This window comes from Paraliobacillus sediminis (genome assembly GCF_003426055.1).
Genome location: NZ_QJSI01000003.1, coordinates 864,832 through 980,174, shown reverse-complemented (window position 1 = coordinate 980,174; position 115,343 = coordinate 864,832). Strand labels below are relative to the sequence as shown.

Below are 115,343 nucleotides of genomic sequence, written 5' to 3'. Positions count from 1 at the left end.
AGAAATTGGGATTGATTTAATTATTACGGATCACCATGAAGTGCAGGAATCACTTCCAGAAGCATATGCGATTGTACATCCTAAATGCTCTGAAAATTACCCATTTAAAGAATTAGCTGGCGTAGGTGTTGCATTTAAATTAGCGGAACATTTATTGGGGTATTTTCCAACACAACTTTTAGACCTCGTTGTGATTGGAACAATTGCAGATTTAGTGCCACTAGTAGATGAAAATCGTATTCTGGCTTATCACGGTCTAAAAGCAATTAGTCAATCAAATCGTCCTGGTATTCAGGCTTTAAAACAAATGTGTAGTATACAAGGTGATATGACGGAAGAGGATATTGGCTTTCTAATTGGCCCTCGAATAAATGCTGTTGGTCGTTTACAAACAGCTTATCCTGCAGTTGAATTGTTAGTGACTGAAGACCAGGCAGAAGCAGAAGAAATTGCAACACAAATTAACGAACTAAATCAAGAGCGGCAACAAATTGTTAAAGAAATTGCCAAAGAAGCAATATTAATGGTTGAAGCTACACCAAATGAGAATAAAAACGTTATTGTTGTTGCGAAAGAAGGATGGAATCAAGGTGTTCTGGGTATTGTAGCCTCGAAACTAGTTCGCACATATCAGCGACCTGCGATTGTATTAACGATTCAACCAGAAGAAGGTTATGCAAAAGGTTCTGCTCGTAGTATTCAAGCATTTAATTTATTTGAAAACGGCATGCGAATAAAGGATCAATTTCTACGGTTTGGTGGACATTCTCAAGCAGCAGGTATGACTCTTTTAAAAGAGAATGTTGATGTCATACGAAATTCACTTAATCAGTTAGCAGAGGAACAACTGCAACCTGAAGATTATAAAGAACAATTAGATATAGAAGACTCTATTGAAATTAATGCAATAGATCTCGAGCTAATTAATGAGTTAAATAAAATAGCGCCATTCGGTATGGCTAATCCAAAGCCATTATTCCATTTGAAGGCTAAACCTGTTGAATTGCGACAAATTGGAAGTGACCAAAATCATTTAAAAGTTTCATTTCGTTCGGATGCTGTTCAATTGGCTGTGATTGGTTTTGGAATGGGTGAATTGTACCCTTCTATTTCAGAACATAGTGAAATAGAAACAGTAGGTTTTTTACAAATAAATGAGTGGAATGGTAAAAAAAGCCCACAACTCATGCTGAAAGACCTGGCAGTAAATGAATGGCAATTATTTGATTATCGTGGTTCCAAATTATGGCCAAAAAAATTGGAACATTTAGATGTCAATCAAACACTTACACTCTCCTTTACTACAAAAGTATCGGAACAGAAAGTTGTAGGAACATATAGCACATTTGAAGAGTTGAGCATACTTGTTGAACAACAAGGTGTGAAAAACTTTAAAAATTTAATTTTATTAGACTTACCAAATCAATTAGATCAATTAGAAGAGGTATTTGCACTTCTTTCACCACAAAATATCTTTGCCTGTTACCATATTGAAGAAGAACATTTTTTACAGTCGTTTCCAACTCGTGAGGACTTTAAATGGTTTTATGGGATGTTAGTAAAAAGGGGCCAATTTAATACAAAGAATGAAATAAATATGTTGAGTAAAAGTAAGGGTTGGAAAATAAATAAAATAGAGTTTATTATAAAGGTGTTTTCTGAGCTAGACTTTGTTAAAATATCAGATGGTGTAATTTATCCTAATAAGCAAGTTGAAAAACGAGATTTAACTGAATCAAATGCTTATCAACAATCAATTAGACAAGCTGAGATGGAAAAAGTATTATACTATTCTAGTTATCGTGAATTAAAGACATGGATGGACAGTCAAATGGAGCAAAATAGCTCCGTTGAGGAGGAAGTAACATATGAATTATAAAGATTATATTACAGTGGTAGATGATTGGCCAAAAGAAGGCGTGCGTTTTAAGGATATTACAACCTTAATGGATAATGGCAAAGCATATAAAGCTGCGGTTGATGAAATCGTTGCTTACGCTAATAAAAAAGATATTGATATAATCGTTGGTCCTGAAGCTAGAGGGTTTATCGTGGGTTGTCCTGTAGCCTATGCTTTAGAGATTGGATTTGCACCGGTTAGAAAAGAAGGTAAATTACCACGTGAAGTAATTAAAGTAAATTATGGTTTAGAATATGGTGAAAATGTACTAACACTTCATAAAGATGCAATCAAACCGGGTCAACGTATACTAATAACAGATGACTTATTAGCTACTGGTGGAACGATTGATGCAACGATTAAGTTGGTAGAACAATTAGGTGGTATCGTAGTCGGATGTGCTTTCCTAATAGAACTAACATACTTAAACGGTCGAGATAAACTAGAGGGTTATGATATACTAACTCTAATGGAATATTAGGGAAGAGTAAGGAATCTACATCATAATATTGTTGTGACGACACATTTTCAATTGAAGCTGTGTGCCATAGCTGAAGCCGTGCCTGTGGAAAGGGAGCCAATTTCACTTGAGAAGCGAGTACGTTACAAAAGCAACAATTTTTTATAAGAAAGGGGTGCCTAATTGGAGGTACTCCTTATTTTCCTAATTAGATGCATAATTTGTTTTATTTTGTCAATTTCATGTTTAAAAAAGTGTCAATGCGAGAGAATTAGGTTAAGGGATTTGAAAACCTTGTATCATTTGGACAAATCTTTTATTATACTATAATAAAGCTTCATGATTTTCGTTCTTATATATTTATATGGAAAATGTCATACTAAATGAACAGAGGCATAAGAGGGTAAAGGTGATAAAATGTCGAAAGAGAATATTTTGACAGCGCAAGATGTAATTGAAAAAGCTGCTCAATATCTTTCAGGTAAAGAGCTTGATTTTATTAGGCGTGCATATGAATATGCTAAAAAGGCACATGAGAACCAATTTAGGAAATCAGGCGAACCATATATTATCCACCCAGTTCAAGTGGCTGGAATTTTAGTTCACTTAGAACTAGATCCCGAAACGATTGCTGGTGGTTTTTTACATGATGTCGTGGAAGATACAGACATAACGATAGAAATGTTGCAAGAAAACTTTAATAATGAAGTTGCAATGTTAGTAGATGGTGTTACAAAATTAGGTAAAATTAAATACAAATCAAAAGAGGCACAGCAAGCAGAAAATCACCGCAAGATGTTCATTGCGATGGCAAAAGATATTCGTGTTATTTTGATAAAATTAGCTGATCGTTTGCATAATATGCGCACTTTAAAACACTTACCTCCCGAGAAACAAAGACGGATTTCAAATGAAACGCTGGAAATCTTCGCACCATTAGCACATCGATTAGGTATATCTGCTATAAAATGGGAACTGGAAGATACAGCTTTGCGCTATTTAAATCCTCAACAGTATTATCGTATTGTCAATTTGATGAAACAAAAGCGACAAGAACGTGAATTTTATATTGAAGAAGTTATGACAGAAGTGCAAAATCAATTAGTTGATATAAGTATTAAAGCTGAATTTTCTGGAAGACCAAAACATTTATATAGTATTTATCGTAAAATGGTATTACAAAATAAACAATTTAATGAGATTTATGATTTACTTGCAGTTCGAATAATTGTCGAGAGTATTAAAGATTGTTATGCCGTTTTAGGAATTATTCACACGTGTTGGAAACCTATGCCAGGGCGTTTTAAAGACTATATCGCTATGCCAAAACCTAATTTATATCAGTCATTACACACAACAGTGATTGGTCCTAAAGGCGCACCGCTAGAAGTGCAAATTCGAACAAAAGAAATGCATGAGATAGCTGAATATGGGATTGCAGCACATTGGGCTTATAAAGAGGGGAAACAAGTAGAGCAAACAAAAGGTAATTCAGAGAAGAAATTAGCTTGGTTTAGAGAGATTTTAGAGTGGCAAACAGAAACACATGATGCAGAAGAATTTATGGAATCACTAAAGGTCGATCTCTTCTCTGATATGGTATATGTTTTTACTCCAAAAGGAGATGTTATTGAACTGCCTGCTGGTTCGGTTCCCATTGATTTTTCCTATAAAATCCATACAGAAGTTGGAAACCAAACGATTGGTGCCCGGATAAACGGAAAAATGGAGCCATTAGATTATCAACTCAAGAATGGAGACATTGTTGAAGTCATCACATCAAAAAATTCATATGGCCCGTCACGTGATTGGGTGAAGATGGCACAAACATCTCAAGCTAAAAACAGAATTAAACAATTTTTCAAGAAACAACAACGAGATGAAAATGTAGTAAAAGGAAAAGAAATGGTTGATAAAGAAGTAAAAGCAACTGGTTTTGCTCTTAAAGATGCCATTACAACAGACAACTTAACTAGAGTTGCAGAACGTTTTAATTTTATAAGTATTGAAGATATGTACGCAGCTGTAGGATACCAAGGAATAACGGCTGCTCAAATTGCAACTCGTTTAACAGAAAAGTTGCGAAAAGAAGAACAAAATCAGGAGTTAGAGCAAATTTTAGAGGGTGCACAGAAAAAAACTGTAAAACAAAAAACTTCTCGTAAAAAAGACTCTGGTGTAAAAGTAGAAGGTATCGATAACTTATTAATACGACTATCAAAATGTTGTAATCCTGTACCAGGCGATAAGATTGTTGGATTTGTTACTAAAGGTCGTGGTGTTTCTGTGCATCGTGTGGATTGTCCTAATATTAAGACAGAGTTAACTGATGAACGTTTACTTTATGTAGAATGGGAAGATAGTAACACGGATATAAAACAATATCACGTTGATTTAGAAATAACTGGGTATGATCGTCGTGGTTTGTTAAATGACGTTTTACAGTCCGTAAACGAAATGCGAACAAATATTACTGCGGTGAACGGAAAGTCTGATCGAAATAAAATGGCAGTGATTCATTTAACTATTTTAATTCATAACTTAGGACATTTACGTAAAATTGTTGATCGATTGAAACAAATAAAAGACGTATATACAGTAGAACGTGTATTGCAATAGTAGTTTTAAAGGAGATATTTTTAATGAAGGCTGTTATTCAAAGGGTCAATCATGCAAACGTATCGGTAAAAGATGAACGAGTTGGAGAAATTGGACGAGGTTTAATGGTCTTACTTGGTGTCACGCACGAGGATACGTTAAAAGATGCAGATTACCTTGTTCAAAAAATTATTCACTTGCGTATTTTTGAAGATGATTCAGAAAAAATGAATCTCTCTGTAAAAGATGTAGAGGGAAGTATATTATCTGTTTCGCAGTTTACCTTATACGGAGATTGTCGAAAAGGTAGAAGACCCAATTTTATGAAAGCGGCTAAACCTGATTACGCAAAAGAGTGTTATGATTATTTTAATCAATCTATTGAAGAAGCTGGAATTCATTTAGAAAGTGGTTTATTTGGTGCCATGATGGATATAGAATTAGTTAATAGTGGTCCTGTTACACTTATATTAGATAGTAAAGAATAAATATAGTAAAAAAGTAGATCTTCCATCAGGAAAAATCTACTTTTTTTGTTTATTCATTAAATGAGTAATATCTTTGCAAACCAGCGATAATACCCTGTGCGATTTTCTTCTGGTAAGAAAGTGTTTGTATTTTTGATTCTTCTTCAACGTTTGATATGAATCCTAATTCCAACAGTAGTGAAGGACGATGATTTGTACGAATTACTTGATAGTCTCCATAATCAACTTGACGATCTTCTGCTACTAATGATTTTAATAATTCTTCATGCACTACATTAGCTAAAGCTTCATCACTATCGTTATAATAGTACGTGCTTATTCCGGCAGCATTTGGATATTGTGGTGTGCTATTATAATGTAAACTTAGAAACATGTCCGCATTCCAATAATTAGAAAAAGCTGCTCTACTTGTAAGTGTGTAATAATGATCATCATCACGCGTTAAATAAACAGTTGCTCCAAGTTGTTCTAGATAGGACTTCACCATTTCAACTGTACGTAACGTGTAATTTTTTTCGTAATTACCACCTGCACCAATTGCTCCAACATCCCTACCCCCATGGCCAGCATCTAGTACAATCACTTTATTTTGGAAAACCGAAGTTACATCTTTTTGAATTGGTGTGACATTTCCAACAACCCATGAAGGAACATAACCGGTTGTGTTATCCCACTCTATCTCAAACCAATCATTCTCGGATCGGATTGCGGAAATCTTTTCACCTTTAGCTAGTGTTGTGAGAATGTCTCCACTAGTAGATGGTTGACTACGAACGTTGGTTACTTGAAATTTTGTCATCAGATTGTTAAAAGTATTCTGCTCTTCAGGAACGCTTGCTGTATTTTCCTCTGTCGTTTCTGTTTCTTCTAGTTGATCAGATTCTTCATCCGTTTCCGATTCAGATAATAGGCTAACATATTCTGCTGAAACCCAAACTGTTTCAGAATTATATGAAAGTGCTATCCACTCTGATTGTTCTTCAATAACTTGGAAGATTTCTCCCGTGTTAACTTGTCCAACTATATCATAGTCTTCGCCAGGTCCACTTCTTAAATTTAGTCCATCAGCCGCAATCTTTACTTCTTGTGCATAGACTATAGATGAACTGGATAGACTAAAAATAAGAAGAAGGAAGAAGAAAAATATATGTTTTTGTCGTAGACGCATGGTGTACCTCCAAAAGTTTGTTAAAAGAATATATTGATAAACGCTATTGCAATTATAATAGAACAACTCTAAAATTACCATAAGGGAGTTAAACTTCATGCGAGTTAATGATAATCAGTCTACTAAATACAATAATGGACTGTTAAATGTGGATTTTCATCGGTTTATTGAACTTGACTCTGTAAGCAATAGTTTAGAAATTGCAGAGGAGTTAGGTATTTCATTAGATGATGTTAAAAAATTAAAAAGAAAATTAAATCGTTCTTGACAAGATAGCTTAGAAACAGTAATATTATAAACAATTCTTACAATTCGTGCGCGTTTATAAAGTGTTATATCCAATGAGGGAAAAAGTAGTTAAGAAATGCGACAAAAGAGAGTGATTCTCCTAGGCTGAAAGGGAATCCGGTTTAGCAACTTAACGAAAGACATTCCTTAGGATTTGTATTGAAAGCGAAGTAAATACAAACGTAGACAGGCGTTAACTGTTTCGAGTGGAAATGTGATGTATTACATTTCAACTAGGGTGGTAACACGGGTTAAACTCTCGTCCCTTCTTTATTGGAGGGACGGGAGTTTATTTATGTTTGAAAATAAGTAATGATTAACAGGGGGTTAAACAAATGATGAATGCGCCAAGAGGAACACAAGATTTATTACCAGGTGTAACCGAACAATGGCAATATGTTGAAGAGAAATTCAAGGAACTTTGTCGTACATATAATTATAAAGAAATTCGCACGCCGATATTTGAACACACAGAATTATTTCAACGGGGTGTTGGTGATACAACCGATATTGTGCAAAAAGAAATGTACACATTTCAAGACCGAGGAGATCGTAGTCTTACACTTAGACCAGAAGGAACCGCATCAGTTGTCAGAGCTTTTGTCCAACATAAATTATTTGGACATGCAACACAGCCGACAAAATTATTTTATGCAGGACCAATGTTCCGTTATGAACGACCACAACAAGGAAGAATGAGACAATTTGTTCAATTTGGTGTAGAAGCACTAGGAAGTGCAAATCCAGCAATTGATGCGGAAGTAATTTCACTTGCAATGTCTGTATATCAACAATTAGGATTACGTTCTTTACGATTGGTTATTAATAGTCTAGGAGATAATGAAAGTAGAACGAGTCATCGTAATGCTTTAATTGAGCACTTTGAACCACATAAAGAAGAGCTTTGTAATGATTGCCAATTACGATTAGAGAAAAATCCATTACGCGTTTTAGATTGTAAAAAGGATAAAGATCATCCGTCGATGGCAACAGCGCCATCTATATTAGATTACTTAAATGATGCATCACGTGATTATTTTGAACAGGTAAAGCAATTTTTAGATCAAATGAATATTGCCTATGTAGTAGATAAAAACTTAGTTAGAGGTTTAGATTATTATAATCATACTGCATTTGAAATTATGAGTGATGCCGATGGTTTTGGAGCAATTACAACCTTATCGGGTGGTGGCCGTTATAACGGTTTAGTCGAAGATTTAGGTGGGCCAGAAACACCTGGTATCGGTTTCGCGTTGAGTGTTGAGCGTTTATTAATGGCTCTTGAAGCAGAAAAACAAAGCTTGCCAATTGATACTAACCTAGAATGTTATGTTGTAACAATGGGTGAAAAGGCAGATCAAAGGGCAACTGGTTTAGTATATGAAATGAGACAAGCTGGGATCCAAGTGGACAAGGATTATCAATCGAAAAAAATGAAAGGTCAATTTAAAACAGCTGATCGTCTGAAAACAAAGTATGTATTAGTATTAGGTGATAATGAATTAGCTGAGAATAATATTAATGTCAAAGATATGACAACAGGTGAACAAGAGACAGTGAAGCTTGATAACGTGATTACACATATACAACAACTAATTACTGGGGGGAAAGTATAATGCAACAGGAGAGACAATTAGCAGGTACGATACGAACAACAGATGTTGGTTCAACGGTATGTCTAAAAGGTTGGGTTCAAAAACGTCGTGATCTTGGTGGGTTAATATTTATTGATTTCCGTGATCGTTCGGGAATAGTACAGATTGTATTTAACCCAACTGTATCTGAACAAGCTTTAACTGTCGCGGAATCAGTTCGAAGTGAATACGTATTAGAGGTTCATGGTGAAGTTGTCGAGCGTGAGGCATCGACGATAAATGATAAATTAAAAACTGGAAAAATCGAAATATTAGTTAATAAAGTGACTATTTTAAATGAATCCAAAAACCCGCCATTTTCCGTTCATGATGATAAAGAAATTGCGGAAGAATTGCGTTTGAAATATCGTTATCTTGATTTGCGCAGAGAATCAATGCAGCAAACATTTCGTCTTCGCCACCAAGCGACGCAAGTTATTCGTCAATTTTTAAATGATGAACAATACTTGGAGATGGAAACACCGATGCTTACAAAGAGTACTCCAGAGGGTGCAAGAGATTATCTCGTACCTAGTCGTGTACATCCAGGGCATTTTTATGCATTACCACAGTCACCACAATTATTCAAACAATTGCTAATGGTAGCAGGGTTTGAACGTTATTTCCAATTTGCGCGCTGTTTCCGTGATGAAGACTTACGTGCAGATCGTCAACCAGAATTCACCCAAATTGATATTGAAACATCATTTATGTCTAGTGATGAAATCATGGAGATGACAGAAAGAATGATGCTAAAATTAATGAAAGAAGTAAAAGGCGTCGATTTGACTTTACCTTTACCTCGAATCCGGTATGAAGAAGCGATGGAACGTTATGGTTCAGATAAACCAGATACACGTTTTGATATGGAACTAGTCGATCTATCTGATTTAGTCAAAACATCTGGGTTTAAGGTATTTGAAGGTGCAATTTCTTCAGGTGGTAAAGTGAGTGCGATTAATGTCAAAGGGCGTGCAAAAGATTATTCTCGTAAGGACATTGATAAATTAACGGATTTCGTTAAGATTTATGGTGCAAAGGGTTTGGCTTGGTTGAAGATAGAAGACAATGTCTTTAAAGGACCAATTGCTAAATTCTTTTCTGAAGCAGAACAAAGCGAGCTAATGGATAGACTTCAGGCAGATAACGATGATTTACTACTTTTTGTTGCGGATAAAAAGGCTATTGTCTATGATAGTCTAGGTGCGCTTCGTATGAAATTAGCAAAGGAATTACAATTGATTGATGAGAACCAGTTTAATTTCTTGTGGGTAACAGATTGGCCATTATTAGAATATGATGAAGCTGCTGGACGTTACTCCGCGGCACATCATCCTTTTACAATGCCTTTTATAGAAGATATTGATAAAATAGAAACGAATCCAGAGCAAGTAAAAGCGCAAGCTTATGATTTAGTGTTAAATGGTTTTGAGTTAGGTGGAGGATCATTACGTATTCATAAGAGAGACATACAAGATAAAATGTTTAAAGTACTAGGTTTCTCGAAAGAAGAGGCTGAATCACAATTTTCTTTCCTTTTAGAAGCACTAGAGTATGGTACTCCACCACATGGTGGTATTGCTTTAGGTTTTGACCGTATTATCATGCTTTTAGCAGGTAAAAACAATTTACGTGATACGATTCTATTTCCTAAAACTGCATCTGCTTCTGACTTATTAACAGATGCCCCTGGTAGTGTTAGCCAAGCACAGCTAGATGAGTTGCAATTACAATTGCAGAAAAAAGCAGAGACAACTAAAAAATAAATTGGAAGAAACTACTTGTTAAAATGCTTGAAATATACTGCTTTTTATGCTAATATATATTTATAAGTTAATAAATAATAAGTAAAAAATGATAGTAATAATCCTGATGTGTTCGTTGAATTATTAATGTTTTGACCGAACATTTATAATTACGGGAGCCGATCGTTTTTATATGGCGTACATGCCTTTTAACTAAAGGACGTATAAGATATAAAACATGGCACCCACCTGCAAATAGGCGGGCTCAAAACTTTTTACAAAGACGGCACAATCGGGATTAAACTATCATACATAAATTAAAAGCATCCTTACCTTCATTAATTGGAGGAGGATGCTTTTTTGTTATCGAGCAACTTGTTCTAAATTACCGTTTTTCTCCATTCTGAATGCTGGAGATGCATTGTCATTTTTATCATCAAACACAACCATTTTTCGTGCTCTGTCCATGATTTGTAAGAAAGCTTGATAATCTGCTTGTACAGTTTCCAATTGTTTTCCTAATAGTTTTACTTCTTTTTGTAGTTGTTGGTTCTCGTTTGATAAATTAGTATTTTCTTCTTGTAGTTTTGCTTCATTATGTTTTGCTCGATTGGAGTAATCAACACTCTTTTTCAATGATCTTAAATAACGAATAACACTATCTAAATCGATTGTCTCTGACTCTCTTGCATAAGAAAAATTCGGCTCTTCCATTGTTGGCTCTGTAATTGATGTGTTGGTTTCCTCTAATGGTATGCTTTCATTCTTCCAAAGCATAGAATGAGTAGGTTGTTTCTGCTCTGTTGCATATTGACGTTTTTTTTCTTTTCTTTGTCTTTTTGCAATTGCAACAGCTTGATCATAACGCTGACGAACTTCTGCATTCCAGCGAAATCCGCAAGCAGCAGATGTGCGATTTAATCTATCTCCTACTTCTTCAAATGCATTTAATTGTGTGCTACCTTCTCGAATATGACGTAAAACGGTTTCTGCGAGTAGCAAATCATCTTCGTGTGACCACGCATCTTGTCTAACTTTTGCCAATTCAATTCACTCCTTTTGATTCGATACTATCTAGTAAATTTGCTTATAAAACTAGTGCTAAAACTAGTTATTTAACTACTAAAAGTGCTTGTTAATAAGAGATCCATATAAAATGGATACTAGTTAAATGCACATTTATAAAGCTGTTTTTACTAGTATGTTCGATTCGGAATAGAATTATACAAGTTATCCTTTTAATTTATCATAGATTTGTTTCAGTGCTCGTTCAAATTTGCTTGTTTGTTTCGGTTGATAATATCTTTTATTCTTAATTTTATCTGGTAGATATTGTTGCTTTACCCAGCCACTTTCATATTGGTGTGGATATTTGTAGTCGACTCCACGACCCAATGTTTTTGCTCCTTGATAATGTGCATCTTTTAAATGATCTGGTATATCACCAGTATCACTATTTCGGATATCTGCCAAAGCTTGATCAAGTGCGGAATAAGCGGAATTTGATTTAGGTGAGAGACAGAGCTCAACTATCGCTACAGATAAAGGAATACGAGCTTCTGGAAATCCTACACGCTCAGCTGCTTGAACAGCAGCTAGTGCTCTAGGGCCAGCTTGCGGGTTAGCAATTCCTATGTCTTCATACGCACAAATAATCATTCTACGGGCGATGCTCTCCAAATCTCCAGCTTCTATTAATCTGCCTAAATAGTGAAGTGCGGCATTGACATCACTACCTCGAATTGATTTTTGGAAAGCTGATAAAACATCATAATGTGCATCACCGTTTTTATCATGAGAGAAACTTTTCTTTTGCATACATGCTTCAGCAACTTCTAATGTTATATCAATAATTTGATCTTTATTAACTGGCGTTGAGTAGGCAGCTAATTCAAGCCCATTTAATGCTGCTCGTAAGTCACCATTTGCTGATTGAGCAAAATGATCAAGGGCTTCGTCTGTAATATCAATTTGCATTGATCCAATTCCGTCCTCTGCGTCACCAAGTGCACGGGTTATGGCTTTTTTAACATCTATTGGTTCTAACTTGGATAATTCAAACAAGTGAACGCGACTTCGAATTGCTGGATTTATTGAATGGTATGGATTGCTTGTTGTACAACCAATTAAAGTAATTAAATTACTTTCTAGATGAGGTAATAGGAAATCTTGTTTCGCTTTATCTAAACGATGTACTTCATCTAAAATTAAAACAAGTTGGCCCGACATTTTAGCTTCCTCAACGGCAATTTCCATGTCTTTTTTTTTATCAATAACTGCGTTTAATACTTTAAAACGAAGGTTCAAACTTTTTGCTAAAGCCATTGCCATCGATGTTTTTCCAGTTCCAGGTGGGCCGAATAGAATCATCGATGATAATCTGTTTGCTTCAATCATCCGCTGAATCATTTTCCCTTTTCCGACTAAATCGGTTTGTCCGATGATGTCATCTATGTGTTTCGGTCGCATACGGAATGCGAGCGGTTGTTTTGCCATTGATGTTAACTCCTTTAATGGATTTAAATACTTGACTTCTTAACTAATAATCGATAGAATTATTTTTTGTTTTCAAACTGTCTATTTAAGAGGGTATCATATTTTCTCTAGCGTACTGATAACGTTTGAAAAATGCAAGGAATATGTCATTCGTGCTATACTAATCTCATAATAGAAGATAAAAAGAATTTTATTTAATAAAAGAATTAATGATGCTATATGCTATCTATGGATAAGTTTTTAGAGTTATTGTTAGTTTGTAAATAGGGAGTGTAAAATATGAAAATTTCGACTAAGGGTCGCTACGGTTTAACAATCATGATCGAGCTAGCCAAAAGGGTTGGAGAAGGTCCAGTTTCTTTAAAAACAATTGCAAATGAAAATAGTCTGTCAGAGCATTATTTAGAACAATTAGTACCACCTTTACGAAATGCAGGTTTAGTAAAGAGTGTTCGTGGTGCATATGGTGGTTATTTACTTGCAAAAGAAGCAAAAGAAATAACAGCTGGAGATATTATTCGTATTTTAGAAGGACCGATTACACCTGTAGAAGGTATAGAAGATGAAGAGCCTGCAAAGCAAGCCTTGTGGATACGTGTTAGAGATGCTGTTAAAGATGTATTAGATACTACTACATTAGAAGATTTGCGAAAACATGGCGATGACGATAGCCACGAACCGCATATGTTTTATATATAAATGACTCGACGTTCTCACCAAAAAAATAAATGATACTCGTTGACTGTTTTACGTTTGAAGCATAGCTGTTTTATTGCTTGAAAGACTTTAAAAAAGCCTGCTTCTAAAAGATTGACGTTTTAAGACTTATTTGCCAGTTTAAACTATAGATAAGGAAAGAAGGCAGACTAATGGATGCAATTTACTTGGATCACGCAGCGACTTCTCCTGTACACCCAGATGTGATACAAGCGATGCTTCCTGTGATGGAACAGACATTTGGAAATCCATCAAGTATTCATCAATTTGGACGAAAGGCTAGACAATTACTAGATGAAGCTAGAAATACAGCAGCACAAAGTATTCAAGCTTCAGAAAAAAACATTATTTTCACAAGTGGTGGAACAGAAGCTGATAATTTAGCTTTACTTGGAACTGCATGGGCAAATAAAGATAAAGGCAAACATATTATTACAACAAAAATAGAGCATCATGCTAATTTGCACGCAGCTGAATCACTAGAAAAACAGGGATTTCATGTCACTTATTTACCTGTGCAACAAACAGGACAAGTAGCGATTGAAGACTTACGTGCTGCTTTAACAGATCAAACCATTTTAGTGTCTATCATGATGGTAAACAATGAGACAGGAGTCATTCAGCCTATTCGCGAGATTGGTGAGATTCTCAAGGAGCATCAAGCTTATTTTCATACTGATGCAGTCCAAGCCTATGGTATTTGTGATATTGATGTGAACGAATTAGGTGTGGATTTGTTAACTGTTTCATCACACAAGGTAAATGGACCTAAAGGTACCGGTTTTCTTTATATAAAAGATGGTGTACGAATAAAAACAATGCAATTTGGAGGCGAACAAGAACGGAAACGTCGACCAGGAACTGAGAATGTCACAAATATTGTTGGTTTTCAAAAAGCAATAGAGTTAATTATTCAAGATAAAAAGCAACGACTGGATGATTATCAAGCTTATAAAGAAACGCTTTTGGGAATGTTAGAAAAAGAAAAAGTACATTATTCTATTAATGGTGAAAATACAGTGACAGTCCCAACAATTGTAAATATAAGCTTTCCAGGAGCTAATGTGGAGTCTTTATTGATGAACTTTGATTTAGCAGGAATTGCGGCTTCGAGTGGTAGTGCTTGTACAGCAGGATCTGTAGAACCTTCGCATGTGTTAGCTGCAATGTATGGTAATGAAGATGAGCGAACAGTAAATTCTATTCGATTTAGCTTTGGTTTAGCTAACGACAAGGAACAAATTGAAGAAGCTGCTACTAAAATAGCAGCTATTGTAAATCGAGTTGTATCATAAAATTAGTAAGGTGGTGAAAGAAATGGAAGATAATAAAAATACACGTGTTGTAGTAGGCATGAGTGGCGGAGTAGATTCATCCGTTACAGCACTTTTACTAAAAGAACAAGGCTATGATGTAGTAGGTATTTTCATGAAAAACTGGGACGATACCGATGAATTTGGTGTTTGCACGGCAACAGAAGATTTCAATGATGTTATTCGTGTCTGTAATCAACTGGATATTCCATATTATGGTGTTAATTTTGAAAAACAATACTGGGATAAAGTATTTACTTACTTCCTAGACGAATATAAAGCTGGACGCACACCAAATCCAGATGTAATGTGTAATAAAGAAATTAAATTTAAAGCATTTCTTGAACACGCGTTATCTCTAGGTGCTGATTATGTGGCAACTGGACATTATGCGCAAGTGAGTAAAGACGGTGATCGAATCGAAATGTTACGTGGTGTTGATTCAAATAAAGATCAAACCTATTTCTTAAATCAATTATCTGCAGATGTTTTAGAGAAAGTAATGTTCCCACTAGGTCACTTACCGAAAAAAGAAGTACGTCGTATTGCAAAAGAGCATGACCTTGCAACAGCAACTAAAAAAGATAGTACGGGTATTTGTTTTATTGGAGAACGAAACTTCAAAGAATTCTTGAGTGAATATTTGCCAGCACAACCAGGATTTATGCGTACCATGAATGGTGTGAATCAAGGGAAACATGAGGGCTTGATGTATTACACTATTGGGCAACGACAAGGATTAGGAATAGGTGGCCCTGGTGGCCCATGGTTTGTAGTCGGAAAAGACCTTAAAGAAAATGTCTTATTTGTAGAGCAAGGGTATGAAAATGATTACCTTTATTCAGATGGATTAGTCGCAACTGACTTAAATTGGATTAATGAAACACCGAAAGAAGCGTTTACTTGTACAGCAAAATTCCGTTATCGTCAAGATGATAGTAAAGTAACGGTAATTCCATTGGCTGATAATAAAGTACGTGTCGTTTTTGATCAAAAAGAACGTGCAATTACGCCTGGACAAGCTGTTGTATTCTATGATGGTGAGGTTTGTCTTGGTGGCGGAACCATTGATGAAATTTTTAAAGATGAAGTAATGTTAGATTACGTTGGCTAATAATTTAAAATACAGAACAGATTAACATTCCTCTGTTCTGTATTTTTCTGTATAATAAAGATAGAGAGAGGGTTTAAATATGGAAGAAACAAATAAGGGTATCCAGTTTATGCAAGAAGGAAAATTTGAAGAAGCAGCTAGTTGTTTTAATAAAGTGATTGAAGAAGCACCGGAAGATCCAGTAGGGTATATCAATTTTGGTAACTTACTATTACATATGAATGATAATGAGAGAGCGGAGCGCTTTTTCGTTAAAGCTATTACATTAGATGAAAAAGCGGGAACTGCATATTATGGTCTTGGTAATCTCTATTTTGAACAAGAGGATCTTAAACGCGCACAAATGAATTATCAAAAGGCAATTGATAGTGGATTAGAAGAAGCTGATGTATATTTCATGCAAGGTTTAACGCTTCAACAACAAGAACATGACAAACTATCACTCGTCTACTTCCAACGGGCGAAAGAATTAAATCCAATAGATGAAGCAATTTTATTTCAATATGGATTAACCTTAGCTCAAACAGATCAATTAGCACTAGCAAAAAGTATGTTTGAAGCGGTATTAGAACTTGATCAGACACATAGTGATGCACATTATAATTTAGGGGTTGCAATTTTATTTGAAGACAAGCCTGAAGAAGCGTTAGTGCACTTATCTAAAGCAGTTGAACTACAACCAGATCATATCTTAGCAATAGATGCTAAATCCAAAGTAGAAATGTTAATCGAACAATCGAATCAATAAATAGCAGAGGGGTATTTTAGTAATGGAGGACAATAACAATAAAGTGGAAGAGAATTATATAAAAGGGGAACTAATTCATATGATTTTCACTAATCATAAAGAACACTTTTCCATTGCTAAAATTAAAGTGCTCCAGACTAATGAAGAGTTCTCTGAAAAAGAGGTTGTCATAAAAGGCTATTTTAATCAACTGAACATGGGTGAACCATATGTCTTTCGTGGGGATTTTATTAAACATAAAAAATTCGGTCTACAGTATCAAGTAGTGCATTACGAACGTTATATTCCAGACACGGAAGAAGGATTAGTTGCTTATTTATCAAGTGAATTATTTCACGGAGTCGGTAAAAAAACGGCCGAACGGATCGTTAAAAAACTTGGTGAAACAGCTGTCTCTAAAATATTGAAAGATCCTAGTCTATTAGATGATATTCGAGGCTTAACGAAGGTTAGAGCAGAGGGACTACATCAAAAATTACAAGAACATCAAGGGTTTGAACACGTTGTTGTTCGCCTCTCTAAATATGGGTTTGGATTAAAAATGGCTCAAAAAATATATCAAGCGTACAAAGATGAAGCGATAAACATTTTAGAATCAAATCCTTATCAATATGTTTTTGATATTGATGGCGTTGGTTTTCAACGTGCAGATGAAGTAGCGAAACAACATAACATTGAAATGAATCATCCGAGTAGAATTCAGGCAGGTTGCATGTTTTGTTTACAAGATTCAACACAGAATGGACATGTTTATCTTCCAATTGGAGAATTAATCGAAGAAGCAAGTCGGTTAATACAAGCGCAACGTTACCAGATAAGTGAAGCGGAAATTCGGACGGAAATTCAAGCTTTAAACGAAGAAAAACAATTAATATTGGAAGAAAATGAAAAAGTATTTCTACCAATTTTATATTATGCTGAAGCAGGATTTACAACGCAACTAAATCGAGTTCTTGAACAAGAAATAGAAGATGAAGTTGTGGAAGCAGAATTATTAAAAATTGTTGGTCAAATTGAAGAAGATGAAGTATTAAGTTATGGCATAGAACAATTTGATGCCATTAAACAAGCTTTAACTGAAAAAGTGATGATTCTTACAGGTGGACCAGGTACGGGTAAAACGACAGTAATTAAAGGTATTATTAAGTCATATGAACAGTTATATGATTTGTCTGCCGATATCGGTAAATATGATAATAAAGCAGATTTCCCATTTGTATTAACAGCTCCAACTGGAAGGGCTGCAAAAAGGATGAATGAATCTACAGGTTTACCCGCTGTTACAATTCATCGATTACTCGGCTGGGATGGAAATGAATCGTTTGAAAAAGACGAAGATAATCAACTTAATGGTAAATTGTTAGTAATTGATGAGTTTTCGATGGTTGATGTCTTTTTAGCCAATCAATTATTTAAAGCAATACCCAAAGCGATGCAAGTGTTAATAGTCGGCGATGAAGATCAATTACCATCAGTAGGTCCAGGACAAGTATTAGCAGACCTACTTGCAAGTGAATTGGTACCTGCAGTTAAATTGGAAGAAGTTTACCGGCAAAAAGAAGGTTCAAAAATTATTCAACTAGCACATGAAATGAAACAAAAAAAATTAACGAAAGATTCACTTCAAAAAGCAAGTGATTTTAACTTTATTGCTTGTAATGAAGGACACGTAGTAGATGTTGTGAAACAAATTGTGACAAAAGCGCATGAAAAGGGTGTTGACCTTAAAGATATTCAGGTACTGGCTCCAATGTATCGATCTCAGGCAGGCATACATCAGTTAAATGAGGAAATTCAAAAATTAGTAAATCCTAAAAGAAAAGATCGGCGTGAGTTAAGAGCAAAAGATGTTACCTTTCGTACTGGAGACAAAGTTATTCAATTGGTTAACCAGGCTGAAGACGGTGTCTTTAATGGAGATATTGGTGAAATAACAGCTATTTTTCAAGAAGATGAAAATGTAGACCAAGTTGAACAAGTAGTCGTCTCATTTGATGAAAAAGATGTCGTTTATGAACGGAAAGATTTATTAAATTTAATGCATGCTTATTGTATTTCAATCCATAAGTCGCAAGGTAGTGAGTTTCCTATTGTTATATTACCTGTTGTTCCAGGTTACCGTCGAATGCTTCGTAAGAATTTATTATACACGGCATTAACGCGTGCGAAACAGTCTCTAATAATTTGTGGTGACAAACAAGCTTTTCTTTATGGTGTGCAAGAAGAAGATACAAACAAACGATATACAACTTTAACTAGTAAATTAAAGCTTATGATAGACCAAGATCAAAAGCTTCAAACAGATACCGAGAATGAAGAGGAAAGTGCTATATCCCCTTATGATTTCTTATAAATAAAATAGAAGACACACCATACAAATCGCTGTATGGTGTGTTTTTATGTTTAAAAGATTGTAACTCAACTTTCCCCTCAAAAATATAAGCGCTAATCGTTGCCTATATTAAGTTTAGCGTATAGCGTTACATTGCTTGAAAGTCTTTAAAAAAGCCCACTTTCTAATAGGTAGTCGCTTATTAGAAAACAACTATAAACTCCGACGTAAACTTTCTTATTTCGCTAGGTCAGCAAATGGTCTCGCTTTCCGTGGGAACAGCACGGACTGAAGATCCACTTAGTAAAGCGACTTTTGCTTTACTAAGTTAGCTGAAGTCGTGCCCACGGAAAGCGAAGTATATTTCCAGAGCGGTATGTCGCACTATCATTATCTATCACATTCGTAAAATGGCTCGCAATAATACTTACGAAAGGAGCACGAAGTCAACTTTAATTTTGGATTGTGAGACTTCTCAAGTTTACCAAGACTTAAATGCCTGTTCCACTCTGAAAAAGTTGAGATTGTAATAATGCTAGTTGAATAAATCACAAATAAAGTGGAAAGAATAGCAGTAACGGTTTATTAGTCAAAAGGAGCGCGGAATAAATGTATTGTCCAAATTGTAAGGGAAAAAACATTGGAAAAATAGGTAATCAACATTATTATTGTTGGAATTGTTTTATTGAACTTACCGTAATGGAAGGTGTTTTTAATATGCATGAAGTCGAGGAGGATGGTTCACTTAGTTCACTTGATGACCTTTTTACGGAGGAAGATAGGAAAACACAATGGTAAACCAATCTCGTTACCCTTTATTAAGGAGATAAATTACGAATGTTCGATCAAAAAAAAGCAATAAAATGGCTCTATCGGATTGTATTTGGTATCTTATTACTCCTGTTCTTCTATTTAATGCTCAAACTATATCCATTCTATCATTCTGTTTTAGTTAGTCTATTGCATATAAGTACACCATTTATAATAGCAAGTATTGTTGCTTTTTTGTTACACCCACTTGTTGAGAAAATACACGCATATCACATACCACGTTGGTTGGCTATCACACTTATCTATCTTCTATTTATCACTAGCTTAGGGTATATTGCATATCATATATTCCCAGCATTTGTATTGCAATTAAAAGATTTACAAAAGAATTTACCTGAATTTATTCATACATATCGTACAACGATTTATCAATTTTATGAAAGTACATCCTTTTTACCAGAAGCATTTCACGATCGGATGGATATGTTTTTTAATCAATTAGAAGAATTTATAACAGGATATGTAACATCTCTCTTAAAAAAAGCTACCAAGATAATGGATTTATTTATTATAATCGCTGTTATTCCAGTCTTGGTATTTTATATGTTAAAAGACTATAAGTTAATAAAAACTGCTACGGTTAAATTGATTCCTGCTAGGTATCGAGAAGATAGTAAAGTTTTAGGTCCTGCGATTAATAAAACGATAGGTGCTTATATTAGAGGACAGTTGCTTGTTTGTTTATTTGTTGGGTTAACAACCTATATTATTTTTCTTATTATAGATATGAATTATCCCATTATATTAGCAAGCTTGATGGGGATAACCAATATCATACCTTACTTCGGTCCTATCATTGGCGCCGTACCAGCGGTAATTCTTGCTTTTACTATGTCTATGAAGCAAGTCATCTATGTCATATTAGGAGTGATTGTTGTCCAACTGATAGAAGGAAATCTACTTTCTCCTTATATTGTTGGTAAGAGTGTTCATCTACATCCGATAATTATAATTTTCGCCTTACTAGTAGGCGGAGAAGTAGCGGGAATAATTGGGATGATTGTGGCTATTCCTTTTGTAACAGTTCTCAAAGTTATTGTTAAGCATATGAAGGAGTTTAGATCTACGGATTGACATATGTTTAATTATTATCTATAATATGCTAGCAAGTAACATGACGTAAATCGTAGAAGATCATTAGTATGTGGCAGACCCATTAAAAGAGAGGAATTTCCTTAGGCTGTAAGAAATTCTAAATGAAGGGCTACAGAAGCTAGTTCAGAGAGCAGTTAATACCTGTCGGTCACACACCGTTATCGTGCTCAAGATGATGAACGTATAGTAGTTCATAATCAGGGTGGTACCGCGATATTCAGCTCTCGTCCCTGCAATTTTTTTGCAGAGACGGGAGCTTTTAGTTTTTTTTTTAGGATACATAGTTAGCTCAAGGAGGTTATTTAATTGAAAACACTAACATCAGCACAAGTCAGACAATTGTTTTTAGATTTTTATGAAGAAAAAGGTCATACGGTGGAGCCTAGTGCATCACTAGTGCCTAAGGAAGATCCAACTTTATTATGGATTAATAGTGGCGTTGCAACATTGAAGAAATATTTTGATGGTCGAGTTATTCCAGATAACCCTAGAATTGTTAACGCACAAAAATCAATTCGGACAAATGATATTGAAAATGTTGGTTTTACAGCACGTCATCACACTTTCTTTGAAATGCTTGGTAACTTTTCAATCGGAAATTACTTTAAACAAGAAGCAATAGAATGGGCATGGGAATTTTTAACGAGTGATAAGTGGATTGGTTTTGATCCTGAAAAATTAGCAGTTACAGTGCACCCTGAAGATGATGAAGCATATGATCTATGGAAAAATAATATCAAACTACCAGAAGAACGTATTATTCGATTAGAAGAGAATTTTTGGGATATCGGTGAAGGTCCAAGTGGTCCTAACACGGAAATATTTTATGATCGTGGTGCAGCTTATGGTAATGATTCAACTGACCCAGAACTATATCCTGGTGGAGAGAATGATCGCTATTTAGAAATATGGAATCTTGTCTTTTCACAATTTAATCACAATCCAGATGATACGTATACACCTTTACCAAAGAAAAACATTGATACAGGTATGGGATTAGAACGTATGGTATGTGTCATTCAAGATGCACCAACTAATTTTGAAACGGATTTATTTTTACCTATTATCAAAAAAGTAGAACAACTGGCTACAGTTAAATATGGCAAAGATGAGTCTATGGATGTTGCCTATAAAGTTATTGCTGATCATATACGTACGGTTACATTTGCAATTGCTGACGGTGCATTACCTTCGAATGAAGGAAGAGGCTATGTATTGAGAAGATTGTTGCGCAGGGCAGTTCGTTTTGCGAAACAGATTGGCATAGAGAAACCATTTATGTATCAATTAGTTGGAACCGTTGGAGAAATTATGCAAGCATTTTACTCCAACGTACAAAGTAAACAAGCATTTATTGAAAATGTTGTAAAAACAGAAGAAGAGCGTTTTCATGAAACATTACATGAAGGTTTGGCAATTCTAGAGAATATTATTGAACTAGAGAAAGGACAAGGAAGCAAAGTCTTTCCTGGAACAGAAGTATTTAGATTGTATGACACATATGGATTTCCAAAAGAGTTAACAGAGGAATATGTAAATGAATTAGGATTTACCATTGATGAAGCAGGTTTTAAAGAAGAAATGGACAAGCAAAGAAGTCGTGCACGTAATGCAAGACAAAAAGTCGATTCGATGCAGGTACAAGATAGTGTATTTAGTGAACTTTCAGCAGAAAGTATTTTTGTTGGTTATGATCATCAAAAAGTAGACACTGTTATTTCAACTATCATCGAGAATAAAGAAGTTGTCACGCAATCAAGTGAGAAAGAAGTATATCTTCTGTTGGATCAAACGCCTTTTTATGCTGAAAGTGGTGGACAAATAGCAGATGTAGGTTGGCTTTATACGGAACAAGCAGAAGCAAAAGTGGAAGGTGTTCAAAAAGCTCCTAAAGGGCAACATTTACATCGAGTAACAGTTACAAAAGGTGTTTTAAGCAGTGGTGACATTGTTAAAGCGATTGTAGATAAACAATCGCGTTCGTCAATCATTAAAAATCATACGGCTACACACCTGTTACATCAGGCTTTAAAAGATGTTCTTGGTGACCATGTTAATCAAGCTGGATCATTAGTTGATACCGATCGTTTACGATTTGATTTTTCACATTTCAGTACAATAACAGATCAAGAAATCGAACAGATTGAAACGATTGTTAATCAAAAAATCTGGGATTCTATACCCGTCTCAATTAAGAGTTATCCAATTGCAGAGGCTAAAGAAATGGGTGCAATGGCCTTATTTGGCGAAAAATATGGTGATATCGTTCGAGTTGTGAAAATTGGTGACTTTAGCATAGAACTTTGTGGAGGAATACATGTCTTAAACACTTCTGAAATAGGTTTGTTTAAACTTACAACAGAAACAGGAATTGGAGCAGGCACACGAAGAATTGAAGCAACAACAGGAAAAGGTGCTTATTCGCATGTTACAAATCAACAACACCATCTTCAAGAAGCGGCTAGCTTATTGAAAGTTTCATTAGATCAAGTACCAAAACGGATTGATGGTTTATTTCAAGAAATTAAAGAGTTACAAAAGGATAAGGATTCTTTAAGTCAAAAGTTATCTAATATCGAGGCGGCATCTATTCTTGATGAAGTTGAACAAGTAAATGGCGTATCATACCTAGTTAAACAAGTGGATGTTTCAGATATCAATCAGTTACGTAGTATGGTAGACGAATTAAAACAAAAGCTTGATTCAGGTATCATATTGTTAGGCGCTGTAAATAATGGAAAAGTACAATTGGCAGCAGGTGTGACGAAGGATCTGATTGACCGTGGTTATCATGCTGGGAAGTTAATTAAAGAAACTGCAACTCGTTGTGGCGGAGGCGGAGGCGGTCGCCCTGACATGGCCCAGGCCGGAGGAAAGAATCCTGAGCAACTGAGTGAGGCATTGGTATATGCTAAACAATATATTTCTTCAATCGAATAGATTGTAATTTTTGGTATAAAAACGATATAATAGAGAAAAGATTAAACAAAGTATGGTATGATGTTTGTGTTTACAATAATATGTAATAGAAAGATTTATAGTGACTGTTTCATTTGAAGAAATGATTAGCTACAAAAAAATGGACACGATAAAAAGGCGGGGTGTTATGTATGGACTCAATGGATAAAACCATGAAATTCAATTTTTCAGAAGAACCCTTAGAAGAGAATGTTAACGAAGTATTATTTACTGTCTATGAGGCATTAAAAGAAAAAGGTTATAATCCAATTAATCAAATCGTTGGCTATTTACTTTCTGGCGATCCGGCGTACATTCCGAGGTATAAAGATGCACGTAATCTAATTAGAAGAATTGAAAGAGACGAACTAATTGAAGAATTAGTAAAGTACTACTTAGTTCAGCACAAAGAGGAGTAACATGAGAAAATTGGGATTAGATGTTGGTTCTAAAACGATCGGTATTGCAGTAAGTGACGCCTTTGGGTGGACAGCCCAAGGTATCACTACATTGTACTGGGATGAGTTAGATTTCAAAACAGTAGAAAAACAGCTTGCAGATCTTATTAAAGAACATAACATAACAGAAGTAATTGTCGGATTACCAAAAAATATGAATGGCTCAATAGGTGAACGTGGAGAAGCTTGTCAACGTTTAGCCTCTTTCATAGAAGAAACGTTTCAGTTAAAAACTTTTATGTGGGATGAACGTTTAACGACAATGGCAGCAGAACGTGTTTTAATTGAAGCTGATATGAGTAGAAAAAAAAGAAAAAAAGTAATTGATAAAATGGCTGCAGTCATGATTCTGCAAGGGTATTTAGACGCCCATCAATAATTGGAGGTATAAAAATGGCATTAGAAGAAAAAGAAAGAATTATAATTCCAGATGAGAAAGGTGAAGAACATTTATTTGAGGTGCTTTTCACGTTTGATGTTGAGGAGAACAAACAATCATATATAGCGGTAGTCCCAGTGAATGAAAATGATGATGATGCCGAAGATGAAGAAGTAGAAGTATTCGCTTTTCGTTATGAAGATAAAAATAATGAAGATGATCTGGCATTATTTCAAATCGAAAGTGATGAAGAATGGGAAATGGTTGAAGAAATGCTTAATACACTTACAGACGATGAGGAATAAGTTTCGATTTGTTAAGGTTAAGCTAGTAGTGTTAATATAATAAAAACAGAAGGAACAAGTTCCTTCTGTTTTTGTGTGTAGTGAACTTTATTTGAAAATAAAATGGAAATAGTGTAGTTATTTGTAGTATAATGTACCGGATGAAAGGGGGATTTGAAGATGTCCACATCTGATAACGAAGAGAAAAAGAAACACACATTAAAAGAAAATCAGCATACACAAGCAAACATAGATGAAGCATTAACAAAAGCTAATAAATCGCGCAGAGAGCGTTTTATTCAAAGATGTCAAGAAGCTAGTTTAGTAAGAAAGATTGTAGCAACGATACTTGTCTTAGTGATAATTTTCTTAGTTGTAGGAGGAATAACTGGATACATATACGTGAGGGATGGACTTGCGCCAGCAGACACAAGTGATGAAACAGTAAAATCTGTTGAGATTCCGTTAGGATCATCACCATCTCAAATAGCAAATGTATTAGAAGAAGAGGGTATTGTTAATAATGCATTAATTTATCGATTTTACGTAAAATTTAATAATGCTGCAGATTTCCAAGCTGGTGAATATCAGTTGTCTCCGTCTATGACATTAGCCCAAGTTACAGAGAAATTACAAACGGGTAATATCATGCAAGAGGCCGTTATTAATGTAACAATTCCAGAAGGTAAAAGTATTGATGAAATAGCAACATTATACGAAAAAAATGCTGGGGTTGATGCAGATGAATTTATTGAAAAAATGCAAGATGAAGATTATATTAGACAGCTAATACAAACATATCCATCGATTTTATCAGAAGATATATTAGACTCTGAAATTCGATATCCATTAGAGGGTTATTTATTTGCTGCAACATATCCATTTTATACAGAAGATCCTTCTATAGACAACATTATAAAAACAATGTTAGAAAAAACGGAACAAGTAGTACTAATGTATCAATCACAGATCAATGAAATGGAAGATTTTTCGATGCACGAAGTTATTACATTAGCATCACTAGTAGAGAAAGAAGCGCGTACAGAAGAAGAGCGTAAAAAAATTGCTGGAGTATTTTATAATCGTCTAGAAAAAGACATGAGGCTAGAAACAGATCCAACTGTCTTGTATGCATTAGGAACACATAAAGACCGTGTTTTATTTGAAGATTTGGAAGTCGAATCACCTTATAATACCTATCGGATAGATGGTTTACCTGTGGGACCTATTTCTAGTTTTGGTGAAAGCTCATTACAAGCAGTAATAGAACCTGAGGTCACAGATTTCTTATTCTTTGTAGCTGATCCAGACGGTGAAATTTATTATGCTGAAACATTTGAAAGACATAAAGAATTAGCAAAAGAACATTTAGACCGAGATCTATAGCTTTAAATGGCGTTAACTGCTTGAGGATTTCTCTAAGTTAGACTATTTTAGATGAGTAAAGGTGGATTTACATTAAATGGATTATGACACGGAGCAATATTTATCCAGTTTACTTGAACCAAAAACGGACTGGGTAAAAAAGCTAGAGATCTATGCTAGTGATAACCATGTTCCGATTATGGAACCTATGGGTATAGCTTTTTTAAAGCAAATCATTCGAATGAAAAAGCCCAGTAAAATACTTGAAATAGGTACAGCAATAGGATACTCTGCTTTGCAAATGGCAAGTGCATATCCTAGTACTACTATTGTTACCATAGAGCGAGATCTACCAAGATATCAAGAAGCAATTGGTAATATTTCAAACTATAGTGATACGAGAACAATTGATTTAGTATACGGTGATGCGCTTGAAATTAGTGGTGAAATAGAAGAAAAAGGAAAGTTTGATCTCTTATTTATCGATGCGGCGAAAGGGCAATATCAACGGTTTTTCGAATTGTATGCGCCTTTTTTAAATCAAGATGGCATTATTATATCTGACAATGTTTTATTTAAAGGAATGGTTGCTAGTGAGAGCAGTCAAAATAAAAGACAACAACGTATTGCAACAAAAATTCGAAGTTATAATGAATGGTTAGTTAACATGCCAACTTACCATACTACAATTGTTCCTATTGGTGATGGAATTGCAATAACAACAAAAAAACAACAAGATATTAAAGGGGATAGTTAAGGTATGAATAATGAAAAACCTATCGTAATAGGTGTAGCGGGTGGATCTGGTTCTGGAAAAACATCTGTAACCCGTTCGATTTGCAAACGTTTTGCGGATAAGACGATTTTAGTTATTGAGCAAGATTATTATTATAAGGATCAATCGCATCTACCCTTTGAAGAACGTTTAGAAACAAATTATGATCACCCACTTGCATTTGATAATGATCTTCTAATCAAACATTTACAACAATTATTAAAACATAATGCTGTGGACAAGCCGATTTACGATTATAAACAACATACGCGTTCTGATCAAGTAGTTTCAGTTGAATCTAAAGAAGTAATTATTTTAGAAGGAATACTTATCTTAGAAGATCCTCGATTATTAGATTTAATGGATATAAAAGTATATGTTGATACCGATGCTGATGTACGAATTATAAGAAGAATGCTCCGTGACATAAAAGAACGTGGTCGTACGATAGATTCTGTCATCGATCAGTATATTAATGTAGTCAGACCGATGCATTTGCAATTTGTTGAACCAACAAAACGCTATGCAGACATTATTATTCCAGAGGGTGGCGAGAATCTTGTTGCGATTGATTTAATGGCGACCAAGATACAAACGATATTGGCTCGTAAGATCGATTAAATTAACCTCTTTAAAAGTTTCATAAGAAATGTATTGAAATATTGCAAAAAATCTGCCATAGTATTGGTTAGTAGTTTTTATTAAACGTTTACTTACGTGTTAAGTTGACATATTCAAGCTACTTGAAGAATAAATATCAATAAGTAATTTGCTATTTAAAAAGGTTTGGAATTAAAAGGAGTGTTTAGAATGGCTGTAGAGAAAAGCTATTATATGACGCAAGAGGGAAAAGAGAAATTAGAAAACGAATTACAAGTGTTAAAAACAGAAAAACGTCAAGAAATTGTTGAACGAATAAAAGAAGCGCGCGATTTTGGAGATCTTTCTGAAAACTCTGAGTATGATGCAGCAAAAGATGAGCAAGCTTTTGTAGAAGCACGTATCGGACATGTTGAGAATATGATTCGACATGCTGTGATTATAGAAAATGATAACCAAAATCCAAATGTTGTTTCACTAGGAAAGACGGTTACGTTTCAAGAATTACCAAATGGTGATGAAGAGACATATACAATTGTTGGTAGTGCTGAGGCTGATCCATTTGAAGGTAAAATATCAAATGATTCACCAATAGCTAAAAGTCTGCTAGGGCATGAAATCGGCGAATCATTAGCTGTTTCTACACCTGCTGGCGATATGAAAGTGAAAATAATAAGCGTTAAATAAGCGAACGACATAATGAATAAGATTTAAGGTCTAGAAGAATAAATAAAAATGTTTCATGCTACTTATTGGCGTGAAACATTTTTTGATAATGGCTTTTTTCGCAAACATTTTTGCATATCAATATACGTAATCGAGAGAAACTCTGTCGTGAGTGTCTTACAACTTTAGACACGCTATGGTAGCAAATGGTCTCCCTTTCCGTGGGCACAACCTAGCTATGCTTTAATTACAAATAATAGAGCATTTTACACATTTTTTTAATTCACGGACTAAAACTAGCGGATCAAGCGAAAGTTCTGTTAGATGCCCATTTATATAAAGATCGTTAAGACAGTGTCCATGGTAATTAAGTCATAACCAACAATCTTTTAGAAAACAGCCGTTTAAAATGGGATTTGATTGCATCACTAGAACATAGTATTAATATAAGGTAAAAAGGGGAGGAACCTACATGTCAGAAGATTTGGATCAATACAGTCGCTTAAATAGATTTGAGAAAAGACGTAAAAATACAAAATGGTTGTCCTATCTTGCTATATTAGGTGTAGTACTCACTATAAGTTTTATTGCGATTATTGTGTTTTCTGGTGGGGATGATAATAATCCAGAAGATACAGTAGCGGATGCAGAGACAACTGAAGATAATGTAACTTCTGAAGCAGATACACAAGAAGCGGCACAAGATCAAGAAGATGAGGAAGCAACCGCTACTGAGCCTGATACTTCAGAGGAAGACCAAATGGAACTAGACGCCGATGTAACAGAAGATGTTAAATTGGAAGAAATAGAATCAGATGGGGAGAATGTGATAAATGCATTTACAGGCAATTGGCAACCCATTCCGACTAATCAAGAAGAACCACATGAAATTGTCTGGGAGAAAAATTCTGAGGATTGGGAAGAAATGATGGCTGCAGCTGGATTAGCCACTGGTCTAACAACTGAGGATATGATTTATTTATGGGTCGCAGGAAATGGTGAACAACAGGTGATTGCAACCTTTTCAAATAGTGAAGAGTCTGAACATTATCGTGTCTTTATAGCGTGGATTGAAAATCAAGGTTGGAAACCAATGCAAGTAGAAGTATTAAACGAAAATGACCAAAAGTATCGTTTTACAAGTTAGAATTAATAGGTACTATCGAAGGAGTGATTGAATATGGTTATAGGGATTATAGGAGCAATGGATCAAGAAATAGATTTATTAAAAAACAGTATGACGATTGTTGAAAAAGAAGAAAAGATAGCAAATTGTTTATTTATTAAAGGTACGCTTGAAGGGAAAAGTGTTGTTGTTCTCCAATCTGGAATAGGAAAAGTGAATGCAGCGATGGCAACGACAATATTACATGAACGCTATCAACCAACCCACATTATAAATACGGGGTCTGCTGGTGGCTTTGATACAGATTTGGATGTTGGTGATCTAGTAATTGGGAATGAGGTAACACACCACGATGTTGACGTTACAGCATTCCAATATGCATATGGACAAGTACCTGGTTTACCAGCAACCTACCATGCTGATCGTTTTTTAATAGAGAAAGTTGAAAAAGCAATGAAACAAATTAGTCATGTAAAAGGTAAACGAGGTCTAATTGGAACAGGAGATTCCTTTATGCAAGATCCAATACGTGTTGGATTGGTTAGAGAAAAATTTCCTTTGTTGATTGCGGCTGAAATGGAAGCAGCAGCGATTGCACAAGTATGTTTCCAATATGATACGCCTTTCGTAATAATAAGAGCTTTATCTGATATTGCCGGTAAAGAATCAGCTGTATCATTTGATGCGTTTTTGGAAAAAGCAGCAAAACACGCTTCGCAATTAATAATGGAAGTTGTTCGAGATATCTAATCATTCCCATGAATTACTAGGCCTTCTACCGCCAAATGCATGTTATTATCAACGTACATTATAGGTGAAGGAGAGACCAAAATGGGGAATGATACAAAAATTATAGATTTTCAACGGTTTTTATTTATTTTACTAATTCTTAGTAGTTATCTATATGCAGGTCTCGTAATAGAGGCATATGTACGACAACAAACAGATCACTTAACATTCTTAAGCATTTTAATTCTTGTATGCTTAGGTGGTGCTTTGTGGTTTCAAATTCTAATTGTGAAAGCTAGGAATGAACAGTAAAAATAGCACTCATATGAGTGCTATTTTACCTTTCCTTTTTATAATATTCATGGAAAACTTTCATTAACGCGCGTTTTTCAATTCGCGATACATAACTTCGTGATATATTTAATTTCTTAGCAATTTCTCTTTGCGTTAATTCATCTTCTTTACTTAAACCATAGCGACTTGTAATAACTTGCTTTTCTCGATTATCTAATATATTTAAGTATTGTTGAATTTTAGCGACTTCCATGTTTAATTGTATAAATTCTACAATATCATCATTTTCAGCTTGTAATATATCAATCAAACTGATCTCATTACCTTCTTTATCTTGCCCGATTGGATCCTGTAATGAAACGTCCTTTTTAGTCTTTTTCAATGCTCTTAAATGCATCAAGATTTCATTTTCAATACAACGTGCAGCATAGGTTGCTAACTTAGTGCCCTTATCCATTGAGAAACTTTCTACTCCCTTAATCAATCCAATGGTACCAATTGAAATTAAATCCTCATTATCCTCACCTGTATTTTCAAATTTCTTAACAATGTGTGCTACCAAACGTAAATTATGTTCGATTAGCATGTTTCTTGCATCTTCATCTCCTTCAAGCATTTTTTTGATTTGAATGGCTTCTTCTTTAGAGTTTAGTGGTTGTGGGAAAGCGTGGTTTTTTACATAAGATACAAAAAAAAGTGCATCCTTCATTATTAAAGCAAGCGCACTTAAAATCGTTGACAAGTATATGCACCTCCATAGCGTTTGGGCTTCTGCCTATATCTTAATCTATGAAGGAAGCATTATAATAGTGTCTGTCCTATATAAATTGCCTACTTAATAATGTAGAATAAGTAAATGTATGTTCTACTTATTAATTGGCAAAGTAATGAATGTAATTAGCGAGTGATCTACGTTCAATTTCTTGCTCAATTAAGCGTATAAATTCTGGACTTAGGTTTAATTCATATGCCTTATAATACGACTCAATTAATAAATCATCTGATAGGTGTTTCATCTTTAGCCCCTCCTAAAGTATTGGATATCCAATATTAAGTCGATTTTTGTATTTCATGAGGAAGAAGTTTAATAATACTTTAACAAATTAAAATGCTTGGTACAAGCGGATAGTTATCTACATAGCCTGTAGATAACTTGTTAGCAATGTGAGAAAAACGTTGAAAAAAGTTGGATTCTAGCTATTTAGTGTGTGCATAAAGTTATCCACAGTTGAAAAAAAGACATTAATTTGTCGAACGATTTATGGGGATTTAAGGGGTTGGAAAGCATATACATATAATTTTATTGCGATTTTCCTAGAATAGTTTTGAAAGAACGTGATAAATTGTTTATGATGAGTAAGTGGAATAGAAAGGTAAATGTAAATTGAGGTGGCAAATAACGTGTTAAAAAATTTTTTACCAAATCAACATGTACAAAATATTTTTGAAATAACTCCAGCCTTACTAAAAGAAAAAGGGATTTCCGGTATTATTACAGATTTAGATAATACCTTAGTGGCTTGGGATGTAGCAGATGCAACACCTGAAATTATCAAGTGGTTTCAAGGAATGGAAGAGAATGATATTAACGTAATGATTATTTCAAATAATAAGGAAGAAAGAGTTCGGATATTTTCTGAGCCTTTAAAAAGACCATTTGTATATAGTGCCAGAAAGCCTATGAAACGTGCTTTTAAAAAAGCTGCCAAGCAGTTAGGTTTGAAAAAAGAAGAAGTTGTGGTAATTGGCGATCAGTTAATGACTGATATACTGGGTGGGAATAGTGCAGGTTTTTATACAATTCTTGTTGTTCCTATTGTGGAAACGGATGGTATGTTAACACGTATTAATCGACAAATGGAACGAAGAATATTAAGTTGGATGCGAAAGAAAGGGATGGTCTCGTGGAAGGAATAGATACAGAACAATTAGATAATGTTTGTCAAGGGTGTGGTGCGCCAATTCAAACTATAAATGAGAACGAAGCGGGTTATGTTCCGCAGTCCGCTTTGGAAAATGATACGATAGTTTGCAAACGTTGCTTCAGGTTGAAACACTATAATGAAGTACAAGACGTTTCGTATACGGATCAAGACTTTGTAGATATGATAAGTCAAATTAGTAAAACAAAAGGATTAATTGTTAAACTGGTTGACGTATTCGACTTTAATGGAAGTTTTATTAAAAGTCTGCAACGTTTGACAGGTGATAATCCGATTATTTTAATAGGAAATAAAGTTGATCTACTACCAAAATCGACTAATATTAGTAAGTTAAGACAATGGATGAAGAAGTCAGCTGCAGATTTGGGACTTGTCGTGCAGGATGTATTTTTAATTTCAGCTTCATCAGGGCAAGGGATGGAACAAGTTAAAAATGCAATTGAATCATACCGAAAAAAACAAGATGTATATGTGGTTGGTAGTACAAATGTTGGGAAATCAACATTTATCAATCGACTAATAAATGAGTCAACTGGTACGAAAGATGCAATAACAACCTCGTATTTTCCTGGGACAACGCTTGGTTTTATTGAAATCCCTTTAGATGATTCAACAGCGTTGTATGACACGCCTGGTGTAATCAATAGAAAACAGCTATCACATTATATGTCTGAATCGGATCTAAAGACAATTACACCAACTAAAGAAATTAAGCCGCGCGTTTATCAGTTAAAAGAAGGACAAACACTATATGTAGGTGGGCTAGCACGATTTGATTTTGTAAAGGGAGAGAAGCAATCATTTGTCTGTTATTTCGCGAACCAATTAACAATTCATCGGACAAAATTAGATAACGCAGATAACCTTTATGAAAAACATCTAGGAGAAATGTTAACACCACCAAGTAAAGAAAGCGTAGAAGAATATCCGCCTTTAAAAGAGCAATCTTTTAAAGTGAAAGATAATAAAACGGATATTGTTTTTCCTGGATTAGGTTGGATTACAGTTACGGGAAATGGAAGTCATGCAACCATAAGTGCACATTCCCCAGACATCATGCCTGTTTCACGTAGAGAGGCACTTATATAGACATTTAGCTTGAAGAAAAGGGGGAGTATGATGAAACTAGGCTTAATTGGTTATCCCATCAAGCATTCTTTATCACCTTGGATCCATCAACAGTTTCTTCAGCAAATAGATAGAAACGGTACGTATGTAATATATGAGACAAAGAGCGAGCAGTTTCAAGAAACGATAAAGAAGATTCAAGAAGATAAGTTGGATGGTTTTAATGTTACCGTTCCGTATAAGCAAACAATTATGACGTATTTAGATGAATTAGACCCCTATGCAGCTGAAATTGGTGCAGTAAATACGGTGGTAATTCAAAATGGTAAATGGATTGGTTATAATACAGATGGAACAGGATATCTTACAGCAATAGAATCACAATTTCCGCGGCTCTTTAATGGGGAGAAGCGTGTTCTTATATTGGGCGCTGGCGGTGCGGCAAGAGGCATATTTTATGCCTTAAGCAGAGCTTCTTTTCACACTGTTGATATTGCCAACCGTACGATAGAAAAAGCGACAGACTTGCTTCCTTTGAATATAACGGATAAAGTAAACTCACGTGCGTTAAGCTTTCAAGAAGCAGAGGAATCTGTACAAGATTACAATTTAATCATCCAAACAACATCTGTTGGAATGAAACCGGCAGTAAAAGAACAAATTATTTCATTGCAGTATGTAAATAAGGATACTGTTGTTAGTGATATTGTTTATCAACCATTAATGACACAATTTCTATCAGAGGCATACCAAATAGGCGCTTCTATCCATCAAGGACATACGATGCTGTTATATCAAGCGAAATTAGCTTTTCAATTATGGAGCGAAAGAGAAGTAACGATTGAGCCTTTACTGACAGGGCTAGAAGACATTTTAAAAGGGAATGAATAACTATGTTAACAGGTAAACAAAAAAGATCTTTACGAGCAAAGGCAAATCCACTACGTGCAATATTCCAAGTGGGAAAAACAGGTGTAAATGAGAACATGATTGTGCAAGTAAATGAAGCATTAGAAAAACGAGAGTTAATAAAAGTAAGTATTCTGCAGAATTGTTCAGAAGATAAAGATGTTGTTGCAGATCAACTTGTTCAAGGTACAGAAGCAGAACTTGTACAAGTGATCGGAAACAATATTGTATTGTACAAAGAATCAGTAGAAAATAAACAGATTGAACTTCCGTAAGGAGAACAAAATGAAAAAAGTAGGCCTTTTAGGTGGAACGTTTGATCCGCCGCATATCGGACATTTGATGATAGCTGAAGAAGCATATACACAGTTAGCACTGGATGAAATTTGGTTTATTCCTTCTTATGAACCGCCACATAAAGAGAAGACAACGACAGATGTATCGCAACGAATTAATATGGTCGAAGAAGCAATTGCAGATAACGATCATTTTTTCCTCGATACGATTGAAGTTGATCGTTTAGGAAAGTCCTACACATTTGACACAATAAAATTGTTGAATGAAAAATATTCAGACATTATGTTTTATTTTATTATTGGCGCGGATATGGTGGAATATTTACCGAAATGGTATCGTATTGATGAGTTAATGGGATTAATTCAATTTGTCGGGGTAAAACGACCTGATTATGTTTTGAAAACAGATTTTCCGATAATTGGATTAAATATTCCGATTATGGATATATCATCAACAATGATTCGTGAAAGAGTAAAAAAAGATCAATCAATTAAATACTTAGTGACCCCAAGCGTGTTACGTGTTATAAAGGAGTTTCATTTGTATGAATCGAACTGAAAGTTTACAAATAGTAAAATCGCATTTAAAGTTACCAAGGTATGAGCATACTATTCGTGTAGCCGATACTGCGATTGCTTTAGCTAAACACTATGGACAGCCAGTTGATAAAATTGAACTTGCTGCAATCTTTCATGATTACGCAAAATATCGTGATCTTGATGAAATGAAGCGATGGATCGAAACGTCAACAACATTGCCAAAAGATTTATTGGAGCATCATACAGAATTATGGCATGGTCCGGTAGGTGCTTTATTAGTAGAGCGTGAAGTTGGGGTAACAGATCGTACTATTTTACAGGCTATTCATTGGCACACAACAGGTAAGGCATTTATGAGTACAATGGAAAAAATTATTTTTTTAGCGGATTATATTGAACCAGGTAGAAAATTTCCTGGAGTTGAAGCGGTTCGTGAACAAGCAAAACAGAATTTAGATTATGCGCTTTTCCTAGCTTTGAAAAATACGATACAACACTTAATAACACATAATCAAAAGATTTATCCAGATACGATTCATGCGTACAATTATCTAAATAGCAAAAATAAACTGGGGGATTAAACTTAATGAATACTGAACAACTAGCACAATTAGCAGCACAAGCTTGTGACGACAAACGAGGTAATGATATTGTTTTATTAAATATGCAACAAGTTTCATCAATGGCGGATTATTTCTTGATCTGTGATGCGAGTAATGAAAGACAAGTACAATCAATTGCAAGAGAAATTAAAGAAAAAGCCGAAGAATTAGAAATTAGTGTAAAACGAATGGAAGGGTTTGACCAAGCCCGATGGATTCTAGTTGATTTAGGAGACGTTGTCTGTCATATTTTCCATAGTGATGAGCGCAACTATTATAACCTTGAGCGACTTTGGGGTGACGCACCACTTGTAGAGACACATCTTACAAAAGAGGGATAAGTAATGTCTTATAATAAAATGTCATATGTATATGACCTGTTAATGGAAGATGCCCCTTATGATGCGTGGCATGCATTTACGACGTATGCATTAAAAAAGTATGGAACGAAAACAAAAAGAATAATTGACTTAGGTTGTGGAACCGGGCAAATTACTTGTCTTCTTTCACAATCTGGTTATGATTTAGTAGGTGTCGATTTAGCCGCTGATATGCTAAGTCATGCCGAGCAAAGAGCAAGTGCAAATAATTTAGATATCCAATGGATTGAACAAGATTTGCGTTCATTGGACGGTTTAAGTCAATTTGATGCCGCTGTTAGCTATTGTGATGTTATTAACTACATCACAACAGAGGAAGAACTAGGGCAAGTGTTCTCCAATGTTGAAGAACTATTGGAACCAAATGGTTTGTTTTTATTCGATGTCCACGCATTGGGATATGTAGAGTCTGAATTAAAAGATCAAGTTTTTTCTGAAATGTATGAAGATATGGGCTATGTTTGGTTCTGTGAGCCAGGTGAACAAATTGGTGAAGTTTTTCATAATCTAACCTTTTTTGTTCAAGATCAAACACAATATGACCGTTTTGATGAAATACATCACCAACGGACTTTTCCGATTCCTACATATGAAAAGTTATTAAAAGAAAGCGGATTTGAAATAAGAGGTTTATATGCTGATTTTGGTTTCGATCCAATTTCAAAAGAAAAGATTGAAGATCAACAACGAATCTTTTTTGTATGCCAAAAGTAGAGAAATTAAAACGCTTATTCATTTTAATAGAATGAATAAACGTTTTTTTTGTTTTTTAATAAAATTGCAGGATAAACAAATCTTTTGTCGAAAATAGGAGTGTGATTTATTTTTAATCAGAATTCCCTCTGTGTTCGATCCCTGTTTATATCTCACTCAAAAAGGAGTTGGAAAATGGTTTATTGGTTAAAAAACAATTGGCTAATTGCCTCTATCATTATTGGTGTAATAGGCTTTGGTTTATGGGAAATAATCGATTCTGTTCAAAAGACTAACACGATCATAAGTACGGCTAAGACGGACTCCGAAATTGAGCCAGAAGCGGAAATAGATATACTCCCCCAGCATACTGAGGAATCCACAAAGCAATTTGTAGATGTAAAAGGAGAAGTGAAGAAACCTGATATGTATGAAATTACTGGAGATAAACGTGTGAAAGAAGTAATTGAAATGGCAGGTGGGTTTACTGACCAAGCTGACATAGAGCAAGTGAACTTAGCCCAAAAAGTAGTGGATGAGATGGTTATAATTGTTCCGAAAATTGGGGAAGAGATAGATTCTATACTAACAACTACAAATGAAACTACTTCATCTAAAATTCCTCTTAATACAGCTACTAAAGAAGAAATTGAAACCCTCCCGGGCATTGGTGGAGTTAAGGCAGATGCAATCTTGCAGTATCGAGAAGAAAATGGTGCTTTTAAATCGATTGAGGATTTACAAGCTATATCTGGAATCGGAGCTAAAACAATTGAAAAACTTGAGGAATTTATTCGAATTCCATAAGTTATTGACGAATGTTCATTTGTTGGATAAACTTTAGAAAAATAAGTGAGTGAGGTATAAATTAATGGAAAGAATTTCATGGGATCAGTATTTTATGGCACAAAGTCACTTAATTGCTTTGCGTAGCACGTGTGAGAGGTTGATGGTAGGAGCAACTATTGTTCGAGATAAACGAATTATTGCAGCTGGATATAACGGTAGCGTTTCAGGAAGTACCCATTGTATAGACGAAGGCTGTTATGTCATTGACGGACATTGCGTACGTACGATTCATGCAGAAATAAACGGATTATTACAGTGTGCAAAATTCGGGGTAGCCACAGATGGTGCTGAAATGTATGTAACGCATTTTCCTTGCTTACAATGTTGTAAGTCCATTATTCAAGGTGGAATTAAGTCTGTTTACTATGCAACAGATTATAAAAATCATCCCTATGCAATTGATCTCTTTCGTGATGCGGGAGTTCATGTTGAAAAGGTTGTATTGGAACAGGTCTCAATTGATCTGGTACCTGGAGAGTAAGTAAATATAAATAGAAAAGAGGGGATCAACTTGTGCGTGGAAAATGGCATCTGATTGCAGTCAGTGCAATCATTGGAATAATTGCGATCACACTTCGATTGCTGTTCCTATATGGTATATTCTTTCTATGGTTATATCTATTGTACAGGAACAAAAGGTTAAGAATTGTACATGTTTTGATCATGTGTAGCACATGTTTCATTTTCTCTTTTTACTATTATCCTGTGAATCAAACTAATATCTCAAGTAATGCAATACTTGATTTCACAGGAACTATTGTCTCAGAGATAGAAACAAAAGCATTAAAAACCTCATTTGTCTTTCGTGATGATCTAACAGATCAAGATCTTCTTGTCACATACTTTAATAATGAAAAGACATCAGTTCACCCTACAACTTGGAAAACTGGTGCCACTTGTCAATTACAAGGATCACCAGAAATACCTCCAGCCAGTAAAAACCCAGGACAATTTAATTATCAAGAGTATCTATATAAACAAAAAATTAACTATTTGATAACGATAGAGCAAAGCAATCTAAATTGTACAGGTTCCTCATTTAAAGACAGACTTTTCACAATTAGAAAAAACATCATAGTTCAAATTGAAGAAAACACAAGCGATTTTACAAGCGGATGGCTCCAAGCGTTATTATTAGGGCAAGACGCGTTGATTGAAGAAAAGACTATAAACGTATTCCAACGATGGGGTTTGTCCCACCTGTTAGCTATATCGGGCTTACATGTAGGTTTAATTAGTGGCTTTGTTTATTTTATCCTGATTAAGACTGGTATGATTACAAAAGAGAAAGCATTTTATCTATTGCTAGCTTTATTGATGGTCTATCCTTTCATTAGTGGAGGAGCACCATCAGTATGGCGAGCAGTATGGATGACGATATTGGGATTCATTATGTTAAAAAATAAGTTTAAAGTAGGATTAATTGATAGTTTAAGTTTTGTTTTCTTTATTTGTGTGGTACTAGATAAACAAATTATTTATCAATTAGGTTTTCAATTTTCTTTTCTTGTAACGCTATCATTGCTATTGTCTAAACATTTGATAACTAGAAGTAACGGAAAAGTAGACCTGTTATTTCGAATTAGTTTTATTAGTTTAGTTAGTGTTTTGCCAATTCAGATAGCTCATTTTTACTTTTTTAACCCATTATCATTGCTACTGAATAGTGTAGTCGTCCCATACTTCTCAGTTGTAGTTATGCCTATTTTATTCCTTATCCTTCTTTCGCTCTATTTCTTTCCGTTTTTGACTACGCTTATCGACTTGCTATTTATGCATGTTCATCAATTTGCTTTATCAATAATAGACTGGATTGATCAAAAAAGTTATTATCCATGGATTGTCGGTGAATTTCCAGTATATTATTTTATTCCCTACTATTTTGGATTACTTTTCTTGTTTATTGCACTAGATAATAAAAAGAAAAGAATCGCCACTTTAAACGGGATCGCTTTAATTTGCTTGATTATTTGGATATCTTGTCGCCCATATATGAATGCAAACGGAACAGTTACGATGCTTGATGTCGGTCAAGGTGATGCAATTATTATTGAATTACCTTATCGAAAAGGAGTAATACTCATAGATGCTGCTGGAACGATGGAAAATGATTTTAAATCGCCATCTGATCGCACGTATCAGCAAGTCATCAAACCATACTTGTACAGCAGAGGTATTGGAAGCATTGATTTAGTTGTACTATCTCATGCTGATCATGATCATATAGGAAGTTTACCTTACTTATTAGATGAATTCCGAGTCCAACAAGTTTTGACAAGTACTTATTTTACCCCTCCTGAGGAATTAGCTAGTGTGTTAAAAAAGGAAGAAATTAATTGGAGTTATATTAACAGTGGTGAGCACTTTATGATTGATCGCCAGCAATTTTATGTGATGCATCCTCAAGTAAATCAGCAATCAAAAAATGATAATTCATTAGTTATTGCATCTGAAATTGGATCTTTAATGTGGCTATTCACTGGTGATATTGGTGAGGATGTAGAAAACATACTCACTAAAAATTATCCGAATGTTAAAGTAGATGTTCTTAAAGTTGCACATCACGGAAGTCTATCCTCAACCTCTACCAACTTTTTACGAACTGTCCGTCCTCAAATTGCATTACTATCGGTTGGAGAAAATAACCGATATAACCATCCACATCAAGATGTTTTAGAACGCTTAACAAAAGAGAAGGTAATAATATACCGAACGGATAAACAAGGAGCGATAGAATATACGTATAAAAATAATGGAGATAGAGGAACATTTTCATCATTCTTACCATAATATATCTTAGGTTCTAACAAATAGAAACGGATGCTTGTTGATTTATTTTGCTATAAAGCAGTGCTTGTGCGTTTTTGTTATGCGTAAATCTTAATAATCTAATTGCTGCCATTTTGATTTAAGACAATTTCCTTTGTTAGCAACAGTTTACATGCCTAGTTTTTAATCATTGGGTCAATCTATACTTGAAAACATCGTTTTAAAGCAGCTGCCTAGGACTGTTTTTAAAACGTTCATATAGATTGCGGAGGGAGTGATGTTCATCGCTTCCTCCTTTTTTCTGAATTTATCGCTTGTTTTCCTTAGCTATTCGCTTTAGGATATAGATATATACTCAACCTTCTCACCCAGAAAATAAGTGCGATCATTGACTGTTCTAGGTTTAACACATAGCTGTTATATTAATTGACAGTCTTTTAAATAGGTCTGCTCGCTAAGAGATTTTGTTTTATTACGAAATAGCTATATATGCTGCCTTAACACATTCGCTATGGAAGCAAATGGCTTCCCTTTCCTTGGGCACAGGAGTGTCATCCACTTGCTTCCTTCGCTAGTTTGAGGATCGAATTGTAATGTAAGATAGAAACATGTGATATGCCTGTCTTTCTTTTCTAAACGTGATTTTTAACGTGCGAAAGAATGCAGTCTCTATGCTAGCGATGGAAATATGCGTAGACTCCAGTGGGAACAGCACGGGCTGAAGATCCACTTAGTAAAGCGATTTATGCTTTACTAAGTTAGCTGAAGCCGTGCCCACGGAAAGCGAAGTATATTTACAGAGCGAGAGCGTTATGTCACATTATCTATCATGTTCGTAAATGTATCGCAATGATGCTTAGGAACGGATCTCAAATTTAATTTCATTTTTGGAGTGGGAGACTTCCTAGTTGTACCATGACTTAAATGCCTGTTTCACTCTGCGAATGTTGAGTATATATAACAATTTAGAGTTATCGGAGTGTGAAAAAGTGGATTATTTTAAAGCAATAGAAACGATAAAAAAAGAGAAATTGCAATCTTTATATGTTTTATATGGGACGGAATCATTCTTGATTGAAGCAATTAATAAGCAGTTAATTTCTGTCGGTTTAGCACCTGAAGATAAAGAATCTAATATAATTCGTTATGACTTAGAAGAAACGACAATCCAAGAGGTAGTAATGGACGCAGAAACATATCCATTTTTTGGAGGAAGAAAAATAATTTTTGCTTATAATCCATTGTTTTTAACGGCTAAGCAAGATAAATCAAATGTAGATCATAATTTAGAAAGTTTACAACAGTATATTGAGCAACCTGTAGATTATTCTACGCTTGTTTTAATTGCACCTTATGAAAAATTAGATGAGCGAAAAAAATTAATAAAATTGTTAAAGAAACAAGCTACAATGGTAGATTGTGAAGAAATAAAAGCTTGGAATGTGGATCGATGGATTGATCATATGGCTAAAACGCTCCATATTAAATTAGAAAAGCCGGTTTATGAATTAATTGTTCGAGAAACAGGGACCAACTTATTAATGTTACAAAAAGAATTAGAGAAATTAGCAATGTATGTTGGTATGAATGGGACAGTAACTGAAACTATTGCAGAAGATTTAGTAGCACATCAAGCAAATACATCAGGATTAAAATTAGTTGATGCAGTAATAGCTAAAGATTTAAACAAAGCGATTCAAATTTTTAAAGATTTAGAAAGAATGAATGAGGAAGTTATTGCGCTAGTTGCTTTATTAGCTTCACAGTTTCGAACACTTTATCATGTTAAAGTTTTAGTGCAAAAAGGCTATGGTCAAAAACAAATGGCCCAATACTTAAAAATACATCCTTATGTCGTAAAGATGTCGATGGAAAGAGAAAAAAAATTCTCACAAAAGATGCTGGAATTTATAATTGACGCATGTGCAACAACAGATGCCCAGATTAAGCAAGGTAAGATTGATAAATCATTAGCGTTTGAATTGTTACTTTACCAATTAATTCAACAAAAGACTAAACAAACTATAAAAACGAATTAAAAAAGCGATCCTTGTTTTAAAAGGGTCGCTTTTTTTGTTGGTCATAAAAAGTAATTAAGCACTAAGCTCATTTACTTTTTTAGTAAGACGTGATTTTTGACGATTACCATTATTTTTATGGACAATGCCTTTTTGAACTGCTTTGTCAATTTTTTTAACTGCACTTTGTAAAGCTGTTTTTGCACTTTCTACATTCTTTTCTGCAACGAAGTTTTCTACTCGTTTAATGTTAGAGCGCATTTCAGTTTTAATTGGTGCATTATGCGCGCGTTTATCATTATTCAAACGTACACGTTTAATTGCTGATTTAATATTAGCCATGATTTCACCTCCAGGTTTTGAGATCCACTATAAATTACTATGGAACAAGAGACATTGTACCAAAGCGCGAGAGATTTTTCAATATAAATATCTAGGATGATGTGATTACGTATTTTTTTTAATGGCTCTGGCAAGTCTATATAGAAAAGGATGGTGAAGAAAATGACGCAATCTCAGGATTGGAAACCTTCTATAAGAACTGACTTAGCGGTAGAAGCAAAGGATATGTATGTAGAAGAGGAAAATGACAAAGAAAAGAAAATTGAAGGTGTGATAATTAAGGAACACAAAGAAAAAGATACACTTGTTACTTATGTGCAAATAGATAAAGCAGGTGCTGAAAAAATTCATAAAAAGGCAGGTAACTATATTACCATTCATACAGAAGGTGTGAAACGGCAAGATAGTCATCTGCAAGAAGAAGCAGCGCAGGTTCTAGCGACGGAGTTATTAAAACTATTAGAACAAACGAACCTTAAAGAGGATGCGACCTGTTTAATTGTAGGATTAGGAAATGGTAATGTAACCCCGGATGCACTTGGACCAATGACGGTAGAGAAGTCGCTTATCACAAGTCATTTATTTGAGCTTCATCCTGAAACTGTAGCAGAGGGGTATCGTTCTGTCTCTTCATTAACTCCAGGTGTAATGGGAGTTACCGGTATTGAAACAAGTGACATTATTGTGGGTATCATTGATAAAATAAAACCAGATTTCGTTATTGCGATTGACGCATTGGCATCACGTTCCATCGAACGCGTTAACGCAACAATTCAAATTTCAGACTCTGGAATTCATCCAGGTTCTGGGGTAGGGAACAAGAGAAAAGAGCTAAGTAAAGAGACATTAGGAATTCCGGTTATAGCTATAGGTGTTCCAACAGTAGTTGATGCTGTAACAATTACGAGTGATACGATTGATTATATGTTAAAACATTTTGGCAGAGAATGGGCTGAAAAAGACAGACCATCCAAAAGTCTTACACCTGCAAATATGAATTTTGGAAACCGGACATTATCTGAAAAAGACATGCCAAAACTAGAAAAAAGAAAAGCGATGTTTGGAATGATAGGCGGACTAAATGAAGAAGAAAAACGCACCTTAATTCAAGAAGTTTTGACACCACTTGGACATAATTTAATGGTTACGCCAAAGGAAGTAGATGGCTATATGAAAGATATGGCACATTTATTAGCATCGGGCATTAATGCAGCATTGCATCAAACTGTAACGATAAGCAATTCTGGTTCCTATACACGTTAATAGAAATGAAATTGGTTCTACTCTCTTAGTATCTATCATAAGTATCTAGTAAACCTGATAGAGAATTAGGAGAGGGAACTATGACTCATATAAAAATAAAATGGAATAACGTACGTAATGCTTTTGTTCAGTATATTAGAAATGGTTCAATTTGGATTGTAATTCTTATCGTCTTGTTTGTTTCGATCGGTTTATTTACAACCGCAAAACCAGCATATCGGATATCATCCACGCTTTTAACATCATGGACAAGCCAAATTAATGGTTCATCATTTCTGTATTTATTGGGGATGGAAAATCAACAATTTATAGATGCCTATCCTTCTGATGTAGAACCAATTAAGTGGAATGATTTTTTATTTGAATTAACAACAAATATAAAACCAAATGATGTAAGAAGTCTATTAGGAAGAGAGTTGCCAGGCTTTTATGCCTTTGATCGAAAAATTATTATTGCGGGTGAAGGAACGGATTATACTGATTTACCAATTGAATCATCTTCACCGCTAGATGTGGTTCTAGAAGAAAGAGATGCAACAATGGATGAAGAAATTCCTAAAAATGAACAAACAGAAGAAGAGCAGAATGAACAAACAATAGAAGGTGAAAAAGTTGTTTTTGTTTATAACACGCATAATCGGGAATCATTTTTACCTCATTTGGATGGTGTGGACGATCCTAACAATGCTTTTCATGATGAAGTAAATATTACAAAAGTAAGTGATCGTTTAGCGGAAAGTTTAGAGGCAAAAGGAATTGGTGCACAAGTTGATCACACGGATTTTATGTCGGTACTAAATAAAAATGATTGGGAATATTGGCAATCTTATGAAGCGTCTAAACCGATTGTAGAAGAAGCATTAGCAGGTAACAAGCAAATTGAATATGTATTTGATTTGCATCGTGATAGTCGAAGAAAAGATGATACGTCAACAACAATAGATGGAGAAACATATGCGAATCTCTTTTTTGTAATTGGTTCAGATTACAGTGGCAATGAAGATAATGTAGCGCTAGCGACAAAACTACATGAGCAACTGGAGGCTACATATCCTGGCTTAAGTAGAGGAGTCACAGAACAAGGTGGAACTGGGAGAAACGGTATTTATAATCAAAATTTAGCGGATAATGCAATTTTAATTGAAGTTGGAGGCGTTGATAATACGATGGAAGAGTTGTACCGTTCAGCCGATGCATTAGCCGATGTCTTTAGTACCTATTATTGGGATACAAATGCTGATGAAGTTAGTAAAAAAACTAATTAATATTATTTTTTACGTAAAGGGGATGTAAACTGATGCGCAAATTGATAGGATTCTTATTGTTGCTTGTTTTTTTCTTATCAGGAATGATTTTGGGAGCACAACAGCCGCATGATGAAATGGTAAATCAAACACAAACAGCTAAAGATGCAGCAGTGATTACTACCATGGCTGACACAGAAATGCCATTACCACAAAACAATACGGAAGTCGTGGATGTTACAACCGAAGACCAGGAAGAACAACCAACTAATATGACGTATCAAGCCGCACAGTCGATAGAAAAGGCTAGCGTCTGGTTTTACAATCAAGTAATTGATGTTGCATATAGTATATCTCAAGTTTTCATTTGAATCACTTGCATGTAGAATTTTGATGAAAACAATTGAATGATTTATCTATCACTGCTATAATCAACCCTAGTATTGTTGCCTGAAAATAGGAGTGAGTGTACATTGTCGAAAGCAAGAGATCAAAAACGTGTAAGAAATTTTTCTATCATTGCACATATCGATCATGGGAAATCAACATTAGCTGATCGAATACTAGAAAAAACAAAAGCATTATCTCAACGTGAAATGAAAGAACAATTTTTAGATGCAATGGATTTAGAGCGTGAACGTGGAATTACAATAAAATTAAATGCAGTACAATTACATTATGAACAAGAAAATGGTGATGAATATTTATTTCATCTGATTGATACACCAGGACATGTCGATTTTACATATGAGGTGTCACGCAGTTTAGCAGCATGTGAAGGTGCAATTCTGGTTGTTGATGCTGCACAGGGTATTGAAGCACAAACATTAGCTAATGTCTATTTAGCAATGGATAATGATTTAGAAATTATTCCAGTAATTAATAAAATTGACTTACCTAGTGCTGACCCGGAACGAGTTAAACAAGAGATTACTGATGTGCTTGGCATTGATGGTAATGAAGCAATACTTGCGAGCGCTAAGTCAGGGATTGGTATCGATGAAATCTTGGAACGAATAGTAGAGAAGATTCCAGCACCAAGTGGAAATGCCGATGAGCCATTAAAAGCATTAATCTTTGACTCATTATATGATTCTTATCGTGGTGTTATCGCGTATGTATGTATTAAAGAGGGTTCAGTTAAAGTAGGCGACACCATTAAAATGATGGCAAATGGAAAAGAATTTGAAGTCAATGATGTAGGTGTGTTTACACCTAAACCAGTTTCTCAAAATGAACTTTCAGTTGGTGATGTTGGATACTTAACGGCATCGATGAAAGAGGTAGGAGACTCACAGGTTGGTGATACGATTACACTTGCTAATAATCCAGCTGAAGTCGCGTTACCTGGTTATCGTCGCTTAAATCCTATGGTGTTTTGTGGATTGTATCCAGTAGAATCTAACAATTATAATGATCTTAGAGAAGCGTTGGAGCGATTAGAATTAAATGATGCATCGTTACAATATGATCCGGAAACCTCGCAAGCATTAGGGTTTGGATTCCGAGCTGGTTTTTTAGGATTATTACACATGGAGATTGTTCAAGAGCGTATCGAACGAGAGTTTAACATTGATCTAATTACAACTGCACCAAGTGTTATTTATCAGGTGCTTTTAAATGATGATACAGAAGCTTCAATTGATAACCCATCAATTATGCCAGATCCACAATCTGTTAAGGAAATACGTGAACCATTTGTAAAGGCGACAGTAATGGTACCCAATGATTACGTTGGTACAGTAATGGAATTATGCCAGAAAAAACGTGGAGACTTTCTTGATATGGAATATCTAGATGATAACCGTGTTAATGTGGTATATGAAATTCCTTTATCCGAAATCGTTTATGACTTTTTCGATTCTTTAAAATCTCAAACAAAAGGTTATGCCTCTTTTGATTATGAGATGATTGGGTATAAAGTATCTAATCTTGTGAAGATGGATATCTGGTTAAATGGTGAAACAATTGATGCACTTTCGTTTATTGTTCATAGAGATTTCTCATTTAATCGAGGAAAGCAAATAGTAGAGAAATTAAAAAAACTAATACCAAGGCAGCAATTTGAAGTGCCAATACAGGCAGCGATAGGAAACAAAATTGTTTCGAGATCTACGATTAAAGCAATGCGTAAAAATGTCCTATCAAAGTGTTACGGTGGAGATATATCGCGTAAAAGAAAATTATTAGAGAAACAAAAAGAAGGTAAAAAGCGCATGAAAATGGTTGGCTCTGTAGAAGTGCCACAAGAAGCATTTATGGCTGTTTTACGTATGGATGAAGATAATTAAAACAAACCCTTGTCATTAATGTGACAAGGGTTTCTAGTTACTATTATCACATCGAATAAGAAGGGGAGAAAGTTAATGGTATCATCGGTATATATCCACATTCCATTTTGTGAAAAGATCTGTCACTATTGTGACTTCACAAAATTCTTTTATGACAAAAAAATGGCGGATGATTATTTAATAGCTTTAGATAAAGAAATGGCGGCTTATATAAAGGAACCTAGGCAAAAGATGAAGACAATATTTGTTGGTGGGGGAACTCCAACTGCTCTTAACACAAATCAATTGAAAGTATTACTTACATCTATTAGTAAATACTTTGAAGTGGAAAGTGTAGAAGAATATACGTTTGAAGCAAATCCGGGTGATTTAGACGAAGAAAAAATAAAGTTGTTAAAAGCATATGGGGTAAATCGAATATCCATGGGAGCACAAGTCTTTGATGATGAACTACTAGAACAATTAGGTAGACTTCATCGCGTTAAAGATGTTTATCAAAATATAGATGCACTTAAAAAACATGGTATTACAAATATAAGTATAGATTTAATTTACAGTCTACCAACACAAACAATGGCAGGATTTGAAAAAACAGTGCAAGAAGCTTTAGCATTTGATTTGCCACATTACTCTTCTTATTCGCTTCAAATTGAACCGAAGACCGTTTTTTATCAACGTTATAAAAAAGGGAAATTAAAAAGACAACCGGAAGAAACAGAAGCGGATATGTATGAACATTTGATTTCACAGATGGAGAAGCATGGTAAAAATCAATATGAAATTAGTAATTTTGCAATTCCTGGCTATGAAAGTAAACATAATTTAACCTATTGGAATAATGATTACTATTTTGGTTTTGGAGCAGGTGCTCATGGGTATTTACCAGGGGAGCGTATTGTTAACTTACGTCCTTTTCCTGCATACTTTAAAAAAGCGAATGAAAACGAATTTCCAGTGCTTCACAGAGAACCAATTGGATTGAAAGAGCAGATCGAAGAAGAGATGTTTTTAGGATTACGCAAACGATCCGGTGTCTCAAAAATTAGCTTTACTGAAAAATATAATCTAGGGATAAATGATTTATATCGTGATGAGTTAGCGCAATTAAAAGCGAAAGAGTGGATAGAAGAAGTGGGAGATCAAGTGAGATTAACACAAATGGGCCAATTATTTGGTAATGAAGTGTTTCAAGAATTCTTACTAGAACAGGAGAAATTCAAGCGAATGCTTCCTGCCAAGTAGGAAGTAATATTTAAAATTTATAAGCATTCATATTGACATTTCCCCCAGCATTTGATAATTTAATAATAGATTTAGCACTCAAGTGCTAAGAGTGCTAACAGAGGTGATCATCGATGTTATCAAAAAGACAATTATTAATTTTACAAGTTATTATTGATGAATTCATCCACACAGCACAACCTATTGGATCTCGAGCTATTTCAAAAATGGAAGAGATAACATATAGTCCAGCAACTATCCGAAATGACATGGCGGATTTAGAAGAATTGGGTTTTATTGAAAAGACCCATTCTTCTTCTGGTAGAGTGCCGTCAGAAAAAGGATATCGTTTTTATGTCGATCATTTATTATCGCCATTTCATTTATCGAAAAGTGACAGAAGTGTTATTTCTCATGCTTTTGCAGAGGAAATGGTTGAATTTGAACAGGTTGTACAAAAATCAGCAAAAGTGCTTTCGGAGTTAACCAATTATACATCCATTATTTTAGGACCCAAGGTATATGAAACAACCTTAAAGCAACTACAAATTATCCATTTGTCATCTAATGTGGCGGTTGCTATTCTAGTCACAAACACGGGTCACGTTGAGCATCGGTCTTTTACGATACCAACGGAAATTAAGCCTAGTGAATTAGAAAAATTGGTCAATATATTAAATGACAGATTAAAAAACGTTCCAATTATTCATCTTTACGAGAAGTTACAATTAGAGTTGCTAAACGTTCTTGATAAGTATATGGATGATTTCGATTCAGCTTTTCAATATTTGAGGGCGGCATTATTTGATGAACAACCTGTTAAACTTTACGTGGGTGGTATCACAAACATTTTGTTACAACCAGAATTTAGGGATGTAGATAAAATCCACTCTTTATATTCGGTCATGGAACAGGAGGATATCATCGCTAATGTTTTACGTTCCAATAAAAACGGAATTCATGTTTCTATTGGACAGGAGAACAAGATGGATGAAATGCAGGACTGTAGTTTGATTACTGCAACCTATACATTAGCTGGAGAACAAATAGGAACAATTGCTTTGTTGGGACCAACTAGGATGGAGTATTCTCGTGTTATTTCACTATTAAATAGTTTATCTAGCCGAATGTCGAGCACATTTCATTCTTGGTTCTAAGTGGAAGTGTATTTTTATCTTAATAAAGATGATACTAATTAGGATCAAGTAATGGAGAAAAGTGCCTTTACTTGTTGATTCTTGGTTGATTAAAATTGAAACCTTAAACTTTATTTCCATGTTTATTCATGATATAGTCAACAAGGTTTCATTTTCAAATGAAATATTAGAGGAGGTGACCATAATGGAAGAGAATAAACAAACAGAAAAACAAGAAGATGACGTAATTGAAAATGCTGATCAAGAAATAATTGATGAAGTAAACCAACCTGATGCTGAAGAAGCAACAAATGAACTAGAGGTCTTACAAAGGGAAAAAGATGAGGTTTATCAAAGGTTATTAAGAGTACAAGCAGAATATGATAACTTCCGTAGACGTACCCAAAAGGAAAAAGAAGCGGATCGTAAATATAGATCGCAATCATTGATTACAGACTTATTACCGATTGTAGACAATTTCGAAAGAGCAATACAAGCGGAAGTGAATAACGAAGCTGCTAAGCAGTTCGTTGATGGAATAAAGATGGTCTATCGTCAATTAAATGATGCTTTGGAAAAAGAGGGCGTTGAAGTTATTGCAACAGTTGGCGAAACATTTGATCCACACTTGCATCAAGGTGTTGTTCAAGTGGAAGATGATCAATATGAATCAAACGTTGTTGTGGAAGAGTTACAAAAGGGATACAAATTAAAAGATCGGATTATTCGTCCGGCAATGGTAAAAGTGAATCAATAATTACATAAGTATTAGAGGAGGAAATAACCATGGGAAAAATTATTGGAATTGATTTAGGTACAACAAATTCATGTGTTGCAGTAATGGAAGGTGGAGAAGCAAAAGTTATCCCGAATCCTGAGGGTAACCGTACAACTCCATCAGTTGTAGCATTTAAAAATGGTGAACGTCAAGTAGGTGAAGTAGCAAAACGACAAGCAATTACGAATCCAAACACGATTCAGTCAGTTAAACGTCACATGGGTACGGATTATAAAGTTGAAGTTGATGGAAAAGAACACACACCTCAAGAAATTTCAGCAATAATCTTACAGTATATTAAGTCATATGCAGAAGATTATCTTGGAGAAACAGTTGAAAAAGCGGTTATTACTGTTCCAGCATATTTTAATGATGCTGAACGTCAAGCAACAAAAGATGCTGGTAAAATAGCAGGTCTTGAAGTAGAACGTATTATTAATGAGCCAACTGCAGCAGCATTATCTTATGGTATCGATAAGTCTGATCAAGATCAGACAGTTCTTGTATACGATCTAGGTGGAGGTACATTTGACGTATCTATTCTAGATATTGGAGAAGGTACATTTGAAGTTGTTGCAACAGCTGGAGATAACCGTCTTGGTGGAGATGATTTTGACGAAGTAGTTATTGATCACTTAGTTGCAGAGTTCAAAAAAGAAAATGGTATTGACCTTTCTAAAGATAAAATGGCTTTACAACGTTTGAAAGATGCTGCTGAAAAAGCTAAAAAAGACTTATCTGGTGTTTCTCAAACGCAAATTTCTTTACCATTTATTACTGCGGGTGAAGCTGGCCCATTACACTTAGAAATGAATTTAACGCGAGCAAAATTCGATGATTTATCATCTGGTCTTGTAGAGCGTACAATGGGACCAACGCGTAAAGCACTTAAAGATGCTGGAATGAAAGCAAGTGAAATCAACAAAGTTATCTTAGTTGGTGGTTCAACACGTATTCCAGCAGTACAAGAGGCAATTAAAAAAGAAACTGGTCAAGATCCATCTAAAGGTGTAAATCCAGATGAAGTAGTTGCATTAGGTGCAGCAATTCAAGCAGGTGTCTTACAAGGTGATGTCAAAGATGTTGTTCTTCTTGATGTTACACCACTATCTTTAGGTATTGAAACAATGGGTAGCGTTACGACTAAATTAATTGAGCGTAATACAACGATTCCTACAAGTCATTCGCAAGTATTCTCAACAGCTGCTGATAACCAAACTGCAGTAGATATTCACGTCCTTCAAGGTGAACGTGAAATGGCTGGCGATAATAAAACACTTGGTCGTTTTCAATTAACAGATATTCCACCAGCACAACGTGGTGTACCACAAATTGAAGTTTCATTTGATATCGATGCGAATGGTATTGTAAACGTGCGTGCCAAAGATTTAGGTACAAATAAAGAACATTCCATTACAATTAAATCTTCATCTGGTCTATCTGATGAGGAAGTTGAACAAATGGTTAGAGATGCAGAAGATAATGCAGAAGATGATAAAAAACGTCGTGAAGAAGTTGAACTTCGTAACGAAGCTGATCAGCTAGTATTCCAAACAGATAAAACAATCAAAGATCTTGGTGATAAAGTATCTGATGAAGAAAAAGAAAAGGCTGAAACAGCTAAAGATGAATTAAAAACTGCATTAGAAGCAGATGATCTAGAAGAAATTAAAACGAAGAAAGATGCATTGGAAGAACAAGTTCAAGCACTTTCTGTTAAATTATATGAGCAAGCTCAAGCAGATGCAGAAGCAGCTCAAGGTGAAGGATCTACTGAGGACGATGTTGTAGATGCTGATTATGAAGAAGTTAATGATGAAGACAAAGATAAAGATGAGGAAGATAAAAATAAATAAGAAACAGATAAGCTAGTAAATGGAAAAGTCAAAGTCAGGTTTTACTTGACTTTGACTTTTCCTCTATATATCCCATGTTAGGAAAATACAGCTATATTGGTACGAAAACAGGTAATAAAAGCTGTGATTTATAAGGGAATACTATTTGCTCTCATAAGAGCATCAATGTTATGATAAAATCTATGCAAAGAAGAGTCGGGAGAGTGATCAGTCAGTGAGTAAAAGAGATTATTATGACGTATTAGGTATCTCAAAAGGTGCTTCAAAAGAAGAGATTAAGAAAGCCTATAGAAAATTAGCACGTAGCTATCATCCAGATGTAAATAAAGAAGAGGGTGCTGCGGATAAGTTTAAAGAAGCTAAAGAAGCTTATGAAGTGTTAAGTAATGAACAAAAACGCGGACAATATGATCAATTTGGTCATACAGGACCTCAAAGTCAAGGATTTGGTGGCGGTGCCGAAGACTTCGGTGGATTTGGTGATATCTTTGATATGTTTTTTGGTGGTGGCGGACGCAGACGTGATCCGAACGCACCAAGACAAGGTTCTGACTTGCAATACACAATGATTTTGGAATTTGAAGAAGCAATTTTCGGTAAAGAAACAGATGTTGAAATTCCAAGAGAGGAAGATTGTGACACGTGTGACGGATCAGGTGCGAAGCCAGGAACTAAGGTGAAAACTTGTTCACACTGTAATGGTTCAGGTCAATTGAATGTTGAACAAAACACACCATTTGGTCGTGTAGTTAATAAACGTGTTTGTAATCAATGTAATGGAACCGGAAAAATAATTCCTGAAAAATGTAAAACATGTAGTGGAGATGGAAAAGTAAAAAATCGTAAAAAAATTCACATCAGCATTCCAGGTGGTATTGATGAGGGGCAACAAATACGTATTTCTGGTCAAGGTGAGCCAGGAGTAAATGGTGGACCTGCAGGTGATCTATACGTTGTTGTACAAGTTAGAAATCATGAATTCTATAAAAGAGATGGAGATCATATCTTTTGTGAGATGCCAATAACTTTTGCTCAAGCAGCACTAGGTGATGAAATTGAAATCCCTACTGTACATGGAAAAGTTAAACTAAAGGTTCCAGCTGGAACACAAACTGGAAAAACATTCCGTCTTAAAGGTAAAGGAGCACCAAATGTCCGAGGGTATGGTCATGGAGATCAACATGTTCAGATGCGCGTAATTACACCTACAAACTTAACGGAGCAACAAAAAGAATTATTGCGTGAATTAAATGAAGCAAGTGGAGATCAACCGGCAGATGAACACGATGATTCATTTTTCCAACGTGTAAAAAGAGCATTTAAGGGCGAATAATACGTATTATGCTTTAAGAATGTTGCGTGTTTGTTAAAAAATCACAAGAAAAGAGTTGATTTTTTGAAGTGGTCTGAATTGTGTATCCATACAACAAATGAAGCAATCGAACCGATTTCAAATATTTTTCATGAAGCAGGTGCTAGTGGCGTAGTTATTGAGGATTCTGAGGACCTGATGAAGGAGAGAAATACGGATTTAGGCGAAATGTATGAACTTAATCCAGATGACTTTCCAAAGGAAGGTGTTATGTTAAAAGCTTACCTTCCTTTTAATAGCTTCTTAGGTGAAACTGTTGCTGAAATTAAAGAGGCAATCAATAATCTATTGATATACAATATTGATTTAGGTTCAAATCATATAACCATGAGTCAAGTAAATGAAGAAGATTGGGCAACTGCTTGGAAGAAGTATTACAAGCCTGTCAAAATTTCTGAAAAGATAACGATAACCCCTACTTGGGAAGATTATAAAGCCGTTTCTACTGATGAAATTATTATAGAATTAGATCCAGGTATGGCATTTGGAACTGGTACACATCCTACAACAGTATTAAGTATTCAAGCATTAGAAAGACATGTGAAGAAAGACAATCTAGTGTTAGATGTCGGTACCGGTTCCGGTGTACTAAGTATTGCAGCGATATTACTTGGAGCAAAACACGTATACGCTTATGATCTAGATGATGTCGCGGTAAAAGTTGCTATCATTAATGCTAAAATTAATAAGGTAGAACATGCTATTGAAGCGAAGCAAAATAATTTATTGGATAATGTTTCACATCAACCGGATATTATTGTCTCTAATATTTTAGCGGAAATTATTATGCGTTTTGAAAAAAAGGCTTATGAAGTTTTAAAGCCAGGAGGAATTTTTATAACTTCTGGAATTATTCAAACAAAAAAACAAGATGTGAAACAAGCCTTACTAGAAGCTGGATTTGAAATCATTGAGATGAATCAAATGGAAGATTGGATTTCAATCATAGCTAAGAAATAGGAAGAGAGCAGGAACATCATATGCAACGTTATTTTGTAACAGCCTCTGGATGGTCAGATGCACATGTAACCATAACAGATGACGCTATCCATCATATTACACGTGTGATGCGTATGGAGATTGGTGATAAGATAATTTGTAACCATTCTGAAGGAAAAGCTGCTATATGTGTAATTAAAACAATATCAGAAGAAAGAATAGTTACTGAGATTGTAGAATGGCAGAACCAAACGGTTGAGTTACCTGTACGTGTTACAATTGCACAGGGCCTACCTAAGGGTGATAAGCTTGAATTAATCTTACAGAAGGGAACTGAGCTTGGCGCAGCAGCGTTCATTCCCTTACAAGCAGAACGTTCAATCGTAAAATGGGACAATAAGAAGGCAAATAAAAAAAATGAACGTTTTAAAAAGATTATAAAGGAAGCTAGTGAACAATCTCATCGTACCTTATTACCTAAGATGGAAAAGGTAGCATCATTACAAGATGTCATTTTGATGAGCGCTAGTTTTGAACATAAACTTGTTGCTTATGAAGAAACAGCTAGGGATTTACCTACAAATAAACTTAGTCATTTTTTAAACCAGATGGCACCATCAGATCAGGTCTTGTTATGTATTGGTCCTGAAGGTGGATTTTCCCAAAAGGAAATAAATGAGCTTCATAATGCTGATTTCCAATCGATTCGACTTGGTCCCCGAATACTACGAACAGAGACTGCAGCACTATACGCTTTAGCGAGCATATCGTATCATTTTGAAGAATTATGATAATAATTACATTCGAAATTTTACTGAAATGTCTACATATTTTCTGCAAGATAAACAGCCTGGCAATTTGTCAGGCTGTTTATTGTTGATTTATTAAGAAAAATTTAAACTATCTAGCAACGTACTTTTCGAATAAAGGAATAAAAGGAAGGACAATAAGAACTGAAAATAGATTGAACAAGACAGATATATGAGCTAATTGCATACTACTTTCATTTGCTAATTGAAGTGCGATTAAGTTGATTAATGGTAATAAAGGTATCGCAATTACAACAGTTATTAAGTTAAATGCTGTATGTGTTAATGCTACAAGTTTTGCTTCTCTTTTTGCTCCGATAGTAGCAATTAGTGACGTAATGCATGTCCCGATATTCGAACCTAATATGATTGCAATTGCGCTAGATAGTGACAAGAGTTGTTGTTCCATCATACTCAGTGTTAATCCAAATGTAGCACTTGAAGATTGAATAATACCACTGATAACAGTCCCAATTACGATACCAATACTAGGAGTTGTATCTGTTAAACTAAGTCCTGCTAGTAATAGATGGTTAGTAGCGACTAATGTTGCTAAAGATTCAAAGCCATCTAAAGAAACGAAAATTGTTGATAGGCCCACAAGGATGCAACCTGAATAGAAGATGTTTTTTTGTGGGAATAAAAGCATGAATACGCCAATAACTAACCAAATTAAAAATGGAAAAGCGTCTCCAAAGACAAGAATTTCTCCAGTTATTGTTGTTCCAATGTTCGCACCAAGAATGATACCGATTGTTTGTCGAAAACTAATTGCCCCAATCGTTACAAAACTGATCGTTATGACTAATACTACAGAACTGCTTTGCAAAAAAAATGTCGCTATCATACCTATTAAAATACTTCCAAAAATATTTTGGGTACCTTTCGTAAGCCAAGCCTCTATTTTTGAGCTCATAAAGAAAGTTAAACCAGTTTGTAACAGGCGCATCCCCATGTAAAACAAGAGTAGAAAGACAGATAACAAAGATAATAATCCCATAATGCAGTCACCTCTAATCTACTATATGGACAAGATGATTTTAACATGCTTCTTACAATTAATTTATTATTTTAAAAAACAAAAGTTGACCTAGAAAAATCCTTATATTATAATACGTGTAAGGCATATGTGAGAACATATGTCGCATTAAACTGTTGAATGCTTCGGAGGGAGGGAAATTAGCATGTCAAATACAACTCGCGTTCGTAAAAACGAGTCTCTTGAAGATGCTCTTCGTCGCTTTAAACGCAGTGTATCAAAATCTGGTACAATGTCAGAATATCGTAAGCGTGAATTTTATGAGAAGCCTAGTGTTCGTCGCAAGAAAAAATCTGAGGCGGCTAGAAAGCGTAAGTAATCTTTGATTGCAAGTAGGGAATGAAAAAGGATTTTTCTTTTGATTTGCCTTTAAAAGAGGGTGTAGAAACGAATGTTATTAACAGAACGTCTCAACCAAGATATGAAAATAGCAATGAAAAGTAGAGATAAAGTTACACTAAGCGTTATTCGCATGGTGAAAGCATCTTTACAGAATGAAGCAATTAAACTTGGGAAAGACATGTTAACAGATGAAGAGGAATTAACCATCTTATCTAGAGAGTTAAAGCAAAGAAATGATTCCCTCCATGAATTTAAAGAAGCTGGAAGAATGGACCTTGTAGAAAAGTTGGAAGTTGAATTAGATGTTTTACAAGTATATATGCCTGAACAGCTATCGAATGAAGAGCTTGAAGAAATCGTTTTGCAAACCATAAAAGAAGTGAATGCTTCTTCAAAAAAAGAAATGGGTAAAGTGATGGGTGCGCTTATGCCGAAAGTAAAAGGTAAAGCAGATGGCACAGAAGTACAGAAATTAGTGCAAAAACACTTAACATAATTACACATTTTGTGATTTTGTGAAGATTTTATAAAGCAAATAATCCCCTATCCGTTTAGTCGTGATAGGGGATTATTTTTATTTTAAATGTTATACTATGTAAAGGCTGTCAAGGACATAAGTTCAAATCGTTAATTCTAATAGAAATACAAATCATTGATTAACAACTTTTTGAAACTTAAGTGTCGCCTAATTCGTATACATAAGTGTGAAGAAAGGGGGGATTTAAGTGAGTGTAGTTAAAACTGTTAGATATAGTATTCTAATTAGTTTACTGTTTTTTATTGTAGGAGCCTTACATACACAAGTTGTAAGTGCAGAAGAAGATGGAGATGGCAAACTGGTTTATGTTATTCCAATTGAAGCTGAAGTAGAGCGTGGTTTGGAAGCGTTCTTACTACGGACGACAACTGAAGCAATTGAAGCTGAAGCGGATCATATTATTTTTGAACTCAACACACCAGGTGGGCGTGTAGATGCTGCAACTAATATAGGTGAAATATTACAAGATTTAGAGATTGAAACAACTTCATTTATAACAGTTCAGGCATTATCAGCAGGTTCTTATATTGCACTCAACACGGATAACATTTATATGAAGCCTCAAGCAACTATGGGAGCTAGTGGCGTGATTAATTCTGATGGGTCTGAAGCTGCCGAAAAAGCGCAGTCAGCATGGTTTGAGTCTATGACTAGTGCTGCAGAATCAAAAGGAAGAGATCCACTCTATGCACAAGCTATGGCAGACAAAGAAATCGAGTTGCCAGAATATAATGCGCCAGCAGGTACTTACTTAACTTTAAGCCCCTCTGACTCAGTAGAAGTTGGCTATGCAGAAGCGGTTGTTAACCACCGTACGGAACTTTTAAGTCAATTAGGTTTATCGAATGCGACAATAGTTGAAATGGAAGTAACTTTTTCTGAAGGAGTGGCCCGATTTCTAACAAATTCAGCAGTTGTACCTATATTACTCTCGCTTGCAAGTATTGGACTAATTGTTGAGTTATTTTCTCCAGGATTTGGTATACCAGGTTCGATAGGTGTTACGTCTCTAATTTTATTTTTCTATGGACACGTAGTGGCTGGATTTGCTGGATATGAAGCGATCATATTATTAATATTAGGTATGGTATTAATTTTTGCGGAAATATTCGTTCCAGGTGGAGTAATTGGATTTCTCGGGGTTGGTGCAGTTGTGGGCTCTTTATACATGTCGACGGATAACGTAGCTCATATGAGTATGAGTATAGTGATTGCATTGGTAGTTGCAATTATTACTGCAACTGTATTGATTAAAACGATAGGTTTAGAAAAAGGATTCTTACGAAAGATAATATTGAATGATGCGACTACTACTGAAAAGGGGTATGTGTCCACTGTTACTAAACTAGAGTTAATTGGTATGGAAGGTACAACAGTGACACCTCTTCGTCCTGCTGGTACAGCACTGATCGGGAACGAACGACTAGATGTTGTATCAGAAGGTGGCTATATCGAAAGTCAACAAAAAGTAAAGGTAGTTACATCAGAGGGTTCAAGAATTGTTGTTAGACAGGTTTAATACAACAAATAATAGGAGGAAGATTATATGTTTATTTTAGGAAGTACAACTTTGGATTCATTGGGTCAATTTGTCCCATTAATCATTATCGGAATTATTATAATTGCAGTAGTGATTCTTTTTACATTTATTCCGGTAATGTTATGGGTAAGTGCGTTAGCTGCTGGTGTTAAAGTAGGTATATTCACACTAATTGGTATGCGTTTACGTCGCGTGGTTCCAGCGCGTGTCATTAATCCATTGATTAAAGCGCATAAGGCTGGTATTAATGTAGATACAAATCAGTTAGAAAGTCATTACTTAGCTGGTGGTAATGTCGACCGTGTAGTTAATGCATTAATTGCTGCACAACGAGCAAATATACCACTTGAATTTGAACGTGCCGCAGCGATTGATTTAGCAGGTCGTGACGTACTAGAAGCAGTTCAGATGAGTGTTAATCCAAAAGTAATAGAAACACCATTTATTGCAGGTATTTCGATGGATGGTATTGAAGTGAAAGCAAAAGCAAGAATAACTGTTCGAGCAAATATTGATCGCCTTGTTGGTGGTGCTGGTGAAGAAACAATTATTGCGCGCGTAGGTGAAGGTATTGTAAGTACGATTGGTAGTTCAGCAAGCCATAGTAAAGTACTAGAAAATCCTGATTCAATCTCTCAAAATGTTTTATCAAAAGGTCTAGATGCAGGTACAGCATTTGAAATACTCTCTATTGATATAGCAGATATTGATATTGGTAAAAACATTGGTGCGATGTTGCAAACAGACCAAGCAGAGGCTGATAAACACATTGCACAGGCTAAAGCAGAAGAACGTCGTGCGATGGCTGTTGCAGAGGAACAAGAAATGTTAGCTCGTGTCCAAGAGATGCGTGCAAAAGTTGTGGAAGCGGAAGCAGATGTTCCACTTGCATTAGCTGAAGCATTACGTTCTGGAAACATGGGTGTAATGGATTACATGAATTACAAAAATATAGACGCAGATACAGATATGCGCGATTCTATTGGTAAATTATCGAAGGATGATTCAGATTCAGAAGAACTATAAGTATCTATTTTGAAAGGAGAGGTCTCATGGATGGCATTTTACCCTTTCTTATGATGTTATTTGCAATTGGTGGAGGTCTAATAAGTTTATTTGGTAAAGATAAAGAAGAAAATAAACCTGTTAGAAGAGCGGAAACAGCGAAACCTATTGCACGTAACGAAGAACGACAAACTTCTAATAAACAAACAACTGCTATGGAGGATTATTCTAATAGTAAACAGGAGCAGTTGGAAAAGTTAAAGTCTAACTTAGATGTTGATCCTAATTTATATAACAAAAATGGAGATGCTAGTGGTAATTCTTTACAAGAAGTAGTGAGATTAGATAAGAAAAGCACACCAAAGAAAAAAAGATCGACAAGAATCTCATTAACAAGAAGTATTTCTAGACAAGGTTTAGCAGAAAGTATTGTTATGGCAGAAGTTCTAGGTGCACCAAGATCTAAAAAGCCGTATCAAAATAAATCATATGTGCGTAATCAAAAGTAAATCGCACTATAAAGAAGAAAAGCCTCACCTTTAAAGGTGAGGCTTTTCTTTGTTCTGATATGATTTCCAACTTCATATGTTTATAGAGGAGGAGGGTGTTTTAATGAATGAGTGGCAGAAACGTGTTGGGAATTGGTTGAGTAATCATCTGCAACTCCCTTCTGATGTTGTATTGGAATTACCTAGAATTACTACAATTGGTCAATTTCATGCTTATGTAGAGAACCATCGTGGTTTAATCGTTTTTACGGATCGGGAATTACAACTAAAGTTGAAAAAAGGGGCTTTAAAAATAACGGGGAGTAAGCTTGTGATTAAAACACTACTACCAGAAGAAATCTTAATAGAAGGCACTATAGATGCAATTATGTTTGTAGAATATAAAGATGAAAATATGAAGTGAAGTTGGAAGTTTTAATTGGGAGGAGAAAAAATGAAACAGGAACAAGGTACTTGGATTCGTGGATATTTAACCATTTATGTAATTGGCAGTAGACCAGAACTTTTCTTAGATTTGTGTGCAAGGAATGAAGTTTATGTTTGGGATATACATAGAATTGACGATCAAACATGTGTTGCTAACGTATTCCTAAAAGATATTTTAAAAATAAAGCATATAAGGAAAAAAACACGATATAAGGTGCAGTTCATAAAAAAAACCGGTCTTCCATTCACTTGGAAGAAACTTAAAAATAGAAAAGCACTTCTATTTGGTTTAATTTTAAGTATTCTTTTTGTATTTTTCCTATCTAATATGGTATGGAAAATTGAAATTGAAGGTGTCAGGCCTGAGATAGAAAAACAAATTAGAACTTCACTTAGATCGAACGGTGTTTATCCTGGTGTGTTGAAATTTTCAGTGGATTCACCAAGCAAGTTGCAACGTTTGGTTTTAGACAACAATCCAGAACTATTGTGGGTTGGTGTCAAAGAAAAGGGGACAACCTACACGTTAGAGGGTGTTGAAAAAACAACTGTGTCTGAACAAGAAGTAAAAAGTCCTAGTAATATTGTTGCGAACAAAAACGGGGTAATTGTTGATATGTATGTATCAAAAGGGAAACCTCTTGTTAAAATAAATGATTTTGTTGAAAAAGGCGACATACTAGTAGCAGGAGACTTAACAACTTTAGATGCTGTAGATGAAGAGAAAGAAGGTGAAGAAAGTGATAAGGAAGGGAAATATCGTATTGCAGCAGAAGCAGAAGTATATGCAAATACATGGTATGAATCGACTATCACGGTACCAATGGATGTTACTTACCAATCCATAACAGGTGAAGTAAATAATAAATATTATCTTGGTGGAAATAACAAGAAGCTTCCAATATGGGGTTTTTTCCAAAAAGAGTACCAAAACTCACAAGTTGAAGAACAACAAAATTCTATTTACTTTTTTCAATGGGAATTACCAATTTATTTATACAAAAAAGAAGTATATCAAGTTGAAGAAGTTGTGGAAAAGAGATCAGTAAAGCAAGCAAGGGAATTAGGAATTAGACAGGCCAAAATTGATTTACAAGAAACAGTAGGACAAGCTGCAGAAATAACAACTGAAAAAATTTTGCATGAAGCTTCCGAGAATGGTAAAGTAAAATTAGAGCTATACTTTACTGTTAAAGAAAATATAGCAAAAATACAAGACCTTTCTCAAGGAGATTAACTTATGTCAGAAACGTTACACTTGATTGATTTAGAAATTAAAGATCCAAACGAAGCGCTTAGTTTATTTGGTGCGGAAGATAAGCATTTAATTCAAATTGAAAACCAATTACAAGTCTCAATTATTACTAGAGGTGAAAAAGTTCGCGTTTCAGGTGATCAGGAGGAAATTTCGTTAATTCAAGAGATACTTGATGCATTATTAAAAGTAATCAGAAAAGGATTAGAAATTTCTGAACGTGATGTTGTGTATGCAGTTGAGTTAGCTAAAAAAGGTAAGATTGATCAATTTGAAACATTATTTGAAGATGAGATTACGAAGAATGCCAAAGGAAAGTCGATTCGGGTTAAAACTTTAGGGCAACGTAATTATGTGAATGCATTAAAGGCTCACGATTTAGTTTTCGGAATTGGTCCTGCCGGTACTGGGAAAACCTACTTAGCAGTGGTAATGGCTGTTCAAGCATTAAAAAGCGGATTAGTTAAACGCATTATTCTATCTCGTCCTGCTGTTGAAGCCGGTGAAAGTTTAGGATTTTTACCAGGTGATTTAAAAGAAAAAGTTGACCCTTATTTAAGGCCATTATATGATTCGTTACATGATGTATTAGGAACTGAACACACAGTTCGCCTGATTGAACGAGGTACCATTGAAATTGCTCCTTTAGCCTATATGCGAGGAAGAACATTAGATGATGCATTTGTGATATTAGATGAGGCACAAAACACAACCCATGCTCAAATGAAAATGTTTCTGACTAGACTAGGATTTGGTTCAAAAATGGTTGTCACTGGGGATATTACACAAGTAGATTTGCCTCGTGGCTCACAATCTGGATTAAAGGCAGTTGAATCGAGATTGAGTGGAGTAAAAGGTATTTCATTTATTTACTTGCAACAGGCTGATGTTGTGCGTCATCCATTAGTTCAGAAAATCATTGATGCATTTGAAGAGTCTTAAAGGTTAATAGTTGTAGAAATGTAGACCCATTAGTGGGTCTTTTTCTGTATATATATTACAAATGTCAATTGCAGGCAAATATATACATGAAGGTGTAATCAGTGTATGATAAAAATAAGAGAAAACATTACCGTTTTGTACAGTTGAAAAGGGGAAAGATAAATGAGAGCTCTTTGGGAGAAACTATGTCGCATTTTTCGAATTCAAAATAAGACAGTACAGATTATATTAACTTTAGTAATTATTGGATCCCTTTTTTTTGTGTTTATGATTTCTAATGTTTATACAGAAACCTATGACATAGAGCGTTTTAGTAATGCAAACGAAACAATTAGAGCGCCAATAACCATAGAAGATGCAAAGGAAACTGAACACAGAAGAAGGGAAGCCGTTCAATCTATAGAGGATAGGTATAGTATTTCTGCAGAAATTACAGAAGAAAGAATTGATTATGTCAAGGAATTATTTGATGCAGTAGGGACCGTATCGGTAAAGTCTTCTGAATCTGATGAAGAAATCCAACAATCAAATGCCGAAACAGTTCAAGATTTAAAACAGTTATTGACGCCTGAAATACTAGACGCTATTACTCAAAATACATTAGTTAATTTGGTTGAAGCTAGTGATAGTGATCGTTCAGTTGCGAAGGAATTATTAATAACTAGCTTATATGATGCTTTCAATGAAGGGATAAGAACGGAGGGAATTGAGGAGACGATTGGTAATCTAAATCAGAAACTAAGGTATTCAAGTTTAAGTAATGATCTACAAACAGCATTAATTGATATCGGAGAATTTGCTATAGTTGAGAACTCATTCTTCTCTGTGAATGAGACAATGGAAGCAGAAAATCAAGCAATAAATAATGTGGAACCTGTTATGATAAGAGCTGGAGAAGTAATTGTACAGGAAGGTCAAACGATAACGAATGAATTATATGAAAAACTGAAATTAGTTGGTTTATTAAATAGTGATCGCAATGTCTTTCCTGTGATAGGTTTATTGATTATAATACTATTATTATTAGGTTTAATTTTCTATGATATGAATGACTTTGCAAAACACCAAACATTAGACCATAGAAAGCTAATTGGTATTTCGCTTATTAGTGTTGGTGTAGTTGGTGTAATGAAGTCAGTCAGTTATTTTGCTACAAATGTAAATCAATTGTTTTTTTTGGTTCCTATTATAACTGGTGTACTTCTTTTAAAATTGTTATTCCGTGAAAAGTCGGCAATTACTTTTGCGCTTGTTTTTTCAGTTATTGGAAGTGTTATATTTAATGGACAAATCCCAGGTTCATTAAATGTGGAAGTCGGGATGTACTTTTTGTTTTCTCAATTAGCAAGTATTATATTTTTAGTGAAAATAAAAGATCGATCAGCAATTTTAAAAGCTAGTATTGGGGCTGCAATTGTAAATATATTAACTGTTCTTTTATTTCTATTTCTGTCTTACGAAAAATATGTTCTTTTGGATTATGTTGTATTTAGTGGGTATGGCTTGTCAGCAGCGTTTATTGCTTGTATATTAACAATTGGTATTTTACCATTTTTTGAATCAGAACTAGGTATCTTATCAGATACTAAGTTATTAACATTAGCTAGTCCAAATCATCCATTACTTCGAAAGATATTAATGGATGCTCCTGGTACGTATCATCATAGTGTTATGGTTGCTAATTTAAGTGAAGCAGCATGTGAGAATATTGGAGCGAATGGTCTTTTAGCAAGAGTTGCGTCGTATTATCATGATTTAGGTAAGACAAAGCACCCCCATTATTTTATTGAGAATCAAATGGGTATTCAAAATCCACATGATTACTTGGATCCAATAGAAAGCGCGGAGATTATTATAGCTCATCCATATGATGGTGCAGAAATGTTGCGGAAACATAAATTACCAAAGGAAATTATTGATATTGCCGAACAACATCACGGTACAACATTATTAAAATATTTCTTTTATAAAGGGAAAGAATCTGGAAAATCGATACAAGAATCGGATTATCGTTATCCAGGACCACGACCACGGACAAAAGAGGCTGCCGTCATTTCGATTTGTGACTCAATTGAAGCGGCAGTTCGCTCAATTCAAGAGCCATCTATGGAAAAAATTGATGAAATGATCACATCCATTATTCAAGAGCGATTATTAGATGGTCAATTAGATGAGAGTTCACTTACTTTTAAAGAGTTAGATGTTATAAAAACCACTGTAAATGAATCATTAAATGGGATATATCATTCAAGAATTCAATATCCTACTGGTAAAAAAACGAAGGAGGCATAAAACATGCATATCGATTTTCATGATGAAACAAATTCTGTAACGGAAGAGTATGTAGATCTAATCCAACAATTATTAACATATGCAGCAAAAGAAGAGGGAGTAACGCAGGAATCAGAGCTTTCTATTAATTTTGTTGATAATCGAGAAATTCAAATTATAAATCGTAATTATCGACAGATTGATCGTCCTACTGACGTTATCTCTTTTGCCTTAGAAGAAATGGGAGAAGGAGAGTTAGAAATTATTGGAGAAGATATTCCACTTATATTAGGTGATATTGTTATTTCTATTGATAAGGCAAAAGAGCAAGCTGAAGAATATAATCATGGCTTAGAAAGAGAATTAGGATTTTTAACTTTGCACGGTTTTCTGCATTTATTAGGCTATGATCATATGAAAGAAGTGGATGAGAAAAAAATGTTTGCAAGACAAGAGGAGCTTTTAAATGGCTTCGGATTATCAAGGAAATAAGCGTAGTAAAATGGGGCTAAAGCATGCAATAAACGGAATAAAATATGCGGTGCGATCAGAAAATAATATGAAGATACATTTCGTAATTCTTTTAATAGTAATAGTCCTTGGAGTGGCTTTTCGACTATCAGGTGTAGAATGGATGCTATTATCTTTAACAATCGGTAGCGTGTTAATTTGTGAGTTGCTTAATACTGCTGTCGAAGATTTATTGGATTATTTAGCACCAGAAATTCATCCAACTGTAGGGAAAATAAAGGATCTCACTGCTGGTGCGGTATTGATTGCAGCTCTAGTATCAATTATTGTTGGATCACTTATTTTCATACCGAAAATATTATCTCTATGGTAACGATTCGTGTACTACTTTTTAAACGATTGTGACCATAAATGACATTTTTCGCGCCTTATGCGATTTGTTGTTGGAATAGCTGTTGATTTTTTATTAAATTAGAGCTTTTGTCGAAAATGTGAAATAAATTCAAATATATAGTAAAATAATTGTAGTAATATTTTTACGGACTAATGGAGGAACAACATGGAAAAAGCATATAAATCTGGTTTTATAACAATAGTAGGTCGGCCGAATGTTGGTAAATCAACATTTATGAATCGCGTTATTGGACAAAAGATCGCAATTATGAGTGACAAAGCACAAACAACTAGAAATACGATTCAAGGTGTTTTAACAGAGAAAGATGCGCAATTTGTATTTATAGATACACCAGGTATTCATAAGCCTAAGCATCGGCTTGGTGACTTTATGGTTAAGATTGCACAAAATACGCTAAATGAAGTTGATATTGTCTTATTTATGATTAATGCGGAGGAAGGTTTTGGAGCAGGAGAGAAGTATATTCTCGATCGTTTAGAAAATGTGGAAAGTCCAGTTTTTTTAATTATTAATAAAATTGATAAAGTACATCCGGATGAATTGTTTTCAATAATCGATAAATATAAGGACAAGTATGACTTTGCGGAGATCGTACCTATATCCGCATTAGAAGGTAATAATGTGGACCATATGCTGGGAGTGCTTAAAAGTTACTTACCTGAAGGACCACAATATTATCCAGAAGATCAAGTAACAGATCATCCGGAGAGATTTATTATTAGTGAGTTAATTCGGGAAAAAGCATTGCAACTAACACGTGAAGAGATTCCGCACTCAATCGCAGTAGTAATTGAGGATATTATAGAAAAAGATGATGAAAAACTACGTATACAAGCTGTAATCATCACGGAAAGAAGTACACAAAAAGGTATTATTATCGGTAAACAAGGCTCGATGTTAAAACAAATTGGTAAAAAGGCGAGAATAGATATTGAAACGTTATTAGGAACAAAAGTTTATCTAGAATTATGGGTAAAAGTTCAAAAGGATTGGCGAAATCGCCCGCAAAGCCTAAAGGAATACGGATTTAGTCAAGATGACTATTAATACATGGTAAATATTTTAACACATGCTTTAATTAGACTGGGCATTCTATTAGTAGGCACATATTTTATTACATTAGAAAGGCGGGGTTTCTTGTGGTCGACATATCTTGGAAAGTATTTAGTCAGACAGGAAACATTGAAACCTATTTATTAATGAAGGAATTGGAAACTGTCTATCATCAAAGTGGAACAGAACCTGATAATGAAGCAATACAAGAATATGATAATCTAATTTAGATTTATATTTTGTAAAGTGATTAACTTTAATGTAATTCGTAATTAATTTGCCTTAGGGGATTGGTGAATATAGTGTTTGAAAAAATAGAAGGTGTTATTTTACGGACACAAGACTATGGTGAAACACATAAGCTTGTTACCATATTTACAAAAGAAAAAGGCAGAGTAACCGCAATCGCCCGTGGTGCTAAAAAAACCAAAAGTAGAATGGCTGCGATAACGCAGCCATTTATTCTTGGGACATTTCTAATGCAGGGTGGTTCAGGGTTAGGAACACTCCAACAGGGAGAAGTTATTCTTTCATATAGGAAGATCAGAGAAGATATTATTAAAACAGCTTATGCAAGTTATATCGCTGAATTAACGAATAAGTTAATTGATGAAAAGATTGCCGATCCATTTATCTATAAACAGTTTGTTCTTAGCCTACAAGCTATAACGGAAGATAAAGATCCAGAGATCATAGCAATGATGTATGAATTAAAACTATACAAAAAGGCTGGTTTTGCTCCGATACTACAACAATGTGCACATTGTGGTCAAAAAAATGATACCTATCCCGCATTTTCTGTACAAGAAGGTGGCCTCATTTGTCAAAGATGTATAATGGTTGATATAGAGGCAATAACAATATCTAGTACAATTGTGAAATTACTACAAATGTTTTCGGTTGTTGATATAGAACGAATTGGAAATATTTCAGTTAAAACTGAAAACAAAAAATTAATGTACGCATTAATGGAAACCTATTATGATCAGTACGGTGGTTATTTTATTAAATCAAAAAAATTCTTGAAGCAATTAGATCTTTTTGCGGATACAGAATAAACCTAGTATAGTTGACAAAAAGCTGAAATTACATTATGATTTCATTATCAATTAGACAAGTTATGCTAAGATAGAGAGTAGTACTTTTATTATATCTGTAAAAGCGAGTCCAGGCCGGTGTAAGCTGGATATAGGTAATTGAAAGGAAGGCACTCTGGAGCATTGTAATAAAAAAGTGGCTATTTGAATTTAAATAGCAAATAGGGTGGAACCGCGGAAATCCCGTCCCTATGTCTCAATATTTTTGAGACATAGGGACGGGATTTTGCGTGTATTTTCAACGTATTCTGTATTTGAGAAATTAATGAGATGGAGGGTAAAATAATGAATGTGCAAGAAATGATTTTAACGTTACAAAAACACTGGTCAGATCAAAATTGTATTCTAATGCAAGCATACGATGTGGAGAAAGGTGCGGGTACAATGTCACCTATGACCTTACTAAGAAGCCTAGGTCCTGAACCTTGGAATGTAGCGTACGTAGAGCCTTCAAGACGTCCTGCAGATGGACGTTACGGACAAAATCCAAATAGACTTTATCAACATCACCAGTTTCAAGTAATTATGAAACCGTCACCTGATAATATTCAAGAACTGTACTTAGAATCACTTGAAAAGTTAGGGATAGATCCACTTAAACATGATATTCGTTTTGTGGAAGACAATTGGGAAAATCCGACACTTGGAGCTGCGGGTCTAGGTTGGGAAGTTTGGTTAGATGGTATGGAGATTACGCAATTTACTTATTTTCAGCAAATTGGTGGAATGGAAGCAAAACCAGTGGCTGTAGAAATTACATATGGTTTGGAACGCCTTGCATCATATATTCAAGATAAAGAGAATGTGTTTGACTTAGAATGGACTGATGGTGTGACAGTTGGAGATATTTTTTATCAACCAGAATTGGAACATTCAAAATATACCTTTGAAGAATCAAATACAGATATGTTGTTTGAACTATTTACAACATATGAACAAGAGGCAAAGCAAACAATGGAAAAGGGATTGGTTTTTCCAGCCTATGATTATGTATTGAAATGCTCACACACATTTAATTTACTAGATGCTAAAGGCGTAATTTCTGTAACGGAAAGAACAGGTTACATCGGACGTGTTCGGAATTTAGCTCGTGCTATTGCTAAACTTTATGTAGAAGAAAGAGAAAAATTAGGTTTTCCAATGTTAAAAAAGGAGGGAAAACAAAATGAAAACAACTAACATATTATTTGAGGTTGGTCTTGAAGAAATGCCAGCGCGTTTTTTAGATGCAACAGAAAAACAATTACAAGATAGTACCGCTAAATGGTTAGCTGCTATTCGATTACCTTATCAAAAAATCACAACATATGTAACACCAAGAAGATTAGCAGTTGTTATAGAACAACTTGCAACGAAACAAGCTGATATAGAAGAAGAGGCAAAAGGTCCAGCAAAAAAAATTGCTCTCGATCAAGAAGGTAACTGGTCAAAAGCGGCGGTCGGGTTCTCAAAAGGTCAAGGAAAAGATTTGGACGAAATTTATTTTAAAGATGTGAACGGAACAGAATATGCTTATGTTACAAAATTTACTGCGGGAAAAAGTGCAAATGCGTTGCTGCCAGATTTTAAAAATGTCATTTTGAATTTAACTTTTCCTAAAAACATGCGTTGGTCTACGGGTTCATTGCGATTTATTAGACCGATTCGTTGGTTAGTAGGTTTAAATGATCAAACGATTATACCGTTTGAAATTGCTGGTGTTTCTTCATCAAATTACTCATTCGGACACCGTTTCTTAGGATCTAAGTTTGAAATTAAGGACACGATGACATATGAAACGCAATTACGCGATCAATATGTAATTGCTAATACTGTAGAGCGTAAACAGATAATTGTCGACCAGATAGCTGATTTAGAAAAAGAACAAAAATGGACAATTCCATTGGATAAAGAATTACTAGAAGAGGTAAGTCATTTAGTTGAATATCCAACTGCATTTTTTGGATCATTCAGTGAAGATTTCTTAACAATTCCCAAAGAAGCATTAATTACTTCAATGAAAGAACATCAACGTTATTTTCCGGTATTAGACCATGAGGGCGAATTGTTACCACATTTTATTGCAGTTCGAAACGGAAATGATCAATATATTGATGTTGTGACAAAAGGAAATGAAAAAGTATTAAACGCTAGACTTTCTGACGCAATGTTCTTTTATCAAGAAGATCAAAAACAGTCAATTGAAAAAAACCTTAAAAAACTTGAGCGAATGGTCTTTCAAGAAAACTTAGGTACTATTGCAGATAAAGTGGGACGAGTTGTTAAGTTAGCTGAAAAAATTACCGATATATTAGAAGTTGATCAAATAACTAAAGAAAACACTTTGCGGGCTGCTAAAATAAGTAAATTTGATCTCGTAACAAATATGGTCAATGAATTTACGAAATTACAAGGAATTATGGGAGAAAAATACGCTACTATATTTGGTGAGAATAAGCGGGTTGCTAAAGCAATTAATGAACATTATATGCCAAGATTTGCAAATGATCACTTGCCATCTTCAACTGAAGGTGCGATTGTTAGTATTGCTGATAAATTAGACACTATAGTAGGTTGTATTTCGGTTGGTATCGTTCCAAGCGGTTCCCAAGACCCTTATGGACTAAGACGTCAAGCGATGGGTATCTTGCAAATTGCACAAGATCAAAAATGGTCCATTTCAATAGATGATTTTATTACAGTTACTGAAAAACTGTACGATACTTTAGAGATCAGAACGGTTTCAAAAGAAGACGCTGATAAAAACATAGCAGAGTTTTTCCGTGGCAGAGCAGCTTATATTTTAAAAGAGGCAGGAATTGAACAAGATATTGTAGAAGCTATTCTTATAAACAAAATAGGAAACATGATGTTTACGATTAAAAAGGCAAAATTATTAACAGTAAAAAGGCAGGAAGCTGAATTTAAATCAGATCAAGAAGCGTTTGTGCGTGTTATAAATTTAGCGAAAAAAGGTAAGGATACCGGCGTGAATTCAGATTTATTTGAAAATGAGCAAGAAAAGCACTTGTACAACGTGTATGAAAAAGTTAAAAGTAATTATCAAAACCAGATGGAATCATTTGAAGCTACTGACGCGATGGAAACCTTATTAGCTTTAACTGAACCGATTCATGACTTTTTTGATCATACAATGGTAATGACTGAAGATATAAAGTTAAAACAGAATCGTATCTCCTTGTTAAATAAAATTGCAGTATTAATACTTCAATTTGCCGATTTAAACCAAATTGAATGGAAACAGCAATTCACATCGTAATTATTTGGAGGGGAAAATGTTAAATAAGCAACTTATATATTTAGTATCTGATTCGGTTGGTGAGACTGCAGAGCAAGTTATAAAAGCAGCATTATCGCAATTTGTTGATGGCGAGAAGTATGAAATTGTAAGAATTCCATATATTGATAATATAACGAAACTTGAATTTGTTCTAAATAAAGCGGCTAGAGATCGAGCAATGATTGGATTTACTCTAATTAATCCAATCTTAAGACAATTTATTAAACAAACATCAATTGAATTGAACTTAGAATCAATTGATATTATAGGGCCCATGCTTGAAGCTATGGAACGTTTTTTTGAGGAGAAACCGAGACTAGAGCCTGGTTTAGTTCATAAATTAGATGAGGCTTATTTTAAAAGAATTGAAGCGATTGAATTTGCTGTAAAATACGATGATGGAAGAGATCCTAGAGGAATTGAACAAGCAGATATCGTACTAATTGGTGTATCTAGAACTTCAAAAACACCATTGTCACAATATTTAGCTCATAAAAGCTATAAAGTAGCGAATGTTCCGATTGTGCCAGAAGTAGAGCCTCCAAAAGAATTATTTGCAATACAATCAAGCAAATGTATTGGTTTGAAAATTAGTCCTCAGAAGTTAAATGATATAAGGAGAGAGCGATTAAAGTCACTTGGATTAGGGGAACAAGCTAGCTATGCAACCCATGAAAGGATTACTTATGAACTCGAGTATTTCCAGGCAATTATCGATCGAATTGGTTGTCCCGTTATTGAAGTATCGAATAAAGCCGTAGAAGAGACAGCAAATGTCATTATTCAATCTCAAACTAACTTATAAGTTGTTTGAGATTGAATCCTTGTGAAAGTATGCAACGAATTAATATACATAAAGGGAAATAACGTAAATGATGATTATAATTATATGTTTTATGCAATAATATAATCAAATAAATAGTATTTTTATTGTATGTGTATTATAATAAATGTTTGCGAAAAAAATATGGGTGTGAAATCCTCTATTTTATTACTTATTGATGCAAATAAAGAAGGAATTTAATTATTTTTGTAGAACATAAACAAATAGTCTCTTTCTTAAATAGTATAAGGCAGTCCAATGCTACGGAAAAGAGATTATGATTAAGTATGCATCATAAGTTTATTCCCCTTGAATTAGAGGTATTATAATAAAAAGTAATAAATTTAGTGATTTTTATTAAAAACATGTCGAATGTTGCAGGATTTTTACGTTTTTTATAGAATTAATAGATGATGGTGATGTATATGTCAGGTCAAATTCCTGAGGAAACAATCGATGAAATAAAAAAAGCCAATGATATTGTGGATGTAATTGGTGAGTATGTATCGCTAAAAAAACAAGGAAAAAACTTTTTTGGTTTATGTCCATTTCATGGGGAAAGCACACCTTCTTTTTCAGTCACACAAGATAAGCAGATTTTTCATTGTTTTGGATGTGGCAAAGGAGGAAATGTTTTAACTTTCGTTATGGAAATAGAAGGATTTTCATTCTATCAAGCACTTCAACAACTAGCAGGAAAAAGTGGTCATGCGTTACCTGAAAATAGTGAGCAACAATCAGATCAAGGAAATAACCAAGAAGACCAAGCTAGTTTGAAAGCATATGAATGGCTCGCTAAATTATACCATCATTTATTACGACATACAAAAGAAGGTAAACAAGGTTATCGTTATTTACAAGAACGCGGGTTTACTGATGAAGTAATCGACACCTTTCAACTTGGTTATTCCCCACAATCACGTGAGGTTATTGTTCAATTTTTAGAAAAGAAAGGGTTTCATCCACAGCAGATGGTTAAAGCTGGTGTATTAACAGCTAATGATGAAAACCAAGTCAGTGATCGTTTTAGAGGAAGAGTTACATTTCCAATTCGTAATCATTTAGGTAAAAGCATAGGGTTCGGTGGAAGAACCATTACTGAACAAGAACCTAAATATTTAAATAGTCCAGAGTCTTCACTTTTTCAAAAAGGTAAACTGCTTTACAACTTTGATTTGGCAAGAAGTGCTATTCGTAAACAAGGACAAGCAGTTTTATTTGAAGGATATATGGATGTAATTGCAGCGCATCAAGCCGGGATATTAAATGGAGTAGCTACCTTAGGTACGTCGATAACAGAGCAACAAGCAAGGCTGTTAAAAAGGTATGTTGAACTCGTTACTATTTGTTATGATGGTGACCGTGCTGGTATAGAAGCATCGTATAAAGCTGCTAAATTATTGCGACATATAGGATGCAATGTAAAGATCGCAAGTATTCCGAATGGTTTGGACCCAGATTCATTTATAAAAATGTATGGTGCTGAACGTTTTCAACAGGAGGTACTTGATGGAAGTAACACATATATGACATTTTTAATGGAGTATATGAAGAAAGATTTCAACCTTAACTTAGAAGGAGATCGCATTCAATATATTGAAAAAGTGATAGATGAAATAGCAACAATTAATCGTCCGATGGAACAAGAACATTATGCGAAGGAGATTGCTAAACAGTTTAGTTTATCACTTGATACAATATTAGATGAAATCCAGCAGCGCAGGAAAAAGTTAGGGATAAAGGATAACCGTAAGGCAACTAGCCATACTAAAAGCACAGAAATATATAAGCGGAAAAATAAATTACTTCCTGCTTTTCATAATGCAGAAAAACAATTGATTGCTTATATGCTATACGATTCTTCAATTGCTGAAAAAGTAAAAGAAGAATTAGGTGCTTCTTTTACTGTGGACTCACATAAAATTATTGTGACACATTTATATGCTTACTATGAAGAAGGTTACGCACCTGATATTAGTCATTTTATCGAAAAAATTATAGATCAGTCGACTAAAAATCATATTGTGGAAATTGCAATGGAACCAACGAATTCAGATATTAGTGATAAAGAAATTAATGATTATATCAGAATTATTCGTGCAGAACAAGAGGATAAGGTAACCATACGAGGTTTGAAAGAAGAACAAAAGAAAGCGGAAATACAACAAGACTTTGTTAAAGCAGCACATATTGGTATGGAGATTATGGAGATTCAAAAAAAACTTAAAAATGCTAGTCATTGATATAGTGAGTTAGTTTGAAAGGAGGGGAACTCATGGCGAATAATAAGCCATCACGTTCAAAAGAAAACGAAAATGAAATGACACTCGAGCAAGTGAAGGAACAGCTATTAGAAATGGGAAAGAAGCGCGGTGTGTTAGCCTATGAAGAGGTTGCAGAGCGTTTAGCCAATTTCGAATTAGAGTCAGAACAAATGGACGAATATTATGAGTATCTAAGTGAACAAGGAATAGAAATAATTGGTGAATCTGAAGAAGATCCTAGTATGAAGGAAATTTCAAAAGTAGAAGAATTTGATTTAAATGATTTGAGTGTCCCTTTAGGTATTAAGATTAATGATCCAGTACGTATGTACTTAAAAGAAATTGGTCGTGTGGACTTATTGTCAGCTAAAGAAGAGATTGGTTTAGCTGAACGTATCGAAAAAGGTGAAGAGGAAGCCAAAAGAAGATTGGCAGAAGCCAACCTAAGATTAGTTGTTAGTATTGCTAAACGTTATGTAGGAAGAGGAATGCTATTTTTAGATCTTATTCAAGAAGGAAATATGGGTCTTATTAAAGCAGTTGAGAAATTTGATCATCGAAAGGGCTTCAAATTCAGTACTTATGCAACTTGGTGGATTCGTCAAGCAATTACAAGAGCAATTGCTGACCAAGCTAGAACAATTCGTATTCCAGTTCATATGGTTGAAACGATTAATAAACTTATTAGAGTACAGCGTCAACTTCTTCAAGATTTTGGACGTGAACCAACTCCGGAAGAAATAGGAGAAGAGATGGAATTGACTCCTGATAAAGTAAGGGAAATTCTTAAAATTGCTCAAGAGCCTGTTTCATTAGAAACCCCTATTGGTGAAGAAGACGACTCGCATTTAGGTGATTTTATAGAAGATCAGGAAGCAACATCACCATCTGATCATGCTGCTTATGAACTATTAAAAGAGCAACTTGAAGATGTATTAGATACATTAACAGATCGAGAAGAAAACGTACTTCGTTTACGTTTTGGACTTGATGATGGTCGTACACGCACGTTAGAAGAAGTTGGCAAGGTCTTCGGCGTTACAAGAGAGAGAATTAGACAAATTGAAGCTAAAGCTTTACGAAAACTGCGTCATCCTAGTCGGAGTAAACGATTAAAAGATTTTCTAGAATAAACACTTTGAAAAATACGCGCAGACGATGAGTTTTCCAATTTATGTTTTGAATATGTTGGAGGTTTCATTGGCTGCGTGTTTTTTTAGCTAGTATTGCTTTTTGTGAGGTGTCTGATAAATGACAGAAGAAGATCGTAAATTAATTATTATTAAAGAAATTAAACATTGGAAAGATTCTCATTTGCTACCAAGTCATTATTGTGACTTTTTATTAGCTCTTTATACAGAGGGTGAATCTGTAACTTTAACCGAAAAGCCTGTTTCTGATCAAATAAATTTGCTTAGTGTAGTTATCATGGCTTTAAATCTGTTTTTATTACCTATTACATTTTATATTTTATATTTTACTCATTTAAACTTCATGATGCAAGTTCTGTTCTCATTTTTTATATTAGCTGTTGCATTTGGTTTTTATGTCGTATCAAAGAATAAACTTAAATTATATATTGTTTATGCGTTAATTATTTTATTAAGTATCATTTTACTAATTTCCGTAACATTAATACATCAAAGCTTTGGTTCTATTTTATTAACCTCGCTTTTAGCAGGTCTACAATGTATTAGTTGGATTTTTATTGGCATCCGTAAAAAAAGTAAGTTTTTAGTTATATTAGGTAGTATTGGAATTGTAATGAGTACACTATTTTATATTTTTTAGATATCAGAATGAATTTTTGTGAGGTAATTATATATGAATGAAAAATTATTATCAAATCGTCTACATATGGTTGCAAGATATTTACCAGCGAAAGCTTATTTTGCTGACATAGGAAGTGATCATGCATATTTGCCATGCTATGTTTGTTCAATTGATCCTACGGCATTTGCAATTGCGGGTGAAATAAATGAGGGACCTTTTCAAAGTGCCAAAAATCAAGTGAAAGCTCTCAACTTAACTAGTCAAATTGAGGTTGTAAAAGGCAACGGTTTAGAGGTAATTGGAAACTATCCCGTTAGGCAAATTGTAATAGCTGGAATGGGTGGGGGCTTAATACGTTCAATATTAGACAGTGGAAAAGATAAATTATCTAAGATTGAACGCATTATTGCGCAACCCAATGTGGATGCTCACCTTGTACGCGAATGGTTTTCCACACATCACTTTCAATTAGTTTCAGAACAGATTGTTAAAGAAGATGGGCATATTTATGAAATACTAATTGCCGATAATGGTGATGGATTAATCGGTTATCAAGATCTTGGCAAAGAATTATTGTTTGGTCCACATCTATTGCGTGAAAAAAACGAAGCTTTTATTGAAAAGTGGGAATCTGAAAAAAACAAACGATTACGTGTAATTGAGCAGATGAAACAAGCTAGAAATATAAATTTTGAAAAAATAGCTTCTTTTAAACAAGAAGTAAAAGAAATCGAGGAGGTTATAGAAGGTGCAGGAGATAATACGTGTCCGTGACATTGTTGAAATTCTTGAGCAATGGGCGCCAAAAAAGTATGCCTATGATTGGGATAATGTCGGTTTACAAATAGGGTCATTGGAGAGTAAAGTCAATAAAGTATTACTTACATTGGATGTTTTAGAAAATGTTGTAGACGAGGCAATCGAAAATGAAGTTAATTTAATAATTGCACATCATCCACTATTATTTAAAGCTTTAAAACAAATCAACACAGATGACGCAGCAGGCCGAATTATCAATAAGTTGTTAAAACATGACATTACTGTTTATGCTGCTCATACGAACTTGGATGTTATTGATGGCGGTGTCAGTGATATGCTTTCAGATCGATTGGAAATTATAAATAGAGAGGTATTAGTGCCGTCAGAACATGGTAAAGCAATTGGGGCAGGGAGAGTTGGTGAATTAAAAGAAACAATATCTCTAAATGACTTTTGTCTAAGGGTTAAAGAAAAATTAGAGATTCCTACTCTTCGTGTTGTTGGAGAGTTAAATAAAAAGGTTAGAAAAATAGCCGTACTGGGTGGCAGCGGGGAAGATTTTATTAATCAAGCGAAGCAGATGGGCGCAGATGTATATGTAACTGGCGATATGACGTTTCATGAGGCACAAGATGCAATGGCAATGGGACTAGCTGTCGTTGATCCTGGACATCATGTAGAAAAGGTAATGATACAAGGTATAAAGACGTATTTAGAAATGAAAACAATTGAAAAATCCCTTGAACTTACTTTCATAGCATCTAGTCAGGATACAGAACCGTTTCAATTTTTATAACAAATAAAGCAGACTACTATTGAATAGTCTGCTTTATTTTTGTGGATTTACTTTTGATTTAAAATGTAACTGAAATTGTACTTGCACAGATTTCTACCATTAGACCTAGACCGTATATTGGCTAATCTTTAGCTACTGACAAGTTTAGCAATTGTTTATAATCTGCATTTCAAATTCCCTTCAAACTATCGATGGAAGTAAATGGTTGTGCCCACGGAAAAAGAGAGCCTTTACTGACGAATCGGGATGAGAAAGTTTTCGTTACTAATAAAGAAAATAACTACCGCTATCACAATAACCTCTTAGGACTATGCGAATATCATCTATTTTTGATCGGCTATGAATTGACCGACGCTTTATGATAAACTTGCATTGTTTTTAAAATAATGTTTCATACAATGTGTAATACTTATATTATAAAGAAGATAGAAAACAAAATAAAAAGATAGGTTTTTGGCAATGTAGGATATATAATGAAATGTAATGTGCATTTTCAGTATATCTAACTTATAATAGATGTACAAAACGATTAGGAAAAACGAGGAGTTAACTTATATGGAAAATCATCAATTTAAACAATACAACTTACAACCGTGGATTGACGGTGTCATTGACAATCTACAATTTAAAGAACCAACCCCAATTCAACAGAAAGTCATTCCAGCAGTATTACGTGGTGAAAGTGTAATTGGTCAATCACATACTGGGTCAGGAAAGACGCATGCATTTTTGTTGCCATTATGTAGTCGCTTAGATGTAAATAAACAAGAGGTGCAAATTGTTATCACTTCACCAACTAGAGAATTAGCAACACAGATTCACAATGAAGTAAAAAAAATTCTTGCTTTTTCAAATCAAGAAGATAAAATCAACGCAAAATTATTTATTGGTGGAACAGATAAAAAAAGAATGATTGAAAAGTTAAAAGGTCAGCAGCCACAAATTGTTGTTGGAACACCCGGAAGAATTTTAGATTTAATTGAAGAAGGTGCTTTAGATATATATACTGCACAAGGTTTTGTAATAGATGAGGCAGATTTAATGTTAGATTTAGGTTTAATTACAGAAATAGATAAGATGCTAGTACGAGCACAAGAATCAATTCAAGTATTAGTTTTTTCAGCTACGATTCCTGAACGATTACATCCTTTTTTAACTAAATATTTACACAATCCATCTTCTTTTCATATTAAAGATCATTTTGCCCCTGAAAAGATTGAACATCGGTTAGTGCCATTACGACATCGTGAGCCAGCTGACGTAATTTATCAAATATCAGAGGTGATTAATCCATATTTAGTTTTGATCTTCACTAATGGTAAAGAGGCGGCCAATAAGCTCTATAAACAATTACAAGAAAAAGGGATTAAAACAGGTTTGATCCATGGTGGTTTACAAGCCCGTGAAAGAAAGCGTGTATTAAAAGAAATTCAATCCTTGCGTTATCAATATATTGTAGCAACTGACTTGGCGGCAAGAGGGATTGACATTAAGGGTATTAGTCATGTTATTAATGCTCAAATGCCAAAAGAGGAAGAATTCTATATTCATCGTGTAGGTCGTACAGCTCGTGCTGGTATGGAAGGGACTGCGATTAATCTTTATGACGATTCGGACGTTAACCTTATTCAGAAGTTAACTAAACGTGGTCTATCTTTTACAACATTCGATATTGTAAAAGGCGAATGGAAAGAAATAAAAGCTTGGAATGAACGTTCACAAAGAAAACAGACAGGTACTACTACTGATCAAGAAGCTTGGAATCGTGTTCGTAAAACGAAAAAAGTAAAACCTGGATACAAAAAGAAAATGAGATATGAGCAACAAAAACTTAAAAAGAGAATTAATCAAAAACAAAATAAACGTTCATAAACCATCTTTCTAATGTGTCGGTTCGAACGTTCGTGTTATGATTAGGTTAGTTTTGAAGAAGAGGTGTTGGAATTGAAATTAGGCTCACACGTATCAATGAGTGGTAAAAAGATGTTATTAGGTTCTAGTGAAGAAGCTGCATCTTATGGTGCTAATACATTTATGATTTATACTGGAGCACCACAAAATACGCGAAGACGTCCAATTGAAGAGTTGAATATCGAAGCAGGGCGAGCACATATGAAAGAAAATGGTATTGAAGAAATTGTTGTGCACGCACCATATATAATTAATTTGGGAAATACTACGAAAAAAGAAACATTTGAACTAGGTGTTACGTTTATGCAAAGTGAGATTGAACGAACGCAAGCTATTGGGGCGAAACAAATTGTTTTACACCCAGGTGCACACGTTGGCGCAGGTGTGGATAGAGGAATCGAACGAATTATTGAGGGTTTAAATGAAGCATTATTAAAAGATCAGGAAGTTCAGGTTGCGTTAGAAACCATGGCCGGAAAAGGTTCTGAAATAGGTAGCAATTTCGAAGAGCTTGCGCGAATCATCGATGGTGTAGATCGAAATGAAAAATTATCTATTTGTTTAGATACATGTCACATTCACGATGCTGGTTATGATATAGTAAATGATTTTGATGGTGTATTAGACAAATTCGATCGAATTATTGGATTAGACCGCTTAAAAGTTATTCATGTAAATGATAGTAAAAATCCAATAGAGGCTCACAAAGATAGACATGAAAACATAGGTTTTGGTTATATAGGCTATGATGCTTTACGATATGTAATCCATCACCCTCAACTGAAACATTTACCGAAAATATTAGAAACACCGTATGTAGGTGAAGATAAGAAAAATAAAAAACCACCATATCAATTTGAAATTGCTATGTTAAAAGAAGCTGAATTTCAAGCAGATCTTAAAGAAAAAATCTTACAACAATAATGTAAAAACGCATTCATATTAGATGAATGCGTTTTTTGTTATTGATTAAACCAAGAATCCACGCCATATTGTTTTGTTATTTGATTAAATAATTGTTGCGCTTGTTGTGCTGTTTCAAGATCAGTTATTTGAGCAAGTTTTTTTAAGAGGACAACTCTATCTGACTTTTCTAGCGGATTTAAATCTGTTTTATGAAGAAATGCAACAATTTTTTCTGCTTGTGTATCCGTAACGTTTACTTGATATTGTTTTGCATAGCTAAGTAATTCTGTTTTAGTAATATTCCTTAACTTTTTTTCAATCATTTGCTTTACAAATGGTTGCATGTTTCATCACCTCTATTTTCGGGTATATTTAACCAATACGATATTATATGTCCTTCCAATGGATATGTGCCGAAATTTAGATTTAAAGCTTAATTAGTTGCAATATAAAACGGAGTAGGATAGCATAACATGCTGTAGTAGAAATTGGATTAACAGGAAAGGTGTGCTTAATAGTTAATGAAAGAGAATAAATGGATTTATCGAGGACTAATATCAGTAATCGCTATTATTTTTATCATCTCATTTAAAGAATATCAAACAAGAATCGACACATTGAAACTAGAAAAACAGGAATTAGAGCAGAAAAATAATCAATTAGAAGCTACAGCTTCATACAATGATAGTGAACCTGCTGACGTAGAAACAGCGAATTATCATAATTGGTCGGAATTGGAAAGCACGGCAGATAATTTTGTTGTAGATAGCGATGGTGAATTCAAAAAATCATGGGGCATATATTTGGCAAATGAAGCGAAAAAATATGAGATTGATCCTTATATCGTATACGAACTTTTAAAAGTAGAGACCGGAAATACATTTGATCCAAGTTTAGTTGGACCAGAAACAAAATATGGTCAAGCTTATGGAATGTCACAATTTATGAAAAACACAGCACCATGGATTGCGGATATGGCTGACTTACCTTATGATGAGGAACTTTTATTTGATCCATACTATTCCATGCAGTTATCTGTTGTATATTTAGACTTCTTGCACCACGAATATGACAATTGGGATGAAGCTTTAACGGCATATCATCGTGGGATGTCTGGAATGGAAACATATAAGGAATCGAATGGTACTGCAAAAAGTGACTATGCGGTCAAAATCCAAACGAAAGCTGAAGAACATAAAACAATTGTTCTTGCTAATTAATAATTTGGAAAAAGTTACAGTGTAATTAAAAGCCGAGTTATTGACAGACTAAAAAGGCACCTCATAAAAGAAAGCGAGGGTCTTAAATGGATCAATACACTCCGGATGAAAAAAAGGAACACATACAAGATGCACCTAAGTTTGGAACAGAGGCCGATACTGATACAATGGGTATCAATCAACAAGGTGCACAAGATACAGGTCAAGTTCATTCGTCTGACTTAATAAATCAGTCGAATGAGAGAGACGAAGAATTTGCAGCGGAATTAACTGCAAACGATTTTAATGAACCGATTGCATCAGAAAAGGTCAATGGAAAATCAGAAGTAGAGGCAAAAACCGGCTTTGGTTGGTTTGCAGTTGTTGCGTCTATACTCTCCTTTTTTCTAATGCCAATATTTTTAAGTGCAATAGGGATAATAGTAGGATTTGTAGCAAAAAGTCGTGGAGCAGATACGTTAGGAAATACTGCAATTATTGCAGGTGCACTTTCCATGATTATCACATTATTTATCGTTCCATTTTTTTAAACATTTAAAGGCTAAGAGGACATTGAATTGTCTTCCATCATAGATGGAAGCATTCTAATACCGCTTAGCCTTTTTTTTGCTAGTAAAAGAGTGTTTATTGCTTGTGTCTACATAGATAGCTTAATTAATTTCTGGTGTATTCCGGTTATTTTAGCTATTTCTATCTTCCATCGGTTAGGGATGTATCTTCTGATGCTTTTCAAAGCACTCTCCGCGTCAAAACTATATGAAATCACCAATGGTTCAATAAGAGAGCTACTAGCTTCTAGTAGCTCTCAAAGTCCATTCACTGTACAAGCTAAAATAGGAATATTTATTGTAGTTAAAATAAAATGTGTTCTTTATTTTGCAGTATAATTAATATATGTAATGAGGAAAAAGATAACTGCCATTTTCTTTTAATTCGTGCACATTTACTTTAGGGTTCAAAGCTTTAAAATCATTAATGTATTGTTCTAAATTCCAATCTAAAGATTGTTCATTAATTTGATCCATAATACTAATAAATGTATCTCCTGCAGTTATCTGGTAAGACACAACTTCAAATTTGAGTTGTTCTTTATTGACAATCACCTTCCTGGTTTTATCATTAGTAAGCGCTAACTCATCTGTGGTATAGTCAATTGGGGAACCAACTTTAAGATCCATAAAGATACTGAAGAGACACAGTATTATAAATGTATAAATCAGCCATTTTCTTAGTGTCATTTCTGGTATGCTCCTTTACTTTTCAAGTTAATTTATTAGATAGTTGAAACTAATGCTTTATTCAATCGTATACTAAATATAGTGAGGGGAAGTGTTACGATGTCAATTTTAGAACTTGATTGGGTAAGTCTAGTGATGGTAGGTTTAGGTACATTATTTTTAATGGGTGAATTGTTAATTAATATGCGAGGTTTCTTTGCATTATTAGGATTTGGATTTATAACTGTTTATTTTTTAACATACCTCGATCCAGGTATGTTTGTTATTATGTTAGTATTTTATTTTATTGGAATCTTACTGATAATAGTTGATGGTAAATTAATAAATGATGGAACACTTGCTACGATCGGAGCTCTTTGTATGATTCTATCTGTAGGCCTAAGTTCTCCCAATTGGACTGCTGGCTTATATGCTGTAATTGGTGTTTTAGTGGGTGGCTTTGGTTCTTTATTCTTTTTAAAAGTTTTTAAAGGTAGAAAGATGTGGAATAAATTAGCCTTACTGGACCAACTAACAGATGACAAAGGGTATAGTACAATGAATAAATCTTATAAGAAATTAATTGGTGAAGAAGGAATTACACTTACTGATATGCGGCCAGTTGGAACAGTGCGCATTAATGGAATAGATTATAGTGCTGTTACGAATGGACAATGGGTGAAAAAGGATACACAGATCGTAGTTACAAAAGTAGATGGTACAAGAATTTTAATTGTTCCCAAATAAAAATAATAAACCAATTATTGCTTTTTAAATTAGAAGCAATAATTTTTTTTGCACTGGAGAGGATAAGTAGTATAGCTTCTTTAAATTAAGTGAAATGCCCTAAAATTTACTTGTAAATCCTATATTTGTCGAATTATAGCTAGCTTTGTGTAAATTTAGTGTAAAGTTTACTTAAAAATCTTTACAATTGACAAGTTGTTCATTAATAATGGTAGAGGTGTTATTTTTATAAATAAAAAAAGATATGAAGGGATGAAAAGTCCAATGGAAATTGATGTGCAATCACTTGTCTTTCTATTTGTTGGTGGATTAGGTATCTTCTTATTAGGTATTAAATATATGGGGGATGGACTACAAAAAATAGCAGGCGAAAGATTAAAAGATATTCTTGATAAATTCACAAGTAATCCATTTATGGGGGTCCTAGCTGGTATAGTCGTAACCATCTTATTGCAAACTAGTACTGGAACAACCGTTTTAACAGTAGGATTAGTTAATGCTGGATTTATGACACTTAGACAATCTATTGGTGTTATTATGGGGGCAAACATCGGTACAACAGTTACTGCGTTTATAATAGGTATTAAAATAGAAGAGTACGCGCTGCCTATATTGGCAGTTGGTGCATTGATGATTTTCTTTCTTAAAAGTAAGAAGGCCGCAAATATTGGACAAGCCATTTTCGGTTTTGGTGCCTTATTTTACGGTTTAGATCTAATGGGGAATGGTTTAGAGCCGCTTCGGGATGTTCAAGCATTTCATGAATTGACCGTTGATATGTCTTCAAATCCTATATTAGGTGTAGTTGTTGGTACATTATTCACGGTAGTTGTTCAAAGTTCAAGTGCTACTATTGGTATTCTACAGAGCTTAATGGCCGAAGGAGCGATAGAGTTGCAGGCGGCATTACCTGTGTTATTCGGTGATAATATCGGTACAACAATTACTGCAATATTAGCATCAATTGGTGCAACTGTAGCAGCAAGACGTGCAGCATTAACACACGTTATCTTTAATATTATCGGAACTGTGCTTGTTCTATTAATTATTGGGCCATATACACAATTTATTGGTTATATACAAGAACAATTAACTTTAAATGCCGAAATGACAATCGCATTTGCACATGGTATATTTAACTTTTCTAATACATTTATTCAATTTCCGTTTATAGGTGGCCTTGCGTATTTGGTAACAAAAATAATACCTGGAGAAGATTCGGTGGTTAAATATCAACCGACACACCTAGATCCGATATTTATTCAACAATCACCTTCAGTTGCTCTTCAACAATCAAAAGAAGAAGTAATTCGTATGGGGCAATATGCACACAAAGGTTTGGAAGAAACAAGTCTGTTTTTAAATAACCACCAGACTAAACATGCTGAAGCAGCATTGCAAGTCGAAAATGCTCTAAATAAATTAGATCGAGAAATAACAGATTATTTAGTTCAGCTATCTAGTTCTTCTTTATCTGATTTCGAAAGTGCTAAACACTCAACCTTAATTGATTCTGTTCGAGATATTGAAAGAATGGGAGATCATTTTGAAAATATAGTCGAGTTAATTCAATATAAGATATCAAATAAAATTAGTTTTACTGCACAAGCACAAATCGATATCAATGAAATGTTTGATTTAACTGTTTTAACTGTGAAACAAGCAATTCAGGCATTAGATAAAGATGATCGAGAAATTGCATTACAAGTAGTACAACAAGAAAACCAAATTGATAAAATGGAAAGAACATTCCGTAAGAAACACATTATTAGATTAAATGAAGGGCTTTGTTCCGGTGCATCTGGTATTGTCTTTGTTGATATTTTAAGTAACTTAGAGCGTATTGGAGATCATTCATTGAACATTGTTGAAGAAGTATTAGGAGAAAAAAGTCCTGAAGCTGTACATTAAAGTGAAGGAGGGGGAAGACCCCTCTTTTTCAATTTTACATAGAGTTTGAAGGCTTACTTGAAAAAAGATAAAGTTTTTCTATGAAAAAGGCTTGAATGATTTAGAAGGACATGCTATATTAATTTTGTTGCGCAAATATTAATACATAAAAAGGTGTTGACAGTTTTTTTTATACATGTTATATTATATATCGTCGCTTGATTGAAATTAACTTTTTCAAAAGCGCATATCACAAACTTTTAATTATTATTCCACAGTAGCTCAGTGGTAGAGCTATCGGCTGTTAACCGATCGGTCGTAGGTTCGAGTCCTACCTGTGGAGCCATTATGGCGGTGTAGCTCAGCTGGCGAGAGCGTACGGTTCATACCCGTGAGGTCGGGGGTTCGATCCCCTCCGCCGCTACCAAATACAATACAATATTTTAAAATGTTTTACTATGGCGGTCGTGGCGAAGGGGTTAACGCACCGGATTGTGATTCCGGCATACGTGGGTTCAATTCCCATCGGTCGCCCCATAAGTAAGGACCCTTAGCTCAGTTGGTTAGAGCTATCGGCTCATAACCGATCGGTCGCAGGTTCGAATCCTGCAGGGTCCACCATCTTTTAAAAGAATAATTTGTTTACGGAGGATTACCCAAGTCTGGCTGAAGGGATTGGTCTTGAAAACCAACAGGGGCTTAATGGCTCGCGGGGGTTCGAATCCCTCATCCTCCTCCATTTTTTCTTTTCTACATAATAAGGCTCGGTAGCTCAGTCGGTAGAGCAACGGACTGAAAATCCGTGTGTCGGCGGTTCGATTCCGTCCCGAGCCATCCTTTAAAACAAGCATTTCTATGCTTGTTTTTTTTATGAATAAATACATAAAATTTTTATATAAAAATTTTATAAAATGACTCATAATAAATAGAAGAGAGAAAATAAAAGGCTAGAAAACCTTGATAATACAGACATTACAGGTAAAAATAGAAGTAATGATGAATAAAGAGGTTTAATAACAATGTAGAAGGTGTATAAATAAGTAGTAAGAATAAAAATGGTTTTATTGTAAATTCTATAAATAAAGCATAAAAGTTGCAAGAATGGAAGACCTTTGGTAACATTAATATATCAGAAAAACGAATATTCTGTGAACGTTTTTCTTACATACTATTATAGGAGGAATTATTTATGGCTAAATTTGAATTACCTGAATTACCTTATGCTTATGATGCATTAGAACCTCATATTGATAAGGAAACAATGAATATTCACCATACGAAGCACCACAATACGTATGTGACTAAACTAAACGCAGCACTAGAAGGACATGCGGATTTACAAGATAAATCAATAGACGTGCTTCTATCTGACTTAGATAACTTACCTGAATCTATCCAAACTGCTGTTCGAAACAACGGTGGCGGTCACTCAAACCACAGCTTGTTCTGGACATTACTTTCACCAAATGGTGGAGGAGAGCCAACTGGCGAATTAGCAACACAAATTAAAGATGCCTTTGGTAGTCTTGAAGCGTTTAAAGAAAAATTTGCAGCAGCTGCAACTGGTCGTTTTGGTTCAGGTTGGGCTTGGTTAATTGTTAAAAATGGTAAACTTGAAATTACTAGCACACCAAACCAAGATACACCAGTAATGGATGGTATATCTCCAATTCTAGGTTTAGATGTTTGGGAGCATGCTTATTATCTTAAATATCAAAACAAACGCCCTGATTATATTGCAGCATTCTGGAATGTTGTTAATTGGGATGAAGTTTCTAAATTATACGAAGCAACTAAATAATAGGTAAGTATTTAGTATAAAAAAACTGAGGGAATATCCTCAGTTTTTTTATTTGTTCTATATTATAGTATTTAACTAATGAAATACCTTACATAATTAATATAAACTATCTAAAACTGCATATCTCCTTGTCAATTGAAAACAATAAGATTTAGAACGAAACAAGGAGAACTGGATATGCAAAAGAAAACAAACATCTTATTAGGTGATATTGAGGTTAACCGAGATTTAAAGCTATTATTAATAATTGGCGGATTGTATGCTCTGGCTACATTCCTTTCCAATACATTTGTGAATATTTACTTATGGAAGCAATCAAATGATTACATAGCTATTGCACAGTATAATGCAGCAGTGTATATTTTGCAGCCAGTTACTTTTATCGTTGCCGGTAGATTAGCTAAAAGAGTAGATCGGGTTATCGTTTTACGGTTAGGAGTTACTGTTTTAGCTCTCTTCTTTATGACAGTTTTGCTAGTTAGTGAAAATGCTGCAACTTATAACATCTTATTGGGTGCCTTGTTAGGCGTTGGATATGGTTTCTATTGGTTAGCGTTTAACGTATTAACATTTGAAATTACGGAACCAGATACACGCGATTTTTTTAATGGGTTTTTGGGTTTAATGCAGTCGTTTGGTGGGATGATTGGTCCAATACTAGCTGGTTACATTATTTCAAATTTAAATAATTCACAAGGTTATACGATTATTTTCTCTATCTCTTTTTTCTTATTTATTTGTGCAGTAATTTGTAGTTTCTTTTTGAAAAGAAGGAAGGCTGCAGGGAAATTCGATTTTAGACGTATTTTATATGAAAGGAAAAACAATAAAAATTGGCGAAATATTCTATATGCGCATACGTTTCAAGGTTTAAGAGAAGGAATATTTGTGTTTGTAATATCAATTTGGGTATTCATTGCTACAGGAAGTGAGCTAGCTTTAGGTACATTTAATCTCATTTTTTCAGGTTGTTCTTTTGTTTGTTACTATGCGGCAACGCGATTAATTAAACCGCATATGCGAAAAAAGTCAATTCTAATTGGCGGGTTAGCACTATATTTTGCGATTTTTCTTATTATATTTAATTTGAACTATCCCATTCTCTTATTGTATGGTGCAATAATTGGTATTGCGTATCCATTATTTACAGTTCCTTATGCTTCTATGACATACGATGTAATTGGGCATGGATGGCAGGCAAAAGAAATGCGAATTGAGTATATTGTGGTTAGAGAGTTATTTTTAAATGTAGGTAGAGTGAGCTCGATTCTGCTATTTATAGTTAGTATCACGTTTTTCCCTGCCGATCAAATTATTCCTTATTTATTAGTGCTATTAGGCAGTGGACATATTGTTGTTTCTTTCTTTATACGAAAGGTATCGTTTCTTCCAACAGGGAAAAATCCTGCAACCCCATTAAAAGATGGTGTAATGAATAATGAAAATAGATAGATAACGTGTTATAATTACTCTAACTGAGTTCGTAATAAAGGGGGAGACATAAATGGGGAAAAAGAAAAAAAGGAAAATGCAACTTCCCTTTCGATTAAATATATTATTCATTTTTGTGTTTGCTTTATTTTCATTATTAATTTTGCAGTTAGGTGTCGTGCAAATTTTAAATGGTGAAGCTGCACAAGATCAAATAAATGAAACTGAAAATACACAAGCTTCAATTTCTGTGCCAAGGGGTCTAATGTATGATCGCTTTGGGAATTTAATTTTAGATAACGAATCAACACGTTCGATTACGTATACCCCACCTAAGAATGGTGACTCTGCTGCAGAACGTTTAGACCTTGCAGAGAAATTAGGTGAATATATTACAATGGAAGAAGAATTTGAAGAGTTAGACAAATTAATTCGAGAAAGAGATAAAAAAGAATATTGGTACATGCTCAATGCTAAAGAGGCAGGTGAGCGATTAACGGAAGAGGAATTAGGATTAGATACAAGTGAACAATATAAAATTACACTCGATAAAATTACAGCTGAAGATTACAACGAGTATGATTGGTCCGATCCAGTTTTATTAAATGTTGTTGCAATAAAAAAAGAATTAGATGCTGCTAGTGAATTTTCGCCACATATTGTTAAAAATGAAAATGTGACGGAAAAAGAGTATGCATTAGTTTCAGAGCATTTGTATGAGCTTACAGGGATTGATGCTTCGATTGATTGGAATCGTGTTTCGAAAGTTGATGATACATTTTCTACTTTTATTGGTGATATTACTTCAACAAATGAAGGCATACCAAGCGAAAATCAAGATTTCTATCTAACTCGTGGATACAGTCGTAATGATCGCGTTGGTAAGAGTGGGTTGGAACAAGAATATGAAAGTGTATTAACTGGACAAAAGGAAATAATAGAATATGTTACAAATAATAACGGTGTTATTGTAGGACAAAATACTGTTATCGATGGAAAGAGTGGCAGTGATCTCATTTTAACTGTAGATATTGAATTACAAAGTGAGTTAGATAAGATTGTTCAAGAAGAGCTAGAAAGCTACTATAATCAAAATCCGAGTGAAAATCGCTATATGGAGGATGCTTTGGTTGCTATGTTAGATCCGCAAACTGGAGATGTTCTTGCGTTATCTGGTGCACACCGCACGGAAGACAATGAATACGTAGATCATTCTTATCGGACGATTTATGATCAACATTTACCTGGTTCTACTATCAAAGGAGCAACTGTGTTAGCTGCTTTAGATTCAGGTGTAATGAGTCCTGGAGAGCAAATTTATGATCGGCCAATTAAAATTGCGAATGACCCTGAAAAAAGTTCTTGGAGTAATAATTTAGGTTATGTAGACGATATAGAAGCGTTAGAACAATCATCAAACGTTTATATGTTTAATGTAGCGATTAGATTAGCGAGTGCAAACTATCAATATGGTGAAAAACTATCAGGCTTTAATTGGGATTCGTTTCAGACATTACGAAATTATTATAATCAATTTGGTTTAGGTGTTGAAACAGGTATTGATTTACCATATGAATCAACTGGTGTAGTCGGAGATCCTGATAATGGGGGACTTCTTTTAGACCTTGCGATTGGCCAATATGATACGTATACAACACTGCAGTTGGCACAATATGTGTCAACTATTGCAAATGATGGCTATCGAGTAAGGCCGCATATTGTTAAAGAAGTAAGGGAATCGAATGCTTCAAAGGACACCTTAGGGCCTGTCATTGAAAGTTTTGACACTGACATACTCAACCGAGTCGTGATGGATGATGCTTATATTGCACGTGTGCAAGAAGGGTTTAAACGTGTCGTATCAGAAGGTACCGCATCAAGTCATTGGGGTAATAATGAATATAAGGTTGCCGCTAAGACAGGGACAGCTCAAAATGAATTCTATGCAGATGGTAATATACAATCTACTTATAACCTTTCATTAGTTGGTTATGCACCATATGATGAACCTGAGGTAGCTTTTGCAATAGTTATTCCAAAAACCGGAACTGGTAATGATCAAAATGGAATTCATCATGAAATTGGTAACCGGATCATTGAAAAATATTTTGAATTGAAAGAAGAACGCGATGAAGCAGGCGTAACTGAAAACTTAAATGAAGAAATAATAGAAGAAAATTAATCAAAGATGTGAGCGGAATTAACGCTCACGTCTTTTTTTTATTTTTGCTGACAAAATAAGAGCTTAATTTACACATTCTTAACATTCAATTAACGGTAAGTTCAAACTTATACGTTATGATTAATTTGTGGCTGAGATAGCCAAGCCTAAAACATATTATAAAACTGTAGGGGGAAACATTACATGAAGAATTTAAGATTAGTTGGATTAGCTTTACTATTAGTATTATCAATTGGTTTACTTGCTGCTTGTGGTTCAAGTGATGAGTCAGGTGCAGAAGAAACAGACGATTCGAATACAGAATCAACTGAAACAGAAGATACTGAAAGTGAATCTGCAGAATTAGAAGGTAGTGTTGTTGTTGATGGTTCTGGAACAGTTTATCCATTAATGGCTAGAATTGCAGAAGAATATATGTTAACAGAACAAGAAGGTGTATCTGTTGAAGTAGGTCGTTCAGGTACAAGTGCTGGATTTGAAAAGTTCTTAGTTGAAGATGGCACAGATTTCAATGATGCTTCTCGCCAAATTAAAGAGGAAGAATCAGCAACTGCTGAGGAGCTTGGTATAGAGGTTCAGGAACTAAAAGTTGCATTAGATGGTTTAACTTTCGTTACGCATCCAGATAATGATTGGGCTTCAGAAATGACAGAAGATGAACTGTTAAGCATCTTCCTTGCTGATGGTGGTGTAACAAACTGGTCTGACATAAATCCAGAATGGCCAGATGAAAAAATAAACACTTATGGACCGAACGAGAATCACGGTACGTATGAATTCTTTTATGAAAATATTCTTGAAGAGGCTGATCTTGTAAGTGATGTTAATCTTCAACAAGAGTATTCTACACTTGTAACATTAGTGGCTGAAGACGTTAACTCTATTGGATTCTTCGGATTTGGTTACTATGTAAACAATCAAGATAAATTACAAGCAGTAAGTGTTGATTTTGGTGATGGACCAGTTGAACCTTCACTTGAAACAATTGCTGAAGATGGGGATTATGCAAACTTTACACGTCCAGTCTTCACGTATTTAAACGTCAACAATGCAAAAGACAAAGCTCAAGTGTTAGATTATGGGATTTATTTAATGAATAATGTAAATACTTTTGCAGGTGAAACAGGATTTGCTCCTATCCCAGATGAAGAAGCACAAGAAAGTATTGATTTCTTAGAAGGACTTAAATAATTAAAATCTAAAAAAACTGCTAATAGAAGAGAGTATCAAATTACTCTCTTCTTATTAGTGGTATTAATAACATATTAAGAGGGGTGTTATGAGTGATGAATGACAGCAATTTAAACAAAGATAATGCTGTTCAAGTGAGAGAATTGATTAATAAAAAAAGGACTACAAGAAGTTTTTCTACTATTGTAGAAAAAGCAATTCCAATCTTACTATTCCTTATTGCAATGATTTCTTTACTAACAACTATTGGTATATTGTTCACGCTATTAACAGAGACAATACACTTTTTTTCTAGAGTATCGATTATTGAGTTCTTTACTGGTACGTTATTAAAACCATTAAGCCAAAATCCAGAGTTTGGTATCCTTCCATTAATTTCAGGTACTATTATTTCATCTGTTATTGCAATGCTTGTAGCAGGCCCGATTGGAATGATGACAGCAATTTATCTGAGTGAATATGCAACTGATCGTGTAAGAAAAACATTAAAACCACTTTTAGAGTTGCTTGCAGGTATTCCAACGATTGTTTATGGGTTCTTTGCATTTACATTTGTTACACCTCTATTAAGAGACTTCATCCCTGGTTTAGAAGCAACTAATGTGCTAAGCCCAGGTATTGTAATGGGAATTATGATTATTCCTATGATTGCATCTTTATCTGAAGATGCAATGAGTTCTGTCCCAAATGCAATGAGAGAAGGGGCACTAGCACTAGGAGCAACAAAGTTAGAAGTCACATTTCGTGTAATTGTACCAGCTGCTTTATCAGGTATTATTGCCTCTTTTGTTTTAGGTATTTCTCGAGCTATAGGAGAAACAATGATATTAACTATTGCCAGTGGAAGTTCCAAAAACTTTACGCTTGATGTAACGCAATCGATGCAAACAATGACAGCATATATTGTTGAAGTTTCTGGTGGAGATGCACCTGCTGGTTCAACTATCTACTATAGTTTATATGCAGTTGCGATGACACTATTTTGCTTTACACTACTAATGAATATTGTCGCAAGATATGTCTCTCGTAAGTTTAGGGAGGAATACTAAATGAAGCATTTAAGTACGAAGCAAGTTGAGAAAAAAATGAAATCTCGGCTCATTTTGAATAATATATTAAAAACAATTTTCTTATTATCTACGTTATTTGGACTTGTCGTTCTTGCTGTTTTAATTATTCGAGTATTAACACAAGGTCTATCTTATATCAATTTGGATTTTTTAACTGGTAAACTATCAACGAGTCCTGATAGAGCTGGTATTATGGGTGCTGTACTTGGTACCTTTTGGTTAATGGCTGTTGTTGTACCTGTAACAATGGTATTAGGTGTCAGTACCGCAATTTATAATGAATTATATGCGAGAAAAGGTCGATTACAGTCGGTAATTCAAACTAATATTTCAAACTTAGCGGGTGTACCTTCTATTGTATATGGGATATTAGGAATGACCATCTTTGTGCGAACTTTAGATTTTGGAAATATAGTTTTAGCAGGTGGGCTAACCATGTCATTGTTAGTATTACCTATTGTAATTGTATCAAGTCAAGAGGCAATTCGTGCTGTTCCAAACCATTTAAGTGAGGCTTCTTTTGGAATGGGTGCAACCAAGTGGCAAACAGTTAAAAATATTATTTTACCAGCTTCATTACCTGGAATATTGACGGGAACAATTTTGGCACTATCGCGTGCAATTGGCGAAACAGCGCCGCTTGTTGTTTTGGGGATACCTGCTTTATTGCTTCCATTCCCTGGAGGTATATTTGACAAGTTTACAGTACTTCCAATGCAAATTTATTATTGGACGCTAGATTCTTCATTGATGGAAGAGTATGCGTATTTAGCATCGGCTACAATTATTGTTTTATTGGTATTGTTATTTATCTTAAACTCTACGGCAATTATAATCAGAAACAAATTTCAGCAAAGATATTAAATATAAGGGGTGAATGAAATGAGTACTGCTACAGAATTGAATAAAAATAATCTAAAATTTGTCTCAAATAAAAATACGCCAGTAAAAACGAAAGAAGTTGCGAATATAGTATATGATACAAAAGATTTAAATTTATGGTATGGTGACACGCAAGCATTAAAAAGTATTGATTTGCCACTATATGAAAAAGAAGTTACTGCCATTATTGGACCATCAGGTTGTGGGAAATCAACCTATCTAAAAACGTTAAATAGAATGGTAGAGTTAGTTCCTAATGTCCGTACATCAGGAACAATTAAATATAGAGGTAAAAATATTCTAGATAAGTCATTTAAGGTGGAAGAATTAAGAACCAATGTTGGAATGGTCTTTCAAAAACCAAATCCATTTCCAAAGTCTATTTATGAGAATATTGCATATGGTCCGAAGATTCATGGCATTCGTAACAAAAAAGTCTTAGATGAAATTGTCGAGAGAAGCCTTCGTGGTGCTTACATTTGGGATGAAGTTAAAGATCGTTTAAAAGATAATGCTTATAGCTTATCAGGTGGACAGCAACAACGTATATGTATAGCGCGCTGTTTAGCGATTGAACCAGATGTTATCTTAATGGATGAGCCAACATCGGCATTAGATCCTAAATCAACATTAAAAGTAGAAGAATTAATTCAAGAGCTGAAAAAAAATTATTCTATCATTATAGTAACGCATAATATGCAGCAGGCAGCCCGTATATCAGATAAAACAGCCTTCCTATTAAATGGAGAATTAGTTGAATATACAGATACGGATACGTTGTTTTCTTTACCTAAAGATAAGCGAACAGAGGATTATATTACAGGAAGATTTGGTTAATATCTGAAAGGTATGGGGGAGGATTTTTATGGTTGCTAGAGAGCAATTCGAAATTGAATTAGATAAAATGAAGCAAAAGGTTATTGATTTGGCCCAAGGAGCAAAGGTACAATTGCAAGATGCTGTTCATGCGCTGTATCAATCAGATACAAGTCTAGCTGCAGAAGTTGTTGAAGCGGATAAACGATTAGATGCAATTGATTTAGATATTAACGAGACTGCGATATTATTAATTGCTCGTCAGCAACCAGTAGCTTCAGATTTAAGGAAGTTAATTGTTGCAATACGTATATCAACAGACTTAGAACGGATGGCAGATAACGCGAAAAATATAGCTCGTTCTACCAAACATTTAGGAGAGAATCATGGTTTAGAGATCCACGAATCATTAGCGGATATGCGTGATGTGGCTTTAAGAATGATTGATTTAGCCATTCATGCATATGAACAAGAAGATATTACGATAGCAAAAAATCTTTCTGAGATGGATGATTTAATTGATGGTATGTATGCTAATGTCTTACAGGAATTATTAGAAGAGACAGCTACAAACCCACAAAAGATTCAATTGATCATGCAAATGGCGTTTTGTGGCCGATTTATAGAAAGGTATGGAGATCACCTAACAAATATTGCAGAAAATATTATGTATCTTGTAAAAGGTGAGTCTTTAGACTTGAATGAATAAAAAACCAGTAGTGTTAAGACAACTGTCTAGACACTACTGGTTTTTAATTTTGATTCGCTATCGTATTTGCTATCTCTTCAGTGGACATATCGCTATTTAATTCAAATTGACCTATTTGTATGCTCGTACCATAATCATTATCAGTTATATATGCAATAAAAGCTTCTTGACTATCAATAATGTTTGCTGCGACTAAATAATTCGCAACTTCTGAAATTGTCATACCAGATTCAATTGATAAGTTATAAGTATCTGTATCTTCCTCTGTTTCTTTTTCAATCACTTCTTCTTGTTCATTCTCCATATCTATCGTGTCGTCTTCCTCCGTAATGGAAGTTGGATCTTCGTTCGTAACGAAATATCCTTGATTTTCTAATTTAGTAATCATTTCTTCTGTACTTAACTCTTTGCTTACAGTTTCTTTATCTTTTTCTAAAAAAAATGTAATACTTAATAAGATTGTAGCTGTTAGTAATCCGAATGTAAATACACGTATGAATGGTTTCATTATAAATGCCTCTATCCTTTAGTTGAGAATTGTCTAACAAGCGAATGGATGTCATACTCACTTAAATTAGTTGATCTTGCAATTTCAGCTGCAGAGTTTCCTGCTAAATGCATTTGCTGTACTCTCCGCATCAAAGGAGTTTGTGTTTGTTTCGGCTTTTGTAGATCAAGTCCGTCCATATCATCTGAAAGCAATTCTTCTTCTAAAATTTTAATTTTTTTCTTCATTTGATACGTCTCTTGTAAAGAAGATAAAGATGTCTGTTCTAATTGATCTTCCAAAAGTTTGAATTTATCGTTCATAAAAAATGAGATAATAAATAATACGATAGCAACGACAAGTAAACTAATAATTGTATATATCACTAAGTTCCCTCCTAATGTTCACTCTATTAGTTATAACACAATTGGTTCTTGAAAAAAAGTACTATAATTTTATTCGAAATCTATAAAGAACCTTGAATTATACGTTTATATTTGGTATTATAGATAAGTCTGAAAATGATATTAAATTTAAGAGTTGTTAGATGAATAGTTTGGAGGGATAATGATGCGCGTAAATATCACACTTGCTTGTACTGAATCAGGTGACCGTAATTATATTACTACAAAAAACAAACGTACAAACCCGGAACGTATAGAAATGAAGAAATATAGCCCGCGTTTGAAAAAACAAACGCTTCACCGCGAAACTAAATAGAAGTTACGTTCTAGCTCTTGCCTAATATTAGGTAAGAGCTTTTCATCTTTTTACTGGCAAAGGAGTGAACCAAACTGGAAACAAAAAAAGAGTTGCGCAATGAAATCAAACAAAAGTTAATGGGTTTATCTAGTAAGGAGAAGACGAGGATTGAGTTACAACTCTATCAAAATTTGTTTAGTAGTACATATTGGATGCAAGCGGAAGTAATTGGTGTAACAATTTCACAGGGAAACGAGTGGGAAACGAGACCAATAATAGAAGCTGGTAAGAAACAAGGCAAAAAGATTGTAGTGCCAAAATGTTTGCCGAATGAATCTAAATTATTATTTTATCACTTAGAATCGTTTGAGCAATTGGAGAAAGTATATTTTGGACTGTTAGAGCCGAATCCTGCTGTATCGATTCAGATTGAATCAAACAAAATAGATTTAATAATTGTTCCTGGATTACTCTTTGACCATTTGAATTATCGAATTGGTCATGGTGGTGGCTATTACGATCGATTTTTAGCTGAATATACTGGAAATACAATATCATTAGCGTGGAAGGAACAAATAATTGAAAGTATTTCTCCAGAGTCATTTGATGTGCCAGTTAATCGTATAATAACGAATTGATTTTCGCGGTTTTTCAAAAGATAAATCATATTTTTTTTATTTCGAGGTAAACTATTCTTGCTGAATATAATTAGGAAGGATGAAGTTATGAGATGAAAAAAATAATAATGATTTGTGCGATGCTATTCGGTGGAGTTATTTTATACAGAAAAAAATATAAAATAATAAATATGCTTTTAACTTTTACGGTTATTCGAAAAGTAATGATCGCTTTGAGTATGCGTATTCCAATTTTACGAAATCACTTGATGCCTAGTATATTTGGGAATGTAAAATAAATTATAGACGAAGGGGGCGTTTCTAATGCAGAAACGTCCCCTTCGTCTATAATTTAATGGTATGATAAAAAGGGAAGAAAGGGTGGTAGAGATGTTTCTAGAAGATACATTTTATCTTTATAAATTAACAGATTACTTCATTCATCAACATGGATTTGATATAGTCTTTATCGATAATAAACATACAGAAGTTTGGTTACAACGAAATAAAAGAAAACAAAATCATGTGATTCGTCTTACTAATCAAGAGTTTGATTGGAAGAATCAATTAAAAATAGATGTAGATCGAACCTCTCATAATGCTAAAAAACTTGCTAAATTATTTTTAGGTAGAAATATTGAAATACATAATGTCTATGTAGCAAAGCAAGCTCCAGTGGATGATTGGGAAATTTTAAAAGAAACAAAAAAGATAAATCAGGGCAAATTTTCAAACCTACACACCTATTATGTAGATGAAGAGAATAGGACAAAAGAAATAGAACTTTTATTCCAGAAAACGGCTGTTGATCCAATCGAACTTAACATACCGCGTAACGTATTAGAAATGGAGCGGATTACACAGTATCTAAAACTATCTATTCTTGGAGAATTTCAACAAATCCAAAACAAATCTACAAAGGTATTTCAATATGCGAAACCAATCTATACATATGTGCTGCTAGTTATTAATGTACTTATGTTTCTATTGTTAGAATTACAAGGCGGAAGCACCTCAACAGATACTTTAATGCGTTACGGTGCAAAGTATAATCCAGCAATATTGGATGGGGAATGGTGGCGAATTATCTCCTCTATGTTTTTACATATTGGTTTCTTACATCTCGTAATGAATATGCTTGCACTACATATTGTTGGTAGTTTAGTTGAACGGATTTATGGTGCAAAACGGTTTTTATTTATATACTTTAGTTCTGGAATTCTAGGTGGCATAACAAGTTTTGCTTTTAGTCCCCAATTAGCTGCAGGCGCATCTGGTGCTATTTTTGGTTTGTTTGGAGCATTATTATTTTTTGGAATACACCATCGTCGAATTTTCTTTCAAACAATGGGATGGAATATAATTGTTATTATTGCATTTAATATTGTATTTGGCTTTGTAGTACAACAAATCGATAATGGAGCTCATATTGGTGGTTTAATCGGTGGTCTTGTTGCATCGGGAATTGTATTCTTTCCAAAGAAAAAAAAGGTCCAACAGCAACTACTGGCCATTTTAGTCTATGTCGGAATACTCATAACGTTGCTTTTATATGGCGTATTTGATACATCTGCACATTATGATCCAACTCTAGAAACCCAAATCGCACAACAACTTATTATAGAAGAAAAATATGAAGAAGTAATACAAGTTACAACTAGTGTAATAAACAATAACCCGATCGATTATTTGGCTGAATTATTATTCCTAAGATCATACGCATATAGTAATTTAGATCAAACGAATAAGGCAATGGATGATTTATTGCATTTGATATCGATTGAACCAAATAAAATACCGGAAGCACATTATAATTTGGCTTTAATTTATATGAATAATAATGAAGCAAATAAGGCCAAAAAGTCACTAGAAAAAGCAATAGATTTAGATCCTACAAATAATTTATTCAGTGACTTGTATCAAGATTGGTTTTCAAATGAATAATTTTGAATAAGTTGTTGCATCTGGCCAGTGTGATCTTGAAATAAAATCCGTAAGTGTGTTCCCTCTTTATCTAAAAGTATTAGTGGAATAAAGCTTTTAGAAGAAGGACTAGACTCATTGAATGGAAGAATATAATTTGCGTATAATCCTTCCCACATTTGACCAATGACTTTTTTTGTTTGAGTTGCTGACAAATTAGGAAAGGCAGTGGTTTCATATTGATAAAGCATATTTAAAGGTATAGATAGATAGTCATCACTATTTAATTGAAAGTGATCAAGTAATTGTTGCCATTTATAATATAATTGTTGATTTGTTGCATGATTTAATGTTTCTTTCCATTCCGTTTGTAAATCGTTTGAAGGTACTTTAAATGCCTCTAAGGGTGTTTGGGGTGAATCAATTACATATAACTCATCATGTGACATAGCCTGAACACTTTTTATCTTATCTTCTGGATAATGTACTTCTGCATGATGAAAAGAGATCGCTTGATAATGACTGCTATCTTCTCCCGTTATTGTTGTTTGTAAATCTATCGTACGTTCTTGTTCCTTCCATTTACTTTTTATAGCTTTCAATTGACCATCAACATATAAAAGAGCAATATCTTGCCTTAGATAAGTTAATTCATCTAATTCGGATGAAGTATGCCAATCTATTGTATAGCTATCTTTTCCTTGTTCCATTAATAATTTTAGTTTTGTTGAAACACTGGAGAAAGTTCTTGAATCATCAATGGGAAAGTATTTTATAGTTGTTTCAGACAGATTATTGAAAAAAATCAATGAACTAAACAGTATTATTGAAATGAAGATAATAAAAATATACCGCCTCATACGTCCTCCAATCTAGTTAACCGAGTTAAGGTTACTTGCTTATTCATATACATATATATGTACAAGCTTTTATTTATATGTATATGCATGATATTTATTTCTTTGTAAAAGCTACTATTAGATGACTAATATATTTACATAGAATGAAGGTGTCGTTATGGACAAGAATAAGGCTTTAAGTAAGTCATTTGCTGATAATGTGGACTATTTACATGATTACCTGGGTGTTGAAAAGAGTTTTGATATTATTCAATTAGATTTACATTATGCTGGTAAGGATATGGCAATGTTCTTGGTCGATGGCTTTGTCAAAGATGACATTATGTTATATCTGATGCGCTTTTTGGCGGATTTAGACGAAGAGAAACTTAAACCAGATCCACTGATTAAACTTTTAAAAACGTATATACCATATGTTGAGTTAGCAACGGTTGATGATTTGATTGAGGCTGGAGATACAGTACTTGGAGGACCAACTGCTTTAGTAATTGAGGGACTCGATAAAATCATCATAATTGATGCCAGAACTTATCCTACTAGAGGACTACAAGAACCAGATTTAGAAAGGGTTGTACGTGGATCAAGAGATGGATACGTTGAAACAATTATTTTTAATACAGCACTGACGAGAAGACGTGTTCGTGATCGTTCATTAAGAATGGCTTATACAAGTATAGGAAGGCGTTCGAAGTCCGATATATGCGTTTGTTATATTGAGGATATTGCAGATCCTGAAAAAGTGAAATTATTACAAGATCACCTTAAAAAGATTGATACAGATGGTCTGCCAATGGCTGAGAAAACAATTGAAGAATATCTGAGTGGTAGACATTGGAATCCATATCCAACCATTCGTTATACGGAACGTCCTGATACGGCTGCAGCACATTTATTTGAAGGTCACATCATTTTGATTATTGATGGTTCGCCAAGTGTAATGATTTTACCAGCCACGTTTTGGCATCATTTACAACATGCAGAGGAATATAGACAAAAACCTTTGGTAGGTGCTTATTTACGTTTTGTACGATTTTTTGCTGTTATTAGTTCTATTTTCGTTTTACCTTTCTACTATTTGATTTCTATGGAACCAGCTTTATTACCAGAACAGCTTGCCTTTTTCGGCCCAAGTGAGGCTGGTGTAATTCCCTTATTACTTCAATTTTTAATAGCTGAGATTGGAATTGATATGCTTCGGATGGCTGCCATTCACACACCAACAACTCTAGCTACTGCATTAGGTCTTGTTGCAGCAATCATGATTGGACAAGTAGCGGTGGAAGTGGGATTGTTTTCAAGTGAGGTCGTTTTATATTTATCAATTGCAGTGATGGGGACATTTGCAACTCCAAGTTATGAGTTAAGTTTAGCAAATAGGCTGGTTCGTATGTTATTACTGCTTACCACGGCAAGTTTTGGTGCAATAGGATACGTTATAGGTGTAACAGGATGGTTAGTGTACCTAATTCGAATGAATACATTTAAAACTGGTTACATGTGGCCTTTCATTCCCTTTTCACCGAAAGCTTTCCTTGATGTACTTATTCGGACACCAGTACCATTAAAAAGTAGAAGACCAACTTTCTTAGACCCACAAGACCCAGATCGATAAAATTGATCTAGGTCTTTTTTTTATTTATTGATATATTGCCATTTAAATTTGTTATAATAAGATAGGTGATTATATGAAAACAATTTATGACATACAGCAATTGTTAAAAAAGTTTGGAACAATTATTTACATCGGTGACCGATTAGCAGATTTAGAATTAATGGAAGCTGAGATAAAAGAGCTGTATCAAGCGCAATGTCTTTCTATTGCAGATTATCAAATGGCGATTTTGTTATTAAGACAAGAAATGGCAAAATTAAAGAATTGAAAGGGTGGTAGCATGAGTGAGCAATTATTAATAGGTGTTGACATTGGTGGAACTACAATAAAAATAGGTGTAATTAAAACAGACGGAAGAATTGTTGAAAAATGGGAAATTAAAACGAATAAAGATGATAACGCTAAAAATATTCCCCTTGATATTTGGACTTCGATTAAGCTAAAACTAAAGAAATTAGATATAGATAAGAAAGCTATACTGGGAATAGGTGTTGGTGCGCCTGGATTTGTTGATGTTAAAACTGGTGAAGTATCTATAGCAGTAAATTTAGGTTGGAAGGACTTTAAATTAGCAGCTATATTAAAAGAATTATCAGAATTACCTGTAATCGTTGATAATGATGCAAATATTGCAGCTGTTGGAGAGAATTGGAAAGGTTCTGGTAGATTAGCAGATAACTTAATTGCGATAACACTAGGAACTGGAGTTGGTGGTGGTATTATTGCAAATGGAAAAGTGATCAATGGTGTTAATGGCACTGCAGGAGAAATTGGACATATTACAGTTGAACCAGGAGGAAGTCCATGTAATTGTGGTAGAAATGGTTGTTTAGAGACAGTGGCATCAGCAACAGGAATTGTTAGACAAGCAAAGAATGCTATCCAGTCTGGTTCAACCACAACTTTAAACGACCGTTCTAAATTAAAAGAGTTGACAGCGAAAGATGTTTTTGAATTAGCTACATCCGGAGATAAGGCGGCACAGGAAATTATTGATAGAGTGACAGATGTTCTTGGATTAGCAATTGCAAATATGGCAACAATGATTAATCCATCTATAATTGTTATAGGAGGAGGCGTTTCAAAAGCGGGAGAAGAATTACTAAAACCACTACGCAGTGCTTTTGAATCGTATACGTTACCTCGTATAGACGAAGCTTGCGAGTTTGTTATTGCAACATTAGGTAATGATGCAGGAATTATAGGTGGAGCTTATTTAGTGAAGCAAGCACAAGAATAAAATAATTATTTTATTTTCTATCAAATTTTCTTCTCAAACAATTTACATTAACATAATATATTAAAATAAATCCGTGTTTTAGGGTTTATTTTTTTAGGTTTTTCTAATAAAATAGGTTATTATTAATTTAATGTAAAAAACATTGAAACCTTTTGTCTTTCAATACGTCTATATATTAAGGGTTTATTAATTTGCACTTGTGGTATATAATATTTAAGTTGAGAATGTAAATTAAACTTTAAAATATAAATAATAGAATATGGCTAGGAGGAAGTTATAAATATGCTTCAAAAAAAATATAATGTACCGCTATACGTAATTGCGAGCTTATTATTTGGTGCAAAGACATATATTGTTTACCGATTTATCTTCAATATTCAATTAGACAATATCATGCAAGAGATCATCTTATTGATTAATCCATTTGTGTCAGCATTTTTAATATTCGCAGTAAGTGTGTGGTTTAAAGAAAAAGTACAAATGAAAATAATTAAATATACGGCACTGATTGGATCACTAATTTTGTACTTTAATCTAGTATTCTATCGGAACTTCTCAGATTTCATTACAATTCCAATGTTATTTCAAGGAAGTAATGCAGCTGATTTAGGAACGAGTGTATTGGCTTTAATGCATCTACCAGATGTTTTGCTATTTCTTGACCTTGGTGTTATTTGGTATCTGAGTAAGAGGTACAGTGGTACATTGTCAGCAGTGTATATTAAACGCAAGAAAATACTTGCGTTGAGTCTATCTCTTGCATTTTTACTAGGTAACTATGTATTAGCAGAGATTGAACGCCCACAATTGTTACAAAGAACTTTTGACCGTGAGTATTTAGTTAAAAATATAGGTATTTTTAATTACCACATCTATGATATTGCACAACAATCCAAGTCACAAGCACAACGGGTATTTGCAGATGGTAATGAATTACCTGAAATTGAAGCTTATATTGAAGAAAATGTTGCAAATCAAGAAGAAAATGAAATGTCGGGTATTGCAGAAGGTAAAAATGTTATTTTTATTTCTTTAGAATCCATTCAAAGTTTTGTGATTAACAACACGTTAAATGGAGAAGAAGTTACTCCATTTCTAAATGACTTAATTGATGAAAGTTATTATTTTGAGAATTTTTACCATCAAACGGAGCAAGGTAAAACGTCAGATTCTGAGTTCTTAGTGGAAACTGGTTTATATCCATTACCTAGTGGTGCTGTTTATTTCACCCATGGTCAAAATGAGTATAATGCGACACCTGAGATTCTAGGAGAAGAAGGTTACACGTCTGCAGTACTACACTCAAATAATAAAAGTTTCTGGAATCGTGATGTAATGTATAATAATATCGGTATTGATCACTATTATGATGTGGATTCATATGAAGTTACTGATGAAAATAAAGTTGGTTGGGGATTAAAGGATAAAGAATTCTTTGAACAATCGATTAAATATTTACAAGCATTAGAAGAGCCATATTATACACGTTTTATTACGTTAACGAATCATTATCCATTTGATTTAGATGAAGAAGATGCTACGATAGATAAATTTGATTCAAATTCAAAAACGTTAAATCAATATTTTCAAACAGTACGTTATACAGACGAAGCTGTTGAAGCCTTTTTTACTGATTTAAAAGAATCTGGTGAGTATGAAAATTCTATTATTGTTCTAATGGGGGATCATTACGGAATTAGTGATTTTCATGATAAAGCAATGGCAGAGTATTTAGATAAAGATGAGATCACACCTTATGACCATATACAGTTACAACGCGTACCACTCTATATTCATATTCCTGGTGAAGATGGAGATGTAGTTTCTGAAATAGGTGGTCAAATAGATATAAAACCAACACTTTTAAATCTATTAGGTATTGATGATAGTGAAGACCTTAGCTTTGGTGTTGATTTATTTGGTGCAGATCGAAAAGACTATGTAGCATTGCGTGATGGAAGCTTTATAAGCGATGAGTATATCTATACGAAAGATCAATGTTTTAATCGCGAAACTGGAGACTTACTTTCAGCAGAAACGTCTAGTCTACTAAGTGAAGATGATAGTGAATCGGAAGTAAGTGCATGTCAACCAATATCAGAGCAAGTTCAAAAAGAATTATCGTATTCAGATCAGATTATTTATGGAGATTTATTCCGTTTTTATGATTTTGGTTACGAAGAGAAAGAGTAATACAAAAATACCTTATCTCAAATGAGATAAGGTATTTTTGTATTACTAACTATTGAAAATAGCTTGTTATAATGGTTGAGATCGATAAAAATCCAAACAATATGGTTGATGAACCTGTCATTAGTGTTGCCGAAATGTTTTTGGATTTTAATTCTCGACAAAGAGCAGATCCACATAGTAATGTTATAATAATTAGTATAAATGCAAGTACCAATTTACTGAACTCCCTTTCGCAAAAATAATGCTTGATAATTTTAATTAAAAGATAGTAATAAATGTCCTTCCACAGTTTAGAATAATATTAGTCGTTTGTCGAGTGTTTATTAAAAATAAATGAAAAAGGTGAATAAAATGCAGATTCATGGTATGTCTTTAGGTCAATTAGGAACAAATTGTTATGTGATTTACAAAGAGAGAGAGGCTATCATTATAGATCCTGGTGGTGATAGTGACATATTACGAGAATGGTTACGAAAAAAAGAGCTAGCACCTAGTGCAATTTTATTAACACATGCTCATTTTGACCATATTGGTGCGGTTGAAAGTATTAGAGGTTTTTATCAGATCCCTATTTACTTACATGAAGCAGAAGAAGATTGGATGGGTGAGCCTCAATTAAATGGTTCTGCCTTATTTCCAGTGGATAATGTTTCTTGTCAACCTGCAGATAATTTGATTACAACAGGTAAGATGAAAATAGGTGACTTTTCTTTTGACGTCATACATACGCCTGGGCATTCACCAGGTGGTGTCTCGTTTATATTCTCAGAGGACAAGATATTAATTTCGGGTGACTGCTTATTTCAAAATGGAATTGGAAGAACAGATTTGCCTGGAGGAAATAGTAAACAATTAATTCAAAGTATTAAAGAAAAACTTTTTACTTTAGACGGACAATTCACTGTTTATCCAGGACATGGTCCAATTACAACAATAGAAGAAGAGCGAATGCATAATCCATTTATATCTTAATTATTCAAATTCGTAGAGTGAAACTGACAAATAGGTCTTTGTATAAGGAAGAAATTTCGAACCTTTTTCGTAAGCATTAAGGTATTTCATCTGACGAACTTGAGAGAAACTGTGACGTAGTTAGACTTTATTACCCGCTACGGAAGTAAATGGTCTCGCTTTCCGTGGGCACAACTTCAGCTATCTATAGAAGCAAAGATCGCTTCTATAGATAGCTGAAGCCGTGCCTGTGGAAAGGGAATCAATTGCACTTGATAAGCGGGTCAGGAAATTCTGTTATGTCGCAGTTGATGATTATTCCGACTTAAATCTTATAGAAAGTAGTTTTTCTAAAAGACTGTCTAGCAATAGTAAAGATCTACTCCAAACATTAAACAGTCAATGATTAGCTCTTATTTTAAGTAATAAGAAAAACCTACCTCTAAAATAGAGGTAGGTATAATACTGGGCTAGCTGGATTCGAACCAACGAATGACGATACCAAAAACCGCTGCCTTACCGCTTGGCTATAGCCCATCAAGTTACATTCGTTATCTTTAACTATTTGCGTGGTTCTTATGCATGAATTTCGTAATGAATTCATTCCTTTAGTATATATCTACTTAATTTTCTATTCCCTGATAATGTAGTAGCTTCAAATTGGTATCGCATTGCATTATTTTCAAGTACATCATAAGTGATTTTGACTATCCCATTTGGAAATTCATATTGAATTACTTCTTTGTCAGGGTTAGAATTATTTTTGTTCCGTTCACTGACTAATGTTTGATAAGCCATTTGATGTAATGTTTCTAACTCGATTTGCTCCATTTGTAATGTAGTCATTTTTGTGTTATTTGCATAGAGGGTAATACCAGTAATAACACTTAATAAAATAATTGCCGCAACAAAGGAGACATAAGGAAATAAAAATCCGCTTTCTGATTGAGTAATTTTAGTAAAAGGTAAATGTTTTTGCATAAATTTCTCCTGTAATTGTTGTTATCGTCACGTGTATTCCATAGCTTAATTCTTCAACAATAAATGTGTGAATGTTTCCAACTAATATTTCATGTCCAGTTTGATTCGTTTGTTTTCTAATCATGTCTTGATAGGAAGAGATTGCGATTTTTTCTCCAGTTTGTTTTGTTACATATATCGTATTCGCTTGTACATAGTTAAAATCATTTTCGTGTATCTCATTACTTAAGAAATGGAAGAATTGTCGGATTGATAATTCATCTGTATAGGATTGCTGATCAATTAAACGATAAATTGTTGGAATTAACGCTAACGTTGTACTGATAATTGCCAGTGAAAACAAGATTGTTACAAGTGTGAAACCTCTCTCATTGCTTTGGATAATAGTACAAGCAGACTTCTTCTGATTGATTTTTAACATTGTCCCATATCGCACATCCTTTCCACAATGGACCTTCTTTTCTAAATATAAGAGTAACTTCTTCATTATTATAAATTCTCTCTTTTTTTACATTTTGGTTTGATATTGAATTAGCTGAGAAGATTTGAAGTTCATCATGTAGAAATGATTGTATATCTCTTTTTTGAAACAAGATATTCTGTTCGATGCTCAATTGCAATATGATTGGTACCAATGTGAAACTTATCATCATTAGAATGCTAAAAGAAGCGAGTAATTCAGTTAAAATAAATCCTTGCTGCTTATTTCTCAATGAGATAACTCCTTCCTTTTCCAAAAGAGAAAGTAATATCATAGCGAGTAGTAGGTGTTATAATTTGAAACCTCCCTGGTTGCTGAATTGTCCCATTAGGTGAAAAAGTTAAGGGCATGGATAATGTGTGTAGTTTTATCTCCCATTCCTCAGGAATAGGACGTTTAATTATAATTTCACCTAAACCGCCACTTCTAATTTCATAATTATGTGATGACGGTTTTATTAGCATGTAGACATTTCCCATAGATGTGATTGATAGTTTTTGCATAAACAGTATGTCACTCTCAAATATTTGATGCCATTGGTTAAATTGATAGTTTTGATAGCTTTTTATGTGGAGATTAGTTCCAATTATAAGTAAAACCGAAAGAATACTTAATACAATAAGTAACTCAACAATTGTAAAGCCACTTTCCTTTCTCACGATCATTTAGTTACAGCAATTGTTTTAAGTTTATGATTAATTGCTTCTCCCTCATCATATACAATTTGTTTCGTTCCATTGGAACAAGTGTCGGATTGGATATATTCTTCATCGACAAGGATAGAAATTGTAGCAGGATAGGCGCCATGATCTATTTTGTAAGATTCCAATTGATTGTCTGTCATCTGGATTAATGCAGCACAACCCTTATTTTGTACAGTTTCATTTTTATCAGCTAAATTAGGTATTAATAAAATTAATAGTGTCGTAATAACCGCTAAAACAATTAGCATTTCAATTAATGTAAATCCTTTTTCATTTCTGATTTTAACCATCTCCTAAATCGTATTTATTAATTGAAACATCGGTAAAAGTAAAGAGAGATAAATAAAAATAATACTTAGAGCCATCACAATAAAAAAGATGGGTTGAATACGTGCAATTATTCTTTTTACTTTAATTTCAATAAGTTCTATTAAAAAATCGGCATACATTTTTAAATCTTTTATTAGCATGTCGTTTGTAACATTTTTTTGGAAAATAGCACTAATGTCATGTTCCAGAAGTGTGCAACTTGGAAGAATAGTTGAGATAGCTTGTCCTCTTTGCAAACCTTGCATTAAAATATCGCAATAGTAACTTAGAAGGGGGAGCTGTTTTTGTTTTGATAGAATTTCAAAACACTCTTTTAAAGATAGTCCAGCTTGTAACAATGAGCTTAAATGTATGGAAAATAGAAAAGTTGTATGTGATTGAATGAATTTTTTTATGAACGGAATACCTTCATAAAATATAAGTTTCGTTTCAATTGCTAGGTTTTTTTTTACTAGTGTCCAATAAATAAAACATAAGCATATGGCAAGAAAACCAAAAGCAAATATAGTAAATAAAACATTGATTAGTCGGATTGAAAATAGTGTTAAATCTGAGGTGTATGTAGTAGATGAGAATAATTGAATAAAAGAAGGATATACAGATGTTTTAATGAAATATAAAAGTAGAATAAACATGATGAATAGAACAAGAGGATACCGCATAGCTTGTTGAAACTTTTGAACCAACGTTAGTTGTTGACTAACTAACTGGATACTTTGTTTTAAGGCTTTTCTAATATCACCATGAGCCATTGCAAAAAACAAAAACGATATAATTTTCGGGTCAAATTTGGCGTGTTCTAATGCTAAAGTAATAGAATTACCTTCTTTTAATGTAACGATAATCTCCTTAGCGTGTTTCTCCCATTTTGGATTCCACTGCATGGCGACTAGAGCATCAAGTAATGTGTAATGATGATCTAATAAACGAGTTAATCGTATTAAAAACTTATTTTGTTCATCTAAAGATAATGCAGTAGATCTCTTAAGGCAAAATGGTTTATGTCTGCTTCGCATATCCGTAGGCAACGGCTTTCCTCCTTAACTGATTAAAAGTATGAAATTCAGGATTTGTTTCATCAGTTGTTCCAGTTATTGCTTTCTGGAGTACTTCTCCATCTAGTAATTCTAAAATGGCTGCTCGAGAAGGAAGTTGACCTTTTGTTAACACTGGAAATAATTCTAAAGCCGCAACAGCAATTAAGTTTTGTTCTAAATCAGTCTGTTTTATGCCCATTTCATTTAATCTATGGATAGTACCAAAGGCATTTTTTGCATGTAATGTAGATAAAACGAGGTGTCCAGTGTAAGCTGCATGAAAAACAAATTGAGCCGTCTTTTCATCACGAATTTCTCCAACCATAAGAATATCAGGATCATGCCGAAGCGCTGCCTTTAACCCAGCTTGATAAGTAATCCCACTTTTTTCATTTACTTGAACTTGAAGTAAGTCTTGAATTTCTTTTTCAATTGGATCTTCTAACGTAATGGTTTGGTAAGATTGTTCTTGTAACAAAGCTTGTAATAAGGCATACAAAGTGGTAGTTTTACCACTTCCTGTCGGGCCAGTGAATAAAATTACACCACTTCGATTGGTAATCCATTTTTTTATACTATTTAATTGATAGGGAAATAGAAATAATTGATTTAATGAAATTGCTTCTTGTTGAGGTAATAAACGGATAGCTAGACTTTCTGAACAATTAACAGGTAATGTCGATAATCGAAGTGATATTGTCTGCTGCTTATAATGAAATGTAATTGCACCATTTTGGGGGCTTCGGGTTTCACCAATATCCATTCCAGCTGTAAACTTATAATAGCTCACTAAAACTTGATATTGTTTTAAATCAATTTCATAATGAAATATGCGTTTTCCGTGAATTCGAAAATATATTTTCACTGTTGAAGTAAAAGGACAAAAATGAATATCGGATGCAGCAAGATCTAAAGCAGCATATAATAATTTATTTGAAAAAATTGCCGCAGGATTCAATAGGTTCACCTCACTTTATAATGTTACTATACAAAGCTATTTTCAATAAAGCAAGAGCGTTTTAAATGTTTCAAAGTACCTAAAAATGAGTTTCTATTCCTATTTAGTTAGGTAATATTTAATTTTGTTTTAGTCGGATTTTGATTTTACATATTGAAAAAACTAACAAATTTTTTTCGTGAAATCGAATTTTTTTACGAATCGTGATATAATGAACGCAAATTTAGTTCGAACAAGGAGTAAATAATGAATAGTATATATTTAATTGGTTTTATGGGAAGCGGAAAAACAACAATTGCTAATAGACTTGGTGCAAAATTACATTTAGCTGTACAGGATACGGACAAAATGATTGAGCTTTATTATCAAATGAAGATAAAAGATATATTTTTGAAATATGGTGAGAAAACTTTTCGTGAATATGAACAAGAGATATTAGGAAAAGTGGAAAAAATTAATTGCATTGTTTCAACGGGTGGAGGTATTATCGAAACGCCTGATAATGTTTTAGAATTAAAAAAAAATCAAACAATATACTTGCAAACGAGTTGGGAAGTTATAATGAATCGGTTGAAGGGTGATACTGGTAGACCGATATGGAATAATCAAGATGTAGATAAACAAGCATTACTACATAAGCGTGAAGGTAAATATATCGAAGCGGCATCGATAATTGTAAATACGGATGGTAAGTCAACGAATCAGATAGTAACAGAAATAATTACGCTTATAGATAAATGATTTTAAGGGCATCCTAGACATAAAACAAAAGAAAGGATAGTTTTTATGTCTGGAACTGAGCTAGTAAAATATTTGACCGAAGAATTCATGAATTATATTGATAAACCTAAAACTGAACGTGAAAAGCAAAGAAAAGCGCGCAAAAAAGAGAAACAAGGCAATCCACCTTTGTCTGATAAATGGTTTGGTTTATTACCTGCTTCCATAAAATTGTGGAAAAACAAAAATAACGAGTAATTATCATACGTTTCCTTCTAATATGCTACTTGAAGTAGATTGACTAATATGAAAGACACCTCCATTAATAATGTCAATTGTGATGCGAGGTTGATACAAATCCTCAATTGCTGCGGATTCTTTTTCAAAATGTACTAGTTGATCAGCAGCATCAGATTGATAAAAGTAATCTAATAGTTTCTTTTCTTCTTGCATGAATTTCCATGATTCAAGTGCCCAATCATGCTGTTTTTCAAGTAGATCTTTTTCTAGATAGTGAATAACACGTTGGTAACTATTCTTCAGGCGAATTAATGGACTCAAGTTATAGCAATAATCAGGTATGGTGTTATGCCAGGAAATTTGATTTATCGTGTCCATTATATTATCAAGCATGGCACCGTTAATCATATGGATACCGATTGATTTGATTTCTTCTCTTTTTTGCTTGCCAATATAACTAATTTTTATATTTAAGATAAGCCATGGTATTAAAGCTGTCTGCTGTTGTACAGCAAGTTGTTGATAGAGTCGAACACTTTTTCCTTGATCTTTTACTAATCGAAAAATTTGCTGCAATCTTGGACTACCAAAGTGAATTATCTCTGCTTCTTTTTCCTCCAATCTGGGATCTGTCAAGAAAGTGATTGATCCAGGATCTCCTTTTTGACCGATTTTTTTTATATATTGCCAATAAAATGGACGATTCATGATGTATTCATCCATTTTATCTGTGAGTTTAATAGCTAATATGCCATCTTTATTCTCCTTTATTGTGCATTGATTAGCGATAAAAAAGTCATGAAGGAAATTATGAAGATTCTCGATTGCCATGTGAATTCTCCTTATCATAAGTTAATTGCGCATCAGAAATAACTGCAGATAAATTGTCCATTTTTATTCTTATTTCTCCATCAGTTTGTGACTCCTTAAAAATTTTTTCCATCTCATTCTCGAGGTTTGTTAATTGTAAATCTGCTAGAATAGCATCCAAATTCCCAATAACGCGTTCAAATAAATGAATTTTTTCATATAATAGTCGTAAAATATGATCCTCAATTGTATTTTTAATGGCAAAATTATAAATTTGTACATCATTCTTTTGACCATAGCGATGAATGCGGCCAATCCGTTGTTCTAAGCGCATCGGGTTCCAAGGCAAATCATAGTTAATCATTTTATTACAAAATTGTAGATTGATTCCTTCACCGCCAGCTTCTGTTGCAATTAATACTTGTACTTTATCTTTAAACAATTGACGCATCCAATCTTTCTTGCCACGTTTGAAGCCACCTCTAAATGGTACAGAAGTAATATCATTTTGTTGTAAGATCCATTGTAGATAGACTTGAGTGGCTCGGTATTCAGTAAATATGATGCATTTTTCGTCTGACTGTTTGATTAATTCAACCACTTTTAATGCTTTCGAATGGTTTGGCAATTCTCCCAGTTGTGTTAAAAAGTCTGTATATTCTTTTACATTTGTACCGTCATTATTTTTTTCTAAACTTTTTTTAATTGAAAGGAAGCAAGCTTCTCGTGAGGAACATAACTCACGTAAATAAGTAATTGCAGAAAAATGTTGTGCTTCCATAGTGATTTTTTTCAACTGTTCATATGCTTGCATCTCTGCATCTGTAAATTCAATTTGGATTGTTTCTACTTTACGTTTTGTCCAATCAATACCCGTATCCTGTCTAAGGTTTCGTACCATTACTTTTTGTACGAGTTGTTTGAGATGTATATCCTGATCAAGATTTTTAATGTTTTTACCGAACTTTTCTGCAAACGTTTGGTAATCTCCTAGAAATCCGGGTTTTAATATAGAGACAAGATTAAAAATGTCACTTAATTTATTTTGAATAGGGGTAGCAGTTAATAACAAGCAATATTTTTTTTGTAAAGAACGAATAAATTGGTAGTTCTTTGTTTGATGATTTTTTAATTTATGTGCTTCATCTACTAATACAAAGTCGTATTTTTGTTGTAGAATAATCTCTCGATGTGGATCTCGTTTTGCTGTATCTATTGAAGTAATTACAATGTTGTCTTGGTCCCATATTGGTCGTTTTCTTGTCGTTACAACCGGAATGTAAAATTTTTGAGTTAATTCCAATGCCCATTGATTAACTAATGAAGCAGGGACAAGAATTAATGCTTTTTTTACTAAACCACGCATCATATATTCTTTTAATATTAGTCCAGCCTCAATCGTCTTACCTAAACCTACCTCATCGGCTAAAATAGCTCTCCCATTCATTTCTTCTACAACTTGTTCAGCACATGCTAATTGATGTGATAAAAAAGTAACGTGTGGTAATAATCTAGGTGCTTGTAATCCAGAAAAATCATGGGTTAAAGTTGTTAATGCTGCTTGATAAGATAAATGGAATAATTCCCATGAGCTAAATGGACCATCAGTTTCTAATTTTTCCTCTAAACGCTCAATAAATTCCATATCTCTTTTTAATTCAATTTCCACGTAAGTCCACCTTCCGAACTATTTTTGATTTATTGCATTTTTCATTCGCCATTACTCTGTAATTATGCTATAATCATGTTAAATTAAAGTAAAAAACGATGTGAATTCTAGTATGTCCAAATTTAATAATTTTACAAGCGAATGAAGATAATAGGAGAGCTCACTAAAATAGTGACGCCGAAGGAGCAAGTATATAATACGAATCTCTCAGGCACAAAAGACTTTTATCTGACGCAACTCTGGAGAATGTTTATCAGTGAATAAACTACCCAAGAAGCAAGTCCATTTAAAAAATGGATGAATCTTTCTGGTACAAGGACAGGGAAATTATCATGAGTATGATAATTTCACCTGTCTTTTTGTTTGTCTAATATAAGA

At 34.2% G+C, this 115,343-nt stretch carries 114 protein-coding genes, 7 tRNA genes, 1 other RNA gene, 1 pseudogene, 1 riboswitch and 2 other annotated features (1 of these 126 running past the window's edge); of the genes and pseudogenes, 101 read left to right on the top strand and 22 right to left on the bottom strand.

Translation table 11 applies throughout. The features are described 5' to 3' along the window. From recJ to dtd, 4 genes are all read left to right on the top strand, one after another. Nucleotides 1-1,879: the 3' portion of a single-stranded-DNA-specific exonuclease RecJ gene (gene recJ / locus D2K60_RS17735; RefSeq protein WP_117169132.1), read on the top strand. The gene continues 473 nt to the left of window position 1, outside the view; only the last 1,879 of its 2,352 coding nucleotides appear in the window; its start codon lies off the left edge, out of view; it ends in the stop codon at nt 1,877-1,879. Next, nucleotides 1,869-2,381: an adenine phosphoribosyltransferase gene (locus tag D2K60_RS17730; protein WP_117169133.1), complete on the top strand. Its 513-nt coding sequence runs from the start codon at nt 1,869-1,871 to the stop codon at nt 2,379-2,381. Before recJ ends, D2K60_RS17730 begins: the two co-directional genes overlap by 11 nt. Nucleotides 2,382-2,777: 396 nt before the next feature. Next, nucleotides 2,778-4,979 carry a RelA/SpoT family protein gene (locus tag D2K60_RS17725; protein WP_117169134.1) on the top strand — a complete coding sequence of 734 codons (2,202 nt, stop codon included), beginning with the start codon at nt 2,778-2,780 and terminating at the stop codon, nt 4,977-4,979. Nucleotides 4,980-5,002: 23 nt separating this feature from the next. Further along, the gene (dtd, locus tag D2K60_RS17720; protein WP_117169135.1) at nt 5,003-5,446 is read left to right on the top strand and encodes a D-aminoacyl-tRNA deacylase; all 444 of its coding nucleotides are present in this window, start codon (nt 5,003-5,005) and stop codon (nt 5,444-5,446) included. 49 nt (nt 5,447-5,495) lie between these two features. On the opposite strand, the gene D2K60_RS17715 is transcribed toward dtd, so the two are convergent. Continuing rightward, nucleotides 5,496-6,614 (bottom strand): N-acetylmuramoyl-L-alanine amidase family protein, encoded by a 1,119-nt coding sequence (locus D2K60_RS17715; RefSeq protein ID WP_162880721.1) that lies wholly within the window; start codon nt 6,612-6,614, stop codon nt 5,496-5,498. Nucleotides 6,615-6,711: 97 nt separating this feature from the next. Between D2K60_RS17715 and D2K60_RS20770 the strand changes: the two genes are divergently transcribed. From D2K60_RS20770 to ssrS, 4 genes are all read left to right on the top strand, one after another. Then, the gene (locus D2K60_RS20770; protein WP_162880722.1) at nt 6,712-6,882 is read left to right on the top strand and encodes a hypothetical protein; all 171 of its coding nucleotides are present in this window, start codon (nt 6,712-6,714) and stop codon (nt 6,880-6,882) included. 64 nt (nt 6,883-6,946) lie between these two features. After that, nucleotides 6,947-7,172 (top strand) — a binding site (T-box leader). A gap of 65 nt (nt 7,173-7,237) precedes the next feature. Further along, nucleotides 7,238-8,518: a histidine--tRNA ligase gene (hisS, locus tag D2K60_RS17710; RefSeq protein WP_240335267.1), complete on the top strand. Its 1,281-nt coding sequence runs from the start codon at nt 7,238-7,240 to the stop codon at nt 8,516-8,518. Further along, entirely contained in the window at nt 8,518-10,302 is a 1,785-nt protein-coding gene (gene aspS, locus D2K60_RS17705; RefSeq protein WP_117169137.1) for an aspartate--tRNA ligase, read from the top strand. Before hisS ends, aspS begins: the two co-directional genes overlap by 1 nt. Nucleotides 10,303-10,399: 97 nt before the next feature. After that, a non-coding RNA gene (gene ssrS / locus D2K60_RS17700) (6S RNA) lies at nt 10,400-10,584 on the top strand. Between the two features lie 60 nt (nt 10,585-10,644). Here ssrS and D2K60_RS17695 read toward each other — a convergent pair. Continuing rightward, complete coding sequence (locus tag D2K60_RS17695) at nt 10,645-11,325, bottom strand: RsfA family transcriptional regulator (RefSeq protein WP_117169138.1); 681 nt, start codon at nt 11,323-11,325, stop codon at nt 10,645-10,647. A gap of 186 nt (nt 11,326-11,511) precedes the next feature. Beyond that, complete coding sequence (locus D2K60_RS17690; RefSeq protein WP_117169139.1) at nt 11,512-12,777, bottom strand: replication-associated recombination protein A; 1,266 nt, start codon at nt 12,775-12,777, stop codon at nt 11,512-11,514. A gap of 279 nt (nt 12,778-13,056) precedes the next feature. On the opposite strand from D2K60_RS17690, the gene cymR reads away from it, so the two are divergent. The 18 genes from cymR (at nt 13,057) to D2K60_RS17600 (ending at nt 30,579) form a co-directional block, all read left to right on the top strand. Next, nucleotides 13,057-13,476, top strand: coding sequence for a cysteine metabolism transcriptional regulator CymR (cymR, locus tag D2K60_RS17685; protein ID WP_117169140.1), 420 nt, complete (start codon nt 13,057-13,059; stop codon nt 13,474-13,476). Between the two features lie 170 nt (nt 13,477-13,646). Then, nucleotides 13,647-14,789 (top strand): cysteine desulfurase family protein, encoded by a 1,143-nt coding sequence (locus tag D2K60_RS17680; RefSeq protein WP_117169141.1) that lies wholly within the window; start codon nt 13,647-13,649, stop codon nt 14,787-14,789. Nucleotides 14,790-14,811: 22 nt separating this feature from the next. Beyond that, nucleotides 14,812-15,921 (top strand): tRNA 2-thiouridine(34) synthase MnmA, encoded by a 1,110-nt coding sequence (mnmA, locus tag D2K60_RS17675; protein ID WP_117169142.1) that lies wholly within the window; start codon nt 14,812-14,814, stop codon nt 15,919-15,921. 79 nt (nt 15,922-16,000) lie between these two features. After that, nucleotides 16,001-16,669 carry a tetratricopeptide repeat protein gene (locus D2K60_RS17670; RefSeq protein ID WP_117169143.1) on the top strand — a complete coding sequence of 223 codons (669 nt, stop codon included), beginning with the start codon at nt 16,001-16,003 and terminating at the stop codon, nt 16,667-16,669. 22 nt (nt 16,670-16,691) lie between these two features. Next, nucleotides 16,692-19,022: an SF1B family DNA helicase RecD2 gene (gene recD2, locus D2K60_RS17665; RefSeq protein WP_117169144.1), complete on the top strand. Its 2,331-nt coding sequence runs from the start codon at nt 16,692-16,694 to the stop codon at nt 19,020-19,022. A gap of 588 nt (nt 19,023-19,610) precedes the next feature. After that, nucleotides 19,611-19,799, top strand: a complete 189-nt coding sequence (locus D2K60_RS17660; protein WP_117169145.1) for a hypothetical protein — start codon at nt 19,611-19,613, stop codon at nt 19,797-19,799. Nucleotides 19,800-19,838: 39 nt separating this feature from the next. Continuing rightward, entirely contained in the window at nt 19,839-20,906 is a 1,068-nt protein-coding gene (locus D2K60_RS17655) for an AI-2E family transporter (protein WP_117169146.1), read from the top strand. A gap of 327 nt (nt 20,907-21,233) precedes the next feature. Continuing rightward, complete coding sequence (alaS, locus tag D2K60_RS17650; protein WP_117169147.1) at nt 21,234-23,867, top strand: alanine--tRNA ligase; 2,634 nt, start codon at nt 21,234-21,236, stop codon at nt 23,865-23,867. A 170-nt stretch (nt 23,868-24,037) separates the two neighbouring features. Continuing rightward, the gene (locus D2K60_RS17645; protein WP_112181434.1) at nt 24,038-24,304 is read left to right on the top strand and encodes an IreB family regulatory phosphoprotein; all 267 of its coding nucleotides are present in this window, start codon (nt 24,038-24,040) and stop codon (nt 24,302-24,304) included. A gap of 1 nt (nt 24,305) precedes the next feature. Continuing rightward, a complete protein-coding gene (gene ruvX / locus D2K60_RS17640; protein ID WP_117169148.1) occupies nt 24,306-24,722 on the top strand; it encodes a Holliday junction resolvase RuvX in 417 nt (138 codons plus the stop codon). Nucleotides 24,723-24,736: 14 nt separating this feature from the next. Beyond that, a complete protein-coding gene (locus D2K60_RS17635; RefSeq protein WP_117169149.1) occupies nt 24,737-25,027 on the top strand; it encodes a DUF1292 domain-containing protein in 291 nt (96 codons plus the stop codon). A 159-nt stretch (nt 25,028-25,186) separates the two neighbouring features. Further along, on the top strand, nt 25,187-26,392 hold the full coding sequence (mltG, locus tag D2K60_RS17630) for an endolytic transglycosylase MltG (protein WP_117169150.1): 1,206 nt from the start codon (nt 25,187-25,189) through the stop codon (nt 26,390-26,392). Between the two features lie 76 nt (nt 26,393-26,468). Next, nucleotides 26,469-27,128 (top strand): O-methyltransferase, encoded by a 660-nt coding sequence (locus D2K60_RS17625; RefSeq protein ID WP_117169151.1) that lies wholly within the window; start codon nt 26,469-26,471, stop codon nt 27,126-27,128. A 3-nt stretch (nt 27,129-27,131) separates the two neighbouring features. Further along, nucleotides 27,132-27,767, top strand: coding sequence for a uridine kinase (gene udk / locus D2K60_RS17620; protein ID WP_117169152.1), 636 nt, complete (start codon nt 27,132-27,134; stop codon nt 27,765-27,767). Between the two features lie 189 nt (nt 27,768-27,956). Next, the gene (gene greA, locus D2K60_RS17615; RefSeq protein WP_117169153.1) at nt 27,957-28,433 is read left to right on the top strand and encodes a transcription elongation factor GreA; all 477 of its coding nucleotides are present in this window, start codon (nt 27,957-27,959) and stop codon (nt 28,431-28,433) included. Between the two features lie 451 nt (nt 28,434-28,884). Continuing rightward, complete coding sequence (locus D2K60_RS17610) at nt 28,885-29,559, top strand: YrrS family protein (RefSeq protein ID WP_117169154.1); 675 nt, start codon at nt 28,885-28,887, stop codon at nt 29,557-29,559. 33 nt (nt 29,560-29,592) lie between these two features. Next, the gene (gene mtnN, locus D2K60_RS17605; protein WP_117169155.1) at nt 29,593-30,288 is read left to right on the top strand and encodes a 5'-methylthioadenosine/S-adenosylhomocysteine nucleosidase; all 696 of its coding nucleotides are present in this window, start codon (nt 29,593-29,595) and stop codon (nt 30,286-30,288) included. Between the two features lie 81 nt (nt 30,289-30,369). Beyond that, nucleotides 30,370-30,579, top strand: coding sequence for a YrhC family protein (locus D2K60_RS17600; RefSeq protein WP_162880723.1), 210 nt, complete (start codon nt 30,370-30,372; stop codon nt 30,577-30,579). Nucleotides 30,580-30,604: 25 nt separating this feature from the next. On the opposite strand, the gene sigK is transcribed toward D2K60_RS17600, so the two are convergent. Both sigK and sda read right to left on the bottom strand, forming a co-directional pair. Further along, complete coding sequence (gene sigK / locus D2K60_RS17595) at nt 30,605-31,303, bottom strand: RNA polymerase sporulation sigma factor SigK (protein WP_117169157.1); 699 nt, start codon at nt 31,301-31,303, stop codon at nt 30,605-30,607. 130 nt (nt 31,304-31,433) lie between these two features. Next, entirely contained in the window at nt 31,434-31,577 is a 144-nt protein-coding gene (gene sda / locus D2K60_RS17590) for a sporulation histidine kinase inhibitor Sda (protein ID WP_117169158.1), read from the bottom strand. A 385-nt stretch (nt 31,578-31,962) separates the two neighbouring features. Between sda and D2K60_RS17585 the strand changes: the two genes are divergently transcribed. The 12 genes and pseudogenes from D2K60_RS17585 (at nt 31,963) to holA (ending at nt 42,649) form a co-directional block, all read left to right on the top strand. Next, nucleotides 31,963-32,478, top strand: a complete 516-nt coding sequence (locus D2K60_RS17585; RefSeq protein ID WP_117169159.1) for a YqeG family HAD IIIA-type phosphatase — start codon at nt 31,963-31,965, stop codon at nt 32,476-32,478. After that, the gene (gene yqeH, locus D2K60_RS17580) at nt 32,475-33,593 is read left to right on the top strand and encodes a ribosome biogenesis GTPase YqeH (protein WP_117170338.1); all 1,119 of its coding nucleotides are present in this window, start codon (nt 32,475-32,477) and stop codon (nt 33,591-33,593) included. Before D2K60_RS17585 ends, yqeH begins: the two co-directional genes overlap by 4 nt. 30 nt (nt 33,594-33,623) lie before the next feature. Beyond that, nucleotides 33,624-34,463: a shikimate dehydrogenase gene (aroE, locus tag D2K60_RS17575; protein WP_117169160.1), complete on the top strand. Its 840-nt coding sequence runs from the start codon at nt 33,624-33,626 to the stop codon at nt 34,461-34,463. A gap of 2 nt (nt 34,464-34,465) precedes the next feature. Further along, entirely contained in the window at nt 34,466-34,756 is a 291-nt protein-coding gene (yhbY, locus tag D2K60_RS17570) for a ribosome assembly RNA-binding protein YhbY (protein WP_117169161.1), read from the top strand. Nucleotides 34,757-34,766: 10 nt separating this feature from the next. Then, entirely contained in the window at nt 34,767-35,336 is a 570-nt protein-coding gene (locus D2K60_RS17565) for a nicotinate-nucleotide adenylyltransferase (RefSeq protein WP_117169162.1), read from the top strand. Further along, nucleotides 35,323-35,898, top strand: coding sequence for a bis(5'-nucleosyl)-tetraphosphatase (symmetrical) YqeK (gene yqeK, locus D2K60_RS17560; protein WP_117169163.1), 576 nt, complete (start codon nt 35,323-35,325; stop codon nt 35,896-35,898). Before D2K60_RS17565 ends, yqeK begins: the two co-directional genes overlap by 14 nt. Before the next feature lie 5 nt (nt 35,899-35,903). Further along, a complete protein-coding gene (gene rsfS / locus D2K60_RS17555; protein ID WP_117169164.1) occupies nt 35,904-36,260 on the top strand; it encodes a ribosome silencing factor in 357 nt (118 codons plus the stop codon). A gap of 3 nt (nt 36,261-36,263) precedes the next feature. After that, on the top strand, nt 36,264-37,013 hold the full coding sequence (locus tag D2K60_RS17550; RefSeq protein WP_117169165.1) for a class I SAM-dependent DNA methyltransferase: 750 nt from the start codon (nt 36,264-36,266) through the stop codon (nt 37,011-37,013). Nucleotides 37,014-37,187: 174 nt separating this feature from the next. Then, nucleotides 37,188-37,799 (top strand): helix-hairpin-helix domain-containing protein, encoded by a 612-nt coding sequence (locus D2K60_RS17545; RefSeq protein ID WP_117169166.1) that lies wholly within the window; start codon nt 37,188-37,190, stop codon nt 37,797-37,799. A gap of 64 nt (nt 37,800-37,863) precedes the next feature. Further along, nucleotides 37,864-38,307, top strand: a pseudogene (locus D2K60_RS17540) (ComE operon protein 2); the annotation flags it as partial. A 47-nt stretch (nt 38,308-38,354) separates the two neighbouring features. Next, nucleotides 38,355-40,631 carry a DNA internalization-related competence protein ComEC/Rec2 gene (locus D2K60_RS17535; RefSeq protein ID WP_117169168.1) on the top strand — a complete coding sequence of 759 codons (2,277 nt, stop codon included), beginning with the start codon at nt 38,355-38,357 and terminating at the stop codon, nt 40,629-40,631. A gap of 968 nt (nt 40,632-41,599) precedes the next feature. After that, nucleotides 41,600-42,649, top strand: a complete 1,050-nt coding sequence (holA, locus tag D2K60_RS17530) for a DNA polymerase III subunit delta (protein WP_240335268.1) — start codon at nt 41,600-41,602, stop codon at nt 42,647-42,649. 54 nt (nt 42,650-42,703) lie between these two features. On the opposite strand, the gene rpsT is transcribed toward holA, so the two are convergent. Further along, nucleotides 42,704-42,970 carry a 30S ribosomal protein S20 gene (gene rpsT, locus D2K60_RS17525; RefSeq protein ID WP_117169169.1) on the bottom strand — a complete coding sequence of 89 codons (267 nt, stop codon included), beginning with the start codon at nt 42,968-42,970 and terminating at the stop codon, nt 42,704-42,706. A 162-nt stretch (nt 42,971-43,132) separates the two neighbouring features. On the opposite strand from rpsT, the gene gpr reads away from it, so the two are divergent. The 11 genes from gpr to D2K60_RS17470 all read left to right on the top strand — a co-directional run bounded on the left by gpr (nt 43,133) and on the right by D2K60_RS17470 (nt 55,861). Next, nucleotides 43,133-44,233, top strand: a complete 1,101-nt coding sequence (gene gpr, locus D2K60_RS17520) for a GPR endopeptidase (RefSeq protein ID WP_117169170.1) — start codon at nt 43,133-43,135, stop codon at nt 44,231-44,233. Between the two features lie 80 nt (nt 44,234-44,313). Beyond that, a complete protein-coding gene (gene spoIIP / locus D2K60_RS17515; protein WP_117169171.1) occupies nt 44,314-45,498 on the top strand; it encodes a stage II sporulation protein P in 1,185 nt (394 codons plus the stop codon). Between the two features lie 32 nt (nt 45,499-45,530). Further along, nucleotides 45,531-45,848 carry a hypothetical protein gene (locus D2K60_RS17510; RefSeq protein ID WP_117169172.1) on the top strand — a complete coding sequence of 106 codons (318 nt, stop codon included), beginning with the start codon at nt 45,531-45,533 and terminating at the stop codon, nt 45,846-45,848. A 102-nt stretch (nt 45,849-45,950) separates the two neighbouring features. Beyond that, on the top strand, nt 45,951-47,768 hold the full coding sequence (lepA, locus tag D2K60_RS17505) for a translation elongation factor 4 (protein WP_117169173.1): 1,818 nt from the start codon (nt 45,951-45,953) through the stop codon (nt 47,766-47,768). A 75-nt stretch (nt 47,769-47,843) separates the two neighbouring features. After that, the gene (gene hemW / locus D2K60_RS17500) at nt 47,844-49,010 is read left to right on the top strand and encodes a radical SAM family heme chaperone HemW (RefSeq protein ID WP_117169174.1); all 1,167 of its coding nucleotides are present in this window, start codon (nt 47,844-47,846) and stop codon (nt 49,008-49,010) included. A gap of 113 nt (nt 49,011-49,123) precedes the next feature. Further along, nucleotides 49,124-50,146, top strand: coding sequence for a heat-inducible transcriptional repressor HrcA (hrcA, locus tag D2K60_RS17495; RefSeq protein ID WP_117169175.1), 1,023 nt, complete (start codon nt 49,124-49,126; stop codon nt 50,144-50,146). 184 nt (nt 50,147-50,330) lie between these two features. Beyond that, nucleotides 50,331-50,882, top strand: a complete 552-nt coding sequence (grpE, locus tag D2K60_RS17490) for a nucleotide exchange factor GrpE (RefSeq protein ID WP_117169176.1) — start codon at nt 50,331-50,333, stop codon at nt 50,880-50,882. Nucleotides 50,883-50,911: 29 nt separating this feature from the next. Then, nucleotides 50,912-52,759 (top strand): molecular chaperone DnaK, encoded by a 1,848-nt coding sequence (gene dnaK, locus D2K60_RS17485; RefSeq protein WP_117169177.1) that lies wholly within the window; start codon nt 50,912-50,914, stop codon nt 52,757-52,759. A 214-nt stretch (nt 52,760-52,973) separates the two neighbouring features. Beyond that, nucleotides 52,974-54,092, top strand: coding sequence for a molecular chaperone DnaJ (dnaJ, locus tag D2K60_RS17480; protein WP_117169178.1), 1,119 nt, complete (start codon nt 52,974-52,976; stop codon nt 54,090-54,092). A 63-nt stretch (nt 54,093-54,155) separates the two neighbouring features. After that, nucleotides 54,156-55,091: a 50S ribosomal protein L11 methyltransferase gene (prmA, locus tag D2K60_RS17475; protein WP_117169179.1), complete on the top strand. Its 936-nt coding sequence runs from the start codon at nt 54,156-54,158 to the stop codon at nt 55,089-55,091. A gap of 20 nt (nt 55,092-55,111) precedes the next feature. Beyond that, a complete protein-coding gene (locus D2K60_RS17470) occupies nt 55,112-55,861 on the top strand; it encodes a 16S rRNA (uracil(1498)-N(3))-methyltransferase (RefSeq protein WP_117169180.1) in 750 nt (249 codons plus the stop codon). A 109-nt stretch (nt 55,862-55,970) separates the two neighbouring features. Here the strand turns inward: D2K60_RS17470 and D2K60_RS17465 are convergent, their stop codons facing one another. Next, nucleotides 55,971-56,879, bottom strand: a complete 909-nt coding sequence (locus D2K60_RS17465) for a Na/Pi symporter (protein WP_117169181.1) — start codon at nt 56,877-56,879, stop codon at nt 55,971-55,973. A 184-nt stretch (nt 56,880-57,063) separates the two neighbouring features. Here D2K60_RS17465 and rpsU point away from each other — a divergent pair, with 184 nt between their 5' ends. From rpsU to D2K60_RS17345, 24 genes are all read left to right on the top strand, one after another. Continuing rightward, nucleotides 57,064-57,237 carry a 30S ribosomal protein S21 gene (gene rpsU / locus D2K60_RS17460; protein WP_062319095.1) on the top strand — a complete coding sequence of 58 codons (174 nt, stop codon included), beginning with the start codon at nt 57,064-57,066 and terminating at the stop codon, nt 57,235-57,237. 72 nt (nt 57,238-57,309) lie between these two features. Next, the gene (locus D2K60_RS17455; RefSeq protein ID WP_117169182.1) at nt 57,310-57,756 is read left to right on the top strand and encodes a GatB/YqeY domain-containing protein; all 447 of its coding nucleotides are present in this window, start codon (nt 57,310-57,312) and stop codon (nt 57,754-57,756) included. A gap of 229 nt (nt 57,757-57,985) precedes the next feature. Continuing rightward, nucleotides 57,986-59,317, top strand: coding sequence for an NfeD family protein (locus tag D2K60_RS17450; protein WP_117169183.1), 1,332 nt, complete (start codon nt 57,986-57,988; stop codon nt 59,315-59,317). A 27-nt stretch (nt 59,318-59,344) separates the two neighbouring features. Then, the gene (gene floA / locus D2K60_RS17445) at nt 59,345-60,364 is read left to right on the top strand and encodes a flotillin-like protein FloA (RefSeq protein ID WP_117169184.1); all 1,020 of its coding nucleotides are present in this window, start codon (nt 59,345-59,347) and stop codon (nt 60,362-60,364) included. 26 nt (nt 60,365-60,390) lie between these two features. Next, the gene (locus D2K60_RS17440; RefSeq protein ID WP_117169185.1) at nt 60,391-60,852 is read left to right on the top strand and encodes a hypothetical protein; all 462 of its coding nucleotides are present in this window, start codon (nt 60,391-60,393) and stop codon (nt 60,850-60,852) included. Nucleotides 60,853-60,955: 103 nt separating this feature from the next. Continuing rightward, on the top strand, nt 60,956-61,255 hold the full coding sequence (yqfC, locus tag D2K60_RS17435; RefSeq protein WP_117169186.1) for a sporulation protein YqfC: 300 nt from the start codon (nt 60,956-60,958) through the stop codon (nt 61,253-61,255). Nucleotides 61,256-61,285: 30 nt separating this feature from the next. Beyond that, nucleotides 61,286-62,515, top strand: a complete 1,230-nt coding sequence (yqfD, locus tag D2K60_RS17430) for a sporulation protein YqfD (protein WP_117169187.1) — start codon at nt 61,286-61,288, stop codon at nt 62,513-62,515. 3 nt (nt 62,516-62,518) lie between these two features. Beyond that, on the top strand, nt 62,519-63,475 hold the full coding sequence (locus D2K60_RS17425) for a PhoH family protein (RefSeq protein ID WP_117169188.1): 957 nt from the start codon (nt 62,519-62,521) through the stop codon (nt 63,473-63,475). Between the two features lie 162 nt (nt 63,476-63,637). Beyond that, nucleotides 63,638-65,767: an HD family phosphohydrolase gene (locus tag D2K60_RS17420; RefSeq protein WP_117169189.1), complete on the top strand. Its 2,130-nt coding sequence runs from the start codon at nt 63,638-63,640 to the stop codon at nt 65,765-65,767. A 3-nt stretch (nt 65,768-65,770) separates the two neighbouring features. Continuing rightward, nucleotides 65,771-66,238 (top strand): rRNA maturation RNase YbeY, encoded by a 468-nt coding sequence (ybeY, locus tag D2K60_RS17415; RefSeq protein ID WP_117169190.1) that lies wholly within the window; start codon nt 65,771-65,773, stop codon nt 66,236-66,238. After that, nucleotides 66,213-66,590, top strand: coding sequence for a diacylglycerol kinase family protein (locus tag D2K60_RS17410; RefSeq protein ID WP_117169191.1), 378 nt, complete (start codon nt 66,213-66,215; stop codon nt 66,588-66,590). Before ybeY ends, D2K60_RS17410 begins: the two co-directional genes overlap by 26 nt. 186 nt (nt 66,591-66,776) lie before the next feature. Further along, nucleotides 66,777-67,679: a GTPase Era gene (era, locus tag D2K60_RS17405; protein ID WP_117169192.1), complete on the top strand. Its 903-nt coding sequence runs from the start codon at nt 66,777-66,779 to the stop codon at nt 67,677-67,679. 92 nt (nt 67,680-67,771) lie between these two features. Next, on the top strand, nt 67,772-67,915 hold the full coding sequence (locus tag D2K60_RS17400) for a YqzL family protein (RefSeq protein ID WP_117169193.1): 144 nt from the start codon (nt 67,772-67,774) through the stop codon (nt 67,913-67,915). A gap of 72 nt (nt 67,916-67,987) precedes the next feature. After that, complete coding sequence (gene recO / locus D2K60_RS17395) at nt 67,988-68,743, top strand: DNA repair protein RecO (protein WP_117169194.1); 756 nt, start codon at nt 67,988-67,990, stop codon at nt 68,741-68,743. A gap of 58 nt (nt 68,744-68,801) precedes the next feature. Beyond that, nucleotides 68,802-68,976: a binding site (T-box leader), on the top strand. A gap of 91 nt (nt 68,977-69,067) precedes the next feature. Next, entirely contained in the window at nt 69,068-69,961 is an 894-nt protein-coding gene (glyQ, locus tag D2K60_RS17390; RefSeq protein ID WP_117169195.1) for a glycine--tRNA ligase subunit alpha, read from the top strand. Continuing rightward, complete coding sequence (gene glyS, locus D2K60_RS17385) at nt 69,948-72,041, top strand: glycine--tRNA ligase subunit beta (RefSeq protein ID WP_117169196.1); 2,094 nt, start codon at nt 69,948-69,950, stop codon at nt 72,039-72,041. Before glyQ ends, glyS begins: the two co-directional genes overlap by 14 nt. Before the next feature lie 16 nt (nt 72,042-72,057). Further along, nucleotides 72,058-72,867, top strand: a complete 810-nt coding sequence (locus D2K60_RS17380) for a pyruvate, water dikinase regulatory protein (protein WP_117169197.1) — start codon at nt 72,058-72,060, stop codon at nt 72,865-72,867. Nucleotides 72,868-73,310: 443 nt separating this feature from the next. Next, complete coding sequence (gene dnaG, locus D2K60_RS17375; protein ID WP_117169198.1) at nt 73,311-75,128, top strand: DNA primase; 1,818 nt, start codon at nt 73,311-73,313, stop codon at nt 75,126-75,128. A gap of 32 nt (nt 75,129-75,160) precedes the next feature. Further along, nucleotides 75,161-76,282, top strand: a complete 1,122-nt coding sequence (rpoD, locus tag D2K60_RS17370) for an RNA polymerase sigma factor RpoD (RefSeq protein ID WP_117169199.1) — start codon at nt 75,161-75,163, stop codon at nt 76,280-76,282. A 118-nt stretch (nt 76,283-76,400) separates the two neighbouring features. Beyond that, complete coding sequence (locus tag D2K60_RS17365; RefSeq protein ID WP_117169200.1) at nt 76,401-76,940, top strand: hypothetical protein; 540 nt, start codon at nt 76,401-76,403, stop codon at nt 76,938-76,940. A 33-nt stretch (nt 76,941-76,973) separates the two neighbouring features. After that, a complete protein-coding gene (locus D2K60_RS17360) occupies nt 76,974-77,696 on the top strand; it encodes a tRNA (adenine(22)-N(1))-methyltransferase (RefSeq protein WP_117169201.1) in 723 nt (240 codons plus the stop codon). Beyond that, complete coding sequence (locus D2K60_RS17355) at nt 77,671-78,477, top strand: Nif3-like dinuclear metal center hexameric protein (protein ID WP_117169202.1); 807 nt, start codon at nt 77,671-77,673, stop codon at nt 78,475-78,477. Before D2K60_RS17360 ends, D2K60_RS17355 begins: the two co-directional genes overlap by 26 nt. A 555-nt stretch (nt 78,478-79,032) precedes the next feature. Then, nucleotides 79,033-80,349: a DEAD/DEAH box helicase gene (locus tag D2K60_RS17350; RefSeq protein WP_117169203.1), complete on the top strand. Its 1,317-nt coding sequence runs from the start codon at nt 79,033-79,035 to the stop codon at nt 80,347-80,349. A 72-nt stretch (nt 80,350-80,421) separates the two neighbouring features. Further along, on the top strand, nt 80,422-81,312 hold the full coding sequence (locus D2K60_RS17345) for a deoxyribonuclease IV (protein ID WP_117169204.1): 891 nt from the start codon (nt 80,422-80,424) through the stop codon (nt 81,310-81,312). Between the two features lie 38 nt (nt 81,313-81,350). Here the strand turns inward: D2K60_RS17345 and D2K60_RS17340 are convergent, their stop codons facing one another. Continuing rightward, nucleotides 81,351-81,638 carry a DUF2624 domain-containing protein gene (locus D2K60_RS17340; RefSeq protein ID WP_117169205.1) on the bottom strand — a complete coding sequence of 96 codons (288 nt, stop codon included), beginning with the start codon at nt 81,636-81,638 and terminating at the stop codon, nt 81,351-81,353. A gap of 177 nt (nt 81,639-81,815) precedes the next feature. Between D2K60_RS17340 and D2K60_RS17335 the strand changes: the two genes are divergently transcribed. Together D2K60_RS17335 and D2K60_RS17330 are read left to right on the top strand one after the other, a co-directional pair. Next, nucleotides 81,816-82,514 (top strand): transglycosylase SLT domain-containing protein, encoded by a 699-nt coding sequence (locus D2K60_RS17335; RefSeq protein ID WP_117169206.1) that lies wholly within the window; start codon nt 81,816-81,818, stop codon nt 82,512-82,514. Between the two features lie 86 nt (nt 82,515-82,600). After that, the gene (locus D2K60_RS17330; protein WP_117169207.1) at nt 82,601-83,044 is read left to right on the top strand and encodes a DUF4190 domain-containing protein; all 444 of its coding nucleotides are present in this window, start codon (nt 82,601-82,603) and stop codon (nt 83,042-83,044) included. A gap of 357 nt (nt 83,045-83,401) precedes the next feature. Here the strand turns inward: D2K60_RS17330 and D2K60_RS17320 are convergent, their stop codons facing one another. Next, nucleotides 83,402-83,752 carry a hypothetical protein gene (locus tag D2K60_RS17320; protein ID WP_117169209.1) on the bottom strand — a complete coding sequence of 117 codons (351 nt, stop codon included), beginning with the start codon at nt 83,750-83,752 and terminating at the stop codon, nt 83,402-83,404. 99 nt (nt 83,753-83,851) lie between these two features. Here D2K60_RS17320 and D2K60_RS17315 point away from each other — a divergent pair, with 99 nt between their 5' ends. The 16 genes from D2K60_RS17315 (at nt 83,852) to phoU (ending at nt 96,450) form a co-directional block, all read left to right on the top strand. After that, entirely contained in the window at nt 83,852-84,478 is a 627-nt protein-coding gene (locus tag D2K60_RS17315; RefSeq protein ID WP_117169210.1) for an NfeD family protein, read from the top strand. A gap of 264 nt (nt 84,479-84,742) precedes the next feature. Next, on the top strand, nt 84,743-86,389 hold the full coding sequence (locus D2K60_RS17310; protein WP_117169211.1) for a Na/Pi cotransporter family protein: 1,647 nt from the start codon (nt 84,743-84,745) through the stop codon (nt 86,387-86,389). Between the two features lie 250 nt (nt 86,390-86,639). Then, a tRNA-Asn gene (locus tag D2K60_RS17305) sits at nt 86,640-86,714 on the top strand. 4 nt (nt 86,715-86,718) lie between these two features. Then, nucleotides 86,719-86,795: transfer RNA gene (locus D2K60_RS17300), tRNA-Met, on the top strand. Between the two features lie 34 nt (nt 86,796-86,829). Then, nucleotides 86,830-86,905: transfer RNA gene (locus D2K60_RS17295), tRNA-His, on the top strand. A 7-nt stretch (nt 86,906-86,912) separates the two neighbouring features. Continuing rightward, nucleotides 86,913-86,989: transfer RNA gene (locus tag D2K60_RS17290), tRNA-Ile, on the top strand. Between the two features lie 25 nt (nt 86,990-87,014). Further along, nucleotides 87,015-87,107 (top strand) — tRNA-Ser (locus D2K60_RS17285). A 22-nt stretch (nt 87,108-87,129) separates the two neighbouring features. Further along, nucleotides 87,130-87,202, top strand: a tRNA-Phe gene (locus tag D2K60_RS17280). A gap of 355 nt (nt 87,203-87,557) precedes the next feature. Continuing rightward, nucleotides 87,558-88,169, top strand: a complete 612-nt coding sequence (locus D2K60_RS17275; RefSeq protein ID WP_117169212.1) for a superoxide dismutase — start codon at nt 87,558-87,560, stop codon at nt 88,167-88,169. Nucleotides 88,170-88,346: 177 nt separating this feature from the next. Then, nucleotides 88,347-89,621 (top strand): MFS transporter, encoded by a 1,275-nt coding sequence (locus tag D2K60_RS17270; protein WP_117169213.1) that lies wholly within the window; start codon nt 88,347-88,349, stop codon nt 89,619-89,621. 52 nt (nt 89,622-89,673) lie between these two features. Continuing rightward, the gene (locus D2K60_RS17265) at nt 89,674-91,782 is read left to right on the top strand and encodes a peptidoglycan D,D-transpeptidase FtsI family protein (RefSeq protein ID WP_117169214.1); all 2,109 of its coding nucleotides are present in this window, start codon (nt 89,674-89,676) and stop codon (nt 91,780-91,782) included. A gap of 183 nt (nt 91,783-91,965) precedes the next feature. Continuing rightward, nucleotides 91,966-92,973 carry a PstS family phosphate ABC transporter substrate-binding protein gene (locus D2K60_RS17260; RefSeq protein ID WP_117169215.1) on the top strand — a complete coding sequence of 336 codons (1,008 nt, stop codon included), beginning with the start codon at nt 91,966-91,968 and terminating at the stop codon, nt 92,971-92,973. Nucleotides 92,974-93,068: 95 nt separating this feature from the next. Beyond that, the gene (gene pstC / locus D2K60_RS17255; RefSeq protein ID WP_117170340.1) at nt 93,069-94,022 is read left to right on the top strand and encodes a phosphate ABC transporter permease subunit PstC; all 954 of its coding nucleotides are present in this window, start codon (nt 93,069-93,071) and stop codon (nt 94,020-94,022) included. After that, entirely contained in the window at nt 94,023-94,907 is an 885-nt protein-coding gene (gene pstA, locus D2K60_RS17250; protein WP_117169216.1) for a phosphate ABC transporter permease PstA, read from the top strand. It abuts the gene before it with no gap. Nucleotides 94,908-94,925: 18 nt separating this feature from the next. Continuing rightward, entirely contained in the window at nt 94,926-95,762 is an 837-nt protein-coding gene (gene pstB, locus D2K60_RS17245; RefSeq protein ID WP_117169217.1) for a phosphate ABC transporter ATP-binding protein PstB, read from the top strand. A gap of 28 nt (nt 95,763-95,790) precedes the next feature. Further along, nucleotides 95,791-96,450 (top strand): phosphate signaling complex protein PhoU, encoded by a 660-nt coding sequence (gene phoU / locus D2K60_RS17240; protein WP_117169218.1) that lies wholly within the window; start codon nt 95,791-95,793, stop codon nt 96,448-96,450. A 43-nt stretch (nt 96,451-96,493) separates the two neighbouring features. Here the strand turns inward: phoU and D2K60_RS17235 are convergent, their stop codons facing one another. Both D2K60_RS17235 and D2K60_RS17230 read right to left on the bottom strand, forming a co-directional pair. Beyond that, nucleotides 96,494-96,958, bottom strand: a complete 465-nt coding sequence (locus D2K60_RS17235) for an endolytic transglycosylase MltG (protein WP_117169219.1) — start codon at nt 96,956-96,958, stop codon at nt 96,494-96,496. Between the two features lie 11 nt (nt 96,959-96,969). Further along, nucleotides 96,970-97,323 (bottom strand): hypothetical protein, encoded by a 354-nt coding sequence (locus D2K60_RS17230; protein ID WP_117169220.1) that lies wholly within the window; start codon nt 97,321-97,323, stop codon nt 96,970-96,972. 184 nt (nt 97,324-97,507) lie between these two features. On the opposite strand from D2K60_RS17230, the gene rpmG reads away from it, so the two are divergent. The 3 genes from rpmG to D2K60_RS17210 all read left to right on the top strand — a co-directional run bounded on the left by rpmG (nt 97,508) and on the right by D2K60_RS17210 (nt 100,200). Beyond that, nucleotides 97,508-97,657, top strand: coding sequence for a 50S ribosomal protein L33 (gene rpmG, locus D2K60_RS17225; RefSeq protein WP_117169221.1), 150 nt, complete (start codon nt 97,508-97,510; stop codon nt 97,655-97,657). Nucleotides 97,658-97,749: 92 nt separating this feature from the next. Next, nucleotides 97,750-98,277, top strand: a complete 528-nt coding sequence (locus tag D2K60_RS17220; RefSeq protein ID WP_240335269.1) for a 5-formyltetrahydrofolate cyclo-ligase — start codon at nt 97,750-97,752, stop codon at nt 98,275-98,277. A gap of 369 nt (nt 98,278-98,646) precedes the next feature. After that, nucleotides 98,647-100,200, top strand: a complete 1,554-nt coding sequence (locus D2K60_RS17210; protein WP_162880724.1) for a rhomboid family intramembrane serine protease — start codon at nt 98,647-98,649, stop codon at nt 100,198-100,200. Here D2K60_RS17210 and D2K60_RS17205 read toward each other — a convergent pair. Next, complete coding sequence (locus tag D2K60_RS17205) at nt 100,176-101,039, bottom strand: hypothetical protein (RefSeq protein WP_117169224.1); 864 nt, start codon at nt 101,037-101,039, stop codon at nt 100,176-100,178. The genes D2K60_RS17210 and D2K60_RS17205 overlap by 25 nt on opposite strands. Nucleotides 101,040-101,196: 157 nt before the next feature. On the opposite strand from D2K60_RS17205, the gene D2K60_RS17200 reads away from it, so the two are divergent. The 4 genes from D2K60_RS17200 to D2K60_RS17185 all read left to right on the top strand — a co-directional run bounded on the left by D2K60_RS17200 (nt 101,197) and on the right by D2K60_RS17185 (nt 106,084). Further along, entirely contained in the window at nt 101,197-102,651 is a 1,455-nt protein-coding gene (locus D2K60_RS17200; protein WP_117169225.1) for a spore germination protein, read from the top strand. Nucleotides 102,652-102,724: 73 nt separating this feature from the next. Further along, entirely contained in the window at nt 102,725-102,919 is a 195-nt protein-coding gene (locus tag D2K60_RS17195) for a YqgQ family protein (RefSeq protein ID WP_117169226.1), read from the top strand. A 12-nt stretch (nt 102,920-102,931) separates the two neighbouring features. Then, nucleotides 102,932-103,891, top strand: a complete 960-nt coding sequence (locus tag D2K60_RS17190; protein ID WP_117169227.1) for an ROK family glucokinase — start codon at nt 102,932-102,934, stop codon at nt 103,889-103,891. A 282-nt stretch (nt 103,892-104,173) separates the two neighbouring features. Then, nucleotides 104,174-106,084 carry an LTA synthase family protein gene (locus D2K60_RS17185; RefSeq protein ID WP_117169228.1) on the top strand — a complete coding sequence of 637 codons (1,911 nt, stop codon included), beginning with the start codon at nt 104,174-104,176 and terminating at the stop codon, nt 106,082-106,084. A 49-nt stretch (nt 106,085-106,133) separates the two neighbouring features. On the opposite strand, the gene D2K60_RS21375 is transcribed toward D2K60_RS17185, so the two are convergent. After that, nucleotides 106,134-106,298 carry a DUF2759 family protein gene (locus D2K60_RS21375; RefSeq protein WP_162880725.1) on the bottom strand — a complete coding sequence of 55 codons (165 nt, stop codon included), beginning with the start codon at nt 106,296-106,298 and terminating at the stop codon, nt 106,134-106,136. A 137-nt stretch (nt 106,299-106,435) separates the two neighbouring features. On the opposite strand from D2K60_RS21375, the gene D2K60_RS17175 reads away from it, so the two are divergent. Beyond that, complete coding sequence (locus D2K60_RS17175; protein WP_117169230.1) at nt 106,436-107,056, top strand: MBL fold metallo-hydrolase; 621 nt, start codon at nt 106,436-106,438, stop codon at nt 107,054-107,056. Between the two features lie 444 nt (nt 107,057-107,500). Here D2K60_RS17175 and D2K60_RS17170 read toward each other — a convergent pair. The 7 genes from D2K60_RS17170 to comGA all read right to left on the bottom strand — a co-directional run bounded on the left by D2K60_RS17170 (nt 107,501) and on the right by comGA (nt 111,526). Further along, a tRNA-Gln gene (locus D2K60_RS17170) sits at nt 107,501-107,572 on the bottom strand. Between the two features lie 63 nt (nt 107,573-107,635). Continuing rightward, nucleotides 107,636-108,016 (bottom strand): hypothetical protein, encoded by a 381-nt coding sequence (locus tag D2K60_RS17165; protein WP_117169231.1) that lies wholly within the window; start codon nt 108,014-108,016, stop codon nt 107,636-107,638. Continuing rightward, nucleotides 107,991-108,503 carry a competence type IV pilus minor pilin ComGF gene (comGF, locus tag D2K60_RS17160; protein ID WP_117169232.1) on the bottom strand — a complete coding sequence of 171 codons (513 nt, stop codon included), beginning with the start codon at nt 108,501-108,503 and terminating at the stop codon, nt 107,991-107,993. Before comGF ends, D2K60_RS17165 begins: the two co-directional genes overlap by 26 nt. Nucleotides 108,504-108,718: 215 nt before the next feature. Then, a complete protein-coding gene (comGD, locus tag D2K60_RS17155) occupies nt 108,719-109,162 on the bottom strand; it encodes a competence type IV pilus minor pilin ComGD (RefSeq protein ID WP_117169233.1) in 444 nt (147 codons plus the stop codon). After that, nucleotides 109,159-109,491 carry a competence type IV pilus major pilin ComGC gene (comGC, locus tag D2K60_RS17150; RefSeq protein WP_117169234.1) on the bottom strand — a complete coding sequence of 111 codons (333 nt, stop codon included), beginning with the start codon at nt 109,489-109,491 and terminating at the stop codon, nt 109,159-109,161. Before comGC ends, comGD begins: the two co-directional genes overlap by 4 nt. A gap of 3 nt (nt 109,492-109,494) precedes the next feature. Beyond that, entirely contained in the window at nt 109,495-110,559 is a 1,065-nt protein-coding gene (locus tag D2K60_RS17145) for a type II secretion system F family protein (RefSeq protein ID WP_117169235.1), read from the bottom strand. Continuing rightward, entirely contained in the window at nt 110,531-111,526 is a 996-nt protein-coding gene (gene comGA, locus D2K60_RS17140) for a competence type IV pilus ATPase ComGA (RefSeq protein WP_117169236.1), read from the bottom strand. The genes D2K60_RS17145 and comGA overlap by 29 nt, the downstream gene beginning before the upstream one ends. 246 nt (nt 111,527-111,772) lie before the next feature. On the opposite strand from comGA, the gene D2K60_RS17135 reads away from it, so the two are divergent. Further along, on the top strand, nt 111,773-112,267 hold the full coding sequence (locus D2K60_RS17135; RefSeq protein WP_117169237.1) for a shikimate kinase: 495 nt from the start codon (nt 111,773-111,775) through the stop codon (nt 112,265-112,267). A gap of 45 nt (nt 112,268-112,312) precedes the next feature. Continuing rightward, nucleotides 112,313-112,504 (top strand): YqzE family protein, encoded by a 192-nt coding sequence (locus D2K60_RS17130; RefSeq protein WP_117169238.1) that lies wholly within the window; start codon nt 112,313-112,315, stop codon nt 112,502-112,504. Nucleotides 112,505-112,507: 3 nt separating this feature from the next. Here the strand turns inward: D2K60_RS17130 and D2K60_RS17125 are convergent, their stop codons facing one another. Next, the gene (locus D2K60_RS17125) at nt 112,508-113,317 is read right to left on the bottom strand and encodes a YqhG family protein (protein ID WP_162880726.1); all 810 of its coding nucleotides are present in this window, start codon (nt 113,315-113,317) and stop codon (nt 112,508-112,510) included. Beyond that, on the bottom strand, nt 113,295-114,965 hold the full coding sequence (locus D2K60_RS17120; protein ID WP_420818811.1) for a DEAD/DEAH box helicase: 1,671 nt from the start codon (nt 114,963-114,965) through the stop codon (nt 113,295-113,297). Before D2K60_RS17120 ends, D2K60_RS17125 begins: the two co-directional genes overlap by 23 nt. A 141-nt stretch (nt 114,966-115,106) precedes the next feature. Beyond that, a riboswitch (glycine riboswitch) is annotated at nt 115,107-115,199 on the top strand. Nucleotides 115,200-115,343: the final 144 nt, after the last annotated feature.

Bases quoted from the DNA above. Each gene is read 5' to 3' on its own strand.
- D2K60_RS17730 (WP_117169133.1), top strand. From the start codon at position 1,869: ATGAATTATAAAGATTATATTACAGTGGTAGATGATTGGCCAAAAGAA.
- D2K60_RS17725 (WP_117169134.1), top strand. From the start codon at position 2,778: ATGTCGAAAGAGAATATTTTGACAGCGCAAGATGTAATTGAAAAAGCT.
- dtd (WP_117169135.1), top strand. From the start codon at position 5,003: ATGAAGGCTGTTATTCAAAGGGTCAATCATGCAAACGTATCGGTAAAA.
- D2K60_RS17715 (WP_162880721.1), bottom strand. From the start codon at position 6,614: ATGCGTCTACGACAAAAACATATATTTTTCTTCTTCCTTCTTCTTATT.
- D2K60_RS20770 (WP_162880722.1), top strand. From the start codon at position 6,712: ATGCGAGTTAATGATAATCAGTCTACTAAATACAATAATGGACTGTTA.
- hisS (WP_240335267.1), top strand. From the start codon at position 7,238: ATGATGAATGCGCCAAGAGGAACACAAGATTTATTACCAGGTGTAACC.
- aspS (WP_117169137.1), top strand. From the start codon at position 8,518: ATGCAACAGGAGAGACAATTAGCAGGTACGATACGAACAACAGATGTT.
- D2K60_RS17690 (WP_117169139.1), bottom strand. From the start codon at position 12,777: ATGGCAAAACAACCGCTCGCATTCCGTATGCGACCGAAACACATAGAT.
- cymR (WP_117169140.1), top strand. From the start codon at position 13,057: ATGAAAATTTCGACTAAGGGTCGCTACGGTTTAACAATCATGATCGAG.
- D2K60_RS17680 (WP_117169141.1), top strand. From the start codon at position 13,647: ATGGATGCAATTTACTTGGATCACGCAGCGACTTCTCCTGTACACCCA.
- mnmA (WP_117169142.1), top strand. From the start codon at position 14,812: ATGGAAGATAATAAAAATACACGTGTTGTAGTAGGCATGAGTGGCGGA.
- D2K60_RS17670 (WP_117169143.1), top strand. From the start codon at position 16,001: ATGGAAGAAACAAATAAGGGTATCCAGTTTATGCAAGAAGGAAAATTT.
- recD2 (WP_117169144.1), top strand. From the start codon at position 16,692: ATGGAGGACAATAACAATAAAGTGGAAGAGAATTATATAAAAGGGGAA.
- D2K60_RS17660 (WP_117169145.1), top strand. From the start codon at position 19,611: ATGTATTGTCCAAATTGTAAGGGAAAAAACATTGGAAAAATAGGTAAT.
- D2K60_RS17655 (WP_117169146.1), top strand. From the start codon at position 19,839: ATGTTCGATCAAAAAAAAGCAATAAAATGGCTCTATCGGATTGTATTT.
- D2K60_RS17645 (WP_112181434.1), top strand. From the start codon at position 24,038: ATGGACTCAATGGATAAAACCATGAAATTCAATTTTTCAGAAGAACCC.
- ruvX (WP_117169148.1), top strand. From the start codon at position 24,306: ATGAGAAAATTGGGATTAGATGTTGGTTCTAAAACGATCGGTATTGCA.
- D2K60_RS17635 (WP_117169149.1), top strand. From the start codon at position 24,737: ATGGCATTAGAAGAAAAAGAAAGAATTATAATTCCAGATGAGAAAGGT.
- mltG (WP_117169150.1), top strand. From the start codon at position 25,187: ATGTCCACATCTGATAACGAAGAGAAAAAGAAACACACATTAAAAGAA.
- D2K60_RS17625 (WP_117169151.1), top strand. From the start codon at position 26,469: ATGGATTATGACACGGAGCAATATTTATCCAGTTTACTTGAACCAAAA.
- udk (WP_117169152.1), top strand. From the start codon at position 27,132: ATGAATAATGAAAAACCTATCGTAATAGGTGTAGCGGGTGGATCTGGT.
- greA (WP_117169153.1), top strand. From the start codon at position 27,957: ATGGCTGTAGAGAAAAGCTATTATATGACGCAAGAGGGAAAAGAGAAA.
- D2K60_RS17610 (WP_117169154.1), top strand. From the start codon at position 28,885: ATGTCAGAAGATTTGGATCAATACAGTCGCTTAAATAGATTTGAGAAA.
- mtnN (WP_117169155.1), top strand. From the start codon at position 29,593: ATGGTTATAGGGATTATAGGAGCAATGGATCAAGAAATAGATTTATTA.
- D2K60_RS17600 (WP_162880723.1), top strand. From the start codon at position 30,370: ATGGGGAATGATACAAAAATTATAGATTTTCAACGGTTTTTATTTATT.
- sda (WP_117169158.1), bottom strand. From the start codon at position 31,577: ATGAAACACCTATCAGATGATTTATTAATTGAGTCGTATTATAAGGCA.
- aroE (WP_117169160.1), top strand. From the start codon at position 33,624: ATGAAACTAGGCTTAATTGGTTATCCCATCAAGCATTCTTTATCACCT.
- yhbY (WP_117169161.1), top strand. From the start codon at position 34,466: ATGTTAACAGGTAAACAAAAAAGATCTTTACGAGCAAAGGCAAATCCA.
- D2K60_RS17565 (WP_117169162.1), top strand. From the start codon at position 34,767: ATGAAAAAAGTAGGCCTTTTAGGTGGAACGTTTGATCCGCCGCATATC.
- yqeK (WP_117169163.1), top strand. From the start codon at position 35,323: ATGAATCGAACTGAAAGTTTACAAATAGTAAAATCGCATTTAAAGTTA.
- rsfS (WP_117169164.1), top strand. From the start codon at position 35,904: ATGAATACTGAACAACTAGCACAATTAGCAGCACAAGCTTGTGACGAC.
- D2K60_RS17550 (WP_117169165.1), top strand. From the start codon at position 36,264: ATGTCTTATAATAAAATGTCATATGTATATGACCTGTTAATGGAAGAT.
- D2K60_RS17545 (WP_117169166.1), top strand. From the start codon at position 37,188: ATGGTTTATTGGTTAAAAAACAATTGGCTAATTGCCTCTATCATTATT.
- rpsT (WP_117169169.1), bottom strand. From the start codon at position 42,970: ATGGCTAATATTAAATCAGCAATTAAACGTGTACGTTTGAATAATGAT.
- gpr (WP_117169170.1), top strand. From the start codon at position 43,133: ATGACGCAATCTCAGGATTGGAAACCTTCTATAAGAACTGACTTAGCG.
- spoIIP (WP_117169171.1), top strand. From the start codon at position 44,314: ATGACTCATATAAAAATAAAATGGAATAACGTACGTAATGCTTTTGTT.
- D2K60_RS17510 (WP_117169172.1), top strand. From the start codon at position 45,531: ATGCGCAAATTGATAGGATTCTTATTGTTGCTTGTTTTTTTCTTATCA.
- hemW (WP_117169174.1), top strand. From the start codon at position 47,844: ATGGTATCATCGGTATATATCCACATTCCATTTTGTGAAAAGATCTGT.
- hrcA (WP_117169175.1), top strand. From the start codon at position 49,124: ATGTTATCAAAAAGACAATTATTAATTTTACAAGTTATTATTGATGAA.
- grpE (WP_117169176.1), top strand. From the start codon at position 50,331: ATGGAAGAGAATAAACAAACAGAAAAACAAGAAGATGACGTAATTGAA.
- dnaK (WP_117169177.1), top strand. From the start codon at position 50,912: ATGGGAAAAATTATTGGAATTGATTTAGGTACAACAAATTCATGTGTT.
- D2K60_RS17470 (WP_117169180.1), top strand. From the start codon at position 55,112: ATGCAACGTTATTTTGTAACAGCCTCTGGATGGTCAGATGCACATGTA.
- D2K60_RS17465 (WP_117169181.1), bottom strand. From the start codon at position 56,879: ATGGGATTATTATCTTTGTTATCTGTCTTTCTACTCTTGTTTTACATG.
- rpsU (WP_062319095.1), top strand. From the start codon at position 57,064: ATGTCAAATACAACTCGCGTTCGTAAAAACGAGTCTCTTGAAGATGCT.
- D2K60_RS17455 (WP_117169182.1), top strand. From the start codon at position 57,310: ATGTTATTAACAGAACGTCTCAACCAAGATATGAAAATAGCAATGAAA.
- floA (WP_117169184.1), top strand. From the start codon at position 59,345: ATGTTTATTTTAGGAAGTACAACTTTGGATTCATTGGGTCAATTTGTC.
- D2K60_RS17440 (WP_117169185.1), top strand. From the start codon at position 60,391: ATGGATGGCATTTTACCCTTTCTTATGATGTTATTTGCAATTGGTGGA.
- yqfC (WP_117169186.1), top strand. From the start codon at position 60,956: ATGAATGAGTGGCAGAAACGTGTTGGGAATTGGTTGAGTAATCATCTG.
- yqfD (WP_117169187.1), top strand. From the start codon at position 61,286: ATGAAACAGGAACAAGGTACTTGGATTCGTGGATATTTAACCATTTAT.
- D2K60_RS17425 (WP_117169188.1), top strand. From the start codon at position 62,519: ATGTCAGAAACGTTACACTTGATTGATTTAGAAATTAAAGATCCAAAC.
- D2K60_RS17420 (WP_117169189.1), top strand. From the start codon at position 63,638: ATGAGAGCTCTTTGGGAGAAACTATGTCGCATTTTTCGAATTCAAAAT.
- ybeY (WP_117169190.1), top strand. From the start codon at position 65,771: ATGCATATCGATTTTCATGATGAAACAAATTCTGTAACGGAAGAGTAT.
- D2K60_RS17410 (WP_117169191.1), top strand. From the start codon at position 66,213: ATGGCTTCGGATTATCAAGGAAATAAGCGTAGTAAAATGGGGCTAAAG.
- era (WP_117169192.1), top strand. From the start codon at position 66,777: ATGGAAAAAGCATATAAATCTGGTTTTATAACAATAGTAGGTCGGCCG.
- glyQ (WP_117169195.1), top strand. From the start codon at position 69,068: ATGAATGTGCAAGAAATGATTTTAACGTTACAAAAACACTGGTCAGAT.
- glyS (WP_117169196.1), top strand. From the start codon at position 69,948: ATGAAAACAACTAACATATTATTTGAGGTTGGTCTTGAAGAAATGCCA.
- D2K60_RS17380 (WP_117169197.1), top strand. From the start codon at position 72,058: ATGTTAAATAAGCAACTTATATATTTAGTATCTGATTCGGTTGGTGAG.
- dnaG (WP_117169198.1), top strand. From the start codon at position 73,311: ATGTCAGGTCAAATTCCTGAGGAAACAATCGATGAAATAAAAAAAGCC.
- rpoD (WP_117169199.1), top strand. From the start codon at position 75,161: ATGGCGAATAATAAGCCATCACGTTCAAAAGAAAACGAAAATGAAATG.
- D2K60_RS17365 (WP_117169200.1), top strand. From the start codon at position 76,401: ATGACAGAAGAAGATCGTAAATTAATTATTATTAAAGAAATTAAACAT.
- D2K60_RS17360 (WP_117169201.1), top strand. From the start codon at position 76,974: ATGAATGAAAAATTATTATCAAATCGTCTACATATGGTTGCAAGATAT.
- D2K60_RS17350 (WP_117169203.1), top strand. From the start codon at position 79,033: ATGGAAAATCATCAATTTAAACAATACAACTTACAACCGTGGATTGAC.
- D2K60_RS17340 (WP_117169205.1), bottom strand. From the start codon at position 81,638: ATGCAACCATTTGTAAAGCAAATGATTGAAAAAAAGTTAAGGAATATT.
- D2K60_RS17335 (WP_117169206.1), top strand. From the start codon at position 81,816: ATGAAAGAGAATAAATGGATTTATCGAGGACTAATATCAGTAATCGCT.
- D2K60_RS17330 (WP_117169207.1), top strand. From the start codon at position 82,601: ATGGATCAATACACTCCGGATGAAAAAAAGGAACACATACAAGATGCA.
- D2K60_RS17320 (WP_117169209.1), bottom strand. From the start codon at position 83,752: ATGACACTAAGAAAATGGCTGATTTATACATTTATAATACTGTGTCTC.
- D2K60_RS17315 (WP_117169210.1), top strand. From the start codon at position 83,852: ATGTCAATTTTAGAACTTGATTGGGTAAGTCTAGTGATGGTAGGTTTA.
- D2K60_RS17310 (WP_117169211.1), top strand. From the start codon at position 84,743: ATGGAAATTGATGTGCAATCACTTGTCTTTCTATTTGTTGGTGGATTA.
- D2K60_RS17275 (WP_117169212.1), top strand. From the start codon at position 87,558: ATGGCTAAATTTGAATTACCTGAATTACCTTATGCTTATGATGCATTA.
- D2K60_RS17270 (WP_117169213.1), top strand. From the start codon at position 88,347: ATGCAAAAGAAAACAAACATCTTATTAGGTGATATTGAGGTTAACCGA.
- D2K60_RS17265 (WP_117169214.1), top strand. From the start codon at position 89,674: ATGGGGAAAAAGAAAAAAAGGAAAATGCAACTTCCCTTTCGATTAAAT.
- D2K60_RS17260 (WP_117169215.1), top strand. From the start codon at position 91,966: ATGAAGAATTTAAGATTAGTTGGATTAGCTTTACTATTAGTATTATCA.
- pstC (WP_117170340.1), top strand. From the start codon at position 93,069: ATGAATGACAGCAATTTAAACAAAGATAATGCTGTTCAAGTGAGAGAA.
- pstA (WP_117169216.1), top strand. From the start codon at position 94,023: ATGAAGCATTTAAGTACGAAGCAAGTTGAGAAAAAAATGAAATCTCGG.
- pstB (WP_117169217.1), top strand. From the start codon at position 94,926: ATGAGTACTGCTACAGAATTGAATAAAAATAATCTAAAATTTGTCTCA.
- phoU (WP_117169218.1), top strand. From the start codon at position 95,791: ATGGTTGCTAGAGAGCAATTCGAAATTGAATTAGATAAAATGAAGCAA.
- D2K60_RS17235 (WP_117169219.1), bottom strand. From the start codon at position 96,958: ATGAAACCATTCATACGTGTATTTACATTCGGATTACTAACAGCTACA.
- rpmG (WP_117169221.1), top strand. From the start codon at position 97,508: ATGCGCGTAAATATCACACTTGCTTGTACTGAATCAGGTGACCGTAAT.
- D2K60_RS17210 (WP_162880724.1), top strand. From the start codon at position 98,647: ATGTTTCTAGAAGATACATTTTATCTTTATAAATTAACAGATTACTTC.
- D2K60_RS17205 (WP_117169224.1), bottom strand. From the start codon at position 101,039: ATGAGGCGGTATATTTTTATTATCTTCATTTCAATAATACTGTTTAGT.
- D2K60_RS17200 (WP_117169225.1), top strand. From the start codon at position 101,197: ATGGACAAGAATAAGGCTTTAAGTAAGTCATTTGCTGATAATGTGGAC.
- D2K60_RS17195 (WP_117169226.1), top strand. From the start codon at position 102,725: ATGAAAACAATTTATGACATACAGCAATTGTTAAAAAAGTTTGGAACA.
- D2K60_RS17190 (WP_117169227.1), top strand. From the start codon at position 102,932: ATGAGTGAGCAATTATTAATAGGTGTTGACATTGGTGGAACTACAATA.
- D2K60_RS17185 (WP_117169228.1), top strand. From the start codon at position 104,174: ATGCTTCAAAAAAAATATAATGTACCGCTATACGTAATTGCGAGCTTA.
- D2K60_RS17175 (WP_117169230.1), top strand. From the start codon at position 106,436: ATGCAGATTCATGGTATGTCTTTAGGTCAATTAGGAACAAATTGTTAT.
- D2K60_RS17165 (WP_117169231.1), bottom strand. From the start codon at position 108,016: ATGCAAAAACATTTACCTTTTACTAAAATTACTCAATCAGAAAGCGGA.
- comGF (WP_117169232.1), bottom strand. From the start codon at position 108,503: ATGAAGAAGTTACTCTTATATTTAGAAAAGAAGGTCCATTGTGGAAAG.
- comGD (WP_117169233.1), bottom strand. From the start codon at position 109,162: ATGATCGTGAGAAAGGAAAGTGGCTTTACAATTGTTGAGTTACTTATT.
- comGC (WP_117169234.1), bottom strand. From the start codon at position 109,491: ATGGTTAAAATCAGAAATGAAAAAGGATTTACATTAATTGAAATGCTA.
- D2K60_RS17135 (WP_117169237.1), top strand. From the start codon at position 111,773: ATGAATAGTATATATTTAATTGGTTTTATGGGAAGCGGAAAAACAACA.
- D2K60_RS17130 (WP_117169238.1), top strand. From the start codon at position 112,313: ATGTCTGGAACTGAGCTAGTAAAATATTTGACCGAAGAATTCATGAAT.
- D2K60_RS17125 (WP_162880726.1), bottom strand. From the start codon at position 113,317: ATGGCAATCGAGAATCTTCATAATTTCCTTCATGACTTTTTTATCGCT.